This window comes from Amycolatopsis sp. FU40 (genome assembly GCF_021903635.1).
Classification (GTDB): domain Bacteria; phylum Actinomycetota; class Actinomycetes; order Mycobacteriales; family Pseudonocardiaceae; genus Amycolatopsis; species Amycolatopsis dendrobii.
Map to the genome: position 1 here is coordinate 848809 of NZ_CP091381.1, position 114612 is coordinate 963420.

The 114612-nt window shown below is 69.8% G+C and carries 102 protein-coding genes, 1 pseudogene and 1 riboswitch (2 of these 104 cut by a window edge); of the genes and pseudogenes, 65 read left to right on the plus strand and 38 right to left on the minus strand.

The genetic code is table 11. The features are described 5' to 3' along the window. Positions 1-748: the 5' portion of a GTP-binding protein gene (locus tag L3Q65_RS05190; protein WP_370648205.1), read on the minus strand. The gene continues 230 nt to the left of window position 1, outside the view; 748 of the gene's 978 nt are visible here — the first part of the coding sequence; its start codon is at positions 746-748; its stop codon lies off the left edge, out of view. A 177-nt stretch (positions 749-925) separates the two neighbouring features. Here L3Q65_RS05190 and L3Q65_RS05195 point away from each other — a divergent pair, with 177 nt between their 5' ends. Then, on the plus strand, positions 926-1891 hold the full coding sequence (locus L3Q65_RS05195; protein WP_237598915.1) for a nucleoside-diphosphate kinase: 966 nt from the start codon (positions 926-928) through the stop codon (positions 1889-1891). 8 nt (positions 1892-1899) lie between these two features. Here L3Q65_RS05195 and L3Q65_RS05200 read toward each other — a convergent pair whose 3' ends face one another. After that, positions 1900-2826: a nucleoside-diphosphate kinase gene (locus tag L3Q65_RS05200; RefSeq protein ID WP_237598916.1), complete on the minus strand. Its 927-nt coding sequence runs from the start codon at positions 2824-2826 to the stop codon at positions 1900-1902. A 612-nt stretch (positions 2827-3438) separates the two neighbouring features. Between L3Q65_RS05200 and L3Q65_RS05205 the strand changes: the two genes are divergently transcribed. The 8 genes from L3Q65_RS05205 (at position 3439) to dnaE (ending at position 13441) form a co-directional block, all read left to right on the plus strand. Continuing rightward, positions 3439-4230 carry a YqcI/YcgG family protein gene (locus L3Q65_RS05205; protein ID WP_237598917.1) on the plus strand — a complete coding sequence of 264 codons (792 nt, stop codon included), beginning with the start codon at positions 3439-3441 and terminating at the stop codon, positions 4228-4230. A gap of 13 nt (positions 4231-4243) precedes the next feature. Then, positions 4244-4960, plus strand: a complete 717-nt coding sequence (locus tag L3Q65_RS05210; RefSeq protein WP_237598918.1) for an arginase family protein — start codon at positions 4244-4246, stop codon at positions 4958-4960. Further along, positions 4936-5061: a hypothetical protein gene (locus L3Q65_RS47300; protein WP_255751338.1), complete on the plus strand. Its 126-nt coding sequence runs from the start codon at positions 4936-4938 to the stop codon at positions 5059-5061. Before L3Q65_RS05210 ends, L3Q65_RS47300 begins: the two co-directional genes overlap by 25 nt. A gap of 185 nt (positions 5062-5246) precedes the next feature. Next, positions 5247-6437 (plus strand): MFS transporter, encoded by a 1191-nt coding sequence (locus L3Q65_RS05215; protein ID WP_237598919.1) that lies wholly within the window; start codon positions 5247-5249, stop codon positions 6435-6437. Between the two features lie 138 nt (positions 6438-6575). Then, entirely contained in the window at positions 6576-7082 is a 507-nt protein-coding gene (locus L3Q65_RS05220) for a flavodoxin domain-containing protein (protein WP_182896882.1), read from the plus strand. 204 nt (positions 7083-7286) lie between these two features. After that, positions 7287-8489 carry an MFS transporter gene (locus L3Q65_RS05225; RefSeq protein WP_304504579.1) on the plus strand — a complete coding sequence of 401 codons (1203 nt, stop codon included), beginning with the start codon at positions 7287-7289 and terminating at the stop codon, positions 8487-8489. Positions 8490-9341: 852 nt separating this feature from the next. Continuing rightward, complete coding sequence (locus L3Q65_RS05230; RefSeq protein ID WP_182896880.1) at positions 9342-9788, plus strand: PadR family transcriptional regulator; 447 nt, start codon at positions 9342-9344, stop codon at positions 9786-9788. 128 nt (positions 9789-9916) lie between these two features. Next, positions 9917-13441, plus strand: coding sequence for a DNA polymerase III subunit alpha (gene dnaE, locus L3Q65_RS05235; RefSeq protein WP_237598921.1), 3525 nt, complete (start codon positions 9917-9919; stop codon positions 13439-13441). Positions 13442-13484: 43 nt separating this feature from the next. On the opposite strand, the gene L3Q65_RS05240 is transcribed toward dnaE, so the two are convergent. Further along, entirely contained in the window at positions 13485-18947 is a 5463-nt protein-coding gene (locus L3Q65_RS05240; protein WP_237598922.1) for a biotin carboxylase N-terminal domain-containing protein, read from the minus strand. A gap of 442 nt (positions 18948-19389) precedes the next feature. On the opposite strand from L3Q65_RS05240, the gene L3Q65_RS05245 reads away from it, so the two are divergent. The 4 genes from L3Q65_RS05245 to L3Q65_RS05260 are packed head-to-tail and all read left to right on the plus strand — an operon-like array spanning position 19390 to position 24333. Further along, entirely contained in the window at positions 19390-20916 is a 1527-nt protein-coding gene (locus tag L3Q65_RS05245) for a sugar ABC transporter ATP-binding protein (protein ID WP_237598923.1), read from the plus strand. Further along, on the plus strand, positions 20913-21902 hold the full coding sequence (locus L3Q65_RS05250) for an ABC transporter permease (protein WP_182892094.1): 990 nt from the start codon (positions 20913-20915) through the stop codon (positions 21900-21902). The genes L3Q65_RS05245 and L3Q65_RS05250 overlap by 4 nt, the downstream gene beginning before the upstream one ends. Before the next feature lie 22 nt (positions 21903-21924). Then, the gene (locus L3Q65_RS05255; protein ID WP_182892093.1) at positions 21925-22926 is read left to right on the plus strand and encodes a substrate-binding domain-containing protein; all 1002 of its coding nucleotides are present in this window, start codon (positions 21925-21927) and stop codon (positions 22924-22926) included. Between the two features lie 3 nt (positions 22927-22929). Beyond that, entirely contained in the window at positions 22930-24333 is a 1404-nt protein-coding gene (locus tag L3Q65_RS05260) for an L-fucose/L-arabinose isomerase family protein (protein WP_182892092.1), read from the plus strand. Positions 24334-24484: 151 nt separating this feature from the next. Here the strand turns inward: L3Q65_RS05260 and L3Q65_RS05265 are convergent, their stop codons facing one another. From L3Q65_RS05265 to L3Q65_RS05285, 5 genes are all read right to left on the minus strand, one after another. Beyond that, positions 24485-24985: a nuclear transport factor 2 family protein gene (locus L3Q65_RS05265; protein WP_237598924.1), complete on the minus strand. Its 501-nt coding sequence runs from the start codon at positions 24983-24985 to the stop codon at positions 24485-24487. A gap of 100 nt (positions 24986-25085) precedes the next feature. Beyond that, positions 25086-26372 carry a nitrate/nitrite transporter gene (locus tag L3Q65_RS05270; protein ID WP_182892090.1) on the minus strand — a complete coding sequence of 429 codons (1287 nt, stop codon included), beginning with the start codon at positions 26370-26372 and terminating at the stop codon, positions 25086-25088. Between the two features lie 32 nt (positions 26373-26404). Next, positions 26405-27250, minus strand: a complete 846-nt coding sequence (locus L3Q65_RS05275; protein ID WP_182892089.1) for a sugar phosphate isomerase/epimerase — start codon at positions 27248-27250, stop codon at positions 26405-26407. Next, the gene (locus L3Q65_RS05280) at positions 27247-28047 is read right to left on the minus strand and encodes an SDR family NAD(P)-dependent oxidoreductase (protein WP_182892088.1); all 801 of its coding nucleotides are present in this window, start codon (positions 28045-28047) and stop codon (positions 27247-27249) included. The genes L3Q65_RS05275 and L3Q65_RS05280 overlap by 4 nt, the downstream gene beginning before the upstream one ends. 30 nt (positions 28048-28077) lie before the next feature. Then, positions 28078-28830 (minus strand): alpha/beta fold hydrolase, encoded by a 753-nt coding sequence (locus L3Q65_RS05285; protein WP_237598925.1) that lies wholly within the window; start codon positions 28828-28830, stop codon positions 28078-28080. Positions 28831-28939: 109 nt separating this feature from the next. Here L3Q65_RS05285 and L3Q65_RS05290 point away from each other — a divergent pair, with 109 nt between their 5' ends. Further along, positions 28940-29854: a LysR family transcriptional regulator gene (locus L3Q65_RS05290; RefSeq protein ID WP_237598926.1), complete on the plus strand. Its 915-nt coding sequence runs from the start codon at positions 28940-28942 to the stop codon at positions 29852-29854. Between the two features lie 13 nt (positions 29855-29867). Here the strand turns inward: L3Q65_RS05290 and L3Q65_RS05295 are convergent, their stop codons facing one another. Together L3Q65_RS05295 and L3Q65_RS05300 are read right to left on the minus strand one after the other, a co-directional pair. Further along, a complete protein-coding gene (locus L3Q65_RS05295; RefSeq protein ID WP_237598927.1) occupies positions 29868-31256 on the minus strand; it encodes an MFS transporter in 1389 nt (462 codons plus the stop codon). Further along, positions 31253-32122, minus strand: a complete 870-nt coding sequence (locus tag L3Q65_RS05300) for an alpha/beta fold hydrolase (protein ID WP_237598928.1) — start codon at positions 32120-32122, stop codon at positions 31253-31255. Before L3Q65_RS05300 ends, L3Q65_RS05295 begins: the two co-directional genes overlap by 4 nt. Before the next feature lie 118 nt (positions 32123-32240). Here L3Q65_RS05300 and L3Q65_RS05305 point away from each other — a divergent pair, with 118 nt between their 5' ends. The 10 genes and pseudogenes from L3Q65_RS05305 to metH all read left to right on the plus strand — a co-directional run bounded on the left by L3Q65_RS05305 (position 32241) and on the right by metH (position 44742). Continuing rightward, positions 32241-33197: a LysR family transcriptional regulator gene (locus L3Q65_RS05305; RefSeq protein ID WP_237598929.1), complete on the plus strand. Its 957-nt coding sequence runs from the start codon at positions 32241-32243 to the stop codon at positions 33195-33197. A gap of 47 nt (positions 33198-33244) precedes the next feature. Beyond that, positions 33245-34117, plus strand: coding sequence for an alpha/beta fold hydrolase (locus L3Q65_RS05310; protein WP_237598930.1), 873 nt, complete (start codon positions 33245-33247; stop codon positions 34115-34117). A 700-nt stretch (positions 34118-34817) separates the two neighbouring features. Further along, positions 34818-35231, plus strand: coding sequence for an SsgA family sporulation/cell division regulator (locus tag L3Q65_RS05315; RefSeq protein ID WP_037818751.1), 414 nt, complete (start codon positions 34818-34820; stop codon positions 35229-35231). 494 nt (positions 35232-35725) lie between these two features. Next, complete coding sequence (locus L3Q65_RS05320) at positions 35726-36061, plus strand: STAS domain-containing protein (RefSeq protein WP_182892081.1); 336 nt, start codon at positions 35726-35728, stop codon at positions 36059-36061. Positions 36062-36104: 43 nt separating this feature from the next. Beyond that, the gene (locus L3Q65_RS05325) at positions 36105-36944 is read left to right on the plus strand and encodes an aldo/keto reductase (RefSeq protein ID WP_182892080.1); all 840 of its coding nucleotides are present in this window, start codon (positions 36105-36107) and stop codon (positions 36942-36944) included. 47 nt (positions 36945-36991) lie between these two features. Continuing rightward, the gene (locus tag L3Q65_RS05330) at positions 36992-38008 is read left to right on the plus strand and encodes a glycosyltransferase family 4 protein (protein ID WP_182892079.1); all 1017 of its coding nucleotides are present in this window, start codon (positions 36992-36994) and stop codon (positions 38006-38008) included. Further along, positions 38008-38817 (plus strand): annotated as a pseudogene (locus tag L3Q65_RS05335) (lysylphosphatidylglycerol synthase domain-containing protein); the annotation flags it as partial. The gene L3Q65_RS05330 and the pseudogene L3Q65_RS05335, both read left to right, overlap by 1 nt. An 83-nt stretch (positions 38818-38900) precedes the next feature. Next, on the plus strand, positions 38901-40391 hold the full coding sequence (locus tag L3Q65_RS05340; RefSeq protein ID WP_182892078.1) for a carboxylesterase family protein: 1491 nt from the start codon (positions 38901-38903) through the stop codon (positions 40389-40391). 4 nt (positions 40392-40395) lie between these two features. After that, on the plus strand, positions 40396-40998 hold the full coding sequence (locus tag L3Q65_RS05345; protein ID WP_237598932.1) for a maleylpyruvate isomerase N-terminal domain-containing protein: 603 nt from the start codon (positions 40396-40398) through the stop codon (positions 40996-40998). Between the two features lie 44 nt (positions 40999-41042). Next, a riboswitch (S-adenosyl-L-homocysteine riboswitch) is annotated at positions 41043-41119 on the plus strand. 17 nt (positions 41120-41136) lie between these two features. After that, complete coding sequence (metH, locus tag L3Q65_RS05350; protein WP_237598933.1) at positions 41137-44742, plus strand: methionine synthase; 3606 nt, start codon at positions 41137-41139, stop codon at positions 44740-44742. A gap of 68 nt (positions 44743-44810) precedes the next feature. On the opposite strand, the gene L3Q65_RS05355 is transcribed toward metH, so the two are convergent. Beyond that, a complete protein-coding gene (locus L3Q65_RS05355) occupies positions 44811-45224 on the minus strand; it encodes a MarR family winged helix-turn-helix transcriptional regulator (RefSeq protein WP_182892075.1) in 414 nt (137 codons plus the stop codon). A 59-nt stretch (positions 45225-45283) separates the two neighbouring features. Between L3Q65_RS05355 and L3Q65_RS05360 the strand changes: the two genes are divergently transcribed. From L3Q65_RS05360 to L3Q65_RS05375, 4 genes are all read left to right on the plus strand, one after another. Beyond that, entirely contained in the window at positions 45284-45805 is a 522-nt protein-coding gene (locus L3Q65_RS05360) for a DUF6790 family protein (protein ID WP_237598934.1), read from the plus strand. 41 nt (positions 45806-45846) lie between these two features. Next, on the plus strand, positions 45847-47439 hold the full coding sequence (locus L3Q65_RS05365; protein ID WP_304504548.1) for an FMN-binding glutamate synthase family protein: 1593 nt from the start codon (positions 45847-45849) through the stop codon (positions 47437-47439). A 254-nt stretch (positions 47440-47693) separates the two neighbouring features. Then, positions 47694-48068: an STAS domain-containing protein gene (locus L3Q65_RS05370; RefSeq protein WP_067587041.1), complete on the plus strand. Its 375-nt coding sequence runs from the start codon at positions 47694-47696 to the stop codon at positions 48066-48068. Between the two features lie 2 nt (positions 48069-48070). After that, positions 48071-48478, plus strand: coding sequence for an ATP-binding protein (locus L3Q65_RS05375; protein WP_182892073.1), 408 nt, complete (start codon positions 48071-48073; stop codon positions 48476-48478). Positions 48479-48555: 77 nt separating this feature from the next. Here L3Q65_RS05375 and L3Q65_RS05380 read toward each other — a convergent pair whose 3' ends face one another. Then, entirely contained in the window at positions 48556-50169 is a 1614-nt protein-coding gene (locus L3Q65_RS05380; protein ID WP_237600849.1) for an AMP-binding protein, read from the minus strand. Between the two features lie 274 nt (positions 50170-50443). On the opposite strand from L3Q65_RS05380, the gene L3Q65_RS05385 reads away from it, so the two are divergent. Together L3Q65_RS05385 and L3Q65_RS05390 are read left to right on the plus strand one after the other, a co-directional pair. After that, positions 50444-50779, plus strand: coding sequence for a hypothetical protein (locus tag L3Q65_RS05385; RefSeq protein WP_182892072.1), 336 nt, complete (start codon positions 50444-50446; stop codon positions 50777-50779). After that, on the plus strand, positions 50776-51351 hold the full coding sequence (locus L3Q65_RS05390; RefSeq protein ID WP_182892071.1) for a hypothetical protein: 576 nt from the start codon (positions 50776-50778) through the stop codon (positions 51349-51351). Before L3Q65_RS05385 ends, L3Q65_RS05390 begins: the two co-directional genes overlap by 4 nt. A 66-nt stretch (positions 51352-51417) precedes the next feature. Here L3Q65_RS05390 and L3Q65_RS05395 read toward each other — a convergent pair whose 3' ends face one another. The 5 genes from L3Q65_RS05395 to L3Q65_RS05415 all read right to left on the minus strand — a co-directional run bounded on the left by L3Q65_RS05395 (position 51418) and on the right by L3Q65_RS05415 (position 56263). Beyond that, positions 51418-53547, minus strand: a complete 2130-nt coding sequence (locus L3Q65_RS05395) for a transglycosylase domain-containing protein (protein ID WP_182892070.1) — start codon at positions 53545-53547, stop codon at positions 51418-51420. A 45-nt stretch (positions 53548-53592) separates the two neighbouring features. Continuing rightward, entirely contained in the window at positions 53593-54414 is an 822-nt protein-coding gene (locus tag L3Q65_RS05400; RefSeq protein WP_237598935.1) for an ABC transporter permease, read from the minus strand. Continuing rightward, positions 54374-55171: an ABC transporter ATP-binding protein gene (locus L3Q65_RS05405; protein ID WP_182892068.1), complete on the minus strand. Its 798-nt coding sequence runs from the start codon at positions 55169-55171 to the stop codon at positions 54374-54376. The genes L3Q65_RS05400 and L3Q65_RS05405 overlap by 41 nt, the downstream gene beginning before the upstream one ends. Continuing rightward, positions 55168-55623 carry a MarR family winged helix-turn-helix transcriptional regulator gene (locus L3Q65_RS05410; RefSeq protein WP_237598936.1) on the minus strand — a complete coding sequence of 152 codons (456 nt, stop codon included), beginning with the start codon at positions 55621-55623 and terminating at the stop codon, positions 55168-55170. Before L3Q65_RS05410 ends, L3Q65_RS05405 begins: the two co-directional genes overlap by 4 nt. A gap of 70 nt (positions 55624-55693) precedes the next feature. Further along, positions 55694-56263, minus strand: a complete 570-nt coding sequence (locus L3Q65_RS05415; RefSeq protein WP_220507435.1) for a LysE/ArgO family amino acid transporter — start codon at positions 56261-56263, stop codon at positions 55694-55696. Between the two features lie 106 nt (positions 56264-56369). On the opposite strand from L3Q65_RS05415, the gene L3Q65_RS05420 reads away from it, so the two are divergent. Both L3Q65_RS05420 and L3Q65_RS05425 read left to right on the plus strand, forming a co-directional pair. Beyond that, positions 56370-57254 carry a LysR family transcriptional regulator ArgP gene (locus L3Q65_RS05420; protein WP_237598937.1) on the plus strand — a complete coding sequence of 295 codons (885 nt, stop codon included), beginning with the start codon at positions 56370-56372 and terminating at the stop codon, positions 57252-57254. A gap of 97 nt (positions 57255-57351) precedes the next feature. Next, entirely contained in the window at positions 57352-61308 is a 3957-nt protein-coding gene (locus tag L3Q65_RS05425; protein ID WP_237598938.1) for a tetratricopeptide repeat protein, read from the plus strand. Position 61309: 1 nt separating this feature from the next. Here L3Q65_RS05425 and L3Q65_RS05430 read toward each other — a convergent pair whose 3' ends face one another. Continuing rightward, positions 61310-63382 (minus strand): AMP-binding protein, encoded by a 2073-nt coding sequence (locus L3Q65_RS05430; protein ID WP_182892064.1) that lies wholly within the window; start codon positions 63380-63382, stop codon positions 61310-61312. A gap of 201 nt (positions 63383-63583) precedes the next feature. Between L3Q65_RS05430 and L3Q65_RS05435 the strand changes: the two genes are divergently transcribed. The 4 genes from L3Q65_RS05435 (at position 63584) to glgC (ending at position 67338) form a co-directional block, all read left to right on the plus strand. After that, positions 63584-64078: a universal stress protein gene (locus tag L3Q65_RS05435; protein WP_037713536.1), complete on the plus strand. Its 495-nt coding sequence runs from the start codon at positions 63584-63586 to the stop codon at positions 64076-64078. 69 nt (positions 64079-64147) lie between these two features. After that, positions 64148-64900 (plus strand): putative protein N(5)-glutamine methyltransferase, encoded by a 753-nt coding sequence (locus tag L3Q65_RS05440; protein ID WP_182892063.1) that lies wholly within the window; start codon positions 64148-64150, stop codon positions 64898-64900. Between the two features lie 66 nt (positions 64901-64966). Beyond that, on the plus strand, positions 64967-66124 hold the full coding sequence (gene glgA, locus L3Q65_RS05445; protein WP_182892062.1) for a glycogen synthase: 1158 nt from the start codon (positions 64967-64969) through the stop codon (positions 66122-66124). Then, the gene (gene glgC, locus L3Q65_RS05450; protein ID WP_167545609.1) at positions 66121-67338 is read left to right on the plus strand and encodes a glucose-1-phosphate adenylyltransferase; all 1218 of its coding nucleotides are present in this window, start codon (positions 66121-66123) and stop codon (positions 67336-67338) included. The genes glgA and glgC overlap by 4 nt, the downstream gene beginning before the upstream one ends. A gap of 23 nt (positions 67339-67361) precedes the next feature. Here glgC and L3Q65_RS05455 read toward each other — a convergent pair whose 3' ends face one another. Continuing rightward, entirely contained in the window at positions 67362-68561 is a 1200-nt protein-coding gene (locus tag L3Q65_RS05455; RefSeq protein WP_182892061.1) for a glycosyltransferase, read from the minus strand. Positions 68562-68687: 126 nt separating this feature from the next. Between L3Q65_RS05455 and L3Q65_RS05460 the strand changes: the two genes are divergently transcribed. From L3Q65_RS05460 to L3Q65_RS05470, 3 genes are all read left to right on the plus strand, one after another. Further along, entirely contained in the window at positions 68688-69452 is a 765-nt protein-coding gene (locus tag L3Q65_RS05460; RefSeq protein WP_182892060.1) for an SGNH/GDSL hydrolase family protein, read from the plus strand. 150 nt (positions 69453-69602) lie between these two features. Beyond that, positions 69603-70328 (plus strand): GntR family transcriptional regulator, encoded by a 726-nt coding sequence (locus L3Q65_RS05465; RefSeq protein WP_182892059.1) that lies wholly within the window; start codon positions 69603-69605, stop codon positions 70326-70328. 130 nt (positions 70329-70458) lie between these two features. Continuing rightward, on the plus strand, positions 70459-71193 hold the full coding sequence (locus L3Q65_RS05470) for a sulfite exporter TauE/SafE family protein (protein ID WP_237598939.1): 735 nt from the start codon (positions 70459-70461) through the stop codon (positions 71191-71193). Between the two features lie 35 nt (positions 71194-71228). Here L3Q65_RS05470 and L3Q65_RS05475 read toward each other — a convergent pair whose 3' ends face one another. The 7 genes from L3Q65_RS05475 to L3Q65_RS05505 form a co-directional block, all read right to left on the minus strand. After that, on the minus strand, positions 71229-73058 hold the full coding sequence (locus L3Q65_RS05475) for a sialidase family protein (RefSeq protein ID WP_237598940.1): 1830 nt from the start codon (positions 73056-73058) through the stop codon (positions 71229-71231). Then, on the minus strand, positions 73055-75061 hold the full coding sequence (locus L3Q65_RS05480) for a beta-galactosidase (protein ID WP_237598941.1): 2007 nt from the start codon (positions 75059-75061) through the stop codon (positions 73055-73057). The genes L3Q65_RS05475 and L3Q65_RS05480 overlap by 4 nt, the downstream gene beginning before the upstream one ends. Further along, positions 75061-75990: a dihydrodipicolinate synthase family protein gene (locus tag L3Q65_RS05485; RefSeq protein WP_237598942.1), complete on the minus strand. Its 930-nt coding sequence runs from the start codon at positions 75988-75990 to the stop codon at positions 75061-75063. The genes L3Q65_RS05480 and L3Q65_RS05485 overlap by 1 nt, the downstream gene beginning before the upstream one ends. After that, positions 75987-76946, minus strand: a complete 960-nt coding sequence (locus L3Q65_RS05490; protein WP_237598943.1) for an ABC transporter ATP-binding protein — start codon at positions 76944-76946, stop codon at positions 75987-75989. Before L3Q65_RS05490 ends, L3Q65_RS05485 begins: the two co-directional genes overlap by 4 nt. Beyond that, positions 76943-78904, minus strand: a complete 1962-nt coding sequence (locus tag L3Q65_RS05495) for a dipeptide/oligopeptide/nickel ABC transporter permease/ATP-binding protein (protein ID WP_237600850.1) — start codon at positions 78902-78904, stop codon at positions 76943-76945. Before L3Q65_RS05495 ends, L3Q65_RS05490 begins: the two co-directional genes overlap by 4 nt. Before the next feature lie 67 nt (positions 78905-78971). Next, positions 78972-79931 (minus strand): ABC transporter permease, encoded by a 960-nt coding sequence (locus L3Q65_RS05500; protein ID WP_182892053.1) that lies wholly within the window; start codon positions 79929-79931, stop codon positions 78972-78974. Positions 79932-79946: 15 nt separating this feature from the next. Further along, positions 79947-81554 (minus strand): ABC transporter substrate-binding protein, encoded by a 1608-nt coding sequence (locus L3Q65_RS05505; protein WP_237598944.1) that lies wholly within the window; start codon positions 81552-81554, stop codon positions 79947-79949. A gap of 172 nt (positions 81555-81726) precedes the next feature. Here L3Q65_RS05505 and L3Q65_RS05510 point away from each other — a divergent pair, with 172 nt between their 5' ends. The 4 genes from L3Q65_RS05510 (at position 81727) to L3Q65_RS05525 (ending at position 84970) form a co-directional block, all read left to right on the plus strand. Beyond that, the gene (locus L3Q65_RS05510) at positions 81727-82500 is read left to right on the plus strand and encodes a FadR/GntR family transcriptional regulator (protein ID WP_220507332.1); all 774 of its coding nucleotides are present in this window, start codon (positions 81727-81729) and stop codon (positions 82498-82500) included. A 19-nt stretch (positions 82501-82519) separates the two neighbouring features. Further along, positions 82520-83059, plus strand: a complete 540-nt coding sequence (locus tag L3Q65_RS05515; RefSeq protein ID WP_237598945.1) for a GNAT family N-acetyltransferase — start codon at positions 82520-82522, stop codon at positions 83057-83059. A 94-nt stretch (positions 83060-83153) separates the two neighbouring features. Continuing rightward, the gene (locus L3Q65_RS05520) at positions 83154-83885 is read left to right on the plus strand and encodes a sugar phosphate isomerase/epimerase (RefSeq protein WP_182892049.1); all 732 of its coding nucleotides are present in this window, start codon (positions 83154-83156) and stop codon (positions 83883-83885) included. Further along, a complete protein-coding gene (locus tag L3Q65_RS05525; protein ID WP_182892048.1) occupies positions 83882-84970 on the plus strand; it encodes a Gfo/Idh/MocA family protein in 1089 nt (362 codons plus the stop codon). The genes L3Q65_RS05520 and L3Q65_RS05525 overlap by 4 nt, the downstream gene beginning before the upstream one ends. Before the next feature lie 299 nt (positions 84971-85269). On the opposite strand, the gene L3Q65_RS05530 is transcribed toward L3Q65_RS05525, so the two are convergent. Next, positions 85270-85866: a TetR/AcrR family transcriptional regulator gene (locus tag L3Q65_RS05530; protein WP_182892047.1), complete on the minus strand. Its 597-nt coding sequence runs from the start codon at positions 85864-85866 to the stop codon at positions 85270-85272. 101 nt (positions 85867-85967) lie between these two features. Between L3Q65_RS05530 and L3Q65_RS05535 the strand changes: the two genes are divergently transcribed. Then, positions 85968-87137: an MFS transporter gene (locus L3Q65_RS05535; protein WP_237598946.1), complete on the plus strand. Its 1170-nt coding sequence runs from the start codon at positions 85968-85970 to the stop codon at positions 87135-87137. A gap of 1 nt (position 87138) precedes the next feature. On the opposite strand, the gene L3Q65_RS05540 is transcribed toward L3Q65_RS05535, so the two are convergent. Genes L3Q65_RS05540 through L3Q65_RS05550 form a run of 3 tightly spaced genes read right to left on the minus strand, consistent with a single transcriptional unit; the run spans position 87139 to position 89692 of the window. Beyond that, positions 87139-87600 (minus strand): hypothetical protein, encoded by a 462-nt coding sequence (locus L3Q65_RS05540; protein WP_220507331.1) that lies wholly within the window; start codon positions 87598-87600, stop codon positions 87139-87141. Then, the gene (locus L3Q65_RS05545; protein ID WP_182892044.1) at positions 87597-89003 is read right to left on the minus strand and encodes a HAMP domain-containing sensor histidine kinase; all 1407 of its coding nucleotides are present in this window, start codon (positions 89001-89003) and stop codon (positions 87597-87599) included. Before L3Q65_RS05545 ends, L3Q65_RS05540 begins: the two co-directional genes overlap by 4 nt. Continuing rightward, positions 89000-89692: a response regulator transcription factor gene (locus L3Q65_RS05550; protein WP_182892043.1), complete on the minus strand. Its 693-nt coding sequence runs from the start codon at positions 89690-89692 to the stop codon at positions 89000-89002. Before L3Q65_RS05550 ends, L3Q65_RS05545 begins: the two co-directional genes overlap by 4 nt. Before the next feature lie 198 nt (positions 89693-89890). Between L3Q65_RS05550 and L3Q65_RS05555 the strand changes: the two genes are divergently transcribed. Continuing rightward, positions 89891-90442 carry a D-alanyl-D-alanine carboxypeptidase family protein gene (locus L3Q65_RS05555; protein WP_182892042.1) on the plus strand — a complete coding sequence of 184 codons (552 nt, stop codon included), beginning with the start codon at positions 89891-89893 and terminating at the stop codon, positions 90440-90442. Here L3Q65_RS05555 and L3Q65_RS05560 read toward each other — a convergent pair. Both L3Q65_RS05560 and L3Q65_RS05565 read right to left on the minus strand, forming a co-directional pair. Beyond that, entirely contained in the window at positions 90439-91596 is a 1158-nt protein-coding gene (locus tag L3Q65_RS05560; RefSeq protein ID WP_237598947.1) for an RNA polymerase sigma factor, read from the minus strand. The genes L3Q65_RS05555 and L3Q65_RS05560 overlap by 4 nt on opposite strands. Positions 91597-91643: 47 nt before the next feature. Continuing rightward, positions 91644-92015, minus strand: a complete 372-nt coding sequence (locus tag L3Q65_RS05565; protein WP_182892041.1) for a YciI family protein — start codon at positions 92013-92015, stop codon at positions 91644-91646. Between the two features lie 97 nt (positions 92016-92112). Here L3Q65_RS05565 and L3Q65_RS05570 point away from each other — a divergent pair, with 97 nt between their 5' ends. The 3 genes from L3Q65_RS05570 to L3Q65_RS05580 are packed head-to-tail and all read left to right on the plus strand — an operon-like array spanning position 92113 to position 94614. Continuing rightward, positions 92113-92655, plus strand: coding sequence for a dihydrofolate reductase family protein (locus L3Q65_RS05570; protein ID WP_182892040.1), 543 nt, complete (start codon positions 92113-92115; stop codon positions 92653-92655). A 17-nt stretch (positions 92656-92672) separates the two neighbouring features. Then, entirely contained in the window at positions 92673-93041 is a 369-nt protein-coding gene (locus tag L3Q65_RS05575) for a VOC family protein (RefSeq protein ID WP_182892039.1), read from the plus strand. 58 nt (positions 93042-93099) lie between these two features. After that, positions 93100-94614: an MFS transporter gene (locus tag L3Q65_RS05580; protein WP_237598948.1), complete on the plus strand. Its 1515-nt coding sequence runs from the start codon at positions 93100-93102 to the stop codon at positions 94612-94614. A gap of 33 nt (positions 94615-94647) precedes the next feature. Here L3Q65_RS05580 and L3Q65_RS05585 read toward each other — a convergent pair whose 3' ends face one another. After that, on the minus strand, positions 94648-95154 hold the full coding sequence (locus tag L3Q65_RS05585) for an emopamil-binding family protein (protein WP_182892037.1): 507 nt from the start codon (positions 95152-95154) through the stop codon (positions 94648-94650). A gap of 51 nt (positions 95155-95205) precedes the next feature. Between L3Q65_RS05585 and L3Q65_RS05590 the strand changes: the two genes are divergently transcribed. The 4 genes from L3Q65_RS05590 to L3Q65_RS05605 all read left to right on the plus strand — a co-directional run bounded on the left by L3Q65_RS05590 (position 95206) and on the right by L3Q65_RS05605 (position 98144). After that, on the plus strand, positions 95206-96042 hold the full coding sequence (locus L3Q65_RS05590) for a DUF1295 domain-containing protein (RefSeq protein ID WP_237598949.1): 837 nt from the start codon (positions 95206-95208) through the stop codon (positions 96040-96042). A 120-nt stretch (positions 96043-96162) separates the two neighbouring features. Then, positions 96163-96540 carry a hypothetical protein gene (locus L3Q65_RS05595; RefSeq protein WP_220507328.1) on the plus strand — a complete coding sequence of 126 codons (378 nt, stop codon included), beginning with the start codon at positions 96163-96165 and terminating at the stop codon, positions 96538-96540. Position 96541: 1 nt separating this feature from the next. Beyond that, positions 96542-97588 carry a hypothetical protein gene (locus L3Q65_RS05600; RefSeq protein ID WP_182892034.1) on the plus strand — a complete coding sequence of 349 codons (1047 nt, stop codon included), beginning with the start codon at positions 96542-96544 and terminating at the stop codon, positions 97586-97588. A 1-nt stretch (position 97589) separates the two neighbouring features. Further along, on the plus strand, positions 97590-98144 hold the full coding sequence (locus L3Q65_RS05605) for a YbaB/EbfC family nucleoid-associated protein (RefSeq protein WP_182892033.1): 555 nt from the start codon (positions 97590-97592) through the stop codon (positions 98142-98144). 141 nt (positions 98145-98285) lie between these two features. On the opposite strand, the gene L3Q65_RS05610 is transcribed toward L3Q65_RS05605, so the two are convergent. Then, on the minus strand, positions 98286-98954 hold the full coding sequence (locus L3Q65_RS05610; RefSeq protein ID WP_182892032.1) for a TetR/AcrR family transcriptional regulator: 669 nt from the start codon (positions 98952-98954) through the stop codon (positions 98286-98288). Positions 98955-99094: 140 nt separating this feature from the next. Here L3Q65_RS05610 and L3Q65_RS05615 point away from each other — a divergent pair, with 140 nt between their 5' ends. Both L3Q65_RS05615 and L3Q65_RS05620 read left to right on the plus strand, forming a co-directional pair. Then, positions 99095-99946 carry a 3-hydroxybutyryl-CoA dehydrogenase gene (locus tag L3Q65_RS05615; protein WP_370648174.1) on the plus strand — a complete coding sequence of 284 codons (852 nt, stop codon included), beginning with the start codon at positions 99095-99097 and terminating at the stop codon, positions 99944-99946. A 20-nt stretch (positions 99947-99966) separates the two neighbouring features. Further along, positions 99967-101121, plus strand: coding sequence for an acyl-CoA dehydrogenase family protein (locus L3Q65_RS05620; RefSeq protein WP_182892031.1), 1155 nt, complete (start codon positions 99967-99969; stop codon positions 101119-101121). A gap of 242 nt (positions 101122-101363) precedes the next feature. Here L3Q65_RS05620 and L3Q65_RS05625 read toward each other — a convergent pair whose 3' ends face one another. Further along, positions 101364-101771 carry a helix-turn-helix domain-containing protein gene (locus L3Q65_RS05625; protein WP_237598950.1) on the minus strand — a complete coding sequence of 136 codons (408 nt, stop codon included), beginning with the start codon at positions 101769-101771 and terminating at the stop codon, positions 101364-101366. An 87-nt stretch (positions 101772-101858) separates the two neighbouring features. Between L3Q65_RS05625 and L3Q65_RS05630 the strand changes: the two genes are divergently transcribed. The 10 genes from L3Q65_RS05630 to L3Q65_RS05675 all read left to right on the plus strand — a co-directional run bounded on the left by L3Q65_RS05630 (position 101859) and on the right by L3Q65_RS05675 (position 111246). Then, positions 101859-102710: an NAD(P)H-binding protein gene (locus L3Q65_RS05630; protein ID WP_237598951.1), complete on the plus strand. Its 852-nt coding sequence runs from the start codon at positions 101859-101861 to the stop codon at positions 102708-102710. Between the two features lie 173 nt (positions 102711-102883). Beyond that, the gene (locus L3Q65_RS05635) at positions 102884-103240 is read left to right on the plus strand and encodes a helix-turn-helix transcriptional regulator (RefSeq protein WP_182892028.1); all 357 of its coding nucleotides are present in this window, start codon (positions 102884-102886) and stop codon (positions 103238-103240) included. Between the two features lie 33 nt (positions 103241-103273). After that, complete coding sequence (locus tag L3Q65_RS05640; protein ID WP_237598952.1) at positions 103274-103753, plus strand: NADH-quinone oxidoreductase subunit B family protein; 480 nt, start codon at positions 103274-103276, stop codon at positions 103751-103753. Beyond that, a complete protein-coding gene (locus L3Q65_RS05645; RefSeq protein WP_237598953.1) occupies positions 103750-105750 on the plus strand; it encodes a proton-conducting transporter membrane subunit in 2001 nt (666 codons plus the stop codon). The genes L3Q65_RS05640 and L3Q65_RS05645 overlap by 4 nt, the downstream gene beginning before the upstream one ends. Next, positions 105747-106709 carry a respiratory chain complex I subunit 1 family protein gene (locus L3Q65_RS05650; RefSeq protein ID WP_182892025.1) on the plus strand — a complete coding sequence of 321 codons (963 nt, stop codon included), beginning with the start codon at positions 105747-105749 and terminating at the stop codon, positions 106707-106709. The genes L3Q65_RS05645 and L3Q65_RS05650 overlap by 4 nt, the downstream gene beginning before the upstream one ends. Then, positions 106706-107344, plus strand: a complete 639-nt coding sequence (locus L3Q65_RS05655) for a hypothetical protein (protein ID WP_182892024.1) — start codon at positions 106706-106708, stop codon at positions 107342-107344. Before L3Q65_RS05650 ends, L3Q65_RS05655 begins: the two co-directional genes overlap by 4 nt. After that, positions 107344-108807, plus strand: a complete 1464-nt coding sequence (locus L3Q65_RS05660; RefSeq protein WP_237598954.1) for a proton-conducting transporter membrane subunit — start codon at positions 107344-107346, stop codon at positions 108805-108807. Before L3Q65_RS05655 ends, L3Q65_RS05660 begins: the two co-directional genes overlap by 1 nt. Beyond that, complete coding sequence (locus tag L3Q65_RS05665) at positions 108804-110258, plus strand: NADH-quinone oxidoreductase subunit C (protein ID WP_182892022.1); 1455 nt, start codon at positions 108804-108806, stop codon at positions 110256-110258. The genes L3Q65_RS05660 and L3Q65_RS05665 overlap by 4 nt, the downstream gene beginning before the upstream one ends. 20 nt (positions 110259-110278) lie before the next feature. Then, positions 110279-110458, plus strand: a complete 180-nt coding sequence (locus tag L3Q65_RS05670; RefSeq protein ID WP_182892021.1) for a hypothetical protein — start codon at positions 110279-110281, stop codon at positions 110456-110458. After that, a complete protein-coding gene (locus tag L3Q65_RS05675; protein ID WP_182892020.1) occupies positions 110455-111246 on the plus strand; it encodes a hypothetical protein in 792 nt (263 codons plus the stop codon). Before L3Q65_RS05670 ends, L3Q65_RS05675 begins: the two co-directional genes overlap by 4 nt. 1 nt (position 111247) lies before the next feature. On the opposite strand, the gene L3Q65_RS05680 is transcribed toward L3Q65_RS05675, so the two are convergent. The 3 genes from L3Q65_RS05680 to L3Q65_RS05690 form a co-directional block, all read right to left on the minus strand. After that, on the minus strand, positions 111248-111796 hold the full coding sequence (locus L3Q65_RS05680) for a DUF6069 family protein (RefSeq protein ID WP_182892019.1): 549 nt from the start codon (positions 111794-111796) through the stop codon (positions 111248-111250). A 44-nt stretch (positions 111797-111840) separates the two neighbouring features. Next, on the minus strand, positions 111841-112434 hold the full coding sequence (locus L3Q65_RS05685) for an HdeD family acid-resistance protein (protein ID WP_182892018.1): 594 nt from the start codon (positions 112432-112434) through the stop codon (positions 111841-111843). 88 nt (positions 112435-112522) lie between these two features. After that, positions 112523-113659 (minus strand): cytochrome P450, encoded by a 1137-nt coding sequence (locus L3Q65_RS05690; protein WP_182892017.1) that lies wholly within the window; start codon positions 113657-113659, stop codon positions 112523-112525. 97 nt (positions 113660-113756) lie between these two features. On the opposite strand from L3Q65_RS05690, the gene L3Q65_RS05695 reads away from it, so the two are divergent. Further along, positions 113757-114612 carry the 5' portion of a TetR/AcrR family transcriptional regulator gene (locus tag L3Q65_RS05695; RefSeq protein ID WP_182892016.1) on the plus strand. 200 nt of this gene lie beyond the right edge of the window, so 856 of the gene's 1056 nt are visible here — the first part of the coding sequence; the start codon lies at positions 113757-113759; the stop codon falls past the right edge of the window.

Sequence of the window (114612 nt, forward strand, 5' to 3'; positions counted from 1 at the left end):
ATCCGAACCGAGAGCGGGACTCGGGAGACCCCAGATCCACCTGCCCTTTGACCCGGTAAAGCCCGGCAGGACGGCTCTCCAGAAACGCGAGAAACCGCCGAGGCGAAAGCGGCCGCTCAGCAGTGAACGCGACGCTCTCGTACCGCGCGTGCAAATGCTCGGAATGATCATGCTCGCGCAGATCGTCAAAAGACAACTGCCCGTAACTTTCCCGAGGCCGGGGATCGAAAAACAGCCCCGGATCAACGCGCCCGCGCTCGGTCTCAAGCACCGGCACTCCAGGTGCGTACTCCTCCACGACAGCGCGAACCTTGGCCACCGCGTCCGGCTCGGCCCGATCGACCTTGTTGAGAACCACCAGGTCGGCAACCCGCACATGCTCGGTCAGCTCCGGGTGCCGCACCCGCGTCGCCTCGAACTCGACCGCGTCGACCACCTCGACCAGCCCGCCGTACCGGATATCCGGGTTCTCGCTGGCGATCATCAGCCGCAGCAGATCGCGGGGCTCGGCGATCCCGCTCGCCTCCACCACGATCACGTCGATCCCGGCCTCAGGCCGCGACAGCCTGCCCAGCATCGCGTCCAGCCCGCTGGCGTCGACCGCACAGCACAGGCAGCCGTTGCCCAGCGAAACCATCGTGTCGACCTGCCCGGCGACCGCGAGCGCGTCGATGTTCACCTGGCCGAAGTCGTTCACCACCACGCCGACCCGGACGCCTTGGCGGTTGGCGAGCAGATGGTTGAGCATCGTGGTCTTCCCCGCACCGAGAAAACCTGCGACGAGCACTACCGGAACCCGCTGCCTTGCCACGCGTCAACCCTCCTGTCGTCCGGGCAGCCGACGATACCCGCGGACCGTGGCAGCCCGGCGCCGTCCTCGATGAAAGGGAGTTGACGCAATGTGCCGTCGTGGCAGGATGAGCGGATGATCTGGACGCCGGGCAGGGAGGACCGGGTCGACGGCATGCCGACGGCCGCGGAATGGCGGCAGTTGTCGGTCGTGCCGGAGAAACGGGAAGTCTTCGGCTACGACCTGTACTTCCGCGAGGGCTGGGCGGACGTGCTTTCGGTGTTCGGCGGCGACGCGACCGGCGTGCTCGGCGGACTGGCGATGCTGGTGGTCAAACCGGACGCGGTAGCCGGCCGCAGGCTCGGCCCGATCATGGATTACCTGGCGGACAACGGTTTCGTACCCGTCGCCACCACGCGGTTCGGCTACACCCGGCATTCGATGCGCGAGGTGTGGCGCTACGACTGGCACATCTACACCGTCGACCGGCTGCAGTTGTGCACTTTCTGGTATCTCGCCAACGATGTGCTGCTGTTCCTGGCCCGCGACGTCCGCCCGGTCGCGGGATTGCCCGCGACGGTCCGGCTGTGCGAGCTGAAGGGCGTCGGCGATCCGGCCCAGCGCGAACCGCACCATTTGCGCACGAAGCTGAACCCGCCCAACCGGATCCTGAACTTCGTGCACGTCGGCGACGAACCGGCGGACATCGTGCGCGAGCTGACGATTTTCCTCGACCGTCCGGAACGGCTCCGGTTTCTCGAGGACCTGCGGGCGCATCTCGCCGAGGACCGCACGGCACAGGCGCGAGCCGAGATCGCCGCCATCGAAGCCGATTGCCCCGCGCACGACCTGGACATCGACGCGACGCTGGCCCGGCTGGCCCCGATGACGGGCGAGGCCGCGGTTTCCCGGCTGCGGGACGTGGTCGAGGGCGGGGACCGGATCAGCTGGGACGAACTGGCCGAACTGGTGCCCTTCGACAAGGCCGACCGCTGGGACGTGATCGTGACCGCGTCGTTCGTGGTGCACAACGAGCGTCCGGTGCCGCATGCGCTGCTGCCCGCCGTTTCGGCGGAGGCGTGGACCGCGCGGATGCGGTAGCGCCGGGTCTACAACGGACGCCTGGCCCGGGGTTTGGCCCAGTGCACCGGATCCGGGTTGGCGATGAGCTTCGCTTCACCGGGTTCGTCGCATTCGATCAGGCCGGCCCCGGCCGCGGCGAGATCCCAGCGATCGACCTCGGCTCCGCTTTCGGCGACCGCCTCGGCGACCTCGATCCACGGCACAAATTCCCCGAAGCGCAGGCGTTCCAGCAATTCGAGCGCCCGGCCGCCGTGCTCTGCTCGCTTGAGCGCGTCTGCCACCGCGTCGGCGGCCTCGTCGGCGTCGAAGGTCCGCGGGGCGGGGGCCGCTTCGAGTGCTTCTTCGAGCAACGGGAGACCGGCCGGGGCGCCGGAGACCAATGCGTTCAGTGCTTCCCGGCGCTGTGTCGGGTCGAGCAGCAGGCCGATCTCCCGGATCAAGTCGGCGGGCTCGTCGGCGACGTGGACGTAGCTGAAGTTGCGATTGTGCTGGTGCAGCAGGGCGCGCAGGGTGCCGGGCTGCTGCTTCAGCGGATCGGCCGAGCCTTTCAGCGCGGCCAGCCGCATCGTCGCGGGCATCGGCCCTGGCTGTTCGTCGCGCACGAGCAGCAGCAGGGCGGAGCCGCGATAGATCAGGTCGTTCAGCGCGAGCCGGTCCACCGTGGCCGACGTCAGCTGGTACCGCCACATCTCCCGCCACCGCAGGCCGTCCAGGTCGGGACGCTGCACGGTTTGGACGGCGAATCCCTGCTCGCCCAGCCAGCCGAGCACCGGGCGCACCTTGCCCGCGGCGATGCCGTCCGGTTTGACCAGGAGAAGGGCGTGCCGGCGCACGATGTCGGCGGTCCGGTCGCCGAGGAACCGGGCGATGTCGCGAGCGCCTTCCCGGAAGTAGGTTTCGCGGCGGTACGCGATGCGCTTCGCGGGCATGCGCGTGAGCGCGGCCCAGTCCATGTCTTCGATCGTCGCTCCCCTTGGCCGATGCCGGATCCGGTGCGGTGATCTTATCCGGCGCGCGCCGCCCCTGTCGTATGAAGCACCGATGAGCAGTTCGCCAAGAAGTGTCGAACGTCTTCGAAAGCGCGCCGCCGTGCGGGTGATGCTCCGGATCCGGAATCGGCGGATCGGCGTACCGCCAGCGGAGCATCCGGGCGAACCGGTTGATTCCTTTCCGGAACTTCGGCGTTCCGAAGGTCTACTGTGGACAATAGGGATTTGTTCGTGCTGGCAGGCGTTTTCAGTGGTCCGGACCAGTTGTGGCGGGGTATCTCGCACTGTCCCGGCCGCGGATTGCGCCGGATGTCGCAGGGGGATTGGTCGGTTCCGGGGCTTGTCTCGACACATTATCCGCCATTCCTTGAAATCACGTAGAATATTGTTCACTCGGATGGTCGCTGCGCGGGGTGGCCGGGGTCCATAGAGTTCTGAGGGGCAGCGCTGGTCCGGTGGGGGAATAACCGCCAGCGGCTCCGAATCGCGGCTCGCTCACCGCCGCGCGACCGCGGCCCGGCCGGACGCCGGAGGGGACCTGCGTATCCCGAGGAAGAATATTCCCGGAGGGCCGGAATGCACCGATTGCTTGAATCCCGCAGCACCATCCTGATCACCCAGCAGGAGGCCGAAACGTTCGGAAGCGGCTGGCGCGCCCGCGCTTTCCGCGACGTCGAGTCCAGGCTCACCGACCGTGGTTTCCCGTGTGTCTTCTCGAGAAACGCGTTCCGGAAGGGCCTGCTGCTGTTCGCCTTCGCCGAGGACGCCGGGCCGGACGCCATCGCGAGACTCGGCCGCGAACTCGCCGATTACGTCGAGCTTTCCCGGAATTGGAACGGTCATCTCGACACCGCGTACCCGCTGCTGATCGTGTTTTCCCCCGCGGCGGTGTCCGCCCGGTCGGTCGCCGGGTACCAGGCGTTCGGCTGGGAGGTGCTTCAGAAGCTGCACCGCGTCGACCCGGCCCGGTGGCCGGAGAACGTCGGCACCGACCCCGGCGAAAGCTCGTGGTCCATGTGCTTCAACGGGATGCCCTTGTTCGTCAACATGAGCAGCCCCGCGCACGAGGTCCGGCGCAGCCGCAACCTCGGCGAGCACTTCGTGCTCGTGATCAACCCGCGCGAACGATTCGACGTCGTCGCGGGCGACACCCCGAGCGGCCGCAACGTCCGCAACAACATCCGGGCGAGAATCGACCGATACGACGGTGCGCCGCGCGCCCGTCAGCTCGGCTCCTACGGTGTCGCCGGGCTGGAATGGTGGCAGTACGGTCTGCCCGAGGAAGATGTCGACCGGACCGATTCCTGCCCGTTTTCCTTCCGTGCGCCCGAAACCGCGCAGCCGGACGAGGCGGCGGCGCCTGCCTGATCGGAGACAGGCGATGACGGAAGTGATCGTTTCCCAGGGGCGCATCGGCGACCGCGGCGCGGGAATGATCGAAGGCGCGGCTCGGACGGCACGTGCGCTGAAGCAGTGGTACGACGTCGAACCGAGTTATGTCGGCAATTCGGCCGGCCCGGCGAACGATGACTGGACGGTCAGCCTCCCGGCTGCCGAAGAGACGCTTTCCGGCCTGGCACAAGCTGTTTCGGCGAGTGTCGAGACTAGGCGGCGAACGGTGCTCGCGGCTAACACTTGTTCGGCCAGCCTCGCGACGTTGCCCGCTGCGTTCCGCGCGTATCCGGACTGCGTGGTGTTGTGGATCGACGCGCATGGTGATTTCCATACCCCGGAGACCACGAGGTCGGGTTATCTCGGCGGGATGGCGCTCGCCGGGGCGTGCGGGGTGTGGGACAGCGGGCACGGTGCGGGTGTCGACCCTGGCCGGGTCGTCCTGGTCGGCGCGCGCGATATCGATCCGGCAGAACGTGAGTTGCTGGATAAGGCGGGCGTTCGGATTATCGCTCCGGCGGATGTCACTGGGCAGCGGGTCGCGGCTGCGGCCGGGGGTGCGCGGGTGTGGGCGCATATCGACTGGGATGTGCTTGAACCGGGTACGGTGCCTGCCGATTACCGCGTTCCGGACGGACTTTGCCGCACAAGATCCGTGAGATTTTCGAGGCGATTCCGGCGGTGGACATTCCCGGTCTGGAGCTGACTGAGTTCGCCGCGACCGGAGACGAGCGCATTGACGCGCGGGCGACTGAGTCCATTATGGACATGATCGCGCCGGTGTTCGTGACCGCGGCGCTGCGATAGACCGAAGTGGCTGTTGCCGATTCGGCGTCCGAGCGGGCAAGATCGGGACCGGTGAGCCAGTCTGATGCCGGCGGCTTCCGGCATTGGGCGGGCTGGATTGCTCCGGGGCAGGGGGTTCCGATGATTGCCGGTGCTTGGTGGTGCGGAGGCCGGGTTGCCTCAGCGGTCTTCGGAGCGGAGGCCGGGTGACCGCCCGGTCCGCTGCCGCTGAACGCGGGACCCCGATGAGGCCTGCGCTCGTCCTTGCCGGCGTGCTGTTGATCGCGATGAACCTGCGTGCGGCGATCACGTCGCTCGGCCCCGTTCTGGGGCTCGTCCAGGCTGATCAGGGGCTTTCCTCGATAGCTGCGTCTGTCTTGGTCAGCGTTCCGCTCATTGCGTTCGCTGGGTGCTCGCCGATCGCGCCGAAGGTTGCCGCGAAGCTCGGGCTTGAGCGGATGCTCGGTGCGGCGGTCCTGCTGCTCGCGGTCGGGATCCTGCTGCGTTCGACTCCGCCTCAGTTGTTGTTGTGGACTGGAACCGCGCTGCTCGGGGTCGCCATCGCGATCTTGAACGTCCTGCTTCCCGCACTGGTCAAACGGGATTTCCCCGCGCGGATCGGGCCGGTTACCGGTACGTACACCGCGGTGCAGTCCGGGGTGGCCGCGATCGCTGCTGGGGTCGCGGTGCCGCTGGCCGGGCAAGAGGCTGGTGGGTGGCGGCTTTCGCTGGGGGTCTGGGCTGGTCTTGCGCTCGTCGCGCTAGGGGTTTTTCTGCCGCAGTCACGGCGTTCCGGTGCCGCACCGCTTGTGCGTACCGCTGGGGTGGTGCGGCCGTGGACGAGCTGGCTGGCCTGGCAGGTCACTGTCTTCATGGGGTTGCAGTCGCTTGCTTTCTATGTGCTGGTGACCTGGTTGTCTTCGATCGAGCATGCCGCGGGGATCAGTTCGATGGCCGCTGGGTTTCACCAGTTGCTGTTCAATCTGTCCGGGCTGGCCGGCAGCTTGGTTTGTTCCATGGTGATTCATCGGTTGCCTGATCAGCGGCCGGTCGCGATTGCCGGGTCGTTGTTGTTGACGGTCGCGTTGACCGGGTTGCTGGTCGCGCCTGGGGTCGCGGTGCTTTGGGCGGTCTTCGCCGGGTTGGCCGGTGGAAGCACGTTGGCGTTGGCGTTGTCGCTGTTTGGGTTGCGCACCAGGAATTATGCGGACGCTGGGGCGTTGTCCGGGATGGCTCAGTCCGCGGGCTATACGCTCGCGGCGCTGGGGCCGGTCGTTATTGGCGCGGTTCATGACGCTGCTTCGTCTTGGACGCCTGCGCTCGGGGTGTTGATCGGGCTGGCGCTGGTGCAGACGGTGTTCGGAGGGTTGGCTTCTCGGCCTCGGACGCTGGCCTGATGGGCTCGTCGCCCTGGCGGGCGACGTCGGCCGTCTTGGGTGGCGTGGGGCACCCCGAAGGGTGATTGTGCTGACGGTTCGTGGGTGGGGCGCGCCGGGGGGCGGGCGTGGGGCGGCTTGGGGGTGGACAATAAGGACATGATCAACGTCCTCGTTGCGTACGCGGGCAAGCGTGGTGGCACCCGTGAGATCGCCGAAGTGGTCGGCGAGGAGTTGCGTGCTGCCGGGTTCGCGGTGGACGTGCGTGCTGCGGGTGAGGTCGACGGCGTTGCTGGGTATGCGGCGGTGGTGGTCGGCAGTGCGCTCTACTACGCGCGGTGGCGGCCTGAAGCGGTGCGGCTGCTTGAGCGCAACACCGAGGCGTTGCGGGTGCGTCCGGTGTGGTTGTTCCACAGTGGACCTTGTGGTCCTGGCGCGAATGTGGCCAGGGTTGGCTTGCCTGCGCGGGTGACCTTGCTGGCCGCGGCGATTGACGCGGGGCGTACTGAGACGTTCGGCGGGCGGCTTGATCCGGCGCTTGCGGACGGTGTGCTGGAGAAGGTGATGGCGCGGGGCAACCGGGTCGGGGATTTTCGTGACTGGGAGCGGATCCGGGCGTGGGCTCGGGACATCGGCCGCCGGGTGCGTTCCCGGGTTCCGATTTGATCCGCGGCCCACTGTGAAACGTCCGGTTCGTCCTGCTTTGCTTGGTATGTCAGGGAGTGCGGGCGTCCACATGCGACTCTTGCTTCGCCGCTGCGCCGGGTGTAGACCAAGCCCGTGACCGAAAACGCAGCGGGGGGCAAGGAAAAACGCAAACTCAGCGCCGATCAGCGGAACTCGTTCCTCGCCGCGTGGCTCGGCTGGAGCATGGACGCGTTCGACTATTTCCTGGTCGTGTTCGTGCTCGCGGACATCGCGAAGGACAAGTCGTTCGGGGCTACCGCCACTCAGCTGGCGTTCATCACCACCGCGACGCTCGTCATGCGTCCGGTCGGCGCGTTGCTGTTCGGGCTGTGGGCGGACCGGTCGGGACGGCGGATTCCGCTGATGGTCGACGTCCTGTTGTACTCGGCGGCGGGCGTGCTGTGCGCGGTCGCGCCGAACTTCACCGTGCTGCTGATCCTGAGGTTCGTTTACGGCATCGGCATGGGCGGCGAATGGGGCCTGGGCGCGGCGCTCGCGATGGAGAAGATCCCGGTGGAGCGGCGCGGGTTCTTCTCCGGGCTGCTGCAGGCCGGGTACTCCGCCGGGTACCTGCTGGCCGCGCTGGCGTATCTGCTGTTCCACACCGCACTCGGCCTGGAGTGGCGGTGGATTTTCGTGCTGAGCATCTTCCCGGCGCTGATCAGCCTGCTGATCCGGGCGCGGGTCGAGGAATCCGAGGTGTGGGAGGCGGCGCAGGAGAAGATGCGCGTCACCCGGACGTCGGTCAAGGACGTCCTGTTCAACCCGAAGGTGCTGCGCCGGTTCGGGTATCTCGTGCTGCTGATGACCGCGTTCAACTGGATGTCGCACGGCACGCAGGACGTCTACCCGACGTTCCTGAAGGCGACCGACCACGGCGGTGCCGGCCTGAGCGCGGCGACCAGCACCTGGATCGCGGTGCTGTACAACGTCGGCGCGATCATCGGCGGCCTGGTTTTCGGCTCGCTGTCGGAACGCTTCGGCCGCCGGATGACGATCGTCGGCGCCGCGGTGCTCGGCTTGCCGATCGTCCCGATCTTCGCCGTCGACCACGGGGCCGGGATGCTCGCGCTCGGGTCGTTCCTGATGCAGGTCATGGTGCAGGGCGCGTGGGGCGTCATCCCCGCGCACCTGACCGAGATGTCCCCGGACGCGATCCGCGGCTTCTTCCCGGGTGTCACGTATCAGCTCGGCAACCTGCTGGCCGCGCTGAACCTGCCGATCCAGCAGAGCATCGCGCAGTCGCAGGGGTATCCGGCCGCACTGCTGTGGACTGTGATCCCGGTGCTCATCGCGGTCGCCGTGCTGACCTCACTCGGCAAGGAGGCGAAGTCCATCCGCTTCGGCGGCGAAGGCGCGACCACCGCACCCGCGGGGACTTCCTGATCTTTCCGCCTGCTGGGTGCGGGCGTCCTTGCCGTCGAACAATCGCCGATATATCGTGGTCATATCGGCGATTGTTCGACGGAGGAGGACGACATGACGAGGACCGCAGGCGGAGACCACCTGTTCCGGGGCTTCGGCGGCCCAGAACGCTTCGGTGGACACGGAGTGCCGTTCGGCTTCGGCCGTCCCGGACCGGTTCGCCCTGGTGACGAGGGCCGGGGAGTGCCGTTCGGCGGGCCGGAGGCGCATGGCGACGGGCCCGGCGAGGGGAGGGGGCGACATCCGGGCGGGCCGGGGGAAGGGCACGGGTGGCCTTGGGGAGGTGCGCCGGGCGACGAGCGCGGCTGGCCTGGGCAGTTCGGCGGGCGAGGCCCGGGGTTCGGCCGGCACGCGGTGTTCGGCGGGCCTGGCGCCGGGTTCGGGCAGGGCGGGCTTTTCGGGGGACCGGGAGTCGGCTTTGGCGGGCCTGGCCATCCGGGCTGGCACGCGGTCGGGCACCCCGGCTCGCCGGGCGAGGCGGGGGAACGCCACGGTCATCCGGGCGGGTCGGGGGAGGACCACGGGCACCCCGGTCTTCCTGGTGAGTCAGGGGAGGATCACGCGCACTTCGGCCACCGCGAGCACTTCGGCCATCCCGGCCATCCCGGTCACCCTGGAGACGAGGGAGCCTGGGACGACACCGTCTTCGAAGCCCGTGGCGGCTTCCCTCCGGGGCCTCCCAGTCCGCCTGGACCGCCGCATCGGCCGGGGTTTCCCGGGTTCCCTGGCTTCCCCGGGTTTCCCGGCGGCCCTGGCGGTCCAGGAGGGTTTTTCGGCGGCCCGCCCCGCGGCGGTCGAGGTCCGGCCCGTCCGGTGCGTCCGGCGGTCCTCGCCTTGCTGGCGGAGGAACCTCGCCATGGTTACCAGCTGATGCAGGAGATCCGCCGTCGCACGAATGACGAGTGGCGGCCCAGCCCGGGGTCCATTTACCCGATTTTGCAGCAGCTCGAGGACGAAGGCCTGGTCCGCACGGCGGAGGAGGGCGGTCGTCGGGTCGCGCATCTCACCGAGGCGGGGCGGGAGCACGTCGCGGGGCGCGAGGAGGAGTTCGCCGCGCTCTGGGAGTCTCCGGCTCGCGACCAGGAGCCGGGGGCGGACCGGTTCGCGGCGCTGTATCAGCAGATCGGCGAGTTGGCGGGAGCCGCGGCGCAGGTCGCGCACACGGGCAGCGAGGCGCAGTGCGAGGAGGCGCGGAAGGTGCTCCGCGAGGCCCGTCGCCGGTTGTACGCGTTGCTCGCGGATGACGATTTCGAAGAGTAAGAACCGCCGGTGGGTGGGTCCGCAAAGGACTCGCCCACCGGCGGTCACCTCGGGGCACAACCGGAGGTGGTCCGAGCGCGCGTGTCGGTTGTTGGACGGCGGAGCGGTGCGGCGGGTCCAATGCGGCCATGCCATCGTTTGTCCACCTGCACGTCCACACTGAGTACTCGATGCTGGACGGTGCGGCGAAGATCGGTCCTCTTTTCGCGGAGGCGGCCCGGTTGGGGATGCCTGCGGTGGGGATGACCGATCACGGGAACATGTACGGCGGGGACGAGTTTTATCAGACGTCGAAGAAGCACGGGATCAAGCCGATCATCGGGATCGAGGCGTATGTCGCGCCGGAAAGCCGGTTTCACAAGAAGCCGGTGTTCTGGGGGCAGGCGTCGCAGCGGGGGTCGGACGAGTTCGGCGAGGGCGGCGATGTGTCGGGCGGCGGTGCGTATACGCACATGACGATGGTGGCGGGGAACGCGACGGGGTTGCGGAATCTGTTCAAGCTGTCGTCGCTGGCGTCGATTCAGGGGTATTACCGCAAGCCGCGGATGGATCGTGAGCTGATCGCGGAGAACGCGGAGGGGATCATCGCGACGACGGGGTGTCCGTCGGGCGAGGTGCAGACCCGGTTGCGGCTGGGGCAGCGGGAGGCGGCGATCCAGGCGGCTTCGGATTACAAGGACATTTTCGGGGCGGGGAATTTTTTCCTGGAGTTGATGGATCACGGTTTGCCGATCGAGCGGTCGGTGCGGGAGGGGCTGCTGGAGATCGGGAAGCTGCTGGACCTGCCGCCGCTGGCGACGAATGATTCGCATTATGTGACGAAGGACCAGGCGGACACGCATTCGGCGTTGTTGTGCGTGCAGGCCGGGAAGACGTTGAACGATCCGACGCGGTTCAAGTTCGACGGGGACGGCTATTTCCTGAAGTCGGCGGAGGAGATGCGGGAGTACTGGGACAAGGAGGTCCCGGGGGCGGCGGACAACACGCTGCTGATCGCGGAGCGGGTCGAGTCGTACGAGGACGTGTACACGCACAAGGACCGGATGCCGGTCTTCGACGTCCCCGAAGGCCACACCGAAGCCACCTGGCTGCACCATGAAGTGATGTCCGGGCTTGCGCACCGGCTGCCGGACGGAGTGCCCGGCGAATACCGGGAGCGCGCCGAATACGAGCTCGAAGTCATCGTGGAGAAAGGTTTTCCCGGGTACTTCCTCATCACGGCCGACCTGATGACGCATGCCCGCGAGGCGGGAATCCGCGTGGGTCCGGGACGCGGGTCGGCGGCGGGATCGCTGGTCGCGTACGCGCTCCGCATCACCAATCTCGACCCGATCCGGCACGGTCTGCTGTTCGAACGGTTCCTGAACCCGGAACGGGTGTCGATGCCCGATATCGACATGGACTTCGACGACCGCCGGCGTGGCGAGATGATCCGGTACGCCACCGAGAAATACGGGTCCGATCGGATCGCGCAGGTGATCACCTTCGGCACCATCAAGACGAAAGCGGCGATCAAGGATTCCGCGAGAGTCCACTTCGGACAACCCGGCTATTCGATCGCGGACCGGATCTCCAAAGCCTTGCCGCCGCCGGTGGCCGCCAAGGACATTCCGCTGTCGGGGATCGTGGACGCCAAGCACGAGCGTTACGCGGAAGCAGCCGAGGTTCGCACGCTGGTCGAGACCGACGAAGAGTGCAAGACGATCTTCGACACCGCCCGCGGCCTGGAGGGGCTGATCCGCAACGCCGGTGTGCATGCCTGCGCGGTCATCATGTCCAGCGAACCGTTGATGGACGCGATTCCGTTGTGGCGCAGGGACGACGGCTCGATCATCACCGGCTGGGACTATCCCTCCTGCGAGGCCATCGGCCTGCTGAAAATGGACTTCCTCGGCCTGCGCAACCTCACCGTCATCGGCGACGCTATCGACAACATCAAGGCCAACCGCGGCGAAGACATCGACCTCGACCGGCTGGCCACCGACGATCCCGAGACCTTCGCCCTGCTGGTCCGCGGGGACAGTCTCGGAGTGTTCCAGTTGGACGGTGGCGCGATGCGAGATCTGTTGCGCCGCATGCGTCCCACCGGGTTCGAGGACATCGTGGCCGTCAACGCGCTCTACCGGCCTGGTCCGATGGCGATGAACACGCACAACAACTACGCCGACCGCAAGAACAAGCGGCAAGCCATCGAACCGATCCATCCGGAACTCGAGGAACCGTTGCGCGAGATCCTCGCCGAAACGCACGGTCTGGTGGTGTATCAGGAACAGATCATGCAGATCGCGCAGAAGGTCGCCGGGTACTCGATGGGCCGCGCGGACGTCTTGCGGCGCGCGATGGGAAAGAAGAAAAAGGAAGTCCTGGAGAAGGAATTCGAGGGCTTCCGTTCCGGAATGATCGACAACGGGTTCTCCGGCGAGGCCGTGCAGGCGTTGTGGGACACCATCCTGCCTTTCGCGGGCTATGCCTTCAACAAGTCGCACGCCGCCGGGTACGCGCTGGTCGGCTACTGGACCGCGTATCTGAAGGCGAACTACACCGCGGAGTACATGGCCGCGCTGCTCACGTCGGTGGGTGACAACAAGGACAAGTCCGCGATCTATCTGTCGGAGTGCCGCCGGCTGGGGATCAAGGTGCTGCCGCCGGACGTGAACGAGTCGGCTTTGCGGTTCGCGGCCGTCGGGAACGACATCCGCTTCGGTCTGGGCGCGGTGCGCAACGTGGGCGCGAACGTGGTGGAGTCGATCATCAAGACGCGCGAGGAGAAGGGCAAGTACTCCTCGTTCACCGAGTTCCTGGACAAATCGGAGCTGGTGGCCTGCAACAAGCGAGTGATCGAATCGCTGATCAAGGCGGGTGCCTTCGACTCGATGGGGCACACCCGGCTGTCGATGATCCAGGTGCACGAGGACGCGGTGGAAGCCGTCGTCCCGCTCAAGCGCCAGGAAGCGATGGGCCAATTCGACCTCTTCGGCGGAGAAAACAAGGAACCGGCGTCTTCTCCGTTGTCGCACGTGAAATTCACTGCCGAAGAGTGGCCGCGCAAACAGTTGCTGGCACATGAACGGGACATGCTCGGCCTCTACGTTTCAGCCCACCCCTTGGACGGCGCCGAGGGCGTCCTCCGCAAACACGCACCCCGCCCGATCGCGGCGATCATCGACAATCCACCCAAGGAGGGGGAACTCGTCGTCGCCGGGTTGATCACTTCGCTGGAGCGCCGGGTGAACAAAAAGGGCGAACCCTGGGCGATCTGCACGGTCGAGGATTTGGACGCGTCTCTTGAGGTGTTGTTCTTCGCCAAGTCGTACGCGTTGTGCGCGGCGGATCTGGTGGAGGACAACGCGGTGCTGGTGAAGGGCCGAGTGAACTGGCGGGAGGACAGAATGTCGGTCTTCGGGGCGGACCTGGCGCCGCTGGACCTCACGGAACTCGGGGAAACGCCGCTGGTGCTGCACACGCGGGCGGAGAAGGTGACGCTGCCGGTGGTGCTGGAACTCAAGCAGACTTTGCTGGCGCACCAGGGGAATACGCCGGTGCACCTGCACGTGGGGGAGCAGCGGTACGCCCTGGACGGGTACTCGGTCAAGGTGACCCCGGCGCTGCTGGGCGAGGTGAAAACCATCCGGGGGATCACCGTGGCCTCGTGAGTGGCAATCCCGGTTCTAACCGGGATTGCCACTCACGACCGCCTCAGCGCTTGAGCCCGTGCTCGATCGCCTCGATGATCCGCGGCCGCAGCTGCGCCGTGCTCACGATCGCGTCCACCGACCCGACCTCGACCGCGCGCTGGATGCTGTGCACCCGGTCGAACTCCGACGCCACCTCGCCGAGCTTCTCAGCCCGCACCGACGACGTGACCTCGGCCAGCTCGGCCGCGCAGGCAGCCCGCTCGGCCCCGCTCAGCTCGCCCAGCCGCTTCTGCAGCTCAGCGACCCGAGGGTCGTTCGCCGTCCGGGTCTTCACCTCGCCGGCGAACACCACCGCGGCCGCCGGAGCGCCGCCGAGCACCGAGGCGAACGAGCCCTCCAGCGCCAGCACCGTCATGTTCGGGTTCAGCGCCTTCGAGAACACCACGAACGCCCCGCCGTGGTAGCGCGAGATCACCGTGAACACGATCGGGCCTTCGAAGTTCACGATCGCGCGGCCGATCTCGGCCCCGTACTCCAGCTGGAGCTTCTTCATCGACTCCGGCGAGCCGTCGAAGCCGGACAGGTTCGCCAGCACCACCAGCGGACGGTTGCCGCTCGCCGCGTTGATCGCGCGGGCCGCCTTCTTCGACGACTTCGGGAACAGCGTGCCCGCGGTGAACGTGTCCGGGCCGTCGGTGGGCGGGAAACCGCGACGGGGCACCGAACGCGATTCGATGCCCAGCAGGCACACCGGGTGGCCGCCGATGTGCACGTCCTGCACCGCGGCGGTGTCCGCGTCCGCCATGCCCGCCCAGCGCTCCAGCACCGGGTGGTCCTGGTCGGACAGCGCGCGCATCACCGTGCGGATGTCGAACGGCTTCTTGCGGTCCGGGTTGTGCTCGGCGGAGAAGATCTGGCCCACGGTGGCGAAGTCGCTGCCGACGACGGCGTGCGGGTAGTCCGACACGTCGCGGCCTGCCGGGTCGGTGGTGACCGCCTGGCGCGGGCCCGCTTCGCCCGGCACCACGTAGGTGTGCGCGTAGTGCGCCATCAGCACGTCGCGCGCCCCGGCGAGGTTCGGCGCCCAGTACTGCGCCTGCCCGTTCGGGCCCATCACGCGGTCGTAGCCGCCGATGCCGAAGTTGTCCTCGGCCGACACGCCGCCGGAGAAGTCCAGCGACTGCTTGCCGGTGAGCACCATCGCCGAATCCGGCGTCATCACCAGGATGCCCTTGGTGTGCATGAGCATCGTGGCCTCGGCGTTCCAGTACGGCTGCGCGCCCACGGTGATGCCGGCGACCACGATGTTGATCTCGCCGCCGTCCTGGGTGAACTCCACGATCCGCTTCAGCGCGGCCGCGACCCAGTCCATGTTCTCGGTGCCGGACTCCATCGAGATCCGCGCGCCGGACGACAGCGCGAACCATTCGACCGGAACCCGCAGCTCCTGGGCCAGGTTCAGCGCCGCGATCACCCGCGTGCACTCCGGTTCGGCCAGGGCGCCGAGCGACTTCGTCGGGTCGCCCAGCAGCACCACGCGCTTGACGCCCTCGGGCACCCGCTCGGTCGGCGTGCTGACCACGCCTGCCACGAGCCCCGCCTTGTTCTGCCCGCGCGGCCGGTCGACCGGCACCAGCGCGCCGGTGTCGTCGAGATCGTGCTCCTCGAAGGACCCGCCGCCCGCCAGCAGTTCGGTGAGCTCGTACGGGTACACCGTGTCGCGGCGAGCCGCGCGCAGCACCTTCTGCCGGTAGTCGTCCAGCGGCTGCACCGGTTCGGTGCTCGGGGCCTCGACCGACAGCCGCACGCCCGCGCCGACCTCGTTGCGGACCGTCACCGCGATGTCGGTCAGCTCGCCGGTTTCCGCGTTCCGCTGCCGGGCGAGGAACTGGATCTCCTCCAGGCCCGCGCCCGCGGTCGTCGGCAGGACGCGGCGGGCGAGCAGGTTCAGCTCGTCCATCGTCAGGTCGCTCGGCGGCCACACGTAGATGACGATCCGGTTGGTGTCGAACCGGTTCTTCGCCGGACGCCGAGCCTGCGCGTTGCGGACCGCGTCGAGGCACGCGGCGAGCGTGTCCTCGGCCGAGGGCAGCGACACGAGCCTGCCGTCCGCCTCGCGCAGCGGCGTGAGGTCGCGGACCTGCGCCATCGCGATCAGCCGCTCGTCGGCCGGGTTGGTCTTCGCGGTGCCGGTGAACAGGTACACCTCTTCGTCCGCCGACGGCAGCCGCGTGAGGTCGAATTCCTGCAGCCGCTCCAGCTGGAGCCGCTCGGCGACGCGCGGGTGCAGCCCGCGGATCACCCGGTCCTCGGCGAAGCCGGATTCGGTGCGGCGGAAGGTGAAGTGGTGGTGCATCACCGCGCCGCCGCCACCGGCGACCGTGGTGACGACCCGGTCGACGTCGGCCGGAAGCGGTTGCGCCGCGACGATTTCGCCGAGCTTCCCGGCCATCGCGTCGCTGTCGGGCTGGTCGGTCCACTTGAGATAGACGTCCGTGGCGACCGGAACCCCGGCGTCGGCGGACAGCTCGGCCACCGCGCGCATCGCGTCCGGCAGTTGCGGGAAGTCGACCGCGGTGGTGACCACGCGCGCCGGTTCGGGGTGCTCAGCGGTGACGAACGAGCAGCCCGCGACCTCGCGCACGCGCACGTCGGTGAGCGCCTTGTTGCCGTAGTAGCGCCGGGTCAGCACCTCCAGCATCGGGGCCGGGTCCGCGCCCGGCCGCCCGATCCGCTGGCCGAGCAGCCGCACCAGCGGCTCGTTGCTCGACACCATGCCGGAGATCCGCTCGGCGCGGTCGGCCGCGTCCGGGTTGCGGTCGAGGTAGCGCAAATGGCCGCGGATCTCCGCGTACACCTCGGCGCGCGCCCGGCGCAGCAGCGGCTGCGCGAACCAGCGGAACACCACGCCGCGGGCGAGGTCGCTGACCGCCGGGAACCGCAGCTGGGTGGCGGCGACCAGGTGCTCCAGCGCGAGCCCGGCCGTCTCCCGCAGCTCGGCCGACGGCGGGGCCTCGGTGAGCCATTGCCGCAGCAGCGCGGACACGATCGCGCTGTCGCTCGAAGCCCGTTGCTGGGCAAGGAAAATCCGGAAAACCGCCTCTTCCAGCTCCGGCGTGCGCTCGAGGTCGCCGACGCCGTAGTGGCCGAGCACGCGGCGCAGCCTGCCCTGGAATTTCTCCGGCAGCCCGGCGCGCTCGACGTCGAGGCTCTGCAGGTAGGTGTGGAAGTACTCGCGGGCGCTGTGCACCGGGCTCGACGCGCTGAGGTCGTCCGCGGCGGGCTTGTTCCGGCTCAGCTCGGACAGGTCGGCGAACACGCCGAGCAGTTCGAGTTCGCCCTCCAGCGGCCGGGCAGTCAGGTCGGCACGCGCCGACAGATAGCCGCTGAGCACCCGGCCCTGGTCGTGCGGGTCGACGTCGAACCCGAGCAGCAGGCTGCGCAGGTCCTGCCTGCCGCGCTCGACCCGGTCGGCCGCGCTCGTGCCGTCCTGCTCGGCGGGCAGGTCGATCTCGGCGGTCTCGGCCTGCGCGGCGGCCTCGTCCTCGGCTTCGTCGGCCAGCGGTTCGAGGCGCAGCAGCGGAGCACCGGTCTCCACCTGGCTGCCGATCGACACCGGGAGTTCCTTGACCCTGGCCCGGAACGGCGCGCGCAGCACCGTCTCCATCTTCATGCTTTCCAGCACGAGCACCGGCGCACCGGACTCGACCTCGTCGTCCACCGCGACCGGCGTGGCGACCACCAGCGCGGGCGCGGGGGAGCGGACGACGCCGCCCTCGTCGCGGCTGATCCGGTGGGTGATGCCGTCGACCTCGACCAGGTGGGTCGGCCCGTGCGTGCCGGTGACGAGCCGGAACCGGGTGCCGTTGACGGTGATCTGGCCGCTGTACTCGTCGAACCGTTCGAGTTCGACATCGGCCGGATGCACCTCGCCGCCGCCGCTGACGCCGACCCGGAACCGCTTCGGCCCGGTGCGCGCCACGGTGACCCGGTAGGACGCGCCGCGCAGTTTCAGGTCCAGCGGACGGATTTCGTGGCGCACCTGCGGACGGCCGCCGAACGCGGTGGACAGCAGGCGCTGGCGGCTGACCTCCTCGTCGTCCTCGTAGGCCTCGATCGCCGCCGCGGCGAGCGCGACCGCGGAATGCCGCGTGGTGACGAGACGGCCTTCGGCGCGGACGCGGTCGATCCAGCCGGTGTCCGCGCTGGCGTCGATCACCTCGGGCTGGTCGAGCAGGTCGAGCACGAAGCTCTTGTTGGTGGCGCCGCCCTCGATCAGCACGGACGTCTCGGACATCGCCCGGCGCAGCCGCGCGAGCGCCTGGTCGCGGTCGCGGCCGTAGGCGATGATCTTGGCGATCATCGAGTCGAAGTCGGCGGGGATCGTGTCGCCCTCGCTGACGCCGGTGTCGACCCGGATGCCCGGGCCGGCGGGCAGCAGCAGCCGCGCGATGCGGCCGGGGGACGGCGCGAAGTCGCGGTCCGGGTCCTCGGCGTTGAGCCGCGCCTCGACGGCGTGCCCGGACTCCTCCGGCTGCGCGCCTTCGAGTTTGCCGCCGGACGCGACGTGCAGCTGCAGCCGCACCAGGTCGGTGCCGGTGGTGATCTCGGTGATCGGGTGTTCCACCTGGAGGCGGGTGTTGACCTCGAGGAAGGCGAACATCCGGTCGCCGGGGTGGTAAAGGAATTCGACGGTGCACGCGCCGCGGTAGCCGACCGCGACCGCGAGCCGCTCGGCCGACGCCTTGAGCTCGGCGGTCTGCTCCGCGCCGAGCACCGGCGACGCCGACTCCTCGATGATCTTCTGGTTGCGCCGCTGCACCGAGCAGTCGCGGACGCCGAGCGCCCACGCGGTCTCGCCGTCGGAGATCACCTGGACCTCGACGTGCCGGGCGCCGGTGACCAGGCGCTCCAGGAACACGACGCCGCTGCCGAACGCGCGCAGCGCTTCCTGGCTGGTGCGCTCGTACGCCTCGGTGAGGTCGCCCGCCGACTCGACCTTGCGGATGCCGCGCCCGCCGCCGCCCGCGGTGGCCTTGAGCATCAGCGGGTAGCCGATCTTGTCGCCCGCCGCGAGAGCTTCCTCGAGGGTCGCGACCTCGCCGCCGCTCCACGGAGCGACCGGGACGCCGACCTCCTCGGCGATCAGCTTCGCGCCGATCTTGTCGCCGAGCTTGCGCATCGCGTCCGCGCTGGGACCGACGAAGGCGACCCCGATCTTCTCGCACAGCTCGGCGAACGCCGGGTCCTCGGCGACGAAGCCCCAGCCGACCCACGCGGCGTCGGCCTTGGTCTCGACCAGCGCCTTCTCCAGTTTGGCGAGGTCGAGGTAGGGCCGCGCGGAGGCGGGGCCGAGCGAATAGGCGACGTCGGCTTCGCGGACGAAAGTCGCGGTGGCGTCCGCGTCCGTGTAGAGCGCGACCGTCTCGATCCGTCGCCCGGTCTCGGCGGACAAGTCCCGGACGGCGTGGATCAACCGCATCGCGGCCTCTCCGCGGTTGACGATGGCGACGCGATTGAACACGGACAAAGCCTCCCAGTGAACCTGACTGCACCACGCACAGCAGGCGACGCCGGACCCGCCGGAACGTCGCCTGTCTTCGTCGTACACATTGCTCCCTTACCGCCGGGTACACCAATGTCGCGGATGACGCATGCCGCGCCTGCCGGTTTGTAGAAACCCGCCAAAAACGGCTCGTGTCACGTCGTTCCGGCCTCGTTTATCGCGAGGTATGCCACAAATCACGCCCGGCTGACCAGGGGCGGAGGCAACTGGACGGCCAGGCGTTTCCAGGGGGTCGGACAGGGGTCACCCGCAGTTCAGGCGGCGGCGCGGAGCGTGCCGGACGGAATCGGAGCTGAGGCTCCCCTGAGCGGGGAAAATGTGACCCTTGACACTCCGGCGGGCCACCCCTACCGTCGCGGGTAATCGATTTCTCGACACGGGGCGGGCCGAGAGGCGGGGCATGGGCGAAGGCGGCGCGCTGGCCGAACTGGCCGGCGTCAGCAAGACCTACGGCGGGGTGCGTGCCCTGGGCGCGGTGGACTTCACCGCGGCGAAGGGGGAGGTGCACGCGCTGCTCGGCGAGAACGGGGCAGGCAAGTCCACGCTGCTGAAGATCTTGTCGGGGGAGATCGCCGCGGGGGAGGGGGCGATCCGGATCGCGGGGGAGGCGGTCCGGTTCGCCCGCCCGGCCGACGCGCGCCGCGCCGGGGTCGCGATGATCCATCAGGAACTGGACCTCGTCCCCGCGCTTTCCGTGGCGGAGAACGTTTTTCTCGGCCGCGAACCGCACACCCGCGGCGGCACGGTCGACCGGCGGCGGATGGTCGCGGCCACGCGCGAGGTGCTGGAGCGCTCCGGCGTCGACCTCGACCCGCGCACGCCGGTAGAACGGCTGCGCACCGGCGAACAGCAGCTCGTCACCATCGCGAAGGCGCTGTCGCTGGACGCCCGGATCCTGCTGATGGACGAACCGACGTCGGCGCTGTCGCCGCGCGAGGTGGAGCGCCTGTTCACGGTCATCGACCAGTTGCGCGCGGACGGGGCGGCGATCGTCTACGTGTCGCACCGGATGGACGAGATCGGGCGGGTCGCGGACCGGGCGACGGTGTTGCGCAACGGCGAGGTCGTCGCGGAGTTCAGCGCGGCGGAGCTGACCGCCGAACGGGCCGCGGAGGCGATGGTGGGCCGTCCGGTGCACTTGATGTTCCGCGCGGACAGCGTGCCCTCGCCGCATCAGGACGACGTGCTGCGCGTCGAGGATCTCGTGATGCGGCCGCGCGCCGGGCGGCGGGAGCCGGACGGGATCAGTCTCACCGTGCGGGCCGGCGAGATCGTCGGTATCGCCGGATTGCTCGGCGCGGGACGGACCGAGCTGCTGGAGGCGCTGTACGGCGCTTCCGGGGGAAAGCTTTCGAGCGGCCGGATTTTCCTGCGCGGAAAGGAGTTCCGGCCGCGTTCGCCGCGCCGGTCGCTGCGGTCGGGGATCGCGTTCGTGCCCGAGGACCGGCGGATCGCGGGGCTGGCGCTGGAGCATTCCGTCGTGGCGAACACCGTGCTGTCCATTGTGGACCGGCTGGCGCGGTTCGGGATCGTTCCCGGCCGGCGCGAGCGGACGGTCGCCGGGGAGGAAGCGGGGCGGCTCGGGGTGAAACTGGGGTCGCTCGCCGATCCGGTGGGTTCGCTGTCCGGCGGGAATCAGCAGAAAGTGGTGCTGGGCCGGGCTTTGCTCACCGAACCGGCGTTGCTGCTGCTGGACGAGCCGACGCGCGGCGTGGACGTCGGGGCGAAGGCGGAGATCTACCGGCTGCTCGGCGAGGCCGCGCGGAGCGGCGTCGGGGTGCTGCTGGCGTCGTCGGAACCGGCGGAGCTGGTCGGCGTGTGCGACCGCGTGGTGGTGCTGCGCGGCGGACGGAGCGTGCACGAACTGGACACGGCGCGGGCCGGCGAGGCGGAACTGCTCGCCGCGTCGATGGGAGACGTCCGGTGAACGGGCGCGCCGTGCTGGCCGCGGTGTTCCGCTTCCAGAGCGTCTTCGGGCTCGTGCTGGTGTTCGCCGCCGCGATCGTCTTCTCGCCGCACCGGGACGGGGAACTGGTGTTTCTCGGCAGCGGCAACTTGTTCAACGTCGTCCGCGCGATTTCCGAGATCGGCATCATCGCGGTCGGCATGACGCTGGTGATCCTCGTCGGCGGCATCGATCTGTCGGTGGGCTCGGTGATGGGGCTGGCCAGCGTCGGCGTCGCGCTGCTGCTCACCAGCGGCGGCTGGGGACTCGTGCCGGGCGTGCTGACGATTCTCGCGCTCGGCTTCGGTTTCGGTCTGCTGCAAGGGATCGCGAGCGCGCGGTTCCGGATCCAGTCGTTCATCGTGACGCTCGCCGGGATGCAGATCGCCCGCGGGATCGCGCGGATGTGGTCCGGCGGCGAGGGAGTTTCGATCGCCTACGGGTCCGGTCCCGGCCAGGCCCCGGTGCCGTTCTCGCTGCTGGGCGAGCGGACGTTCGGCGGCGTGGTGCCGATCCCGGCGCTGTTCTTCGTGGTCGTCGCCGCGCTCGCGGTGCTCGTGCTGCGGGCGAGCGCGTTCTCGCGGCACGTGTACGCGATCGGCGGCAACGAGAAGGCCGCGGTGCTGTCCGGGGTGCCGGTGATCCGGGTGAAAGTGCTGGTCTTCGGCCTGTGCGGGCTGCTGGCCGCGCTGGCCGGGATCGTCCACGCGGGACAGTACAACTTCGGCGGGCCCAACGACGGCACCGGCTACGAGCTCAACGCGATCGCGGCCGTCGTGATCGGCGGGACCAGCCTGTCCGGCGGGCGCGGGTCGGTGTCCGGCACCGTCGCGGGCGCCCTGCTGGTCGGCGTGCTCGACAACATCCTCCAGCTCAACGACATCGATTCGAACGTCCAGCTGATCGTGGTCGGCGTGGTGATCGTGCTGGCCGCGGGCCTGCAGCGGCTGCGCCCGGCCGCGGCGTAGGCGTTCGGGAAAAGGGGAGCAGATGTCCGGCATCATCCGCGGCGGTGCGGTCCTGGCGGGGCTGGCCCTCGTCGCCGCCTGCGGCACCACCCACGAGAACGCGCCGGGCGCGTCGTCCGGCACCGCGCCCGCGGCGAAACAATGCCACGGCCCGAGCGGGAAATACAAAATCGGGATGAGCCAGGCGAATCTCGCCGAACCGTATCGCGTCCGGATGGACGACGACATCCGCAAGGCGGCGGCCGGAGTGCCGCAGTTCAGTGTCAGCTACGCGGATGCCGCGCAGGACAACGCCAAGCAAGTCGAGCAGGTCAATACTTTCCTGACTCAGGGGATCGACCTGCTGATCATCAGCCCGAACGAGGCGACGCCGTTGACCGGTGTGGTGAAGAAGGCTTACGACCAGGGGATACCGGTGCTGGTGCTGGACCGGAAGGTCGACGGCGACGGGTACACGTCCTTCATCGGTGCGGACAATGTGGACATCGGCCGTCAGGCGGGCAAGTTCTTCGCCGAGAAATTGCTGCCGCGGGGCGGGAAAGTCGTCGAGCTGAAGGGCCTCGCCGGGTCGACGCCCGCCAAGGAGCGCAGCGACGGATTCACCCAGGGCATCACCGACCGCAATATCACCGTCGTGGGCAGCGCGGACGCGGATTGGTTGCGGGACAAGGGACAGCAGCAGGCGGACGCGTTGCTGAAGGCGCATCCGGACGCGCAGGCGATGTTCTCCGAGAACGACCCGATGGCCGAGGGCGCGCGCATCGCCGCGCAGAACGCGGGCCGCGCGGACCTGCCGATCGTCGGCATCGACGGCCTGCCGGTGCCCGAAGGCGGCATCAAAGCGGTCGAGGCGGGCCGGTTGTCGGCCACGTTCATCTATCCCACCGGCGGCAAGGAAGCCGTCGCGGCGGCGAAGAAACTGCTCGTCGACTGCCAGACGGTGCCCAAGACGCAGACCCTGCCCACCCGCCTGGTGACGCGCGACAACGCGGCCCAGGTGTACGCCGAACTGAACCGGAGCTGACCTATGGCGCGAATCGGTGTCCTCGCCGTCTCCGACGGGCGCGACCACGTGCACCGGCGGAACACCGGCTTCATCCGGTCCAAAGCGGACGAGTTCACCGCCGCGCTGACCGCGGCGGGCCACGACGTCGTCACCGGAGGGCTGGTCGCCACGAACACCACCGCGACCGCGGCCGCGCGCTCGGTCGCCGCGAGTTCGGTGGACGTGACGGTGCTGTACTACGCGGTGTGGGCGTTCCCGCACTTCACCATGCTGGCCGCGGACGCGACCCCCGGCCCGCTGCTGCTGGTCGCGAGCACCGACCCGACCGAGCCCGGCCTGGTCGGGATGCTCGCCGCGGGGGGAGCGCTCGACCAGATCGGCCGCGCGCACACCCGCTTGTGGGGCGCGCCTGCCGACCCGGAGCTGATCGCCGAAGTCAGCGCACACGCGAGCGCCGCCGCTGCCGTCGGTTCCCTGCGCGGTTCGACCTTCGGCCGCTTCGGCGGACGGCCGATGGGCATGAACACCGCGGTCGCCAATACCGACCAGTGGATGCGCCAATTCGGGGTGGACGTCGAAGAAATCGACCAGTACGAACTGGTCCGCCGCGCTGAAGGCCCTTCGGCGGAAGCCGTCAGCGGGCGGAAATGGCTGGAAGAACATGCCACCGTGCACTACGACGGAGATCGGCTCACGCCGGAATTATTGGAACGCCAACTGCGCCTTTACCTTGCTGTGCGCGATGTCGCCGCTGAACGGCACCTGAATTTCTCCGGCATCAAAGCACAACCGGAGCTGACCGAGCACTTCGCGACCGCTGATGTCGCCGAGGCTTTGCTCAACGATCCTTACGACTGGAACGGTCCCAAGGCGGTGCATGTCACGGCCACCGAAGCGGACATGGACGGCGCGCTGACCATGCAGCTGATGCACCGGATCACCGGTACGCCAGTGCTTTTCGCGGACGTCCGGCACTACCACCCGGACCGGGATGTCTGGGATCTGTGCAACTCCGGCCAGCACGCGACGTGGTTCGCCGCGCGAAGCGAGGATCCGGCGGAGAACCTGTCGAAGGTGCACCTGTACCCGGAAGTGTTCTTCTTCCCCGCGGGCGGGGCTTCGGTGCAGCACATCGCCGCCCCGGGCCGGATGACACTGGCGCGATTGAGCCGGTTGGACGGGGAGTATCGGCTGCAACTGGTGCTGGGGGAGTTCGAGAACTACGACGAGCGGACTACGGAGGAGCTGGTGTCGCGGTCGACGCGGGAGTGGCCGCACGCGTTCGCGCGGCTGGAGGTGGCTTCGGAGACGTTCCTGTCGCGCTTCGGGGCGAACCACGTGCATGCGGTGCCGGGGGACCGGCGGAGGGAACTGCGCGCGGCGGCTCGGTTGATGGGGGTGCGGGTGGAGGAGTGGAGTCGCTGACCGGATGCTCGACGGCCAGGTGAGGTTACTCGCTGCGGCAACGCCCAGCTCCGCCTCGCGCACGTTCCGGCTCCGCCGACGTACGCGAGGGGAACCCCCATTGACTCTGATTCCCTCAAGGAGCCCTTCACAGACAATCCGCTGGGTGACTTCAGCGGAGCGGGATCCCGGGCGTGTCGGCACCCGCCAGCCAGTCGGCTCCTTGCCGGTACAGCGTCTCGACGGCGTCGCCGGTCAGGCCGGGAAGGCCGTTCCGCACGGCGAACCCGGCCTTCGTCTGGACGTAGCCGAGGTGCCGGTAGCCGATCGGGAAGCGGCCGAGCAACGCTGGATCGAGGGACAGCGAAGCCGCCGGGTCGACGACATCGAGCCGGTCCTTTTCGTAGATCGGCTGGCGGCGCACGATCTTCCATTGCCGCTCGTGCACCGCGAGGAAGTCGTAGAACCGGCCGGTGCACACGACGTCCACGGTCACGCCGTCGACGTCGGCGCGCTGGTTGATGGTCATCTTCGTCTGGGCGACCGCGCGATCACCGGCGAGATCGGCGGTGTGCCCGCCCAGGAAGTGCAGGATGCTCACCCCGTTCTCGAATCCCGTGCGGCTGGCGGCGATGAACTCGGTCGCCGGACCCTGGAACCAGGTCGCGCTCATCCAGTTCGCGCCGGGATGCCAGACCGTGGCGAACCGCTCTCAGTCGCCCGCGTCTCGCCACAGGGCCCAGTTTTCCACCAGTGCGCGGATTTCGAGGCGGTCAGCGTCGGCTGTGGACAAGAGAACTCCCTTCGTCGGAGACCGCGGTCTTGGCTTGTTCGCGGATCGGCAGGAGCAGGAATACCCCCAGCAATGGACCGGCCGCCAGCACCGCGAGGGCGAGGAACAGCGAACCGGTGGCGCTGAACACCGCGCCCACCGCGACCGGTGCGAAAACGCCGCCGAGCTGCCAGGCGGTGTTGGCGAATCCGAAGGCCCCGCCCACGAACCGCGGATCCGAATATTGGGGCACGGTCGAGTTCGTGAGCACCGTATAGCCGTAGACGCCGAGTCCTAGGAGCGGTGCGAGCACGAGCAGCATCGAGTAATTCCGGACCAGCCCGAACACGGCCAGGATGAGCGTGAAGTATCCGCTGAGCACCATCAGATGCGCCTTGCGTGTGCCGCGGACACGGTCGGACAGGAAGCCGACCAGCGGTTTGACCACGATGGCTGTCGTGCTGACGATGACCATCACCAGCGCGGCCTTCCCGGCGGACAGGCCGAGTGCCTTGACCATCAGCGAGTTGCCCCAGGCCAGGAAACCGAGGGTGGCCCATTGCATGCCGAGACCGGCCGCCGCGAGCGACACAAGGTTGCGATTGCCGAACATCGCGCGCAGGCCGAGACGGCCGCCGCCTGGTGCCGGGGGTTCGCCGACGGGTTCGACCGGGGTCGGCGGATCGTTTCGCAGGAACGCCCAGCACGCCACGCCGACAGCAACGGTCAGCGCGCCGAGCAGGTAGTAGACGCCGTTCCAGTGCAGCACCGTCAGCAACTCCGGGATGGAGGCGTTCGCGATCACCCCGCCCAGCGCGGTCGACGTGATGTACAGGCCGAACGCGGTACCGCGCTCGCGGGGCGGGAACCAGCGGCTGATCAGCTTCGTGAAGGACGCGACGTCGGCGCCGCTGACCAGCCCGATGAGGATCTGGATCGCGATTCCCACGCCGACGTTCTTGACTGAGCCGAACGCGAAGGTCAGGATTCCCGCCGCCACCAAGGAGATTCCGGCCGCCATGCGGCCGCCGATCAGGTCGGCGACGACCCCGCCGGGGATGTTGGTGACGACGTAGCCGATGGACAGCGCCGTGGCGAAGATCCCGAGCTGGGCCACGGAAAGCCCGAGGGAATGCGAAGCGTCGACGGCGACCACCGACCACGCGGTGCGGTTGATGTAGATGAGGGTGAAAGCAAGCCAGCAGCTGGCCAATATCACCCAGCGGTAGCGGGAAACGGCCGGATGTCCGGGCAGGGCTGTGCCTGCGGATGCCTCCGTGGTGTCCATGTGAGGACCTCCTTGTCCTGGACGGTGAGGTGTCAGCGCAGCAAGCCCCACTCGCGGAGCTGTGCCGCGTTGTGGCGCAAGGCGGCGCGGGGCGTGCGGTCGAGGCTCATGTCTTCCACGGACACCCAGCCGCGGTAGCCGTGCTCGCGAAGGAGCCCGAGAACGCGAGGCACGTCGACCTCGCCGTCTTCGAGCGGCGTCCATCCCGGTCGCCATGAGCCGCCCGGCGACCGGAAGTGCGCGGCGTTCTTCAGGTGCACGTGGCCGAGGTGGTCGCCGAGCAGGTCGAGCGCGATTTCGTGGGCCTCGTAACCTTCGAAGACGAGATTTCCGACGTCGTAGATGACGCCGACGTGCGCCGGGTCGAACCGGGCGACCACCCGGTGCGCCAGAGCCGCGCTGGAGCAGATGGTGTTGTGGTGGATCTCCAGCAACGCCCGGACTCCGGTTTCCTTCGCCGTGGCCGCGACGTCGGCGAAGAACGCGACCGTTTCCTCGTAGAGCACGGAATACGGTTTGTTCGTGCGGGAGATCCGCGGCGCCTGCAAGCGGATCTGTCCGGTGCCGGCGGCGACGGCCATCTCGCAGGCCAGGCGCAGCGTCGAGGTGTCGCCGACTTCGATGTAGGGGGCCAGGCCGACCACTTCGAGCCCGGCCGCGCGAGTTTTCTCCGCGACGCTCTCGGCCGCCGCCACGTCGAGCGGAAGGGTGGACCGGTGGTCCACGAGGAACGGGTGCGCCGGCTGGGGATCGGGAATGCTGCCGGGCCGGGGCTCGACGCGCCATTCGACGCCGCCGAATCCGGCCGCGGCGATGTCCGCGATCGATTCGCTGATGTCCAGTGCGGGCAACGAGATCGTCGCGACGCTGAACCTCATCGCGGTGCCGGACGCTCGACGGCGAGCGGCGTCCGCGGCAGCGGGGCGAGCTGAGCGCCGCCGCAGACGTGCAGGACTTCGCCGGTGATGAAGGACGCGGCGGGCGAGGCGAGGAACGCGACGGCGTTCGCGACGTCGCGGGATTCGGCCATGCGCGGGAGCGGGGTGATCGCCTGGTACTGCTCCAGCAGGCGCCGCATCTGCTCCTCGTCGCGGTCGTAGCTGGTGAAGTCCGATTCGATGAAGCTGGGCGCCACGGCGTTGGCGGTGACGTTGTACTTCGCCAGTTCAGTCGCGAACGAGCGGGTCATGCCGACGAGGCCGGCCTTCATCGTCGTGTAGGCCACCGGACCGCCGGAAACCCAGTTCCGCGAGGCGATGTTGACGACGGTGCCGCTGTTTTGCGCCTTGAAGAAACCGAGCGCGCGGCTCACCAGGATCGCTGGCGCGCGCAGGTTCACGTCGCTCATCAGGTCCCAGTCGTCCGGGGCGAGTTCGGACAGGGTCGAGCGGCGGTTCACCGCGGCGTTGTTGACGACGACGTCGATCCGGCCGAACCGGCTGCCCGTCTCGTCCACCAGCGACTCGATCGCCTCGAGCGATCCGAGGTCGGTGGCGATGCCGAGGCAGGGAGCGGCGAACCGCGCCCGGAACCCCGCGACGGCCGCGGCCGCCGCGTCCTCGTTCACGTCCGCCACTACGACGGCGACGCCGTCCTCGAGGAGCCGCGCCGCGATGGCGCTCCCCAGTTTTCCGGCGCCGCCGGTGACGATGGCGACGCGTCGGGGCTCGGTCATTCTCTTCTTCCTTTCGGGAAACGAAATCGGTCAGCGGATCCAGTCCGCGATCGCGGCCACGACCTCGGCGGGATGCTCGTGGTGGGTCCAATGGCCGCCCGGCAGCACCTGAATCCGGGCGGCGGGAAGGATTTCGCGCGCGAGAGCGGCACGTTCCTCGTTCCGGTAGAACGCCAGCACCGGCACGGGGAAACCGGCGAAGAACTCCGCGGTCTGGGTCTGGAAATGCAGGGCCTCCGGCGCGAAGGCGAAGTCGGCGAAGAGATCGCGGATCGCCTCCGGCGCGGCCGAGACCGGCCCGTCGGCATCCGGCACCGGGCTGGGCCCGGACTTCAGGAAGTGCTCGGCCGCGACGGCGACCGGATCCTCCTGCCGGAGCCGCCCGGCCAGCGCCTCGATCCGGGCACGGTCGGCGTCGGGAAGCCCGAACGCCGGATCGACGACCACCAGGCCGGCGACGAGCTCCGGCTCCCGCCGAGCGAGGAAAGCGGCCGCCTCGCTGCCCGCGGAGTGTCCGACCAGCACGACGCGAGCGAGTCCGAGACGCTTGAGCACGGCGTGGACGTCGGCCGCGACATCGGGAAGCCGCATGCTCTCGCCCGGCCGGGACTCGCCGTGCCCGCGCAGGTCCACGGCCACGACCGGAGCGAGGCCGCGGAGACCGTCGACGATCGGAGCCCAGTCCGAACGGGAGCGAGCCCAGCCGTGCACGAGCACGAAGGAGAACGGCGCGGCACCACCGGAAAACCGATCGAAGGCCAGTTCGACGATCTCTGTGCTCACGGGGCCCTCCTGGGAGTGTGGTGGCTCCTCAGATCGTCAGCGGCCTGCGGTTATTTATCAAATGCCTATTATCGGCCAACCCCATGCTCGCGAGGCATAACATGTGCCCATGCTTGAGTTGCGTCAGCTCGACTACTTCCGCGCGGTGGCCGAATACGGATCGATCTCGCGTGCCGCGGCCGCCCTGCACCTCACCCAGCCCACGCTGAGCAGGCAGATCGCCCAGCTGGAGAAGAACCTCGGGTACCAGTTGCTGCGGCGCACGCCCGGCGGCACCAAACTGACCGTGGTCGGAGAAGCCCTGCGCGCGCATCTGCTGTCGATCTTCGAACTCGTCGACCGGGTCCCGGAAGTCCTCCAAACCGCGTCGGCGGGCGGGCATCTCGTGCATCTCGGAGTGCCCTCGGGCGTTCCGCGCGGCTGGATCGAGGATTACCTGGCGGCGGTCGCCGCCGAGGCTCCGGAGATCCGGTTCGCCATCGTCGAGGCCACCAGCGAGGAACAGCGGCGGATGCTCAACAACGGCCTGCTCGACCTGAGCCTGATGCACACCGAACCGCCCGAACTCCACGCGGAATTGCTGTTCCGGCAACGGCTCGGCTGCGTTTTCCGGGAAGACGCGCTCCCGGCCGGCCAAGCCGAGATCGACGTCACGGACCTCGCCGGACTGCGCGTCATGGCGCATTCCTCGAAAGGCGAGGAAATCAGCCTCCGCACCGCCGCCGCGACCACCCGAACCGAAGTCGACTGGCTCTTTCGCGCCTTCTCCGAGCACAGCGAACTGATCGCCGCCAGCTCCCGGGTGGACGCGATCCTCATCGGCAACGCCTCGGCGCGCAAATGGTTCCCTGGCTGGACCTGGGTCCCGCTCAGCGAGCACCGGCCCGAACACTGGATGCGCACGTGGGCCGCTTGGGCAGGCACGGACCTGAAATACGGCGACCTGCTCCTGCGCTGCCTGCGGGAAACCGCACGGGAATACCAGGCCGATCCCACCTACAGCGTTGCGCCGTCGCCGCTATGAGGCAGAGGCTCGTTCAGCAGATCGCCGGTGCTTTTCGAGCCGAGCGGCCCGCCAGCCCGACAGCGAAGCCAGCGGCCAGCGCGAACACCGCGGCCTCGTAGGTCATCGCGTGCCACAACGCCTGGCCGGGGTTCCCGGCGGACGTCGCGTAGGCGATGCCCGCGAACGTGACGCCGAGTGTCCCGCCCAGTTGCTGTGCCGTCGGGAGCAGACCCGAGACCGAGGTCGCGGCTTCGGGGCGGACTCTGGCGATGATCTGGGTGAACGCCGAAGCGGTGAACACGCCGAACCCGATGCCGCCGAGGCACAGCGCGAGCCAGTAGACCCACCGCGGGCCGGGGTCGCTGATGGTCACCGGGACGAGAAGCGACACCGATCCCATGGCCAGGGAGGAGACCGCCAGAGCCCATGGGCCGAAGCGCCGGCCCAGTCTGTTCGCGATCCCGCTCCCGGCCAGCGCCCCGATGGCGTACGGGGTGATGCCGAGCCCGGTCTGAAGCGGACTCCAGCCTCGCACGCCCTGCAGATGCATCGACAGCAGCAGCGTGAAGGACGGGACTCCGGCATTGAACACCAGGACGATGCCCAGCCCCCAGCGCGTCGCCGGTTCGGCCACCGCGGACGGATGGACGAGCGGATCCGCTGCCCTGCGCTGGGAAATCGCGAAGCCGCCCAGCAGCGCCGCGGCCAGCGCCAGGCTCAGCCACGTCCACCACGGCCACCCGGCGTCCCTCCCCGTGGTCAGGGGAAAGACCAGCAGGGCCAAACCGAGCAGGCTCAGCGCCGCCCCGGTCCGGTCGACGCGTTCCGTCGTGCGTTCACCGCGATCCGGCGGCAGTGCGGGGGAGAGCGCGAGGGCGGCGATGCCGACGGGAACGGTCAGCAGCATCGCCGCCCGCCAGCCAAGGCCGAGCGGGTCGAGCTGGATGAGCACCCCGCCGAGCACCGGGCCCGCGAGCGAAGCGGCCGCCATGGTCGCGCCGAACGCACTCAACGCGGCGGCACGACGGTCCGGGGGCACCGCGGATTGGATGATCGACAGAATCTGCGGCGCCATCATCCCGCTGCCGAAACCCTGCAGCAGACGCCCGGCAATCAGCACCCAGGCCGCGGGCGCGGCCGCCGCCCCGATCGAGGCGAGGGTGAATACTGCCATCCCGGCGACGAACATCTTCCGGCAGCCGTATTTGCCGCCCAGCCGCGCGGAAACGATCAGCGAGCAGGCGTAGGAGAGGGTGTAGGCGGCGAGAACCAGCTGGCTCTCGCCTGCTCCCGCGCCGAGATCCCGTTGGACGTCGACTACGCCCACCTGCATGACCGTGACGCTGAACAGCTGGACGAACGTGCCGGACAGGATGATCGGCAGGAGAAGCCGCTGAGCCGGAGAACGCACCGCGGTCATCGGGAGGACCGCTGCAAGGCGATGGCGGCGAACATCGTGGCCAGCTCCGCGGGCCGGATCACGAACGGCGAATGGCCGCCCGGCAGGGAAAACACCTGGAACGGGTTGTCCGGCGTCGCCTGGTCGGCCTCGGAGATGATCAGGTCCTGGGTCGCCGGCGGCAGGGCCAGGTCGCCGGTCAACCGGATGTAGGAGCGCGGGAGCCGTCCCCAGCGCCGCGCCGAGAGCGGAACCGGCGTGACGAAGTGCGAGAACGGGTGGTCCGGGTGCAGGAACTGCCGCCACGAGTCCGAGGCGTCCGCGGGGAGGTCGTTCAGGAACGCCCGGCGGATGACCTCGGTGACCGCCGGGTCGGGCGAAAGCGGGTTGATCCGGATCGCGCCGAGTTCGGCCGGGTCGCCGATCGGCGGGATCTGAATGGCGCCGGCGTTTTCCTCGGCTTCGATGTAGTCGGCGAACCGCGGCCGGCCCGCGGGCACGAACGAGGACAGGTACACGAGGCGGTCGACCAGTTCGGGTGCCTGTTCCGCGGCGGCCGAGACCGCGGAACCCGCGGCGCTGTGGGCGACCAGCACCACATTCCGATAGCGGGTGCGGACGCCGGACAGGGCGTCGAGGACGACGTCGGTGCTGTCTTGCAGGGTGAGGTCGCGCAGCGCCGACTTCTCGGCGGCGAGCCCCGGCTGGCCTGGCTGGAAGTACCCGCTCGGGACGGGTGCGCCGAGCCCGCTGCCGGGCAGGTCGACGGCAATGCTCGCAAGGCCGTTGCGGCCGAGCGCACGCTGGGTCGAACTCCAGTGCACGGCGCCGTGCCAGGCGCCGTGCACGAGCAGCAGGACGGTCTCGGACGAGGACGGAGGGGTCATTCCAGTGCCCTTCGAAAGCGTTGATCACGGACCTCGCCAGGTCACCGCAGCTCCGCCCCGTTATCCACTCTCATCTCTGACGAATGCCTTCGTCATACTTTCCGCGTATCGTGACCGCGTGGAAGCCCGTCATCTTCGCTACGCTCTGGCGCTCGCCGAGCACCAGCATTTCGGCCGCGCCGCGGCGTCGCTCGGCATCGCCCAGCCGCCGCTCTCGACCCAGATCGCCGCACTCGAACGCGAGGTCGGCGAGCGGCTGTTCGACCGCACCCCGCGCGGCGTTTTCCCCACCGCCGCGGGCAATGCCTTCCTCGCCAGGGCGAGCAGCGCGCTCGCCGAGATGAGCCTCGCGACGGTCGACGCGGGCCGCGCCGCGCGCGGGGAGACCGGGCGGCTGCGGATCGGGTTCATCGGGTCCGCGCTGCTCGACCCGCTGCCGAGCGTGCTCGGCCGGTTCCGGCGGGCCCGGCCGGACGTCCGGATGGTCCTCCAGGAACTGGACACGCCGACCGCGTCCGCGGCCCTGCTCGCCGGTGAACTGGACGTCGCGGTGGGGCGCGGCAGCCCTCGCGGCGCCGGCGCGGAAGACTTGGTGACGGTGCCCATCGGTGCGGATCGCCTGGTGGCTGTGGTCTCGACGGCGCACCCGTTCGCCGGGCAGCGGTCGGTCGAGGTCGGGCAGCTGGCCCGCGAGCCGCTCGTGGTCAGCGCGGACGCCGCCGGTTCTTATCTGCGGCGGGTGTTCCAAGACGCTCCCGCCGCGCTCGACGGCGCCGCGCTGGCGCGCGACGTCCACACGATCGCCGGGCTCGCCGCGTGCGGCGCGGGGGTCGGGCTCGGCCCGGACCGGATGCGCCTGATCGCTCGCGACGACATCCGGTTCTGCGACGTCGAACCCCGCTTCCGGCTGCCGGATCTGCACATGTCTTTCCAGGCCGCCGATTCCTCGCCGGTTCTCGCGGCTTTCCTTTCCGTGGTGCGGCAAAACTGCGCGGAGGTCGGCTCCCGGCTCGACGACCTGCTCGCCCGGCACCCGGCAGTCTCCGAGCGGCAGCCGGCGCTCGACGTCTCCTGACCGTCGGCTGTGGCGACGGGAACATTCAACGACCGCAAGGGAGAACCATGCCTCGGGACACGCTTGAGTCGGTGCGCCTCGACGACGTCGAACTGGCTTACCGCGTGGAAGGGGACGGGCCGGAACTGGTCGTCCTGGTGCACGGATGGCCGCAGACGAACGCGTGCTGGCGCAACGTGATCGAACCGCTCGGCAAGGGCCGCACCGTCGTCGCCCCGGACCTGCGCGGGTACGGCGCCTCAGGCCTCGCCCGGTCCGGGGACTACGGCAAACGGGCTGCCGCCGCGGACCTGAGCGGCCTGATCCGCCATCTGGGATTCGAGTCGGCGGCGGTGATCGGGCACGACCGCGGAGCCAGGGTCGCGCATCGCTGGGCGCTCGATCGCCCGTCGGAGGTCAAAGCGCTGGCGCTGCTGGACATTCTGCCCACGAGGGTGGTCATGAACTCGTTCGGCCGCGAGTCGGCGAGCGCGATGTGGCACTGGTTCTTCCACTGGAACACGGACCTGGCCGCGCAGCTGGTCGGCGGGAACGTCGAGGCGTATCTCGGTCATTTCTTCGCCAGAGTGCGCGAATCCGGTGCCGTCGACGAGGAAACCTTCCGGCACTACGTCGAGGCGTTCAGCGACCCGGCACGACTGCGAGCGTCCTTTGAGGACTACCGGACCGGCTTCTCGGCCGATCTCGAACGCGACGAGGCGGATCACGCGAGCGGGCTGCGGGTGCGCGCCCCGCTGCTGCTCCTGTGGGGCGCCGGGGGCGGCCTCGGCGGGCGCGACGTGGTGCGCGTCTGGCAGGACCAGCACGCCGATCCCGCCGCGGTCACCGGTCATGCCGTTCCCGGCGGCCATTACGTTCCGGAAGAAGCGCCCGGCGAGGTCGTTGACGCGGTCGAGGCCTTTCTGGAGCAGACGCGCTGACCTTCCGGAAGCCCGGCCTCGCCTCGGAAGAACCGCCGCTGCCGACCCGTTGATGCCGCACTGAGGTTTTCTCAGTGGCACCTTGCGGGTGCCTGGCGAGGCGCGGGTGAAGCCGCCCCCGGCCGATGCCCGCCGGTCCAGCCGGTGAGCCTGTACGTGAGGGCCACCCTGCGGGAATCAGAGTCACTGAGGATTCCCCTCGCGTACGTCGGCGGAGCCGGAGCCGAGCGTTGCCGCAGCGAGGCCGCACACCACAGCTGCTGAGAAACCTCAGTGTGGGAGTGGCTGCCTCCATTGAGGTTTCGCTTCCCGCCCGGTGCTGGTCCCTGCCGCCGCCTCCGCCGCGAGAGGCAACCGAGCCGCCGCTCGGCCTTGAATCGTTTCGTTCCCGATGATCGCTGCCATTGCCGGGCGGCGGGCGGCGGCCTTTCCGGGCGGTCCCGGGCCTTCCGGCTACACGATCGTGGCGATCCGTTTCCGCAGGTCGAAGCCGCTCCCGTGCTGCGCGGGCATCGGTATTCGCGCTGCCCGTTCCTGCTGTCAATGCTGCCCTTGCGTAGCCAACTGAGACGTAGATCTCCACCGTTGGGGTGAAATCTGCTCGGTCGGGCAGCTTAGGCTCTTACGGCGCGTTACTTATTGAGAAACATTCACTTCGGTCCGGACAGGTTCGCGACCGGGTAACGAAGGAGGCGCCGTCGTGGAAACCGAACCGCAGGTCGTCCGCGCGACGATCATCTTCGGGCTGCGCACGTTCGGGTCCGTCCCGCTGCCGGTGCGCGCCGATCTGGAATACGACCCGGCGGATCCGTTCGCGGTGTCGGTCGGCTACCACGCCGGCGGCGGTGTCGTGCGCTGGCTGTTCGGGCGGGATTTGCTCGCCGACGGCCTGCTCGCCCCGGCGGGCGACGGCGACGTCCAGGTGCGCCCCGCCGCGGACGACAGCCGGGTGCTGGTGGAGCTGAACGCGCCCGACGGTTCCGCGGTGCTGGAGGCGGCGGCGAACGAACTCGCCGACTTCCTCGACCGCACCTACGACGAGGTCCCGGTCGGCTCCGAAGACCGTTGCTTCGACTTCGACGAGGAACTAGCGAAGCTCGCCCTGCGCGATTGACCGTCCATAGTGGACGTCGGGTGGCTCCCGGGCAGGAGAGTCGACCTGCTGCGGGAGCGGGCGGGGTTCGGTCGCACCGCGAACGCCTGGCGCGTCGAGGATTCGGCCTCGCGCGCGGATCGCCTCGTCGGCCAGTTCCGGCCCGGCGAAGTCGCACCGCCGGAACCGCCGCCCACGGCGCGAACGGCGAACCGGGGCTCGGGTTCGAGCATCCCCCGGCCAGGTGCCCGAGCATGAACGGCCGATGAACGAATCCCCGCCGTCGCCCAGAAACCGGCAGCCCGCCAACAAGACTCCGCCGCAGCGCAACCCGTGACCGCGCCGCCGGAACAAGCCCCACGAACAGGCGGACTCAGCCGCCGCGTGAGTGAACCTCATGGTCATCCGGGTTGACCGCACCGGCAGAACGCGTACGGTCTCCAGTGTTGGCTGTTGTCCGGAACCATACTGCGGTCAGCGCCCCAAGCAGGTCTCTGCGGAAGGAGCGCAAGCCCATGACTCTTCATCTTCCCGGCGTCACCGCGCCGGTGGAATTGACAGTTCGCGCGGCGAGGCAGGCGGACGCGATCCACCTCGCCCCGGTCGGGGACCTCGACGCGGCTACCGCGCACGTTTTCGAATCGGCTCTCGCGCCGTTGACCGGGCCGGTGGTGGTCGACCTGTCCGGTGTCGCGTTTCTGAGCTGTGCGGGCGTTCGCGCCCTGCTCGACGCGCATGAGCGGATCGCCCAGTTCACTGTCGTGGCCGGGCAGGGGCACGCCGTGCGGCGGTGTCTTTCGGTGACCGGTGCGGACGAGATTCTGTGTGTCCGCGAGGCGGTCGCTGCCTGATCGAGCGAGTTTCACGGCTGCCGCGCACGGGTAGGCCGCCGACATGACGATCGAGACGAACCGCGTTCCGCAGCTCGAACTCAACAACGGCGTCCGGATCCCGCAGTTCGGCCTGGGCGTCTTCCAGATCCCGCCGGAGGAAACGGCCGCGGCGGTGCGCGAAGCGCTGGAGGCCGGATACCGGCACCTCGACACCGCGCAGATGTACCGCAACGAAGAAGGCGTCGGCGCGGGCATCCGCGATTCGGGCGTACCGCGTGAAGAAATCTTCGTCACCACCAAGCTGGCGAACGACGCGCAGGGCCACGACAACGCGATCAACGCGATGGAGGGCAGCCTGCAGCGGCTCGAATTGGACTACGTCGACCTCTACCTGATCCACTGGCCCCTGCCGAAGCAGGACAAGTACGTCGCCACCTGGCACGGTTTCGAGGAACTGCAGCGCGCGGGCAAGGCCCGCGCGATCGGGGTGTCCAACTTCCAGATCCCGCATCTGGAACGCCTGGCCGCCGAATCGGCGACGGTGCCCGCGGTCAACCAGATCGAGCTGCATCCCGCGTTGCAGCAACCGGAATTGCGCGCTTACCACGAGGCGCACGGCATCGTGACCGAGGCGTGGAGCCCGCTGGCCCAGGGCGAGGTTCTCGAAGACCCGCTGCTGGCCGAACTCGCCGAGAAACACGGCAAGACCCCGGCGCAGATCGTGCTGCGCTGGCACGTGCAGCTCGGCAACGTCGTGTTCCCGAAGTCGTCGTCTCCGAAGCGGATGCGGGAGAACATCGACATCTTCGACTTCTCCCTCAGCGACAGCGACCTCGACGTCCTCAGCGGCCTCGACGAGGGCCGCCGGACCGGCTTCGACCCGGACACCTTCGAAGGCTGAACCAGATCGCCCAGTCGCCCGTTGTCTCCGGTGAGAAGGGAGGCAGCGTGCGACTGTCCTGTTTCGTGGTGCCCGGCGACGTCGACGACCGCAGCGTGCCCAGCGGCGGCAACACTTACGACCGCCGCATGGCCGAGCACCTGCCGGCCGCACTGCGGCCGGCAGCCGGCACCTGGCCGGACCCGGACGAGGGCGCGAAAAGCCGGCTCGACCAGGTTCTCGGCGAGCTCCCCGATGGTGCGAAAGTGCTGCTCGACGGCCTGGTCGCCTGCGGAGTGCCAGACGTACTGGCCCCGCACGCGGACCGGCTCGGCCTGGTCGTCCTCGTGCACCTCCCGCTGGCTGACGAGACCGGCCTCGACCCGCAGCGCGCGGCTGACCTCGACGCCCGCGAACGGAAGACGCTCCAGCTGGCGGACCAGGTCGTCGTCACCAGCCCGGCCGCCGCACGCGCCGTCGAGCAGCGGCACGGCCTCGCCACCGTCCGCATCGCACCGCCCGGGACCGATCCGGCGCCGCGGGCCGCCGGGACCGACGGGGTGTCCCAGCTGATCTGTGTCGCCGCGGTGACGCCGCGCAAGGGACAGGACATCCTCCTGAACGCACTGTCCGAAGTAGACGGACTGAAGGTGGACCTGGTCGGCTCCCGCACTCGAAACCCGGCCTACGCCGGCAGCTTGACCCACCCGCGTGCCCGCTTCACCGGCCCGCTCGGCGGAGCTGACCTGGAAGCCGCCTACCACCGAGCCGACCTGCTGGTCCTGCCCTCGCACGCCGAGACGTACGGCATGGTCGTCACCGAGGCGCTCGCTCGCGGCATTCCGGTGCTCGCCTCGGACGTCGGCGGCGTGCCCGGCGCTCTCGGCCGTGCGCCGGACGGCGAGCGGCCCGGCCTCCTCGTCCCGCCCGGCGACGAAGCAGCCTTGGCAACAGCGCTCCGAAGCTGGCGTGACAGTCCTGAGCTGCGGAAACGACTCCGTGCTGCGGCTGTCGGGCGAGCGCGCACACTGGAGGGATGGGCCGACGCGGCGGCCCGGTTGAGCGGAATCTTGGCGGTGGGTTGATGCGGTGGCTGCGACTGCTGGCCGGGGCCGCGCTCATCGCCGCGCTGTGGTGGCGGCTCGGCACCGGCGCGTTCGCCGGCGGCCTGCGCGCGCTGGGCCCGGGACCGATCGCGACAGCCCTGGTCATCGGCGTCGTGACCACGCTCGCGAGCGCCGCGCGCTGGCGGCTGGTCGCCGCTCGGCTCGGCCTGCGCCTGCCGTTCCGTGAAGCTGTCGGCGACTACTACGGCGCGCAATTCCTCAACGGCGTCCTCCCCGCCGGCGTGCTCGGCGACGTCCACCGAGCAGTCCAGCACGGCCGACGATCCGGCGACGTCGGCCGCGGCGTTCGAGCGGTCGTGCTCGAACGCGCCGCCGGTCAGACCGTGGTGGTGGTCGCCGGGCTGGCCGTAGTGGTCTTCCGGCCGGAGCTGCTGCCGCGGCAGGTGCTGATCTGCCTGGGGATCGTGATCGTGGCGCTGGCCGTGGTCGCGGTGGCGATGCGGCAACGGCTCAGGCACGTCTGGGCGGCCGACATCCGGACCGGCGTGCTCGAAGCGTGGCCCGGCGTCACTGGCTGGTCCCTGCTGGCGGTGGCCGGGCATCTGACGTTGTTCGTGGTCGCCGCCCGCGCGGCTGGCGCGACCGCGCCGTTGAGCGCCCTGCTGCCGCTGCTGGTGCTCGCGTTGCTGGCGATGGGGATGCCGCTGAACGTCGGCGGATTCGGCCCGCGCGAGGGCGCCGCGGCGGTTTCGTTCGCCGCTGCCGGACTGGGCGCGGAGCAGGGCGTGACGGTCGCGGTCGGCTACGGCGTGCTCGGTCTGGTCTCGACGCTGCCCGGCGGGGCGGTTCTCGCGCTCCGCCGGATGATCCGGCGGCCGGGCCCGGACGGCAGGCCGGTATCGTCCGGCCGGTGGCGGCGGCTTTTCGGGGGATTCGGCGACGGTGGCTCGCGGCGCTGGCCGTCGTCCCCGTTCTGGCCGCGTCGGCCTGCGCTTCTTCGGTCGCGGCGATCAGCAAGGCAGGCGACGTCGTGCACACCGCGGCCGGCGCCGTCCGCGGCAGCGTCGCTCCCGATCACCGGGTATTCCAAGGCATCCCGTACGCGGCCGCACCCGTCGGCGAGCGGCGCTGGCAGCCGCCCGCCCCGGTCGAGCCCTGGCCGGGGGAGCGCGACGCCACGAAACCAGGGCCCCGCTGTCCGCAGGCCGCCGACGGAGCCTTGACCAGCGAAGACTGTCTTTACCTGAATGTCTGGACGCCGCCGGTCGGCGAGACCGGACGGCCGGTCCTGGTGTGGCTGCACGGCGGCGCGTTCCTGAGCGGCGGCGGCGACCGCTACGGCGCCGCCCGGCTGGTCGACCGCGGCGACACGGTGGTCGTCACGCTCAACTACCGGCTCGGCGCGCTCGGCTTCCTCGCCGACCCGTCGCTGGGCCCGGAACCGGGCAACTACGGCTTCCTCGACCAGCAGCAGGCGCTGCTCTGGGTGCGCGACAACATCGCGTCCTTCGGCGGCGACCCGGACCAGGTGACGATCGCGGGGGAGTCCGCGGGCGGGATGTCGGTGTGCGACCACCTCGTCGCCCCCGGCTCGCGCGGGCTGTTCCGCGCCGCGATCATCCAAAGTGGACCGTGCCAGGCGCAGGCGACGCTGTCGGCCGCCGAACACAAGAGCGTCGAGTACGCAGCCGCGCGCGGCTGCACCGACCGCCGGACCGCCGCGGAATGCTTGCGGGCGTTGCCGGTCAAAAAACTCCTGACCGCTCCGGCGTACGGCTCGATCGCGGGCATCGAGATGCCGGGCCCGGTCACCGGCGGTTCGGTGCTGCCCGGCAAGGTTCCCGCGACCCCGGTGCCGGTCATGCTGGGCACGACGCACGACGAGTTCACGTATTTCCTCGCCGAGCAGGCCGCGGCCGGTCGCGAAGTCACGCGGCACGGCTACCCGCAAGCGCTTGCGAACGTCTTCCCCCACGCCGACGCGGTCGCGCGCGAATACCCGGTGGACGCGTTCAGCGGCAACGCTTCCCTTGCTTACGCGGCGGCTGTCACGGACTGGGCGTTCGCCTGCCCGGCCGCGAAGCTGGGCAGTTCGCTCCCGTCCGTGTCGAGGTACGAGTTCAACGACCCGACCTCCCCGGCGGCGGCCGCGCTGCGGGCGCCGTTCCCGCTCGGGGCCACGCACACCGCGGAACTGCCCTACCTGTTCGATTTCGCCGAGCAGCCAACGACATTCACCCCGGCGCAGCAGCGGCTCGCCGACCGGATGGCGGACGACTGGACGGCGTTCGTCCGCGGCGGCCCCACCGGGCAGGCGGTCGCGTACCGGCCGGGCGGCGCGCAGCCGTTGACCGGATTCGCCCAAGATCACCACTGCGGGTTCTGGGCTTCTCTACGCTGACCGGATGACCGTGCGCGCCGAAGATCTTGACGAAGCCATCGCCTGCGTATCCGCCGCCCTCGAGCCCGTCACGGGCGGCGACTGGACGCGTCCGGCGGGCGATCTCGAGTGGGATTGCCGTTACACCGCGGAACACCTCGGCGACACGCTCCTGTCCTACGCCGCGCAGGTCGTGAGCCGCCCGGCCGACCGCTACGTGCGCTTCCTCGCCAAAACCGACGCCGACGCGTCCCCGGCCGAACTGCTCGAATTCGCCCTCACCGGCGGGCGTTTGCTCGCCGCCGCGGTCCGGAGCAGCCGCCCCGGCGAACGCGCCTACCACCCGACCGGCCGTTCGGATCCCGCCGGTTTCGCCGCGATGGGCTGCGTGGAACTGCTGCTGCACGGCGACGACATCGCGCAGGGCCTGGGCGCCGCCATCGACCCGCCGCGCGACACCTGCGCCCGCGTCGTCGCGCGGCTTTTCCCCGAGCAGGAGCCGATTCCCGACGCTTGGGACGCGCTGCGCTGGTGCGCCGGGCGGATCGACCTGCCCGGACGGCCCCGGCGGACCGGCTGGAAGTGGCGGGGCAGCCCGCTCGAGGACGGCTCGATTCCCGAGGAGTGAACACACCTGCCCGCGGGGTGGTCACATCCGGTAGTCTTGACCACCAGGTCGAGAGGCGCTGCAACGGACCGGTGGTCCGCCACGCTCGGCCGGTACCACCATCCAAGGGCGCCTCCGTGGACTCATGCGGAGGTGGCGATGACCCAGAACCTGCGGAACCTGCTCGACCAGCGCGTCGTCGTGCTCGACGGGGCCTGGGGCACGATGCTGCAGGGGGCCGGTCTCGCTCCCGAGGACTACCGGGCGGACTGGCTCGAGGGCCACGAGAAGGACGTCACCGGCGACCCGGACCTGCTGAATCTCACGCGGCCGGACGTCGTGCTCGACGTGCACCGCCAGTACCTCGCCGCGGGCGCGGACATCACCACCACCAACACGTTCACCGCCACCAGCATCGGCCAGGCCGACTACGGCCTCCAGGACCGCGTGCGCGAGATGAACCTGCGCGCCGCCGAACTCGCGCGCCAGGCCGCGGACGAGTTCGGCGACCGGTACGTGGCCGGGTCGATCGGCCCGCTCAACGTCACGCTGTCGCTGTCGCCGCGCGTCGAGGACCCGGCGTTCCGCGCGGTCACCTACGAAGAGGTCAAAGCCTCGTACGCCGAGCAGATCAAGGCGCTCGCCGACGGCGGCGTCGACCTGCTGCTGATCGAGACGATCTTCGACACCCTCAACTGCAAGGCCGCGATCACCGCGGCCCGCGAGGTCGCGCCGCACCTTCCGCTGTGGATTTCGGTGACCATCGTCGACCTGTCCGGGCGCACCCTGTCCGGCCAGACCGTCGAGGCGTTCTGGACCTCCGTCGCGCACGCGCGCCCGATGGTCGTCGGCGTCAACTGCTCGCTCGGCGCCGCCGAAATGCGCCCGCACGTGGAGGAACTGGCGAAACTCGCCGACACCTACACCGCCTGCCACCCGAACGCGGGCCTGCCCAACGCGTTCGGCGGCTACGACCAGACGCCCGAGGAGACCGGCGGCATGCTCGGCGAGTTCGCCGGGGCCGGGATGGTCAACATCGTGGGCGGCTGCTGCGGCACCTCGCCCGCGCACATCGCCAAGATCGCCGAGGCCGTCAAGGGCCTCCCGCCGCGGCCGGTGCCCGCACCCGAGGCGAGCACGCGGTTCTCCGGCCTCGAACCGTTCAAGATCGGCGCGGACACCGGGTTCGTGATGATCGGCGAGCGCACCAACGTCACCGGCTCGGCGAAGTTCCGCCGGCTCATCGAGGCGGGCGACCACCAGGCTGCGGTGGACGTCGCGCTGGAGCAGGTCCGCGGCGGCGCGAACCTGCTGGACGTCAACTTCGACGCCGACCTGCTCGAATCCGAGCAGGAGATGACGACCTTCCTCAACCTGATCGCCACCGAGCCCGAGGTCGCGCGCATCCCGGTGATGATCGACAGTTCGCGCTGGAGCGTGCTGGAGGCCGGGCTCCGCTGCGTGCAGGGCAAGGGCGTGGTCAACTCGATCAGCCTCAAGGAGGGCGAGGGCCCGTTCCTGGAGCAGGCCCGGCGCATCCACGACTACGGCGCCGGCGTCGTGGTGATGGCCTTCGACGAGAAGGGCCAGGCCGACACGGTCGAGCGCAAGGTCGAAATCTGTTCCCGCGCCTACGATCTGCTCACCCGCGAGGCCGGTTTCGCGGGCGAGGACATCATTTTCGACCCGAACGTGCTCGCCGTCGCCACCGGCATCAGCGAGCACAACGGGTACGCGAAGGCGTTCATCGAGGCGCTGCCGCTGATCAAGCAACGCTGTCCGGGCGCGCACACCTCCGGCGGCATCTCGAACCTGTCGTTCTCCTTCCGCGGCAACAACGTCGTGCGCGAGGCGATGCACTCGGCGTTCCTGTTCCACGCCGTGCGCGCCGGGCTCGACATGGGCATCGTCAACGCCGGCCAGCTCGCGGTCTACGAGGACATCCCGAAGGACCTGCTGGAGCTGGTCGAGGACGTCCTGTTCGACCGCCGCGCGGACGCCACCGACCGGCTCGTGGAGTTCGCCGAGACGGTCAAGGGCAGCGGCACCAAGCGCGTCGTCGACCTGTCCTGGCGGGAAAACCCGGTGGCGGAACGGCTTTCGCACGCGCTGGTGCACGGCATCGTGGACTTCATCGAGGACGACACCGAGGAGGCCCGGCAGGAGTTCGACCGGCCGCTCGAGGTCATCGAGGGCCCGCTGATGGACGGCATGAAGATCGTCGGCGACCTGTTCGGCTCGGGGAAGATGTTCCTGCCGCAGGTCGTGAAGAGCGCGCGGGTGATGAAGCGTTCGGTGGCCTACCTCGAGCCGTACATGGAGGCGGAGAAGGCCAAAATGCAGGCCGAGGGCCGCTTCGAGACCACCCGCGGCCAGGGCAAGGTCGTGCTCGCCACGGTGAAGGGCGACGTGCACGACATCGGCAAGAACATCGTCGGCGTCGTGCTGGGCTGCAACAACTACGAGGTGATCGACCTCGGCGTGATGGTGCCCGCGGCGCAGATCCTCGACACCGCGGTGGCCGAGCACGCGGACGTCGTCGGGCTGTCCGGGCTGATCACGCCGTCGCTGGACGAGATGGTGTCGGTCGCGCAGGAAATGCAGCGGCGCGGGCTCAAACTGCCGCTGCTGATCGGCGGCGCGACCACGTCGAAGCAGCACACCGCGGTCAAGATCGCCCCGGCGTACGACCACACGACGGTGCACGTGCTCGACGCGTCGCGGGTGGTCGGCGTGGTGTCCGACCTGCTCGACACCGACCGCGCGGACGCGCTGGACACTGCCAACCGCGCGGAGCAGCAGCGGCTGCGCGTCCAGCACGAGAACCGGCACGCGACGCCGATGCTCACCGTCGAACAGGCCCGGGCGAACGCCGAGAAGGTGTCGTTCGACGAGATCCCGACGCCGGAGTTCACCGGGGTGCGGGTGGTCGAGCCGTCGATTCCCGAACTGCGCGAGATGATCGACTGGCAGTTCCTGTTCCTGGCCTGGGAACTCAAGGGCAAGTACCCGGCGATCCTCGACCAGCCGGTCGCGCGCGAGCTGTTCGACGACGCGAACCAGCTGCTGGACGAGATCATCGAGAACGGCTCGTTCACCGCGCGCGGCGCGTACGCGTTCTGGCCCGCGCACTCCGAGGGCGACGACATCCTGCTCGACGGCGAGTACTCGGACTGGAAGTTCCCGATGCTGCGCCAGCAGACGCAGAAGCCGGACGGCCGCGCGAACCGGTGCCTCGCCGACTACATCGCCCCCGCCGGGTTCGGCGACCACCTGGGCGGATTCGCCGTCGGGATCCACGGCGCGGAAGACCTCGCCGCCCGCTACGAGGCCGAACACGACGACTACCGGGCGATCATGGTGAAGGCGCTGGCCGACCGGCTCGCCGAGGCGTTCGCCGAGTACCTGCACCTGGAGGCCCGCCGCCGCTGGTTCGAGCCGGACGTCCAGCCGGACCTGGCGGACCTGCACGCCGAACGCTTCCGCGGCATCCGCCCGGCGCTCGGCTACCCGGCGAGCCCGGACCACAGCGAGAAGAAGGACCTGTTCACGCTGCTGGGCGCCGAGGAACTGGGGATCGGGCTGACCGAGTCGTACGCGATGACCCCGGCCGCCGCGGTGAGCGGGCTGATCTTCGCGCATCCGGAATCGCGGTACTTCACGGTCGGCCGCCTCGGCCGCGACCAGATGGAGGACTACGCGGCCCGGCGCGGCGAGGAACTGTCCGAAGTGGAGCGTTGGCTGCGGCCCAATCTGGCTTACTGAGCCGGTTCTCGTGCGACGCCGGGACAACGAAAGCGGCGGCCGGCTGGATGGCGGCTGGGGGAACCGGTTCAGGACAGCAGTTCGGCGAGCCGCTCGGTGTCGCGCAGGTACTGCTCGTACGGGAAACCCGACTTCAGCAACGCCTCGCGCAGTTCGTCCCGGAGCGGTTTCCCGGTGTCGTGGAAGGCTCTCCGGCCCGCGTCGGTGAGCGTGACCAGCCGTCGTCGCGCGTGGTCGGGGTCCTGGCGCACCTGGACGAACCCGGCTGTTTCCAGCGGGCGCAGCGCGCGGCTGATCGCCGGGTCGGACACCGACATCGCCTGCGCGAGCTGATGCTGTGTCGCGGGTTCGATGTCTTCCACTGTGCCCAGCAGGCGGAGCTGGCTGTAGGTCAGCCCGGCTGAATCGTCCGCGCGTTTCCGCGCGGCTTCGCCCAGCAGGAACACCACTCGATGAAGCGCTTCGGCAAGTCCGTCGTCCACGGGAGCGAGCCTACCAGGAGTGTTGACGGGTTAATATTAACTATGCAAGACTCATCGGCATGGAGATCCCTTACGCCGCTCAGACCCTGTTCCCCCTCATCTGGCCGCTGATCGCGGTCGCCGGTGCGCTGATCCGCACCCAGGAGAGCCCTTCGCCGCAGGCCAGGCTCGAAATCTGGCAGCGGTGGTGGGCGGTCGCCGCGCTCGGCTGCGGCAGCCTGTGGATGGTCTTCGCCTTCCTCGGCGCGCCGGGCGTGATGGCCGACGTGATCGGCTTCACCCGCTCGCCGTTCCAGTTCGAGATCGCGTTCGCCAACCTCGGGCTCGCGGTGATGGGCTTCCGCGCCGCCTCGGCGTCGGCCACCGCCCGTGAGCGCATCACTGTCGGACTCGGCGCCGGGATGTTCCTGTGGGGCGCGCTGATCGGCCACGTGTGCCAGTGGTTCGCCAACGGCGACCACGCGCCGGGCAACACCGGCGGCGTCCTGGTCTGCGACCTGCTGTTCCCGGCGGTGCTGATCGTCCTCGCTGTTCGTTCGAAGCGGCTGGCCGCGGCTGTCGAGGAGCCCGCGCTTGTCTAGCCGACCTGCACGTCCTGGCCGCTGGGTTTAGTTTCGACGCCGTGGCGAGACTCAGTGTGGTCCGATTCGGACTCGTCGCCGGGCTGGTCGTGCTCGCGGCCGGGGCGGCAGTGCTCAGCGCGGCTTCGCCGTGGTGGTGGTTCCTGGCGGCGCCGCTGCTGGTGCTCGCGGCGACTGGGGTGTACGACGTGACTCAGCGGCGGCATTCGGTACTGCGGAACTACCCGGTGCTCGGACATCTGCGGTTCTTGCTCGAAAGCCTCCGGCCGGAAATGCAGCAGTACTTTGTGGAACGCAACTTCGACGGCCGTCCGTACGACCGGGACATCAGGTCCATTGTCTACCAGCGGGCCAAAGGCACGGCCGCGGAAGAACCATTCGGCACCGAGCGCGACGTGTACGCCGAGGGATACGAATTCCTCGTCCCGTCACTCGCGCCGGTGCCGGTTCCGGACCACGCGCCGCGAGTCCGGGTCGGCGGGCCGGACTGTGCGAAGCCGTACGAGATGGCGTTGCTGAACGTTTCGGCGATGAGCTTTGGGTCCTTGTCCAGCAACGCGATCCTCGCGCTGAACCACGGTGCCGCTCGCGGCGGGTTCGCGCACGACACCGGCGAGGGCGGGCTCTCGGAATACCACTTACGGGGCGGCGGCGACCTGATCTGGGAAATCGGCACCGGCTACTTCGGCTGCCGAACCCCGGAGGGGGATTTCGATCCTTCGACCTTCGCCGGCAAAGCCGCGCACGACGCGGTGAAATGCGTTTCGCTGAAACTTTCGCAAGGTGCCAAGCCCGGGATGGGCGGAGTGCTGCCGGGCACGAAGGTGAACGCGGAAATCGCCCGGGTGCGCGAGGTTCCCAGGGGAGAAACGGTGGTTTCGCCGCCGTATCACCGAGTGTTCTCGACTCCCCGCGAACTGGTTCGGTTCATCGCCCGGATGCGCGAGCTGGCCGGCGGGAAGCCGACCGGATTCAAACTGTGCGTCGGTTCGCGGGTGCAGGTGCTGGCGGTGTGCAAGGCGATGCTGGCCGAAGGGGTCACACCGGACTTCATCGTGGTCGACGGCGCGGAAGGCGGCACCGGCGCCGCCCCGCTGGAGTTCGCGGATCACCTTGGCACGCCGCTCACCGAGGGTTTGCACACTGTCCACAACGCACTCGTCGGGACCGGGCTGCGGGACCGGATCCGGCTCGGGGCGAGCGGGAAAGTCGCGACCGGCGCGGACGTGGTGAAGCGGCTGATCCAGGGCGCGGACTACACGAACGCCGCGCGGGCGATGATGTTCGCGGTGGGATGCATCCAGTCGCAGCGGTGCCACACGAACAAGTGCCCGGTCGGGGTGGCGACGCAGGATCCGCGCCGGGGCCGGGCGCTGGACGTGGGGGACAAGACCGAGCGGGTGCGCCGGTATCAGGAGGCGACAATCGCTTCGGCGATGCGCATCATGGCGGCGATGGGGGTCTCGGACCCGGCGGAGTTGTCGCCGCGGTTGCTGCGCCGCCGGGTGGACGCGCGGACGGTGCTGTCGTACGCGGAGTGGTACGACTGGCTGGAGCCCGGTCAGTTGCTGGCGGAGCCGCCTCGCGAGTGGGCGGAGGAATGGGCGGCGGCTGATCCGGATCGGTTCGCTTGAACGGGTGCTTCGCTTCGGCGGCTGTCCGTGAAGGGCCCCTTGGCGGAATCTGATTCCCTCAAGGAGTCCTTCACGGACCTCGGCATCGGGCGGCGAGTTCCGTAGCGCCGCGGTCTGACGTGCCGTTCTCCGCGACTGGCCCTCGCTGGACCCGCCGATGGCGGAGCGGGCGCGCGGCCGGGCGGAGGGCGCGCGGTGCCGCCGTCCGGTGGTCCACTGGCGATTCGCCGTCCGATCGGGCACGATCGGTGATCGTGGCTTCGGGAGACGGGCAGGACGCGGGCGACCTCGAGGTGTCCGTCCGGTGGCGGGGACCGGCCGCGGTGGTGACCGTGGGCGGCGAGATCGATCTGGTCACCGCGCCGGAACTGGGCGAGTTCGTGGGCGGGGTGCTCGAACGCGAGCCCGGCGTGCTGGTGGTCGACCTGCGCGCGGTCGATTTCCTCAGCTCGTCCGGGCTGCAGGTGCTGGCGGGCGCGCATCGCAAGCTCGACGCGGGCGCGCTGCGGGTCGTGAGCACCTCCTCGATCACCTCGCGGCCGTTCACGACCACCGGCCTCGACGAGTGGATCGCGCTGTTCCCCTCGGTCGACCAGGCGCTGGCCGGGGTCGCCGGAGCGGGCGGCTGACGATGGACGTGCAGGAGGACACCCGCGCACTGAGCTGTCACGGGATCGTGGCGGAGCCGGGGGCGCTGCGCGCGCTGCGGCACCGGCTGCTGGCTTGGGCGCTGGAGTCCGGCATCCCGGACGATCGCGCGCACGACATCGTGCTGGCCGGGTACGAGGCGCTGGCGAACGTCGCGGATCACGCGTACCCGGGGGAACCGGGGCTGGTGGACCTCGACGCGGTGTGCCGGCCGGACAGCGTCGAGGTCGTGATCGCCGACCACGGCGAGTGGCGTCCGCCGGACGAGGCCGAGGACGACCCGGTTTCGGTGCGCGGACGCGGATTGCTGCTGGTGCAGGCCACGGCGGACCGGGCGGACGTGCGGACCGGCGCGGACGGCACGGTGGTCACGCTGGGCTGGAAGCTCTGACGGGCTGAGGCGCGACAGTCCGGTTTGGAGTGCTGTCGGCGCCGGCGACGCAGCGGCTGGCTGCCGGGAAGTTCGGGTCAGCTCACCGGTTCGGCGGCGCGGCGGCGCAGCAGGTACCGCTGGACCTTCCCGCTCGGATTGCGCGGCAGGTCCGGGATGAACTCCACCCGCCGCGGGTATTTGTACGGCGCGGCAAGGGATTTCGCGAAGTCCTGCAGTTCCTTGACCTTCGCCTCGTCGCCGGGGACGCCCTCGTTGAGGACGACGTAAGCGGCGACGATCGAGCCGCGCGCGTCGTCCGGGGCGGCGACGACCGCGCATTCCAGCACATCCGGGTGGCGCAGCAGCACCTCTTCCACCTCGGGCCCGGCGATGTTGTAACCGGACGAGACGATCATGTCGTCGCTGCGGGCGCGATAGTGGAAGTAGCCGTCGGAGTCGCGGACGTAGGTGTCGCCGGTGAGGTTCCAGCCGTCCTCGACGAAGACGGTCTGCCGGTCGTCGGCGAGGTAGCGGCAGCCGGTCGGGCCTTGGACGGCCAGGCGGCCGGGGGTGCCGTCGGGGACCGGGTGGCCGTCGTCGTCGACGATCTGTGCGCGGTAGCCGGGGACGACGCGTCCGGTCGCGCCCGGGCGGGCGTCCTCGTCGGCGGCGGAGATGAAGACGTGCAGCATTTCGGTGCTGCCGATGCCGTCGATGAGCCAGTGGCCGGTGGCCTCGTGGAAGTCGGTCGCGACGGATGCGGGCAGCGCTTCGCCCGCGGACACCGCGCGGCGCAAGCCGGACAGCAACCGGCGGCGGTCGGACGCCAGGATCGCGCGGTACGCGGTGGGCGCGGTGAACAGGACGGTCACGTGATGCTCGGCCACGAGGTCGGCGAGTTCGGCCGGGGTGGCGCGTTCGATGAGCAGCGTCGCGGCGCCGGCGTGCAGCGGGAAGACCAGCAGGCCGCCGAGGCCGAACGTGAACGCCAGCGGGGGAGTGCCGCAGAACAGATCGGTTTCCTGGGGTTTGACCAGGTGCCGGGAGAACGTGTCGGCGATGGCGAGGAGGTCGCGGTGGAAGTGCATGGTCGCCTTGGGGCGGCCGGTGGTGCCGGAGGTGAAGGCGAGGAGAGCGACGTCGTCCGCGGCGGTGTCGACGTCCTCGAAAGTCTCGGGACGGGCAGCGCAGCGGACGGCGAGGTCGTCCGGACTGTCGCCGCCGTAGGGCACGAGGGGGAGGTCGAAAGACTGCAGTTCCTCGGGATACCGGTGGTCGCAGAGGGCGATGACGGGCGTGCTCGCCTCGATGATCTTCGACAGCTCGTGCGCCCGCAGCATCGGCATGGTGGCGACGGCGACCGCGCCCGCCTTCAGCACGCCCAGCCAGCACGCGGCGAGCCACGGGGTGTTCGGCCCGCGAAGCAGCACGCGGTTCCCGGGCACGACGCCCTGCGCGGTGAGCTCGTGGGCGATCTGGTTGGCGCGGGTCAGCAGGTCGCCGTAGGACCAGGATTCGGTCGGCGAGAGCAGCGCGGGACGGTCGGTTCCCCAGCGCGCGATCGTGTCGTCGAGCAGGCGAGTGGCCGCGTTGAGCCGGTCGGGGTAGCGCAGTTCGGGGAGGTCGAACCACAACCGCGGCCACTGCTCGAACGGCGGGAGGTGGTCCCGGCAGAACGTGTCGACATGCGCACTCGGCTGGAGCTGCACCACGTGCCCCCAATTCAGACGACGGCCATTCACGCGTCCAGCTACTGTAATACGTTTTACGATCGTCAGGAAGACGCAACATCGGACGGCGCTCGCGGGGGCACGGAGCGCAGCCGGGGAGGGGTTGCCGGGGCAGCCTGGAGGCTCCGAATACCGCTCCCGCAGTCGCGAAGCGAATCACTCGCTCGTCTGGTCTTGACGAATCGACGCGAACGGAACGGCTCACCACTGAGTAGGCTCGGGCGCTCGGTAGACCCAGCCTCGAGGGAGGGCGATGTCAGGGTCGCAGCTGGTGGTGACCATTGCCCTTGGGCTGCTCACCGTCACCGGAGCCTTTGCCGGTGCGCGGATGGGAGCCCGCGCGAACGACCGGGCCACGAAGCAGCGTGAAGACGCGGCGCGGCGCGAGGAGTGGTGGCGGCGCTTCACTTGGGCCGCGGAACTCGCGCTGGACGACTCGGTCCGGAAGCGAGCGGCCGGTCTCAAGCTGCTGGCGAAGCTGGGGAGATCCGGCCTGGCCACCCACGACGACAACCAGCTGCTTGACGTGTTCCACCACCACGCGCTCGATAGACTGATTCGTGATGTGGAAGGAGGCGAGGAGCTATGAGCCGACTGCACCATGTGACCGAAGAAGAGATCGCGGCGGCCCAGCTGCGCCTCGTCACGGACAGAAATCTCCGCCGGACCTCGCCTGCTGTCGTGACAGCTATAGCGCAGATGGTTGTTGGCGACGTCCTTGAGCTTCCCGGCGCGGACGACCGAACCGCAATACGGGCACCCGAGAGCGCGAGCAGCATTCCCAGTTCCGACAACCCGGCCGTAGCTGCGGAGGCGCAGCGGCTTCTGGATGTCATCTCGTCGGAGACCCACCAGGCAGGTCGCTTGGCGTCGCTGCTTGTGGAGGCACTGCAACCTTCGGAGGAGGCGAGACTGGCGCTGGCCCAGCAAAGGATCCAGTCGGAATCCGGGACTTCAGGCAATGTCGCGCAGAAGATCGCCGATTGGGAGGCGTTGCTTGCCGACATGGTGCGTGTTCTAGGCCCTGACGACCCAAGGACATTGCAGGCTCGCGCGTCGCTGGCAAGAATGCTCCGTGCTCGTGCTGACGAGGTGCGCCCCGCTGGGGGAACGCATCGCGCTGAAGAGATTCCTGGGAATGCAGACCCAAAGGTCAGTTAGTCGCCCCGCGATCACTCGCCGGTTCGCGGCGGCGAGGTTTCCCTCGCAGCGCGCGCACAACGCCGCTCAGGCGTGAGCGTCCAGATATGCCGGGTCCGGCGGAGGAATCGGCACATCCGGCTGCCCCGCCAGCAACTGGTTCATCGCGGCGAAGTACGGCGGCGCGGCGACCGTTCCGCCGAACGCTCCGTGGCCGCAGTCGCCCAGGTGGACGGGGGTGCCGGGGCAGATTTCCTGCGGGTGGGGGCCGTCGGCGAAGACCATGGAGGACACGGCGTAGTGGTCGACTCCGCCGACGAACGCGACGGATTCGCTTTGCTGCGTGGTCCCGGTCTTCCCGATGTCCGGGTGGGTCCAGCCCGCCGACTGGGCCGCGCGGGCGGACGTGCCGATCGTGGTGTCCTGGCTCAAGCCCGCTTCCAGCGTGTTCGCGACGCCGGGCGGGATCACCTGTTCGCAGGCCTGCTGGTGCAGTGCGACCGGCTGGCCGTGGCGGTCGGTGACGGACAGGATCGGGTCGGGCGGGCACCACATCCCGCCGCTCATCAGGGTGGCCGAGACGTTCGCCATCTCCAGCGGGCTCACCGGGCTGTTGCCCAGCGTGAAGGACAGCAGGTTCTGGAAGTACTGCGACTGCGGTTCGTTGTACTGCGGGTTCTTCGACCGCGGGTCGGACGGGTCGGTGATCGGCTTGCTGCCCGCGTCGTTGGTCGCCATGGTGTTGCGCAGGCCCAGTTTCCGCGCCATGTCCAGCACCGCGGGCATGCCCACTTGCGCCTCAAGGCCGACGAACGCGACGTTCGGCGACGTCGCCAGCCCGGCGGCCAGCGAGATCGGGTTCGGGTAGCTCGTGCCGTCGTTGCTCACCGGATAGCAGTGCGTGTACCGGTTCATGTTGGGCGGGTTGAAGCAATCGCTGAACGGGTTCGGCAGCGGCGTGTTCAGGCCGGCCTTCCCGGCGACCATCGCCGCGGCCGAGGTGAAGATCTTGAACGACGAGCCCGCGCCGAACTTGTTGCTCGCGTCGGCCACGATGTTCGTGGACGTCTCGCCCTGGTCGGGATCGGTGCCGTAGTTGCGGTTCGAGACCATCGCGAGCACCTGGTGCCCGTCGCCGCCGGGCTGCACGACCGCGAACGTGTTGGCGACGCCGTCCTGCGTGGTCGGCACGTTCGCGTTCACCGCGTCCTTCGTCACCTGGCTCACGTGCGGGTCCATGGTGGTCTTCACGGTGTATCCGCCGGTGTCGATCTGGTCGGCGGTGAGGCCGGACTGCACCAGGTAGCGCACCGCGTACGCGCAGAAGAACCCGGCGTCGGGAGCCGCGCCGAGGCACGTGCTCGACGGTGCTTGCGGCCGCGGTCCGCTGAGGCCCAGCGGGGTCGCCTTCGCGGTCGCCCCGTAGGACGCCGGGATCGAGCGCGCGGACACCATCGAATCGATCACCAGATTGCGCCGTTGGAGCGCCTTGTCCGGATGCGTGTACGGGTTGTAGATGTTGGGGTTGTTCACCATTCCGGCGAGCAGTGCGGCCTGCGGCACGGTCAGTTTGTCCGCGGTCGTCCCGAAATACGCCTGTGCGGCGGCGCCGACCCCGTACACCGTGCCGGTGTATTCGACCACGTTCAGGTAGTCGGCGAGGATGTCGTCCTTGGACACGGTCTGGCTCAGCTGCACGGCCATCTTCGCCTCGCGCAGCTTGCGCGCCAGCGAATCCTCCTGATCCCGTTGCTGCGCTGCCTTGTCGTTGCGGTCCACGACGTTCACGAGGTAGTTCTTCACGTATTGCTGGGTGAGCGTGGACGCGCCTTGCAGGTTCCCGCCGGAACTGTTGTGCACCGCGGCGCGCAGCATGCCCTGCGGGTCGACGCCGCCCTCGCTGTAGAACCGGCGGTCTTCGATGTCGACGATCGCGGCTTTCATCGCCGGGGAGATCTGCGCCGCGGTGACCGGAATGCGGTACTGCGAGTACAAAGTCGCGATCGTTCCGCCGAACCGGTCGGTCACCGTGGTGACGAGCGGCGGCTCCGCGTGCACCAGATCGGCGGAGATGGCGTCGACCGAATCGCTGACCTGGTTGGACAGCACGCCCGCGCCGATCGCGACCGGGGCGAGCGTGCCCGCGACGAGAATCCCGGCCAGCACGCACAATCCGAGGAACGGGGCTATCCCCCTGCGACGAGACACGGTTCCCAACCTATGCCTGTGCCGGTGAGAAACCGGTGTGCGGACGAGGGTGTTTCATCGAGCCAACCTTCCCAGCAGAGCCGAAGCGACCGCGATCGCCAGCGCGGTCGCACCCACTAAGACGCCGAAGTCGGCCCACAGGTTCTCCGGGGTGCCGATCAATAATCCCCGCAAGGCATCGACTTGATAACTGAGCGGGTTCGCATGGCTCAGCGCCTTGAGCCAGGACGGCATCAGATTCACCGGATAGAGCGCGTTGGACCCGAAAAACAGCGGCATGGTGATCGCCTGGCCGATGCCCATCAGCCGTTCGCGGGAAAGCACCAAACCGGCGATAACGATGGAAAGACAGCAGAAAAAGGCCGAACCGAGCACAACGGCCACCGCGGCGCCCAGCAGCCGCAACGGGTTCCCGGTCAGGCCCACGCCGAGCAGCGCGGCGAGGATCACCACGATGAACGCCTGCACGAGGGCGCGTACCCCGGCTGCGAAAGCCTTGCCCGCCACCAGCGCGGCGCGCGGGGTGGGCGTGACGAGCAGCTTCGCGAGGACGCCCGCGTCGCGCTCCCAGATGATCTGGATGCCGTAGAAGATGGAGATGAACAACGCGGACTGGGCCAGAATGCCGGGCGCGAGATAATCGAGGTAGGGCACCGAACCGGTGGGGATCGCGCGCAGCCGGGTGAACGTTTCGCCGAAGATGAGCAGCCACAGCGCGGGCTGGATCGCCCGGGTGAGCAGTTCGGTCTGGTCCCGGCGGAGTTTCTGCAGTTCCACCAGGCACATCGCGCCGATCCGGGAGAACAGCACGCGCAACTGCCCCAGCGGGCCGGGGTCAGCCGAGACGGCGGGCGGTGCGGCGAGCGGCACGGACATCGCGGATCCCTCCTGCGTCGAGCGCGTTCCCGGTGACGGTCCGGAACACGTCGTCCAATGTGGACTCCGGGCCGAGCCCGGCTTCGAGGTCGGCCGGGGTGCCGAGCGCGCGGATCTTGCCGGTGTGCATCAGCGCGACGCGGTCGCAGTACTGCTCGGCCTCGTCCATGTAATGGGTCGTGACGAGCACGGTCATCCCGGTTTTGGCGCGGATCCCGGAAATCCGCTCCCAGACCGCCGAACGCGCCACCGGGTCGAGGCCGATGGTCGGCTCGTCGAGGATCAGCAGCCGCGGCGAGCTGACCAGCGCCTGCGCCAGTTCCAGCCGGCGGATCATGCCGCCGGAGTAGCGGCCCGCCGGGCGGTCCGCGTCGTTCTCCAGTCCGACCAGTCCCAGCGCCTCGCGCACCTGGGCGGCGCGCTGGGCTCGCGGTACGTCGAAGAGCCGGGCGAACAGCGACACGTTCTCGCGGCCGGTGAGCGCGCCGTCGGCGGAAAGCTGTTGGGGGACATAGCCGATCAGCCTGCGGACGGCCATCCGGCGGCGGGCGACGTCGAGCCCGAAGACGGCGATGCGGTCCGGCGCGACCGGCAGAAGCGTCGTGATCATCCGGATCGTGGTGGTTTTCCCGGCTCCGTTCGGGCCGAGCAGACCGAAGACCTCGCCGGGCTCGATGGCGAGATCCACGCCGTCGACCGCGACGGTGTCGCCGAAGGAGTGCCGCACATTGGTGCAGCGGATCGCCGGTTCGCTCATGCCGTGTCCTCCTTGAGCACTTCGGTGAGCCGTTCGAGGGCGGGCAACGCGGCGACGATCGCCGAAGTGTCCTCATCGGACAGTCGAGTGAGCGCGGCGGAAACCAGCCCGATGCGGGTGCGCCGCCAGGCCGCCATCCGGTCCCGGGCCGCGTCGGTGAGCTGCAGCCGCGCGGCCCGGCGGTCGGCCGGATCGACCTCGCGCCGCAGCAGGCCCGCCTCGGTGAGCACGTTCACGAGCGTGCTCACCGAATTCCCGGCCAGGCTGAGTTCCCGGGCCGCCGCCGCGACGCCGATGCCCGGGTTCCGGTGCACGACGCGCAGCAGTTCCACCTGCGAACCCGGCAGGTGCGGTCCGGGCAGTTCGGCCCGCACCCGGCGGCGCACGACGCGGCGTACGCCCAGCACTGCGGCGAGAACGCGTTCGGCGAGATCGATCCGGGGTGACGGCATGCTTCGAAGTTAACTCTAACTCAGAGCTATTAGCAACGCTAAATGTCGCGTTCGCCGGAAGCCTGCTGAGTTATCCTCGGTGGAGAAGCAGTGCGATGCCGAGCGCGATCATGGTCGCGGCGATCACGCCGTCCAGGATCCGCCAGGCCGCGGGGCGCGCGAACACGTCGGACAGCCTTCGCGCGCCGAGCCCGAGCGTGCTGAACCAGACCGCGCTCGCGACTGCCGCGCCGATGCCGAACAGCCAGCGGCTGTCGCCGTGTCCGGCCGCGACGGAGCCGAGGAGGAGAACCGTGTCGAGATAGACGTGCGGGTTGAGCCAGGTCAGCGCGAGGCAGGTGAGGAGGACGCGCTTCGGCGAGGACAGGTCTGCGGGGGAGACGGTCAGCGTGCCCGGCCGGAAAGCGCGGCGCGCGGCGAGGATCCCGTACCCCACAAGGAAGAGCCCGCCGACGATCGCGATCGCCTCGACCGCCGACGGCCATCGCTGCAGCACCGCTCCGATCCCGCTCACCCCGGCGGCGATGAGGACCGCGTCGGACAGCGTGCAGACGAGGATCACCGGCCCGACGAGACCGCCGCGCAATCCTTGGCGGAGCACGAAAGCGTTCTGCGCGCCGATGGCGACGATGAGGGACATGCCGGTGCCGAACCCGGCGCTGAGTGCTGCGATCACCCCGCCGACGGTAGAAGCGGGCGCACGGATTATTCCAGGTAAAGATTCTGAACTAAGATAAGCGTTCGTGATGTCCGATCTTCCGCTCGACCAGGTCCGCACCTTGCTCGCGGTGGTGGACGAGCAGTCGTTCGACCGGGCCGCCGCGGTCCTGCACGTGACGCCGCCCGCGGTGAGCCAGCGGGTGAAGGCGCTTGAGCAGCGGATCGGCCGGGTGCTCGTGCTGCGCTCGAAACCCGTGCGGCTCACCGAATCCGGCGAGGTGCTGGTGCGGTTCGCGCGGCAGTTGACCCGGCTCGAATCCGACACCCGCGCGGAACTGGGCCTCGGCGGGCCCGGCCAGCCGACGACGCTGCCGATCGCGGTCAACGCGGACTCGCTGGCCACCTGGTTCCTGTCCGCGCTCGAGGAGGTCCCCGCCGAACCGCCGGTCTCGTTCGACCTGCGCAGCGACGACCAGGACCACACGGCCGCCCTGCTGCGCGAAGGATTGGTGATGGCCGCGATCACCGCGACGCCGCAGCCGGTGCAGGGCTGCACCGTCAGCCGCCTCGGCACGATGCGGTACCGGGCGGTGGCGTCGGCGGAGTTCGTGCGCCGCTGGCTGGACGGCGGCTCGCCCGCGGAGCGGCTGCCCGCCGCGCCGGTGGTGGTGTTCGACCGGAAAGACGATCTGCAGGACCAGTTCCTGCGCCGCCTGACCCGGCGCGAGCAGCCGAGCCGGGTCCGGCACTACATCCCGGCGTCGGTGTCCTTCGTGGACGCGGTGGAAGCCGGACTGGGCTGGGGGATGGTGCCGGAACTGCAGCTGTCCGGGAGAGAACTGGTGGATCTCGTGCCGGACCGGGCGGTGGACGTCGCGTTGTACTGGCAGCAGTGGAAGCTGGACTCGCCGTCGCTGGCCGCGGTGGCGGAGGCGGTGGCGAGGGCGGCCGGGCGCGCGTTGGGGCCGTAACAGTCTGGAGGCGCGATGCGTCTGTTTCACCGTGCCGAGGACAACGGGCAGCTGAACCGGGCATGCTGTGCGGTCTTCTCGAGGGAGGAACACTCCAGTGACGGAACCGGCCGGCGTCGAGGCCATCGACCAGCTGCGCGACGAATGGATGCTGAAGGAAGCGGAGGAACTGGGCCGGCAGGCGGTCCGGGACTTCCCGGATGATCCGGCGAGGTGGATCGCGCTGGGCCGGGTGCGGGTCGATCAGGTTCTCCAGGCAGAAGCGCTCGATGCTTTCGAACGCGCATCGAGGTGTTCCGATCCTGTTCCGGATGCCGCGGCGTGGCAGGTGGCGGTGCTGAGCAGGTGTCGGCGGTTCGAGGAGGCGGATGCCCGAGCGGTTGCCGGGCTCGCCCGGTGGCCGCAGAACGCGAAGATCCGCCTCGCGCACGCTCGAGTAGCCTGCGACCAGGAGCGGTGGGCCGCTGCGTTGCCGCGCTTGGACGAGGCACTGGCGATCGACCCGGACCAGTGCGACGTCGCGCAGTGGAAAGTGACGACGCTGAGAAACCTGCGGAGGCTCGGAGAAGCGGAAGAAACAGCGCGCCGGGCGATGGAACGGCACCCGGACGCCGCGGGTCTCCTGACGTCGATGGGCTGGGTGCGTTTCGACCAGATTCGGGACGAGGCGGCGCTGGACTGCTTCCGACAGGCGCTGAAAGCCGATCCGCGGCACGAATGGGCATTGCGGTCGAGAATCTCGCTGCTGCGGAGGCTGAGGCGGTTCGAGGAGGCCGAGGCGGCAGGGCGGGAGGCAATCGAGCTGCGCCCGCGAAGGTCGAGCCTGCTAGTGGCGATGGCTGAGCTGGCCAAAGACCGGAAGCTCTTCGAAGAGTCCTTGGGCTGGTACGAGCTGGCGCTGGAGAACGCGCCCCGGCACGCCGCCGCGCTGACGTCGCGGGTGACGGTGCTGCGCTTGCTGAAGAGACCCGTCGAAGCGGAGACGGCTGCACGCGAGGCGGTGTCGTTGCGTCCGGACGCTCCGGGACCGCTGGTCGCGCAAGGATGGCTGGCGGCTGCCCGCCATCGCGGCGAGGAAGCGCTGGACTGCTTCAGTCGGGCACTCGCGGTCGATCCGCGTCATGCGTGGGCGTTGCGTTCGAAGGTGACGCAACTCCTGACGTCGCGGCGGGTCGCGGAGGCTGAGGCCGCGGCCGAGGAGGCGATGGGCCGACGGCCCGACGACGCGTCCTGCCTGCGGAAGATGGGCGAGGTGAAGGAGGCCCAGCACAAGCTCGAAGAAGCACTCAGCTGGTACGACCGGGCGCTGGACACCAGCGCGCGAGACCTGTCCGCGTTTCTGTCACGAGCAGCGGTGCTGCAGCGGCTCCGGCGGTTCGAAGAGGCAGATTCGGCGGTGTGCGAGGCGATCGAACGGTGCCCGAACGAGCCGGACCTGTTTGTGCGGCGGGGCTGGGGCCACGCCGCTCGGTACCAGTACGAGTCAGCTCTGGACTGGTTTCAGCGGGCGCTGGACCTCGACCCGGGATGTGCTTGGGCCTGGCGGTCCCGAGCGGCGGTGCTACTCGAGTTGCGGCGGTACGAACGGGTCGAGACCGTCCTCAAGGAGGCGTTCGGTCACTGCCCCGGCGATCCGGGCCTCCTCCTCGCGCGAGGTGTGCTCGAAGACGCCCGCTTCCGGTACGCCGCCGCATTGGACTGGTTCGAGCGTGTGCTGGACGCCGATCCGGGAAGTGTCGCGGCGCTCGAGTGGCGGCTGGTCGCCCTGCGCAGGTTGAGGAGGTTCGAAGAAGCCGAAGCAGCGGCTGAAGAAGCGGTCGAACAGCACCCTCGCGATCCGGTCCTCCTGGCACAGCGGGGATGGGTACTGCACGACCAGTCCCGCTTCGACGCGGCGCTGCGGTGCTTCGAGCAGGCCGTGGACCTCGATCCGCTTGATGGCTGGGTGTCGAGGTCGCGGGCGTCGATGCTGCAACGCCTGAGGCGGACCGAGGAAGCAGAGGCCGTCCTTCGCGGGGTTCTCGATCGCGAGCCGGACGACGTGCCCGCCATGATCCAGATGGCTTGGTCCGCGAGGGGCCGGCTCGGTCTGGAAGCAGCACTGGAATGGTACGAGCGGGTCTTGACGGTCGACCCGTGCCATGCCCGGGCGCTGGAGTTGCGAGTGACTTGCCTGCGTCAATTGCGCAGGTTCGACGAGGCCCGCGCTGCCGCGGACGCAGCGACGGCGTTGCGGCCGGACGTGCCCAGCCTGGTGCTGGAGCGTGCCTTGCTTTTGATCGACGAAGATCGTTTCGAGGAGGCGCTGGAGAACGTCCGCCAGGCTCTCGAAGCCGATCCGCTCGACGCCACGGCGCTCGAAACCCGGGTGACCGTGCTTCGGAGGCTCAGTCGTTACGACGAAGCCGAAAAAGCGGCGCACGAAGCCATAGAACGGCGGCCGGACGAGGTGGACCTGCTGGTCGAGTTGGGGCTTCTGTACGACCACCAGTTGCGGTACGAGGAAAGTCTCCTTTGGTTCGACCGGGCGCTTCGGCTGGACGCGTTCGACGTCGGGGCGATCAACGGTCGATCGGCGGCCTTGCGTTCGCTGCGCCGGTTCGACGAGGCCGAACGATGCGTTTCCACGGCATTGAAGCGAATGCCCTGGAACCGGTCGCTGCGCGAGGAACTTGTCTGGGTTTATCACGACAGCCATCGGTTCGACGACGCTGATCAGGAGATCGCTCGGTTGCGAGCGGACAGCCGGAACCCTCGGGAAGAAGCTGAATCCGTGGCACAGGCGGGATGGGTCCGGTTCTCCTCGGGTGACTATCAAACCGCCGAAGAGCGGTTTCGTGCCGCGTGCGAGAAAGCGCCGAACAGCGTCGGACTTCGATTCGGCCTCGCCTGGTGTTTGGTTCGGCAAGCGACACAGCAGGGACGGGACGAGGCCGAGAAGCTGTGTTTCTCCGTGCTCGAACAATCGCCCCGACACCATTCCGCACACACTTGCCTGGGTGTCCTGAATTACCAACGGAGAAATTATGCACAGGCGGAGCAGCACTTCCGCCGCGCGGTCGAACTCGACCGTCACCACGCGAGCTACGTCGACCTAGGTGCGCTCTATTCGCAGCTGGGCCGGTTCGACGAGGCGGAAACCCACCTCAATGCGGCACTGGAACGCGATTGGTACGACGCGCAGGCTCACGTCGAACTCGGCTACCTCCATCTCCAGCGCGGTATCGACGACCCGACGGGCAAACCCAGTGCCAGTGCCGCGCGGCATTTTCGGCAGGCGCGGCAAATAGATCCGGCCAACGGGAGTGCGAGTCTCGGGCTCGCGGTAGCGCTCATGCGGTCGGCTGGCGACTTCGTCGAGGGCGAAGACGTCTTGCAGCAAGCGTTGCGCCGCAACGACTGTGACTTGCCGCGGTGGCAGTTGCTGATGGCGGTGGCCAAATTGCTCATCGAACGCGGCGACGCCACCCAGGGCAGGCAGTTTCACGCCGACGCGCTCGCTCGGGCGCAGGAAGCGATTTCCCTTGCCTCGAAAGAAGCAGAACCGTATTTTGTGGCCGCGGTCGCCCGGTACAAGCTGGCTGAGTCTGCCGGGGATTTCCCGGCGAAGCCCATGCAGCGGCGCAAGGCGATCCGCGACCTGCGTCGGTGCGTGAAGCTCGATCCGGGGAACGTCGAGGCGCGGCGCAGTCTCCAGATCATGGAGGAAAGCCTGCGGATCACCCGGAGCAGCACGGCGGGCAGCGTCGTGGTGGTGGTCGTCGGGATCGCCGCACTGATCGCGTTGTGGGCCGCGTTCTTCTTGTCCGACAAGATCACCGGCGTGATGCTGACGACGCTCACGCCGGTGCTTGTCGGGCTCATGGTCGTGGGGCTGGTGCTGCCGTTCCTGATCCGGTTGAAGCTTCCCGGCGGGGTCGAGGCCGACCTCAGTGCGAGCATCCGGCAGATCTCGTCCGGCCCGACTGGGGAGGAGACGTTCGGGCCGGGCCGGTTCAGCGTGGCCGCTGCGGCGGCGAGCCCCGGGCCGCAGGGACAGCTGGCCAGACTCTGAGCTATCCCTGCGCGATCGGCCAAAGATCGTCGTTGAGAAGCCGCTTCACGATCTTCCCGGTCGCGTTCCGCGGAAGCTCCGGCACGAAGTACACATCGCGCGGCACAGCGAACCGCGCGAGCCGCTGGTGGATGTAGTGCCGGACGTCCTCGGCGTGCATGCGGGCGCCGCGGCGGAGCACGACGTACGCGGCCAGCCGCTGGCCGAACTCGTCGTCCGGGACGCCGACCACGGCCGCGTCCGACACGCCCGGCAGTGCGGCCAAGGCTTCCTCGACCGGGCGCGGGAACACGTTCTCGCCGCCGGAGACGATCATCTCGTCGGCCCGGCCGGTGACGAACAGGCGTCCGGACGCGTCCTGGTAGCCGACGTCGCCGGTGGCCATCAGGTCGTGGGCGCGGGGGACGCTGGAACCGTTGGTGTAGCCGTCGAACAGCATGTCGTTGCCGACGAAGATCTGGCCTTCGTCGCCGGGCGGGACCGGGCGGCGCTCGTCGTCCAGGATCGCGACCTGGGTGCCGGGCGGGCAGCGGCCGGCGGACGTCGGCGCGGCGCGCAGGTCGGCCGGGTCGGCGATGCTCGCCCAGGACACCTCGGTGGAGCCGTAGAAGTTGTAGAGGACGTCGCCGAAGGTGTCCATGAACGACGTCACGAACGCGCCCGGCATCGCCGACCCGCTGCTCGCCACGATCCGCAGCGACGACAGGTCGTACCGGTTGCGCACGCGTTCGGGCAGGTCGAGGATCCGCTGCAGCATGATCGGGACCGCGAACAGCGCGTCGCAGCGGTGCTCGGCGATCGTGCGCAGCGTCTGCTCCGCGTCGAACCGGCGGATCAGCGACAGTTCCGCGCGCAGCGCCATGCCGAGCTGCATCGCGGCCAGCCCCCAGCTGTGGAACAGCGGGGCGGCCACCGCGATCTTGTCCCTGGCCCGCAACGGGATTCGCGACAAAACGGTCGCCGACGTGCTCACGCCCTTCGGCGTCGGACGGCGCGCGCCCTTCGGGGCCCCGGTGGTGCCCGACGTCAGCACGACGATCCGGCCCTCGCGTTCGCTCGGCTTCGGCCGGGTCGTCGGGGCGTCCTGGAGCAGTTCGTCGAGCGTGCGGTAGCCCTGTTCGGCGTCGTCCCAGGTGCTCACGCGCGGGAATTCGCCGGGCACCGACGCGATGATCGGCGCGAACTCGTCGTCGGCCAGCACCGCGGCGGGCGGGTGCTGCGTGAGCACCTCCTCGACGGCGGCGGGGGAGAGCCCGGTGTTGAGCAGGACGACGTCGGCGCCGAGCTTGCTGCAGCCGACGAACGCCTCGATCATCGCCGCGTGGTTGCGGCACATCAGCGCGACCCGCGAACCGGCCTCCACGTCGAGCGCGGCCAGCGCGTTGGCCAGCTGGTTGCTGCGCTCGTCGATCTCGCCGAACGTGCGTGTGTTGCGCTCGTCGTGGACCGCGACGTCGTCGGCCCCGCGCGCGGTCGCGGCGAGGTATCCGCCGGCCAGGGTCGCGCCCCAGCGGGCGAACGAGCTGAGCTGCTTGACCATCCTGTCCGGCCGTCCCGCGGCCAGCACTCCCGCGCGGACCAGCGTGTTCGCCGTGCGCAGGGCGGTGGCGGGCTCCTGCTCCGGCGGGTCGCCCGGAAGCCCGGACAGCTGCTGCCCGATCCGCTTCGCCAGCTGCTTGAGCAGGCCTTTCACCGTGCCGCGGGCGAGGAGGTCGGTGTGCTCCTGGGGCAGCGAGGGGAGCATCATCCGCAGCACGATCTCGGTGCCGCCGCGCGGGACCGGCCGCAGCTCGACCGACACCCAGGTCCGCTCGTCCGGCAGCCCGCACCAGACGACGTGCTCGCCAGGGCGGTACACCGCCGCGTGAATCGTGCCCTCGACCATGGTGTGCCGGTCCGGGGCCAGCCGGATCAGGCAGTGCGGCCCTCGGCCGCGCACCGCGGGCACGGTCACCTCGCACCAGCTGATCGCCGGGACGAACCTCGGGTACAGCTCGGGACTGCCGACGATCTGCCACACCTGTTCGGGCGAGTGCCCGACCACCGCACTCGCCTCGACTACATCGTCTCGCATCGCGATCCGCCTCGCCGCCGCACGCGTGTGGGCTCCCCGGTCCTTCCCGGACGCGTGTGTTCAGGTTGCGGGGACGCTACCAGCCGAAGCGCGCCCGGGGTACTCCGAACGGAGGGCAATCCAACTGGATGGGAATTTTCTTTCCAGGCCTTCCCCGCCGGTGACGGACGCGACCCGGCGGGTCCCGGCGTCCCGGACATAATGGGCCGGGTGGAGCAACTGGTCGAGGAATACGGACCCAGCTGGGACCCGGGCCCGTACGAACGGGGCACCGACGGACCGCGCGTGATCCTGGTCGGCGCGGACACTTCGCCGACCGGGCTGCGGGCGACGGCCTACGGCGGCGGCCTCGCCCGGAGGCAGCGCGCGCGGCTGGTCGTGGTGTACGTGGCAGCGCCGACGGTGTGGACCGGCCTCGCCGCGGCCGCGGTCGTCGACGTGCAGCAGCAGACCTTCGAGGAAGAGATCGAGCAACTGCGCGCGGAACTGCGCGACCGGGCGGCCGACTTGCAGGTGCCGGTCACGTTCGTGGTCCGGCGCGGCGAGACGTTCCCCGAACTGCGGCAGGCCGCGCAGGAGGTCAACGCGGACATGGTCGTGGTCGGCGCCTCCGAACAGGGCGGGCACCGGCTCGTCGGCTCGGTCGGCAACCGGCTGGTGCGCGCCGCGACCTGGCCGGTCGTCGTGGTGCCGTAGGGCCTCGTGAGCGGCAACGCCGGTTAACCGGCAGCAGCACTCACGAGGCTCGGCAGGGGTGGAGGCGCAGTGGAGTTCGTCGAGGTCGTCGCGCGCTTGCGGGGCGCGGGGTGTGTCTTCGCTGAGGACGAGGCCCGCCTTCTGCTGGGCCAATCGGGCGACGTGGCCGGGATGGTCGAGCGGAGGGTCGCCGGGGAACCGCTGGAGTACATCCTCGGCTGGGCGGAGTTCGCCGGCCGCCGGTTCGCCGTCGCGCCGGGCGTCTTCGTGCCCCGGCACCGCACGGAGTTGCTCGTGCGGCTGGCCATCGGGTTCGCGCACGAGCAGTCAGTGGTGCTCGATCTGTGCTGCGGATCCGGGGCGCTGGGCGCAGCGGTCGCGGCCGAGGCGCCCGGAATCGAACTGCACGCGGCGGACGTCGAACCCGCCGCGGTGGACTGCGCGCGGCAGAACGTGCCTGGTGAGGTCTACGAAGGCGACCTCTACGCCCCGCTTCCGCAGCGGCTGCGCGGCCGGGTCGACGTCCTGATCGCGAACGTCCCGTACGTCCCGACTGACGACGTCGCGCTCATGCCGCCCGAGGCGCGCGATCACGAACCCCGCGTCGCGCTCGACGGGGGAGCCGACGGTCTCGACGTGCTCCGTCGCGTCGTCGCCGAGGCGCCGTCGTGGCTCGCGCCCGGCGGGCACGTGCTTTTCGAGGCCAGCGAACGCCAAGCGGCCGCGGCGACGGCCGAACTGCGCCGGGCAGGGCTGGTCGCGGCGGTGGAAGAAGATGACGAACTCGGCGCGACAGTCGTGGTAGGACGGCGCGAACACTGAGCGGCGAACCGGATTCGCCCGCTTTCCGTACTGCGTGCGTCCGGTGGGGACGTCTAGGGTCAACGCATGAAGGTCGGCCTGCTCACCCGGGAGTACCCGCCGGACGTGTACGGGGGAGCGGGGGTGCACGTCGAGTTCCTGGCACGGGAACTGCGGTCGCTGGTCGACCTGGACGTGCACTGCTGGGGCCCCGATCGCCCGGACGGCGCGCACGGGCACCGCGACGCGCACGGGTACGCCCAGCCCGCGTTCGCCACCATGGACATCGCGGTCTCGATGGCCGACGCGCTTGCCGGGCACGATCTCGCGCACAGCCATACCTGGTACGCGAACCTCGGCGGCCATCTCGCGAAGCTCGCGCACGGCATCCCGCACGTGATCACCGCGCATTCGCTCGAACCGCTGCGGCCGTGGAAGGCCGAGCAACTCGGCGGCGGCTACCGCGTGTCGTCGTGGATCGAGCGCGATGCGTACGAGGCGGCGGACGCGATCATCGCGGTCAGCTCCGGCATGCGGCGCGACGTCCTCGCCGCGTACCCGAACGTCGACCCGGCGCGGGTGCATGTGGTGCGCAACGGCATCGACACCGAGCTGTACCAACCCGATCCGGGCACCGACGTGCTGGAGAAACACGGCATCGACCCGAACCGGCCGTACGCGTTGTTCGTCGGGCGGATCACGCGGCAGAAAGGCGTGCCGCATCTCGTGCGCGCCGGGGCTGCTCTGGACGAAGACGTGCAGCTGATCCTGTGCGCGGGCGGTGCGGACACGCCGGAGCTGGACGCCGAGTTCCGCGGGCTTGTCGCGGAGCTGCAGAAGAAACGGTCCGGGGTGCACTGGATTCCGGAGATGCTGCCGCGCACGGAGGTCGTCCAGTTGCTGACACACGCGCTGGTGTTCGTGTGCCCGTCGGTGTACGAGCCGCTCGGCATCGTGAACCTGGAAGCGATGGCGTGCGGCACCGCGGTGGTGGCCAGCGACGTCGGCGGCATCCCGGAGGTGGTCGCGGACGGCGAGACCGGCGTGCTGGTGCATTACGACGAGAACGAGCCCGGCGCTTTCGAGGCCGGGCTCGCGCGCGGGATCAACGACCTGGCCGCGGACCGCGACCGCGCCACCCGGCTGGGCCTCGCCGGACGGGACCGCGCGGTGGGAGAGTTCGGCTGGGCAGCGATCGCCGCCGCGACGGTCGGGGTTTACGAGGCGTGCGGGAGGGTTTCGTGATCGACGGATCCGATGTGCTGGGGATCGTCCTCGCCGGCGGCGAGGGCAAACGGCTGATGCCGCTGACCACCGACCGCGCGAAACCCGCGGTCCCGTTCGGCGGCGTGCACCGGCTGATCGACTTCGTGCTCTCCAACCTGGTGCACGGCGGGATCCGCCGGATTTGCGTGCTGACGCAGTACAAATCGCATTCGCTGGACCGGCATATCTCGACGACCTGGCGGCTGTCGTCGCTGACCGGCGAGTACGTCACGCCGGTGCCCGCCCAGCAGCGGCTGGGCCCGCGCTGGTTCCAGGGCAGCGCGGACGCGATCCACCAGAGCCTCAACCTCGTGCACGACGAATCGCCCGCGTACATCGCGGTGTTCGGCGCGGACAACATCTACCGGATGGACCCGCGCCAGATGATCGACGCGCACATCGCGTCCGGCGCGGGCGTGACGGTCGCCGGAATCCGCGTGCCGCGCGCGGAAGCCCGTTCGTTCGGCGTGATCAGCACCGAGGACGGCACCAAGATCGACGCGTTCCTGGAAAAGCCCGAGGATCCGCCGGGCCTGCCGGATTCGCCGGACGAATCGTATGTGTCGATGGGCAATTACGTCTTCACGACGCAGGTGATGCTCGACGCGCTGCACGCGGACGCCAAGAACCCGGCGTCCAAACACGACATGGGCCGCGACATCATCCCGGCGCTGGTGGAGAAATCCGAGGCGGCGGTCTACGACTTCAACGGCAATGTGGTGCCCGGGGAAACGGGCCGGGACCATGGCTACTGGCGCGACGTCGGAACGATCGACAGCTATTACGACGCGCACACGGACCTGATCTCGACGCAGCCGATTTTCAACCTGTACAACCGGAAATGGCCGATCCTGGCCCACCCCGGCCAGCGCGCGGCGGCGAAGTTCGTGGAAGGCGGCACCGCGACCCAGTCGATCGTCAGCAACGGCTGCATCATCTCCGGCGCGCAGGTGGTGGATTCGGTGCTGTCACCGGATGTTTTCGTGGAGAACGGCGCTGTCGTGCAGGGCTCGGTGCTGCTGGACGGCGCCAGGGTCGGGCGCGGCGCGGTGGTGCGGCGCGCGATCCTGGACAAGAACGTCGTTGTTCCGCCCGGCGCGCACATCGGGGTCGATCTGGCTCGGGATCGCGGCCACTACCACGTGAGCGACTTCGGGATTGTGGTGCTGGGCAAGGGGGAAACGGCCATCTAGCCCGCCGCGGCCTCGCGCGCATTTCAGCGGAGAGCGGCGACCGCACGCGCGACGACGTCGGCCGGGCTGGGCTGCTCGCTCATCTCCGCCCGGACCTCCGCGGCCGCGATCCGGAACGCCTCGTCCTCGAGCAACTGCGAAACCAGCTTCGCGACCGTGGGAACATCCACCGCGGCCGGATCGTGGCTCAATCCCACGCCCCGATCGACGACGCGCTCAGCCGACATCGGATTGTCCGCGAAACTGGGCAGAACCAATTGCGGCAGCCCGTAAAACAACGGCGCGGCAGTAGTCCCGGACCCGCCGTGGTGAACAATCGCCGAACACCCCGGCAGGAACACCGACAACGGCAGATACCCCACCGACCGGACATTTCCCGGGAGCTCGCCCAGTTCGCTCAAATCGGCGGTGCCCGCCGCGAGAATGACCTCGACGTCCATTCCGCCGAGCGCGTCCAGCACGACCTTCAGACTGCTGACCCCGGTCATCGCCGGGACTACGGTGCCCAGCGTGACAGCCACCCGAGTCCGGTCCGGCCTCCGCAGCGCCCATTCCGGCAGCACCGCCCCGCCGTTGTACGGCACGAACTGCATCGGCCACCAAGGCACGCCGTCGCGTTCGTCGACGTGCTCCTCGTCCGCGCGCAGCCCGCCCATGCTCGGCGCGCGCGGGTCGATCCGGGCGATGACGTTCGGCGGCGCGTCGCCGAGGCCGAGCTTCTCGCGCATCAGGGCGACGAGTTCGCCGCTCAGGAAGTCGTCGTGCTCGGTGCGCCACGACAGGTCCCTTGCCGACCAGGAGATCCGGTTGCCGACCTCGAGCGCGGGCACGCCGAGCGCGACCGCGGCGAGTGCGCCCGCCGCGTGGTCGGACGGGTAGACGACCAGGTCCGCGCCGAACGCCCGGCCGGTTTCGACGGTGCCCGCGGTCATGGCGGCGGTGAAGAGCCCGAACGGACCCCGATGCTGCCGCGCGACGCGGTATTCCTCGGGTTCGTCCGGGTCCGGGGCGGAACCGTCCTTGACGGTCGCCAGCAGGTCGGTCCAGATGTCGCGGCCGGGGAAGACGTCGGCGACCGGAAGGCCGGCGCGCGCGGACACCTCGGCGATCTCGGCGGTGGTGGCCAGCAGGACCTCGTGGCCCGCGGCACGGGCGGCCCAGACGACCGGGATCAGCGGGAGGGTGAGCCCGTAGCCGGGCGCGGACGCGAACAGGATCTTCACGCGTCCGAGACTGCCAGAACCGTGACGCTCCCCGCATCCCGGTTTCTCTTTCCGCACACCGGTAACGCGCGGGCCGGTCGCGGCGACACATCCGCAGATCATCTCTCCCGGAAAGGCCCGGTCCCCATGCGAAGAGCCCGTATCGCGGCATTGCTCACCCTGGTCGGCTTCGGCATCGCGATGTCCCCCGCGGTCGCCGCGGACGCCGGTCAGACCAGCACCTGGTGCACCAAGAAGGAGCAGGTCGCGATCCTCGGCACGTCGGCCGACACCGGCTACGGGACCACGGGCTACCAGTCCGCTACGGACACGTACGCGCCGACCACGTACGGCTGGACCACGAAAATCGCCAACGATCTCCACGCCGAGTGGAACACCACCACGAAGAACTACGCGCACAACGGCGCGATGGCCACCGACTATTTCCCCGGCGGCCGCTGGCCCGACACGACCGGCGCGCTCGCCGACCTCACGCAGCGCCAGCCCGACCTGGTGCTCGTCGACCTCGGCGGCAACGAGCTGATCGCGCAGGTGGACCCGGCGGTGTTCAAGGCGAACCTCGGGAAGCTCATCGACAACATCCGCGCCGCGCGGCCCGGGGTAGACATCCTGCTCTCGATCTACGCCGAGCTGAAGTGGACGCCCAACCCGTGGGGCGGGCAGACGCAGAAGTACTTCTGGTCGCAGTACGCGACGTCGATCTACCAGACGGCGGTCGCCAAGGGGACGGCGCTCGTCGATCTGCGGCAGTACATCCCGCCCGCGGGCTCGGCGAATCTGCCGAACCCGAGTCCTTGGCTGGCGGACAACGTGCACCTGAACGACGCGGGCAACCTCGCCGAGTACGGGATGTGGTGGGGCTGGACGTCGAGCCTGGGAAGCATTTGCTGACCGGTTCAGCGCGCGGGATCGCGTTCCCGGCCGCAATGCGGTGGCGGAACCGGCAGCGCGACCGATCATCGCTGCTGCTCACGGCGTTTTCGCAGGTCAATGCGGGTGGCGTAACCTCGGCGTAATCAAAATCCCGGTAGCGTCGCCGACGTGGTGACTACGCAGCGGAGGGCGGAACGGGCCCGGCAGGTGGCCGACGGCCTGCGGCAGCGGATCGTCGCGGGCGAGGTCGGCGACCTGCTGCCGGGCGAGCGGGCGCTGGGCGAATGGTTCGGTGCGTCGCGGAACGTCGTGCGGGAAGCGCTCGGCTTGCTGCGGGACGAAGGGCTCGTCGAACGCAGGCAGGGCGTCGGGACGCTGGTCGTGCGCCCGAAATACGGGCACGGGCTCGACCGGCTGACCGGGCTGGCGGAGGCGCTCGAAGGACACGGCGAGGTCGTGAACGAGGTGCGCACCGCCGAGACGGTCGCCGCGCCGCCGTCGGTGGCCGAACGCCTCGGCCTGACGGCGGGGGAGGAGGTCGTGCACCTCGAGCGCGTCCGGCGGCTGGGCGGGGCGCCGTTGTCGCTCGACTCGACCTATCTGGTCGCGGATCTGGGGATTCCGTTGCTGGGGAAGGATCTGGCGCACCGGGACCTGTTCGCGTTGCTGGAGGAGACGAACGGCATCCGGCTGGGACGGGCGGAGGTCGAGGTGCACGCCGTGTCCGCCGGGCCGGACACGGCCGCGCTGCTGGACGTCGCGCCCGGGACCGCGGTCTTCGCGCTGGACCGGCTGACCCGGCTGCCGGACGGGCGCCCGGTCGACGCGGAGTGGCTGCACATCCGCGCGGACCGGCTCACGCTGCGTGCGACCTTGCAGCGCGGGGCGGCATGAACGCGCACGACGCCCCGGCAGGAGTAAATCGATGGGCGCGCCGCGGTTTCCGGTGGCGGACTGAGCGCGGGCAGGCTCGCCGTGCGGGTGGCCTCGCAGCGGAACGCCGCCGAGAGAACGACTTCTGGCGGTGGCACAGGTGATCGCCGCGCTGATCATCACCGGACTGCTCGCCGGGATCGGCATCACCGCCGTCGGACCGGGCGGCGTGCTCGCGACGGTCGGGCTGTTCGTCTTCACCTCGCTCACCCCGGCGCAGGTAGCAGGCACGGCAATCGTCACACACGTAGCCACCGGCATCCTCGGCAGTGCCGCATTCGTCCATTCCGGACAGTTGCGGGAACCCGAGACCCGGCGCGTAGCGGGAGTTCTCGCCGCGGCCGCCGTAGTCGGGACTCCGCTGGGCGTGCTGCTGAACTCGTGGGTGTCCACCAAAGCGTTCGGGATCGTGCTCGGCGGGTTCGCGCTGGTCGTGGCGGTGTTCGTCGGGTTGAAGGGGCGCGAGCGGGCGGTCGGGCTGTCGGTCGCGGGGGCGATCGGGGCGGGCGTCGCCGTGGTGGCGGGCCTGGTCGGGGTCGGCGGCCCGATGCTGGCGGTGCCGTTGCTGGTCGTCGCCGGGATGCCGGTGCTCGGGGCGCTCGCCGCGGCGCAAGCGCAGTCGGTGGTGATCGCCGGCGTCGGGACGCTCGGGTATGTCCTGCACGGAACGGTCGACTGGCGGTTGGCGGCGATCGTCGGGATCCCGGAGCTGGCGGGAGTCTTGATCGGCTGGCGGATCGCGCACGCGTTGCCGACCAAGACGCTCAAAGCCGCTCTCATCGCGGTGCTGGTCGGGATCGCGCCGTATCTCGCGTTGCACGGCTGAAGCCGGGTGGCGGCCACCCGGCTTCAGCCAGTGCGTCATCGGTCGAAGCGAAGCTCCATGACCGCACCCGAGACCGGTTTCCCGGCGCGGACCGCGGTCAGGTCCGCAGTGGACAGTGCCCGCCGGAAGAGGCGGCTGTCGTCAAGCGCGCCGGACAGGTGCTGGGCGCCGTCCAGCCGTTCGCCCAGCCACAGCTGGAACGAGACGGTCTGGGTGACCGAACCGGGCGAGTCCGGACCGGACGCGGCTACCGCGCCGTCGACCAGGATGCGGAGCTGGCCGCCCGATCGCTCAAGCGCCACGTGGTGCCACTTCTGATCGTCGTACGCCGATTGCGTGGTGACCGACTTGCTTCCGGCCGCGGTGGTCGTCATCGCGATCAGGCGATGCGACGCGGGTTCGGCGCGGAGCCACAGCTGCGGCGCGGTGGAGCCCATTCCGCCCAGCCACAGGAGCGGCTGCGGGTCTTTCGAAGCGCCGTACTTGACCCAGGTCGAGAAGGTGAAATCGGCTGAGCCGACCAGTTGCGCCGGCGAGTACGGGACGCGGACGAAGCCGTTCTTCAGCTCGACCGCCTTGCCGAACTTGCCGGGAACCAGGCCGGCGTCGCCGAGGATGCGAGCGGGCTGTCCGCTTGCGACGTCCGGAGTGGACACTCCCGGCGAACGCTTCCAGCCGAGGTAGTTCTCGTCGAAGCGGGCGAACCGGATCTCGTCGCGGGCGTCCACCGCGCCGCCCTCGTACATCAGGCCGATCTTCGCGTTCCGGTCCTGCGGGCCGCTGAGCTGGACCAGGTCGGAGTAGCCCGACCAGTCCGTCGTGACCCGCGTGCCCTGGTCGGCGTTCTCCCAGGTGCGACCGTCGTCATAGGACGAACGGATGGTCATCCAGCGCCGCCGGTCGGTGTCGGCGGGGGAGGCGAACAGGATCCGCTTGCCGCCGGGACGGTCCAGGCGCAGCAGCGAACCTTGCACCATGGGCGTCACGAGGTCGGGGATCGTGGTGAAGCGCTGGGCGAAAGTCTCGCCGCCGTCCCGGCTCAACGCGTAGTCGCGGTTGCCGATGTCGGTGCCGCTTTGTTCGCGGCCCCCGGCGTAAATCGTGCCGTCCGGCAGCTCCACCACGCTGACTTCCGACGGCTTCTGCGTGAAGGTGCCGCCCACCGGATGCAGGTAGTTGTCGACAGCGCCGACGTGCCAGGAGGAACCGCCGTCGTCGCTGTAGACGAGCCCGGCGTAGTTCTCGACGGAATTGGTGCCGTCACTGCGTTCGGCGTTCACGCCGAAGACGAGACGGCCCGCGTGCCTGCCGTGCTGGAGCTGGATGCCGTGCACCGGACCCGAGGCGTACCAGGAATCCCACGCGGGCAGCTTCGCCTGCGCGCTGATGTCGACCGGCGTCGACCAGGTGCGGCCGTCGTCGGTGCTGTACTGCGAGTGCGGCGTGCGCGGGCACGGCACGGAGCAGCCCTTGTCGTCGGTGCGGCCCTTGTTGTACGTGGTGATCAGGACGATCCGGCCGGTCTTGGCGTCCACAATGGGCACCGGGTTGCCGTGGGTGTCCCCGCCGCCGCGGTTGACCACCTGCAGCGGCGACCAGGTGGTGCCGCCGTCGGTGGACCGCTTCAGCACCAGGTCGATGTCGCCGGTGTCGCCGCAGTTGTCCTTGCGGCCCTCGGCGAAGGCCAGCAGCGTGCCGTGCGTGCTGCGGACGATCGCCGGGATGCGGAAGCACGCGTACCCGGTTTCCTGATGCGGGTCGAAGAGCGCTTTCTGATCGAATTGCGGCGCGGCCTGAGCCGAACCGGCGGGGGCGAGGAAAGCCAGCAGCACGAGCGCCAGCACCACGCGAAGGGCGGTTCTCATCTGGTCTCCGTTCCGAACTGTCCGGAAAGGACGGCCACGCCGTGCGCGGCCAGTTCCACTTCGGACGATGGCTGGGCGGGATCGGTGAGCAAATCGGTAGCCGGTGAAGGCAGGGAAACCGTGACGGCTTCAGCGTTGTGGTTGAGCAGGAACAGATAATCGGCGGAACCGTGCCGCACAATCGCCTGGACACCGTCCGGCAACCCGGGCAGCACCGGCGAAACTCCGGCCTCGGCGGTGATCCGGTCGAAGAGCGTGCGCATGACGTCCGCGTCCGGCCGGGTGCCGAGGTACCACGCGACCCCCGAGCCGAACTCGTGCCGCGTGACCGCGGGACGCCCGGCCAGCGGGCCTTCGGCGAAGGTGGCGACGACGTCCGCGCCCTCGGCTTCGATCCATTCGGACCAGATCGTGGCGCCGGCGGTCGCACCGTCGAGGTCGAGCGTCGTGGAACCGCCTTCGGGCAGCGGCCAGAATTCGTCGACCCGCAGGCCGAGAATGTCTCGCAGGGGCGCGGGATAGCCGCCGGTGTACACCCGGTCGTTCTCGTCGGCGATGCCGGAGAAGAACGACACCGCCAGATGCCCGCCACCCTCCACATAGGAGCGGAGATTGGCCGCGACCGCACTGTCCATCAGGTACAGATTGGGCACCACGACGAGCCGGTAGCCGGACAGGTCGCGGGACGGGTGCAGGACGTCGCAGGTGACGTTCGCGTCGAAGAGCGGCGCGTAGTGCGCGAGGTGCGCGTCGAGCTGGCTGAGGTCGTCCGACGGATGCGAGTTCAGCTCCAGCGCCCACCAGCTGTTCCAGTCGTGCAGGATCGCGACGTCGGCCTTCACCCGGCTGTCCGCCAGCTGCGGCAGCGACGCCAGTTCCTGGCCGAGGTCGCGGACCTCGCGGAACGTCCGGGTGTCCGGACCGCCGTGCGGCACCATCGCGGAGTGGAACTTCTCGGCCCCGCCCGGGGTTTGCCGCCACTGGAAGAACAACACCGCGTCCGCGCCGCGGGCGACCGCCTGCCAGCTGCCCAGCCGCATCGTTCCCGGCGGCTTGGGGCTGTTGCGGGTGCGCCAGTTCACCGCGCTCGGTGCCTGCTCCAGCAGCAGCCACGGCTGACCGTCCTTGACAGACCGGACCAGATCGTAGGCGAAGGCCGCTTCCAGGTGCCCGCGCGGATCGTACGGGTCGGGGTAGGAGTCGAGGCTCACGATGTCCTCGTGCGGCACCCATTTGTTCCAGTCGAGCGATTTCTGGACGAGGCCGACGAAGTTCGTGGTCACCGGGACGTCCGGCGTGACCCGGGCCAGCACCTCGCGCTCGTTGAGGTAGCAGCCGAGCGAAGCGTCGGAGGAGAACCGGTGGTAGTCCAGCCGGTGCGCCGGGTTCGGGAACGTCGGCGCGACGCGCGGCGGCTGGATCTCGTCGAACTCGGAGTACCGCTGCGACCAGAAAGTCGTGCTCCAGGCTTCGTTCAACGCCTCGATGGTGCCGTAGCGTTCGGCGAGCCAGCACCGAAAGTCTTCGGCGGACGTATCGCAATAGCAGGCGCGGATATGGCAGCCGAACTCATTGCCGATATGCCACATTTCCAGCGCCGGATGTCCGGCGTACCGGGCGGCGACCTGTTCGACCAGCCGGGCGGCGTGCTCGCGGAACACCGGGCTGGACGGGCAGAACTGCTGCCGCGCCCCGGCGGACAGCCGGGTGCCGTCCGCGCGCACCGGCAGGATTTCCGGATGCCGGTGCGAAAGCCACGGCGGCGGCGAGGCCGTCATGGTGGCCAGGCAAGCCCGGACGCCGCCGGCGGCGAGGTTGTCCAGCACCGTGTCGAACCAGCCGAAATCGAATTCGCCCGGCCGGGGTTCCACCTGCGCCCAGGAGAAAATGCCGACCGTCACCATCGAAACCGAGGCCTCGGCCATCAATTTCAGATCTTCCGCCCACACGTCGGGCGACCAATGCTCGGGGTTGTAGTCCCCGCCGTAGTACAGCCGATCCATCAGAGGAGACCCGCTTCCGCTAGCTTTCCCTTGATCTGCAGCAGTTCGTCGTCGTTGAGGGGGAGTTGCGGCGGCGCCATCACCGCGTTGTCGATAAATCCGCGCATCTTCATCGACGCCTTGAACGCGCCGAGCGCGGCCGAGCCGCGGCCCATCCGGTTCGGCGGCGCCACGTCGGTGATGCTGAACAGTGTCAGCAGCCGTTCCTGCTCGCGCCGCGCGGCCTGCGGGTTGCCGCCGCGGAAGTGGTCGTAGATCAGCACATAGCCGACCGGGTCGACGTTTCCGAGCCCGGGCACCGCGCCGTCCGCGCCCTGCGCGAGCGCGGCGTCCACGAGCAGTTCGGAACCGGTGAACACGGCGAAGTGCTCCAGCCCGCGTTCGCGCCGCTGCTGCAGCACCATCCGGAACCCGGCCTCGTCGCCGCTGGAATCCTTGAGCCCGGCCAGAACGCCGTCCGCGGCCAGGTTCAGCACCAGGTCGCGGTCGAGCTTCGTGTGCACGGCCATCGGGATGTCGTAGGCGAAGATCGGCAGCGACGTCCGCTCGTGCAGGAGCCGGAAGTGCCGGTCGATCTCCGCGACGTGCGTGCGCGTGTAGTACGGCGCGGTCACCACGATGGCGTCCGCGCCGGCCGCTTCGGCGGTCTTCACGTGCTCCGCGACGCGCAGGGTCGTCATGTCGATACAGCCGGCGAGCACCGGGACCCGCCCGGCGACCTGGTCGACCGCGGTTTCGACGGTGATCCGGCGCTGGTCGTCGGGAAGGAAGGCGACCTCGCTGGACGAGCCGAGCACGAAGATCCCGTGCACGCCGGCGTCGAGCTGGAATTCGATGTGCCGCCGCAGCGACGCGGTGTCCACGGTGAAGTCGTCGTGGAACGGCGTGCACAGCGGCGGGATGATGCCGGCGAACTTGGGCGCAGTCATGAGGCAGTCACTCCGATTTCTGGGTGGATGCAGCGGTAGGTGTGCTCGTCCGGCCCGGACTGCGGTGGCAAGGCCAGGGAGCATTCGTCGGTGGCTTTCGGGCAACGGGTGTGGAACGGGCAGCCCGGCGGCGGCGCGGTCGCCGAGGGCACGGGTCCGCTGAGGACGATCGGTTCCACCGGGTGCAGCAGGCTCGGCGTCGCCGAGAACAGCGCCCGCGTGTAGGGGTGGTGCGCGTGGTGCGGCAGGTACGCGGCCGAGGCCTGTTCGACGATCCGGCCGAGGTACATCGTCACGATGCGGTCGCTCATCCGGCGCACGGTCTGGATGTCGTGCGACACGAACACCATCGCCAGTTCGAGCTGTTCACGCAGTTCCAGCAACAGGTTCAGGATCTGCGCGCGCACCGAGACGTCCAAAGCGGACGTCGGCTCGTCGGCCACCAGCAACGCCGGCCGCAGGGCGAGCGCGCGGGCGATCGCTACGCGCTGCCGCTGTCCGCCGGACAGTTGCGAGGGCAGCGCGTCGGCTACGCTGGACGGCAGCCCGACGAGGTTCATCAGCTCCCGGACCCGTTCGGCGCGTTCTTCGGCGGTGCCGATCTGGTGCACGTCCAGTGGATCGCGCAGGATCTTCGAAACGGGCAGCCGCCGGTTCAGCGCGGTCGACGGGTCCTGGAAGATCATGCCGACCGTGCGGCCCAGTTCGGCCGGGCGCAACGCGGTCAGTGGCTGGCCCGCGTACCGCACTGTGCCGGAGGTGGGCTTCTGAAGCCCGACCAGCACTTTGGCCAAAGTGGACTTTCCGCAGCCGGATTCCCCGACCACGCCCACGGTTTCGCCCTTCGCGATGGCCAATGTGGCGTCAGTGAGCGCGTACACCTTGTCGTGCCCGAACAGGCTCGAACCGCGGATCTTGTGCACCACGTGCACGCTGTCGACCTCGACGAGGCTCATGCCTGAGCTCCTTCCGCCATCGCCGCGACTGGTTTCTCAGCCGGGTAGTGGCAGGCCACGAGATGCCCGTTGCCCTCCGGCTCCGGCGCGACTTCGAAGCAGTGCCCGCGCGCGGCGGGGCAGCGGCTCGCGAACCGGCAGCCGGGCGGGAAGTCGGCCGGCGCGGGCACGACGCCCTTGATCTGGGTGAGCGTCGCTTCGTTCTCCTCCAGCGACAGCACCGCGCTGAGCAGGCCGCGCGTGTAGTGGTGCTGCGGCGCGCCGACGACGGCCGCGGTCGCGCCGGTCTCGGCGACCTGCCCGCCGTACATCACGACAACCCGGTCGGCGATGTCGGACACCAGCGCGAGGTCGTGAGATACCAGCACCAGCGCGAAGCCCAGTTCCTCCTGCAGCCGCAGCAGAAGCGCCATGATCTGCGCCTGCACGGTCACGTCGAGCGCCGTCGTCGGCTCGTCGGCCACGATCAGCTTCGGGCCGCGGGACAGCGCCATCGCGATCAGGACCCGCTGCCGCTGCCCGCCGGAAAGCTCGTGCGGATACGCCCGCAGCGTCCGGCCCGGATCGAGGTTGACCAGTTCCAGCAGCTCTTCCGGCGTGCGCGTGCCGCCGCGCCGGGTGAACTGCTTGAGCTGCGCGCGGATCGTCATCGCCGGGTTCAGCGAGCTGAGCGCGTCCTGGTACACCATCGCCAGGTCGTGCCCGAGGTGCCGGCGGCGGACGCTCGGCTTCATGGTGAGCAGGTCGTCGCCCGCGAACCGGATCGCGCCGCTGAGCCGCGCGGCATCCGGCTGCAGGCCCATGATCGACAGCGCGGTCAGCGATTTCCCGCAGCCCGATTCGCCGATCAGCCCCAGCACCTCGCCGGAGCGGACCGAAAAGGACACGCCGTCGACCACGTTCACGCCGTTGTGCCGGTCCGGGAACGAGATCGCGAGGTTCTCCACTGCCAGCACGGTTTCCCGGCCGGACAGATCCCTCGCCTTCGCCGCCAGCCGTTGCCCGGCTTCACGCAGACCGCGCAGCGGCAGCACCGGAGCGGTGGTCTCCGGGGCCAGCTCGATCTGCTGTGCCGCCTCGGCCGCCTTCGCGGTGCGAGCCGACGGCGCGGCCCAAGCGTCGGAGATTCCCTCGGAGAGAATGTTCAACGCCAGCACCGTGGCCAGGATCAGCAGACCGGGGAACAGCGTCGCCCACCAGCCGCCGGTCAGCACGAGGTCCTTGCCGTCCGACAGCACCGAACCCCACGACGGATCGGGCGGCTGGATGCCCGCGCCGATGAACGAAAGCGACGCCTCGAACACGATCGCGTCCGCCACCGTCACCGTGCAGTACACGAGGATCGGCGCGGCGCAGTTGACCGCGACGTGCCGGGCGAGGATGAACAGCCGTTTCGCGCCGATCACCCGCTCGGCCGCGACGTAGTCCTCGCCGTACTGCGCGAGCACGTTCGCCCGCACCACCCGCGCCACCGGAGCCATGTTGAGGAAGCCGATGGCGAGGATCAGCACGAGGATGCCGCGGCCGAACACCGCCACCAGCACCGCGGCGAGCGCGATGCCCGGGAAGGCCATCAGGACGTCGAGGACCCGCATGACCAGCCCGTCGACCCGGCGGCCGGACGTCGCCGCGAACGATCCGACGATGATGCCCGCGACCAGCGCGAGCAGCGTCGCGCCGAGGCCGATCGCGAGCGACCAGCGGGTGCCCGCGACCAGCCGGGAGAAGATGTCGCGGCCGGACTGGTCGGTGCCGAACCAGTGCGCCGCGCTGGGCCCGCCGGCGTCGGTGCTGAGCAGGTCCGGGTTGTGGGTGGCCACGACGGTGCCGAGGATCGCGACGAGCCCGAGCACGATCAGCACGCCCAGCGCGATCCACGAGGACAGGGGAAGCCGCCGGAACCGGACGCCGGGCCGCGACAGCCGGGCGGTCAGGTTCGGGCGGAGGACCGGGCGCATCACGAGCGGCTCCGCAGACGGGGGTCGGCGACGGGGCAGAGCACGTCGGCGAGAAGGTTCGGGTGCATCACGAGCGGCTCCGCAGACGGGGGTTGGCGACGAGGTAGAGCACGTCGACGATCAGGTTCACCAGCACGAACCCGGCGGCGATGGTGATCACGAAGCCCTGCACCTTGGCGGTGTCGCCGTCCTGCACGGCCTGGATCATGTTCTGGCCCATTCCGGGCAGCGCGAACATCGTCTCGATCACCACCGCGCCGCCGAGCAGGTAACCGACCCGCAGGCCGAGCACGGTCAGCGGATTGACCAGCGCGTTGCGCAGCACGTTCCGCCCGACCACCACGACCGGCGGCAGCCCGCCGCCGCGCGCGGTGCGCACGTAGTCCTTGTCGAGTTCCTCGACCATCGACGTGCGGATCACCCGGGTCAGCTGCGCGGCGACCGGCGCGGACAGCGCGATCGCGGGCAGCGTCAGCGAGTTCAGCCAGCCGGAGAAGGAATCCGCCGGGCTGACGTAGCCGCTGGTGGGGAACAGGCCCTTGCCGACCGCGAGCCACTGCACCAGCAGCAGCGCGATCCAGAACGCCGGCGCGGCGACGCCGGCGAGCGTCACGAACCGGATCAGGTGGTCCGGCCAGCGGCCGCGGAACAGCGCCGAGGTCACGCCGAGCACGACCGAGACGACGAGCGCGAGCGCCAGGCCGAGCAGGGTCAGTTGCACGGTGAGCGGGAGCGCCGTGGCGATGGTCTGGCCCACCGGCTCCTTAGTGATCACGCTCGTGCCGAAGTCGCCTTGCAGCAGATGCCACACGAAGTGCACGTATTGCAGCGGCAACGGGTCGAGCAGGCCGTTCTGCTCACGGAACTGCTGGAGCTGGTCGGCGGTGGCGTTGGCTCCGTTGAACGCGGCCATCGCCGGGTCGACCGGCGAGAACCGCATGACGATGAACACGAACAGGATCACGCCGAGCAGCAGCGGGATCAGGGCGAGGATGCGGCCGGCCAGCATCCGCACGACGACTGTCACTTCGCGGGCCTCCCGTCAGACCGGTTTGGCCTGGTTGAGGTAGATGCCCGGGTAGCCCTGGGCGCGCACGCCGCTGATCGCCTTCGGGTCCCAGGCGGTGCCCATCTGCGTGAAGACGATCGGGTAGATCACCGCCTGCTCGGAAATCTGGTCGAGCAGCTGCTTGTACAGCCCGCCGCGCTTGGACTCGTCGGTTTCCGCGGCGGCCTTGTCCTGCAACGCCAGCAACGCGTCGGTGTCCGGGCCGCTCCAGCGCGCGTACCTCGTCATGAGCACCGATTGCGCGTCGTAGTAGTAGCGGATGAGCAGGTCCGGGTCGTTGCCGAACTGCAGCGGGTTGTTCGTGGTGGCCACCACCTGGAAGTCGTCGCCGTTGTCCAGTTTGGAGAACAGCGCCTTCGTGTCCTGGGAGTCCAAAGTGGTCTGCACGCCGATCGCGTCCCAGCCCTCCTTGATCACCTTGACGCAGTCGAGCACGAGCGAAGTGTTCGTTGTGGACAGCGAGATCTTCAACCCGCTGACGCCCGCTTCGGCGAGCAACTGCTTCGCTTTCTCCGGGTTGAAGTTGAAGTCCTGCGCCGCGGGCTGCGAACCGGGCAGCTTCGGGTTGATGAACGACGTGCCCGCGGTTCCGGTGCCGCGCAAGCCGATCTCGATCATCTTCTTCTTGTCGATCGCGTAATGCAGCGCCTGGCGGACCCGCTTGTCGGCGAACGGCGTGTGCTTGGTGTTGAAGAGGAGGAACAGGTTGTTGCCGCCGTCGGCGAATTCGACCGTGCGGCCAGCCTTGCGCAGCTGCTCTGCGTTGGCGGGCGGGATGTTCTCCGCGATCTGCGCGTCCGGCTTGGCCCCGGAGATCGCCGCGACCCTCGGCGCGGAATCCACAATGGACTTCCAGAGCATCTTGTCGTACGCGGCCGGGCGCGGGCCGTTGTAGTCCGCGAACTTCTCGAACGAGGTGTGCGACAGCGGGGCCTGTTCGGTGACCTTGTACGGCCCGGAGCCGACGACCTTGCCCGCCGCGGCGGCCTTCCAGTTGTTCTCGAACACGTGCTTCGGCACGATCTTGCAGATCTGGATCCGCTGCAGCGCGTACGGGAACGCGAATTTCAGCTTGAACTCCACCGTCTTCGCGTCGACCTTGGTGACGGACTCCAGCCACTGCGAGAAGAAGCTGTGGATGAGAACGTTTTCTTTCGGGTCGAGCACGCGGGCGTAGGTGAAGACGACGTCGTCGGCGGTCACCGGCTGTCCGTCGTGCCACTTCGCGCCGTCGCGCAGCTCGAAGCGCATCGTGGTGCTCTTGAGATCGGCGGGCAGCGCTTTGGCCAAGCCGGGGAACGGTTCCCGGGTGACCGGATCGCCCTCGACGAGCGATTCGTAGCTGTGCAGGATGGCCGCCATCGCGAACGCCGACGCCGTCTGCAGCGGGTCCCAGGTCTGATTGTTGCCGTACCCGATCACCGCGGTGACGGAACCGGACGAACTGCCGGTCTTGTTGGTCGACGCGGGACCGCCGCAGGCGGCGAGCGTCGACGAAACCGCTGCGGCAGCACCGGCGAGGCCGGCGTAGCGCAGCAGTGCGCGCCGGTTGAACTGAGTCCCCATGGCGGTTCGGGACATGGCGTCTCCTGACTTGATGCGGTGTTCCACCCAGAAAGCATCCAGAAGTAGGACGTGGGACGTCCTATGACTTGCCGGAACCCTAAGTCCCGTTCCCGCCCCGGTCAAGAGGCTGGTTCCCACCCGCGCGGGTGCGGCGGGGGAAGCCGATCATGACGTAGGATGTCCTGCGATGGCGACGTGCCAGTGCAAGAAAGACATCCGGGAGAAACGTGTGGCGCGCCCGCAACGCAGTGAAGAGATCACGAAGCAGATCATCGACTTGATCGTCGACCGGCAGCTGCCGACCGGCGCGCCGATGCCGACCGAACTGAGCCTCGCCGAAGACCTCGGGGTCAGCCGGAATTCGATCCGGGAGGCGGTCAAGGCGCTGCAGGCGCTCGGCATCGTCGAGGTCCGGCACGGCTACGGGACGTTCGTCGGCTCGGCCGGGTCGGAGGCGCTGCAGACGTGGCTGCTGTTCCGCACGCGCAGCCGCGGCAGCACCGACGCCGGGCGGCTGCGCGATCTGCTCGAGGTCCGCGAGATGATCGAAACGGAGCTGACCAGCCGGGTCGCCCGCGACCACCGGCCGGAGCTGATCGGGGAACTGCAGGCGTGCGTGGCGCGGATGCGCCGCAAGGGACCGGACGCGGCGGTGGCCGACCGCGAATTCCACGACCTCATCTGCGCCGAGGCGGGTTTCGACCTGGCGCGCGAGCTCACCGGCTTGTTCTGGGACGTCTACCGGGCCGCGGAAGGCGAAATGGGCGGGCCGGTTTCGTCCGCTCCGGCCACCGCGAAACGGCACCAGGCGATCGTGGACGCGCTCGTGAGCGGCGACGCGGAAGCGGCCGCGCACGCGGTGCACCGGCATTTCGACGAGGTGCGCAAACGCGCGAAAGCCGGTCGCTACGGCGGCTTCGGGGAGGCGCGGCCCGCGGTTTCCGGCTCGGCCGCCAGCTGATTGCGGTTAGCCTGGAGAGGTGACGACTCCGGAGATCGCCTTCCTGCCGCCGTCCGCCGCCGAGGACGCTGCGCTGGTGGCCCTGCTGACCGATCTGGTGAACACCGTCTACGCGAAGGCCGAGGCGGGATTGTGGGCCGGTTCGGCCGATCGGACCAATGCCGGGGAGATGGCCGGGCTGGTTCGCACGGGGGAGATCGCGGTCGCGCGGATCGGCGAGGCCGTGGTGGGTTCGGTCCGGATCCAGCGGCTGGCGGACGATCTGGGGGAGTTCGGCCTGCTCGCTGCCTCGCCGGAGGTGCGCGGCGCCGGGATCGGGCGGGAGCTGGTCCGGTTCGCGGAGCGGCACTGCCGGGAGCTCGGGTGCGCGCGGATGCAGCTTGAGCTGCTGGTGCCGCGGGAGTGGGCGCATCCGTCCAAGGAGTTTCTCTCGCAGTGGTACAGCCGCTTGGGGTATCGGGTGGTGGAGAAGTCGACGATCGACGGGCCGCATCCGGAGCTGGCGCCGCTGCTGGCCACTCCGTGCGATTTTCTGATCTGGCACAAGGAACTCGGCTGATCGTGGCCCGGGATTTCCGTCCGGTTTTGTCCTGGTGTCAATTCTGACCAGGTGGTAGAAATTGGCGAAAGCCCCTCTACCTCTGGGAGTTGGCATGGGTGGACCTTCGGTGCAGCTGTACTCGGTGCGCGACGCGTTCGCGGCGGATCCGGACGAGACGTTGCGGCGGCTGGCGGCGATCGGGTTCGAGCGGGTCGAGCCGTATGGGGTGGTGGAGAACGTCGAGGCGCTCCGGGCGGGGTTGGCCGCGCATGGGCTGAACGCTCCGACGGCGCATGCCGCGTTGGTCGGGAAAGACCAGGAGGCGGTGTTCCGGGCGGCTCGGGAGCTGGGGATCGGGGTCGTGATCGAGCCGTTGGTTCCGGCTGAGCGATGGGGGAGTCTCGCCGATATTTCGGATACGGCGGCTGCGCTTAATGCGGCGGCTGAGGTTGCCGCGCGGCATGGCGTTCGGGTGGGGTACCACAATCATTGGTGGGAGCTCGAATCGCGGATTTCCGGGCGCAGTGCGTTGGAGGTTTTCGCGGATCTGCTTGCTCCGGAGATCGTGGTGGAGGTGGACGCTTATTGGGCTGCTGCGGGCGGGGAGGATGCGCCTGCGTTGCTGCGGCGGCTGGGGGAGCGGGTGTGCGCGATTCACGTGAAGGACGGGTCGTTGGCTGTCGATGCCACCGGGCAGGTGCCTGCGGGGCAGGGGCGGGTGCCGCTGCGGGAGGTGCTTGCGGCTGCTCCGGGTGCGTTGCGGGTGGTGGAGTTCGATCAGCATGAGGATGTATTCGGCGGGATCGCGGAGAGTTTCGCTTATCTCGCTGAGGTGGGGGAGTGACTGTCGGGGTCGGGATCGTCGGGGCTGGGTTCATCAGCGACGCCTATTTGGAGAATCTGACGGCGTTCCCGGATCTTCGGGTGGTGGGGATTGCTGATCTCGATCTGGACCGTGCTCGGGCGCAGGCGGCTCGATACGGTATTCCCTGGGCGGGTTCGGTAGCGGATCTGCTTGCGTTGCCGGATGGTGAGATTGTCGTGAATTTGACTGTGCCCGCGGTGCATGTCGAGGTCAGTCTCGCGGCGGTCGAGGCGGGCAAGCACGTTTGGACGGAGAAACCGATCGGGGTGGATCGGCGGACTGTGCGGAAGCTCCTTGATCGGGCGCGAGACGTCGGGGTGCGGGTGGCCGGGGCGCCGGACACGCTTCTCGGTGCTGGGCATCAGACTGCGTTGCGTGCGCTTGCGGGCGGGCGAATCGGTGCGCCATTTGCTGCGTTGGCGTTGTTTCAGACGCCTGGGCCGGAGGGGTGGCATCCTGCGCCGGAGTTTTTGTTCCAGGCTGGAGGCGGGCCGCTGCTGGATATCGGGCCTTATTACTTGACGCAGCTGGTTCAGGTGTTCGGGGCGGTGCGGAAGGTCACCGGGGTTGGCGGGCGGGTGAGGGAGACTCGGGTGATCGGGGCTGGGCCGCGGGCTGGGACTGAGTTTCCGGTTACGGTGCCTACCACGGTTAGTGCGTTGATCGAGTTTGCGCGCGGGGGGACCGCGCAGGTTTTGCTGACGTTTGATTCTGCGTTGCGGCGTACCGGGGTGGTTGAGGTTTCCGGTTCGCTGGGGACTGCGGTTTTGCCGGATCCTAATGGGTTTGGCGGTTCTGCCGTGGTGCATTCGGGTGGGGAGGCGGAGGAGCTGGCTGCGGTGGGGCATTCGGCTGCCCGGGGTACCGGGGTGCTTGATTTGGCCCGGGCGGTTCGGGCTGGGGTGGCCGAGAGGGCTTCGGGGGAGATGGCTTATCACGTCTTGGATGTGATGGTGGCTGTTGAGGAGTCCATGGAGCTTGGGGTGGGGGTTGAGGTGGGCAGCCGGGTGGAGGTTTCGGAGCTGTTGCCCGTTGAGTGGGATCCGTTTGTGCGGACGTTGTGAGGCGGCTCGTCGCCCTGGCGGGCGACATTGCGCTGGGGGTTGGGCCCCCACCCCCGAACCGCAGGGTGGCTTCGGATCGGGGTTGGGGCGGTGTGGGGATGCCTCGATGGGTGGGTGCGTCGGCTGCGGTCCGCGAGTGGCCGACGCATCCCGGCAGGTCGGCGGGGCGGGTGGGCTGTGCAGGGCCCGTTGAGGGAATCTGCGTCCGTGAGGGGCCCCTCACGGACCGGTTGAGGAGCGTGAGGGGAACCCTCATGGCGGGATCGGCGGCCATCCGGGGGTGCTTTTCCTGAATCCGCCTAGTTTGGGAACAGCGGGACGGTCAGGAGAGTTTGCAGAAAGAGGCGGAGGGAACCGACTGTATCTACTTGCGTGGGGGTGGTGAGCCACTGGACCTGGAGGCCGTCCATCAGTGCGATGAAGGTGAGTGCCGCCAAGTCCGGGTCTGCGCCGGGGCGGAGTTCGCCTGTTTCGGCGAGCGCGTGGAACGACTGGGCGATGCTGTCGCGGGCTTCGCGGTAATGGCGGGCGAAGTAGGCGTGTGCGGGGTGGTCCTCGGAGATCGCTTCGGCGGCGAGGCGCGAGTACAGCTCGACGATGCCTCGGTGGCGGACGTTGTGTTCGGCCAATGCGATGAAGCGGCGCAGGACTTCCAAGCCGGGCGGGGCGGACAGTTGCTCTCGGACGGCGTCCTCGGCGTCCCGGCGTTCCAGGACCGCCGCGAGCAGCGCTTCCTTCGTCGGGAAGTGGTACAGCAAGCCGGCGTGGGTGATGCCTGCTCGCTTGGCTATTTCCCGCAGCGACGACGCGTGGTAGCCGGCTTCGCCGTACACGACGGCGGCCGCCGAAACGATGTCGTCCCGGCGGATTCTGCCCTTCAGGTAGCCCTCGCTCACGGGGCGGCGGTCAGGTCGGCTTCCACCCGCCCATCATGCCCCAGCCCCATTCGCATCCGTGTTCCTGACTGGACCCGACCCCCGAAGAGGAGCCGAGCCCGATGACCGAGCTTTCCCCGCCCCCGGTGCTGCCCCGCGCGGCGCGCGTCGCCACCTGGACCGTGTTCGCGCTGTGCGGGTTCGCGGTCGGCATGTGGGTGGTGCACATCCCGGTGATCGAGCGCGCGACCGGCGTCTCGCACACCGCGCTCGGGGCGCTGCTGCTCGTGCTCGGCGGATCGGCGCTGGTCGGAATGCAGGTCACCGGGCCGCTCGCGGACCGGTTCGGGCATCCGCGCGTCGTGTCCGTCGCGGGGGTGCTCGTCGGGGTCGCGGTGGTGCTGCCGGGGTTCGCGGCGAACTGGTGGACGCTCGGGCTCGCGCTCGCGGCGTTCGGGTTCTTCAACGGTTCGCTGGACGTCGCGATGAACGCGCACGCAGTGGTCGTAGAACGCGCTTATCCGCGGCCGATCATGGCCGCCTTCCACGCGATGTGGTCGATCGGCGGTGCGATCGCGGCCGTCGTCGGCGCGGCAGTGCTGGGCGCGGGCGTGCCGGCGCTGGTGTCGCTCGGCGGTACCGGAGTCCTGTGCATCGTGGTTTCGCTGGTGGTCCGCCGGTACTTGCTCGACTCGTCGGAGGAGGCTGCGGAGGAAACCGCTGAGGAAGCCGAACCGACGCGTACGCCCGCGCGCGTGGTGTGGCTGCTGGGTCTGTTGGCCTTCGCGCTGATGCTGTCCGAGGGCGTCGCGAACGACTGGGCGGCGCTGTATCTCCGCGACGGGCTGGGGACGTCGGAAAGCACCGCCGCCCTGGCTTACGGCTCGTTCGCGGTGGCGATGACGGTCGGCCGGTTCGCGACCGACCGGGTCGCCGCGCTGGCCGGACCGGTCGCGGTGGTGCGCTACGGGAGCGGGCTCGCCGCGCTGGGGCTGGCGATCGCGTCGCTCGCGCCGTGGGTGCCGTTGTCGTTGTGCGGCTGGGCGTTGTTCGGGCTCGGGCTGTCCGGGGGCGTCCCGCAGTTGTTCACCGCGGCGGGCAACCTGGACAAACGCGCGTCGGGGGCGTTGATGGCGCGGGTGGTCGGAGTCGGGTACGTCGGGCTGCTGGCCGGTCCGGCGATCATCGGCGGGCTGGCGCACTGGGTGCCGCTGAACGTCGCGTTCCTGCTGCCCCTGGCATTGTGCGTGGTGGCGGTGGTGTTCGCGCCCGCGATGAAGCCGCGCGGCTGAGTCAGCGGGTGCAGGCCCGGGGCTGCAGTTTCTGGCCTCCGCCGGAAAGAACGATCGTCCCGGACGCTCCGCCGCCGCCCGCCGCGAGGATCGTGCAGACGATCTGCGCGACCGCGTTCGGCGACAATTCCCGGACGTTGACGCCGATCGCCGCCTCGTTCACCCCGATGGCGATCGGCTCGAACGACGGCGGAAGCTCCGTCGTGTAACCGCCCGCTCGTTCGTCCTCGTCCGGCCCTTGTTCCAGTGCCCGCACCCGGTCCGCGGCAACGTCGCCGACGCCGTTGCGCACCACCGGCACGACGGTCCCGTTCACCACGAAATACACCGTCGCGGTGTGCCCGATGTTCCCGTTCGGCGGCCCGCTGGGCGCGTTCTCGCCGGGGATCACGCCGCTGGGCCGCACCCCGCAGCCGCTCGCCAGCACCAAGACCGCGACCAGCGCCAGCAACCGCTTCGTCATCGCACCTCCCGGGGCAGCCACAACGTGAACACCGCACCGCCTTCGGGCCGGTTCCCGGCGACCAGTTCCCCGCGGTGCAAGCGCGCGTTCTCCCAGGCGATGGCGAGCCCGAGCCCGCTCCCTTCCGAACGGCTGCGAGCGGTGTCCGCCTTGTAGAACCGGGAAAACACGTGTGGAAGCACCTTCTCGTCCAGACCAGGGCCGGAGTCCTCGACGGCGAGCGTGATCCCCGCCTGGCCGCCCCGCAACCGCACGGTCACCGGCTCCGCGCCGTGCCGCAGCGCGTTGCCCACGAGATTGGCCACGATCACGTCGAGCCGACGCGGATCGACCCGCGCCCGGATCCCTTCCGGCAGGTCCGTCTCCACTGCGAAGCCTCGTGCTCGCAGGGTCGCCCGAACCGCCTCGGCGACATCGACGTCGTCCACCTCGAGCGAGGCGGTACCGGAGTCGAACCGGGTGACCTCGATCAGGTCGTTGACCAGCCGGGCGAGGTTGTGGGTTTCCTGGCTGACCAGCCGCACCGCCTCGCCCGCCGCGTCCGGCAGCCGCTTCGCTTCGGCGTCGAGCATGTCGGTGACCGCGGTCATCGCGGCGAGCGGAGTGCGCAGTTCGTGGGACACGTCGGCGACGAATCGCCGTGCGTCGGCTTCCATCCGGCGCAGTTCGCCGACGTGCCGTTGCAGCGAGTCGGCGGTCGAGTTGAACGTCTGGGCGACGCTGGCCAGTTCGTCGCTGCCGCGGACGGCGATCCGGGCGTCAAGGTCGCCCGCGCCGAGCCTGCGAGCCGCGCGTTGCAGCTCGCCGACCGGCCGCAACACGCTGCCGGCGGCCAGCACGGCGAGTATCAAGGCCACCACCAGCGCGGCGCCGCCCGCGAGCCACGCGTCCCTGGCGAGCCGGTTCACCGCGTCGATTTCCGGGTTGAGATCGCGCAGTTCGTAGACCTCGATCCCGGACGGGATCGTCGGATTCCGCCGGTCGCCGGTCGCGATCAGCAACTGCGCGCCCAGCACCAGCTGCGTCACTCCGCCGACATCCACGCGCTGCCACGCGACCCGGCCGGATTGCACGACCGCGCGCAGCTCCGGCGTGATCACCGAGGCGGGCATGTCGCCCGCGCTGTGGCCGCCGCTCGTCACCAGTGCGGAGGTCTTCCGGCCGTTGAGCCGCTCGGCGGCCGACTGCAGCGCACTCGTGTCCACAGGCTGCCGGGGGAGCGGATACAGCTGCTTGAGCTGGGTGGTCATCTCCGTGGCGGCGTTGTCCTGGGTGCGCTGCAGGATCCCGTTCCGGGCCTGCACGTAGCCGATCCCGGCGACGGCGAGCGCGGTGAACACGCTCAGCAGCGCGAACGCCACCAGCAACCGGGTGCGCAGCCCGCGCAGCCGCCAGCCGGTCACAGCGGCCCGAAGCGATAGCCGAAACCGCGCAGGGTCTGGACGTACACCGGTTTCGCGGGGTCGTCCTCGATCTTGGCGCGCAGCCGCTGCACGCACGCGTCGACGAGCCGCGAATCGCCGAGATAGCCCTGGTCCCATACGGATTCGAGCAGCTGCTGACGGCTGAGCACGCGACCGGGGGAGGAGGACAGCTCCAGCAGCAGCCGCAGTTCGGTCGGCGCGAGCCCGATCACCGTGCCGTGCTTGCTGACCACGAGGCCTTCGCGGTCGATCGTCAGGTCGCCGTGCCGTTCCGGGCCCGGTTTCGCGTCCGGGTTGCGCGGTTCGCCGCCGGTCCGGCGCAGCACCGCGCGGATGCGCGCCTCCAGCACGCGGGCCTGCGCGGGCTTCACGACGTAGTCGTCGGCTCCCGCTTCGAGCCCGGCCACCACGTCGATGTCGTCGTTGCGCGCGGTGAGCATGATGATCGGGAGATCGCCTGCCGCGCGGATGCGGCGGCAGACCTCGAAGCCGTCCATCCCGGGCAGCATGAGGTCGAGGACCACGACGTCGGCGGAGTCGCCGGCGAGCCGGGCGAGGCCTTCCTCGCCGGTCTCCACCGCGTCGACCGTGTGGCCCTGATACGTCAGGGCCAGCCGCAGGCCGTCGCGCACGGCCTGGTCGTCTTCGATCAGCAGCACCCTCGGCATGTCTCCCACTATCGCAGTCCGCCCGTCCGGCCGCCCGGACAGTCCACAGCGGACGGCCGGGCCCAGCCTGCCCGGCCCGGATCGCCGCCCGGTGCGTGCCGTGTCATCGTTCGGTAACAGCACCGCCGCGGCGAACTGTTACAGAGCTGTCAAACTCCGGGCGCAGTGCGCGCACACTGGGGCCCGAAAGTGGACCCCATGATCGAGTCGCTTCGCCGGCCCCGGGTCCTCGCGACCGTCACCCGTCTCCTGGCGGTGGCGCTGCTCCCGGCGGCGTTCCTGCGTTCGCCCGGCCGCGGCCGTTACCTGGCCTGCCAGTGGGCGCTCGCGACGCGCTATCCGGCCGAGGACCTCGCGGGCCTCAGCGAATCGGCCCGCGCGGCGTTCACCGCGGCGCGCGCCGAGGCGTTCTGGCGGGATCGCCAGCTCATCGGACTCACCTCCGGCCACCGCGACGCCGCCCATCAGCACCGGCTGTTCGCCGAAGAGGTGCACCGCACCGGCTCCGTCGCCGCGGCCCGGCGTCGAGTGCTGCCGCCGCACGAATCGGCCCACGTCCGCGGCACGGCGCTCGACGTGCGCCCGAGCGAGGGCGCGGCGTGGCTGGAGCGGCACGGGGCGGAGTACCGGCTGTATCGCCGCTACGACAACGAATGGTGGCATTTCGAGTACCACGCGGACACCGTGCCGATGCGGTTGCCGAACCCGGACGCGTCGCGCCCGCCGTCGATGGCCCGAGCGGCCAGTTAGGGTGATTTCCTTTTTGCGGCACGGGATTCCAGGTACCGTCGTTCGGGAACGCTGAGAGTTTTCCGTGCCGCTGAACGGTAATAGACCCGGGCTTGCCCGGGCTCGCCCGCCAGGTCGAGCAGGTGCGCGCGCACCACGTCGACGCGATGATGCTCGTCCAGCCCGGCGATCTCGTCGAGCTGCCGCAACCCCTCGCGGGCGCCGTGGACCATCGCGACCGGGACGATCCGGTTCAGCGCCGCGACCGGACTCGGCGCGAGGGCGAGCAGCAGGTCGTAGAGGGCGAGGATCTGCGGCCAGTCGGTGTCCTCGGCGCGGGCTGCCTCGTCGTGCACCGCGGCGATCGCGGCCTCGAGCTGATACGGCCCGAGCTGGGCGGTGACCAGGGTTTTCCCGATCAGGTCGAGCCCTTCGGCGATCACGGCGGCGTCCCACAGCGTGCGGTCCTGTTCGGCCAGCGGCACGGCGGCGCCGTCCGGCCGGGTCCGCGCGGGCCGCCGGGCGTCGCTGAGCAGCATGAGCGCCAGCAGCCCGGCGACCTCGCCGTCGTCGGGAACCTGCGTGTGCAGCTGCCGGGTCAGCCGGATCGCCTCGGCGGTCAGCTCGACCCGGTTGACCGCGGTTCCGGAGCTGGCGGTGTGCCCCTCGGTGAAGATCAGGTACAGCACCTGCAGCACCGCGGTCATCCGCTCGGCCCGTTCGCCCGGCGGCGGCATCCGGAACCGGGCCCCGCTGAGCCGTTTCTTCGCCCGGTTGATCCGCTGGCTCACGGTCTTCTCCGGAACCAGCAGCGCCCGGCCGATCTCCGCGGTGGTGAGGCCGCCGACCGCGCGCAGCGTCAACGCGAGCTGAGACGGCTTGCCGAGTTCGGGATGACAGCACAGCATCAGCAGGGTCAGCGTGTCGTCCTCGGCCGGAGCGAATTCCGGCTGCGGCACCGCCAGCCCGGCGGCCGTGTGCTCCCGCTGCCGACGAGCGGACTCGCTGCGCTCGATGTCGATGCGCCGGCGCGCGGCCGCGGTGATCAGCCAGCTTCTGGGGTTGTCCGGCAGGCCCTGTTCCGGCCATTTCACCGCGGCGGACAGCAGCGCTTCCTGCACCGCGTCCTCGCAAAGCGCGAAGTCGCCGAACCGGCGGCAGACGGCGGTGAGCACCTGCGGCGCGAGGTCGCGCAGGAGCTGCTCGAAGCCGGGCGGGGGAGTCAGAGATCCAGCTCTTTCACGTTGCGGAGCGGCCGGACCTCGACCTTGCCATACACCGCGTCCGGCACCCGCGCGGCGTGTTCCAGCGCCCGTTCCATGCTCTCGCATTCGACCAGGTAGAAGCCGACCAGATGCTCCTTGACCTCGGCGAACGGACCGTCGCTCGGCACCGCCTTGCCGTCCTGCACGGTGACGCACTTGGCCTCGGCGGGATCGGCGAGCCCGTCGCTGAGCACCAGTTCGCCGGACTCCTCGAGCGCCCGGGCGAGCGCGAGATGGCTACGGCCGAACTCGGCCTTCTTCTCGTCCGGCATCTCCTCCCAGAGCGCCCGGAACCGCGGATTGCTGTGGATCATGATCAAGTACCGCACGACGGCCCCCTTCGAAATTTTTCGCCGCCGGTGTCGCCTCGCGGATTCCGGCTCCGACGTCCCCCGTGCACATGTCAGCTGAAGAAGGAGCATAGCCGTGCGGAAGATCGTGGCCGGACTGTCGGTTTCGCTGGACGGGGTGACCGAGTCGCCGCCGGACTGGATGACGCTGAACCACGAGGCGGACGAGGTGATCCGCGCCGGCATCGCCGAATCGGACGCCGTCCTGCTCGGCCGGAACACCTACGCGGACTTCGCCCGGATGTGGCCGGGCCTGGGCGACTCGTCACCGATGGCCGCGTTCCTGAACAACACCCCGAAGTACGTCGTCTCGAGCACGCTCACCGAAGTGGGCTGGCGCGGTTCGACGCTGCTCGGCCCTGATCTGGCGGCTGAGCTGAACTCGTTGAAAAGCAAGCCGGGCAAGAACATCCACATTCCCGGCAGCCCCCGGCTGGTGCGGTCGCTGCTGCCGGCGGGTTTGCTCGACGAGCTGAACCTGCTGATCCACCCGATCGTGCTCGGCTCGGGCGCGCGGCTGTTCCCGGAGGCTTCTTCCCGTGCCGACCTCGAACTCGTCGCTTCCCGGACGTTCGGCAACGGCGTCCTCTCCGTCACTTACCGGCCGGCGATTCTCTGAGACCTCCAGGAGGAAAAATGTTCGACACCAGCAAGGCATTCAGCGGTTTCTCCGTGGACGACATCCCGGCCGCGCGGACGTTCTACGCCGAGACGCTCGGCATCGAGGTCGCCGAAAGCTGGGGGATGCTGCGGCTGCGTCTCGCCGAAGGACGCGAAGTGCTCGTCTACCCGAAGGGCGACAAGCACGTTCCGGCCGAGTACACCGTTCTCAACTTCCCGGTGGACGACATCGACCAGGCGGTCGCGGACCTCGGCGCGGCCGGGGTTTCCTTCGAACCGTTCGACGGCGTCGACGAAAAGGGCGTCTTCCGGCTCGGCGGTCCGCTGATCGCGTGGTTCCGCGATCCAGCGGGGAATATTCTTTCGGTCCTCCAGGAAAACTGAGGACGGGACCGCAAAACTGAAGATGCCGGAGCGTGCGCCCGGATGAGAAGTTGGAGGCATGACACCAGTTTCGGGGCCGGCTCGCACGAGCTGGCGGGGAGTGCTCGCGCTGGCGGCGGCGATCGTCGTGGCCGCTTCGGCCGTGGGATTCTTCCGGGCTTTCCAGCTGCCCGGAATGGATGCGACGGGCCCGATGGATTCGATGGTTTCACCGGGTCCGACGGGTTCGACGGCTGACCGGCGATTGCACGGCATGGCGCTTGCCGACATGCCGGAAATGTTCGTCGCCGGCGCGGCCTTGCTCCTCGCGCTCGGAGCCGCGCTGGTCCTCGGCCGGACGCGGCACAGCGGTGCCCCGGGTGTGCCGGTTGCCCCGGTTGTCGTGCCGCAGCCGACGGTCCGGGGAAGGCGGACGACCGCGATGGTCGCCACCGCCGCGCTGACGATCGACATCAGCAAGACGTCGACGCTGGGGTTCGTCATCCCCGGCCTGCGCACGGAATACGGCATCGACGCTTCGACCGCGTCGCTGCTGGCGGTGAGCGGGCTGTCCGGCACCGCGCTGGGCGCGTTGCTGTGCAGCAGGCTCGCCGAACGCATCGGCCGCCGGGCCTGTTACCTGCTCGCCACACTCGGGTTCACCGCCACCAGCATGTGCGGCACCATGCCGGATTTCCGCGGCAACGTGGTGATGTGCTTCCTGATGGGCATCGCCGTAGGCGGGCTGGCTCCGATGCTGATCACCGTGCTCAGCGACCTTTTCCCCGGTCCGGGCAGGGGAGCGGCGGTGACCGGCCTGTCGATCGTCGCGACCGCGATCGGTTACCTGGTCGCGTCCGGTTCCGCGCTGTGGCTGGAGCCCGTGTTCGGCTGGCGGGTGCTGTGGCTCATCGGCGCACCGACCGGCCTGCTGCTGGCCGCCGCCGCTGCCGTCATCCCGGACCGACGAAGCACCCGGGCACCTGGTGGGCCGGCGGACGACTGGCTGGCCCGGAACACTCTCACGACCCGGCTGCAATGGGTGTTCGCCTTCTCGATCGGCTTGACCACATTCGGCCTGACGACCTGGGTACCGACCCTGTCCCGCGTCGGCGGTCTCTCGCTGACCACGGCGAACGCCCTCCTGACGGGCTCGGCGGTGGCGATGGTGCTGTGCGCGGGACTGCTGGTCCTCGGCTACCGCCGCTTCGGCCCAACCGGCGTCACCGTGCGGCTCGCCGTCTGCACCGCGGTGCTGCTGCTGGCACTCGCGGTGTCCGGATGGGCGGTCGCCGCACCATGGCTGTCGGCCGCAGTGCTGACGGTCGCCTTGCTGGGCGTCAACACCATGGCCGCGGTGTTCCTGCCAGTCGCCGCTGATGTGGCCGACGACCGGTCGCGCGGGCGGGCCGCGGGTTCGGTGTCGTTTTTCAACCGGTTGGGCGGGCTGGCTGGGCCGTTGGTGCTTTCGCTGCTGGTGACGTCAGTGTCCGAGGTGCTGTGGTCGGGCGCGATGCTGGCCCTGTTGTGCGGTTCGGTCGCGGCTTACACGAGCCGTCGGCAACGGGTGCTGCGCAAGGCCGGAGCGGGGTGATCGCCAGACCCCGCCCGCTTCTGTCCACAGTGGTCAGAACCGCCGGGCGAACGGCAGCGGGCGGCGCATCCGCACCAGCAGCAGCAACGGAATCAGCACGTAGGGGAGGTTGAACGCGAGGAACTTGCCCGGGTTGCCGGTGCGGGTCGCCGGGTCGCCGAAGAACTCGACGCCGAACACGACGATCCCGGTGAGCGTGACGATCATCGTCGCGTAGACCACCGCGAACAGCTGGATCCCGTTGCGGCCCGCGACGAGGCACCAGACGAGCACGACGTAGAACGGGAGGTAGACGAACGCCGAGAGCCCGGTGACGATCCGCATCCAGTCCGGCGGGTGCATGAACAGCGGGTCGGCGTCGTGGGCGTACCAGTAGTTGGAGTCGACGAAGAAGTTGCCGGTCGGCCGCGAGAAGTCGACGCCGATCGTCGGCAGCAGGTCGCTGATCAGGGACGTTACCGTGAACGCCGAGAAGATCACCGCGAAGAACAGGTCGATCTTGCGCTCGCGCAGGGGCAGGTTCGCCGTCGTGGTGCCCATCGGCGGATTGTAGGGCGTCGCACCGGCGATCTCGGCAGTACAGTCGCGGTCATGAACGCGTTCCAGGTGTGCCTCTGGGTGTTCGCGGGCGTGTGCGCCGGCTGCTGGCTGCTGTCGGTGCTCACCAGGGAGTACTCCTGGGTGGACCGGATCTGGTCGGTCGTCCCCGTGGCCTACACCGGGATCTTCGCCGGGCACGCGGGGTTCGCGGACGCCAGGCTGGACCTGCTGTTCGCGCTCGTGTTCCTGTGGGGCGCGCGGCTGACGTTCAACTACGGCCGCAAGGGCGGCTACGCCCCCGGCGGCGAGGACTACCGCTGGGCGGTGCTGCGCGGCCGGATGGCTCCGTGGCAGTTCCAGCTGTTCAACCTCTTCTTCATCACGCTCTACCAGAACGTGATCCTGCTGCTCATCACGCTTCCCGCGTGGACCGCGCTGGACCATCGGACCCCGCTGGGCGCCGCCGACATCGTGCTGGCCGTCGCGTTCGTGGCCTGCCTGGCCGGCGAGACGATCGCGGACCAGCAGCAGTGGAACTTCCACCAGTGGAAGAAGCGCGAGACGGCCGCCGGGCGCATCCCCGAACCGCGGTTCGCGCAGACCGGGCTCTTCCGGTTTTCCCGCCACCCCAACTTCTTCTTCGAGCAAGCGCAGTGGTGGCTGGTGTTCCTGATCGGAGTCTCCGCGGCCGGCGCGGTCACCTGGACGATCGCCGGCGCGGTCCTGCTGACGGCGCTGTTCGCCGGTTCGACGATCTTCACCGAGAGCATCACGCTCGGCCGCTACCCGGAGTACGCCGACTACCAGCGGCGAGTTTCGCCGATCGTGCCGTGGTTCCCGTGCCGGGCCGACCGCCGCGGAAGCGCCGTGGGGTCCACTTCGGACTGAGCGCTGCCCGTTATGTGACCGTCCTCACGTCAATGCCGTGAACCTCCCCGCTGTCCGATGAGTCGGAAGGGATACCGTTCGCCCGGTAGGGTCACGGTTCACACGACTGGGGGTAGTTTCATGATCGGTTTCGAAACCGACCTCGACGACCTGCGCAAGGCGAGCGGGTTCGTCGCGGCCGCCGGGGACGCGGCGGAGACCGCGCGCGGCGGCGTGCGCAGGCTGGACCTGCCCGACGCGGTCGGCCCGGCCGCCATCATCGGTTCGATCGACCTGTTCGGCGGCGGCCCGACCACCGCGTTCGGCGGATCGCTCGGCATGCCCAAGGTCGCGGCGGCGTACGAGAACCACCGCGCGAAGGTGGAGGAAGCGCTCGCGAAGCTGGCCTTCACGACGCATCAGGCGAGCGAAGCGCTCAAGCGCGTGGCGGAGCTGTACGAGGCGTCGGACGCCGAGTCGCAGTCCGCGGTGCGGCGCGCGGGCGGAGAGGTGCGCTGACGTGAGCGAGCAGGAAGACTACTTCGGGCTCAGCGGCGGCTCGGACGGCCGTCCGCGTTCGGAACTGCTCGAAGGCATCAGCGAGGATCTGCACAAGGGCGCCAACGACGCGCTCGACGGGATGGAATTCCTGCGCTACGCGGAGTTCTTCAAGTTCTCCATGGCGAACGAGCTGTACGAGGCGTACCAGGACAAGATCACCGAGGTCTTCCGGGAGTTCTCCGAGGCCGACCTCAAGGACACCGGCGGCGGCCTGCAGTCGATGATCAACTCGTACGAGCCGGTGTGGAAGAACCTCAGCCGCGGGTCGATCACCGAACTGCGCCGGGCGAAGGAACTGCTGGGCTCGTGGCGCGGCAACGCGGCCGAGGACGTCAAGACCTACCTCGACCGGCTGTCGGAGACCTACGAGGCGCTCGCCGCCGAGATCACCGTCGTGGAAAGCGACATCGTCGCCGCCCGCGACGGCGTGTGGGCGGCGCGGGAGGACCTCAGCTCGCTCGCGCTGACGTTCCGGGAAACCGCGGAGAAGTACCAGAAGGCGAAAGCCAAGGAGGGCGAAATCTCCTGGTCGAAGGTGGCGACGGTGGCCTTCACCGGCGCGCTGATCGGGATGCTCGCCGTGGTCGCCACCCCGGGAGGGGCCGCCGCCGCGGCGGGCGGGCTGTCGATGAGCGCGGTCGGAGCACAGGCCGCGGTCGCCGGCGCGGGAGCCGGGCTCACCGAGGTGACCGCGCAGGCCTCGGCGAAGGTCGAAGGCGACAACGCGGACGACATCTTCGAGAGCTTCCTCAGCGGTGCGGACAAGATCCGCTCGCACATGCGGGAGTCGGCGAGCCGGCTGGCGGACAAGATCCACGAGAAGTCGGTCAACCTGCCCCCGGTGCCGAACCCGCCCGACGTGAGCCCCGGCGATTCGTTCGACCCGGGCAACTTCGAGACCTCGAACACCCCGAAGGGCACCGAAAAGCGGGTCCGGGACCGCAACGTCGACATCGCACCGGACGGTTCGGTGTCGCAGCCGATGTCGCCGTCCGCGATGGACTGACGTGGCCGGTCCGGAAGAACTGATCCAAGCTCTGTCCGCGTTGTCGGTCGAGGCGTCCTCGCCCGGCAACGCGGTCACCGCCACGGTCAACACCGACGGTGTCCTCACTGGACTGAAACTGTCCGGCACAGTACGGAATCTGCCGCCGGACGAGCTCGCCGCGCTAGTCCTGCGCACGTACGCCGAAGCGCAACGGGAATCAGCGAACCGCACTGCGGCGCTGCTGGCTCCGCTCGGCACCCGCGGCTTCGTGATGGACCGCTTGAAGTGGCGGGCCGGATTCGAGCCTGACCTCGCCCCCGCGACTCCGGCCCCTCGGCGACCCGCTCCGCCCGCTGAGACGGTACCGCCTGCTGCGCCTAGCCAGCCGAAACCCGTTGCTGCACCGGAAAAGCCTGCGGCACCTCGGCAAACCGCGGCCGGATCCGTCGTGCAGGGCGAGGGCGACTACCTCCGCAACCGCACCGCCGACCCCGAACTTCCTGCGGAACCGGAGCGCCCGGTGAGCGACGAAGACTGGTACGAGGCTGGCGTCCGGTTCGATGAGGCGTGGTAGCCGTTCGGGCGAGGGTGTTTTCGTCGCCGGGCGGTTTGTGCGGGGCGGGCAGTGCGGCGGTGTCGGCTGATGCTCCGGGGGTGCCGGAGTGTCCGGTGGGCTACGGAGCTGGCGTGCGCTTCGATGAGGCGTGGTAGCCGCTCAGCCGAGCGTGCCTTCGTCGCCGAGCAGCTTGCGCAACCCGGGCAGCACGGCGGAAAGGTCCTTCCCAGTACGGAAAGCGACCACCGTCGTCTCCGCCTCTCCGGTGTTGCCGAACAACGCAACCGTGTCCGCCATCGCGGCGTCGAAGGCCGCCTCCGGGTCCGTCGCCTGTCCGCGCAGCCATCGCCGCAGGACGTGGTTGTGCGCTGTCACCACCGCGGCCGCCATGAGTTCGGCGCGCAGCGCGGTTTCCTCGCCGCCGCCCATCCAGCGGTGCACGAATTCCTGGAACAGCCGCTGATACTGCCGCGTGCCCGCGATTTCCCGCGCTCGTAGTGCGGGCACGCTGCGGGTGAGCCGGTAGCGCGCCAGCGCCAGCTCGCCCTCCGCGACGTAATGCCGCAGCACGAGGCGCGCGGCTTCGGTGACCGCGACGGTCGCGGTGCGCGGGTCGGATCCGGCCAGCCGGGCCTCGATCGCGCTCAGCAGGACCTCGTGGTCCGGGAAGATCACGTCCTCTTTGGACCGGAACGCGCGGAAGAACGTGCTGCGCCCGACGCCTGCCCGGTCGGTGATGTCGTCCACCGTCGTCTGGTCGTAGCCGCGCTCCTCGAACAGCGCGAACGCGGCCTCGGTCAGCCGCTGCTTTGCCGGTTTCGCGGGCATCGGGCCACCTTTCGCACGCACGCTGCGGCCAGCCTAATCGGCCGCGGCTCCCCGGGAGCAGGGTGAGGTGGGCCACCCCGCTCTCGCCTACTCGCCGGTACTGAGTACCGTTATCATGAAACCAAGTACCGGAGGGATGGGTGAGGCACGTGGAGCTCGTCGGCGTGGTCGGCTGCGGCCAGATGGGGGCGGGGATCGCCGAGGTGTGCGCCCGGGCCGGCCTGGACGTCGTGGCGGTCGAATCGAGCCGGGCGGCCGCCGACGCGGGCCGGGCGCGGCTGGAGGCGTCGCTGGGGCGGGCCGAGCGCAAGGGCAAGATCGCGTCCGCGGCCGGCGTGCTGGAGCGGATCCGGATCACCGAGAACCTCGACGACCTTGCCGACCGCACGCTCGTCGTCGAGGCGATCGTCGAGAACGAGGCGGTCAAGGCGGAGCTGTTCGCGAAGCTGGACAAGATCGTCGCCGCGCCGGACGCGGTGCTCGCGTCCAACACGTCGTCGATCCCGATCATGAAGCTCGGCACCGCGACCGAGCGTCCCGCGCAGGTCCTCGGCATCCACTTCTTCAACCCGGTCCCGGTGCTGCCGCTGGTCGAACTGGTGCCGAGCCTGCTCACCGGCGACGAGACCACCGACCGCGCGCGCAAGTTCGCCGAGGAGACTCTCGGCAAGCACGCCATCCTGTGCCAGGACCGCGCCGGATTCGTGGTGAACGCGCTGCTGATCCCGTTCATTCTCGCCGCGGTGCGCATGCTGGAGTCGGGTTTCGCGACGAAGGAAGCCATCGACGAGGGTCTCGTGCGCGGTGCCGCGCACCCGCAGGGCCCGCTCGCGCTGGCCGACCTGATCGGCCTGGACACCACGAAGGCGGTCGCGGAATCGCTGTACGAGGAGTTCAAGGAGCCGCTGTACGCGCCGCCGCCGCTGCTGGCCCGCATGGTCGACGCCGGCCTGCTGGGCCGCAAAACCGGCCGCGGCTTCTACACCTACTGAGTTCCGGCGAGGAGAATCCGATGAGCTTCGACCTGTTCAAGATCAACGAAGACCACGAAGCGATCCGCGAGGCCGTGCGCGCGGTCGCCGAAGAGCAGATCGCCCCGCACGCCGCGGAGGCCGACGAGCGCGAAGAATTCCCCAAGGCGTCCTACGACGCATTGGTCGCCTCGGACTTCCACGCCCCGCACGTCCCGGAGCAGTACGGCGGCGCCGGTGCCGACGCGCTGGCCACCTGCATCGTGATCGAGGAAGTGGCGCGCGTGTGCGCTTCGTCCTCGCTCATCCCCGCGGTGAACAAACTCGGCAGCATGCCGCTGATCCTGGCCGCGAACGAGGACGTCAAGGCGAAGTACCTGCCCCCGCTGGCGTCGGGCGAAGCAGGATTCTCGTATGGACTGTCCGAACGCGACGCAGGATCGGACACCGCCTCGATGCGGTGCCGTGCCACCCCTTCCGGCGATGACTGGATCCTGAATGGACAGAAGTCCTGGATCACCAACGCAGGCTTCTCCGAGTACTACACGGTTCTGGCGGTAACCGACCCCGACGGTCGCCGCGGAGCCAACGTGAGCGCCTTCGTCGTCGAGAAGTCCGACCCGGGCTTTTCCTTCGGTGCCAAGGAAAAGAAACTGGGCATCAAGGGCTCGCCGACGCGTGAACTGCTGTTCGACCAGGTCCGCATCCCGGGCGACCGCATGGTCGGCGAGCCGGGCCAGGGCCTGAAAATCGCGCTGAAGACGCTCGACCACACCCGGGTGACGATCGCCGCGCAGGCCGTCGGCATCGCGCAGGGCGCGCTGGACCACGCGCTGGGGTACGTCAAGGAGCGCAAGCAGTTCGGCAAGCACATCGCGGATTTCCAGGGAATCCAGTTCATGCTGGCGGACATGGCGATGGCAGTCGAGACGGCGCGCCAGATGGTGTACACCGCTGCCGCGAAGTCCGAACGCGGCGATGACGACCTGTCGTTCTTCGGCGCGGCGGCCAAGTGCCACGCGTCGGATGTGGCGATGAGCGTGACCACGGATGCGGTCCAGCTGCTGGGCGGGTACGGGTACACGCGCGACTTCCCGCTGGAGCGCATGATGCGGGACGCGAAGATCACCCAGATTTACGAGGGCACGAACCAGATCCAGCGCCTGGTGATGGCTCGGCAGTTGCTGAAGGGCTGAGATCCTTCGGGCTTTGGTTTCGCGTTCTTGAGCGGCGCGGTGATCTGCAGGGAGCGCAAGTACGTGAGGGGAACCCCAGGGAATCGGATTCCCTCAGGGTTCCCCTCACGTGCTTCACCGGTGCCCCGCAACTCGGCCGGTGCCGCACATCGCCGCAGCGAAGCCACCCGCCACCGCTGCTGAGAAACCCCAATGTCGCGCTACCGCTTCGGTAACCGGCCTGGGCTTTCTGCCGCCGTGGATCACGACGCTGGCTTGTGCTGCCGATCATGCCGCCGCTGCGCCTTGACCACATCCACCGCCCGCGCCCGGACCCAATCCAGCAGACCCGCCAACGGCGTAGCCAGCTCCTGCCCAAGCTCCGTGAGCGAGTACGTCACCTTGGGCGGCGTCGCAGGCTCCACCTCGCGATGGAGCAAGCCGTCACGCGTCAGAGTGCGCAGGTTCTGCGACAGCATCTTCTCGCTGATCCCGCCGATCGTGTCGCGCAGTTCGTAGAAGCGCGCCGGTCGATCGCGCAAGGAGAGCAGGATCAGCGTGCCCCAGCGGCTGCACACGTGGTCGAGCACCGTCCGGCCGGGGCAGTCGCTATTGAACGCGTCACCCGGGTCCGCGGCGGCGCGGCGTCCTGCCTCGGTGCCTACTCCCATGTCCGGAGCTTACCCCAGGGTGCGTACTTACCAGAAGTTAGCCCAGAACCTACGGTGAGCTTCACTGCGACACAAGGAGGTATTCCCGTGACCAGTTTGGTGATCGGAGCTACCGGCAACGTCGGCCGTCAGGTGGCTGTTCAGTTGGCCGGGCGCGGGCTTCCGGTACGCGCGTTGGCGCGGCGGCCGGAGAACGCCGATTTGCCCAGCGGCATCGAAGTCGTTCCCGGTGATCTGTCCGATCTGGACAGCCTGCGCGCCGCGTTGCGGGGGGTGGACTCGGTTTTCTTGATGTGGCCGTTGATTTCCGGCGATCCGGCCGAGGCGATCGCGGACACTGTCGCTGCCGGCGCTCGTCGGCTGGTTCTGCTCTCGTCGGCCGCGGCGCGCGGGGATTCGCACGACGCGATCAGCCAGGTCCATCGTGCGGTGGAGGAGGCGATCGAGCGCACCAGTCTGGAGTGGACGTTCCTTCAGCCGCACGGATTCGCGACCAACACCCTTGGCTGGGCATCGCAGATTCGCGAGGACGGCGTCGTTCGCGGGGCTTACGGTTCGGTTTACTCCACGCTCATCCACGAAGCCGACATGGCGGCGGTCGCGGTGACCGCGCTGACTTCCGAGGGACATGCCGGCGCGAAGTACGACCTCACCGGTGCCGCGGCGCTCACGCAGGTCGAGCAGGTTCGGGTGATCGGCGAGGTGATCGGCCGGGAGACTCGCTGGGAGGAGGTGCCGCGGGAGGTCGCGCGCGAGCTTCTCCTCCGGCGGATTCCGGCGAAGTACGCGGACGCCATGCTCGACGCGTTCGCCCGCTTGGCCGGTCGCGAACCCGATCGGCCGACGACGACGGTGGAAGACGTCACGGGGGTTCCGGCACGGACTTTCGCCCAGTGGGTGGCCGATCACGCGGCCGAGTTCGCTCCTGCGGAGCGGTGAGGCAGGGGGCGGGATCGCGCGGACGCTCGCCCGGCACACGGTCGCACGAGGGGCGGACCGGTCCGGAGCCGCTGTCGCACCCCGTCGCGGCATGGGTTCAGCAATTGCTAATATTCGCAATTGCTGAACCCTTCCAGCCCGTCCGCGGGCGGGCCCGGACCGAAGGAGGCGCGGTGAGCAAGCCGCTCTACCAGCTGAAAGCCGAGTTCTTCAAGACGCTCGGCCATCCGGCCCGGATCCGGGTGCTGGAACTGCTGTCCCAGCGCGAGCACGCCGTCGCGGAGATGCTGCCCGAGGTCGGCATCGAACCGGCGAACCTGTCGCAGCAGCTGGCGGTCCTGCGCCGGATGGGGCTGGTCACCACGCGCAAGGAAGGGTCGAGCGTCTACTACTCGCTGATCAGCCCGCAGGTCGCGGAGCTGATGGCGGTGGCGCGCGAAATCCTGACCGGTGTGCTGTCCGGGCAGGTCGAGCTGCTCGACGACCTGCGTACCGCGCAGGCCGGCAGCACGCGCCCCGCGGAGCATTGACGTGCGCGGGGCCTGGCGCGCCGGTGGTGCGCGGTGTTGAGGCTGTGGCGTGCGATCCGCCGGACGGGACGGACCGCCGAACCCGCGCCGCCGCGGCCGGAGCCGTTGCCGCGAGCGCGTGAACTCGGCGGTTCGGTCCAGTTGCGGCACGTGGACGCGGGATCGTGCAACGGCTGCGAGATCGAGATCGGTGCGGCGTTCGGCGCGGTCTACGACGCGGAGCGATACGGCGCGCGGCTGGTCGCGTCGCCGCGGCACGCGGACGGGCTGCTGGTCACCGGACCGGTCACGCGCAACATGACGGAGCCGTTGAAGCGCACGTACGAGGCCGTGCCGCGGCCGCGGACGGTCGTGGCGATCGGGGACTGCGCGCGGAACTGCGGCGTGTTCGCCGGTGCTTACGGCGTGACCGGCCCGGTGCGCGACGTCGTGCCGGTCGACCTCGAAGTGCCTGGCTGCCCGCCTCGGCCCGAGGCGATCGTCGAGGCGGTGCGAAAGCTGACCGGCCGGTGAACCTCGCGGCGGCAGGGCTCGGGACGGCGGTGGGGAGCGGCGCGGCGGCAGCGCTGGTGTGCCTCGTGGCGCCCGCCAAGGCCCGGACGCTCGTGTCCGGAATCGGCACGATGCTCGCGGGTGCGGCCGGGGTCGCGGCGGGTGCGGCGGCTCTCGCCGGGCAGACCGCGCACGCCGGGTTCCCGTGGCTGCTTCCGTTGTCCGGGTTTTCGCTCGAGCTGGACCGGACGGGCGGGCTGTTCACGGCAGTCGCCGGCGGAGCGGCGATCGCGGCGGGACTGTACGGGATCGGTTACGCGCGAAACGGGCTGCGCGCCCGCACGGTGCAGGCGGTGCAGCCGCTGTTCGTGGTGGCGATGCTGCTCGTGCCCGCGGCGGCCTCGGTCGGGACCTTCCTGGCGTGCTGGGAGCTGATGGCGGTCACGTCGCTGGTGCTGCTGCTGGCCGAGCACCGGCTGCGGCCCGCGGTCGCGTCGGCGGGCCGGTGGTACGCGGTCATGACGCACCTCGGGTTCGTGACTGTCCTCATCGGACTGCTCTGGTTCGCCGCGCTCGCCGGCGGCGACAGTTTCGCGGCATTGCGCGCCGCTTCCCCGCCGCCGGCCGCGGCGAGTGCGATCTTCCTGCTCGTGCTGGCCGGGTTCGGTTCGAAGGCCGGGATCGTGCCGCTGCACGCCTGGCTGCCGCGCGCGCATCCGGAGGCGCCGAGCCACGTGTCCGCGCTGATGTCGGCGGCGATGGTCAATCTCGGCGCGTACGGCGTGCTCCGCGTCGGGTTCGACCTCCTCGGCGGCGGGCCGCGCTGGTGGTGGGTCGTCGTGCTCGCGCTGGGCGCGGGCTCGGCGGGGTACGGGATCCTCCAGGCGGTCATGGCGTCAGATCTCAAGCGGCTGCTGGGGTATTCGACCACGGAGAACCTCGGGCTGGTCTTCGCCGGGATCGGCGCGGCCGGGCTGCTCGCGTCCGCCGGCGACCGGGTCGCGGCGGGGCTGGCGCTGGCCGCCGCGTTGCTGCACATCGTGGGGCACGCCGCGTTCAAGACCCTGTTGTTCCTCGCCGCCGGATCGGTGGTCCACGCGACCGGCACCGGAGACCTCGACGCGCTCGGCGGCCTGCGCGGCCGGATGCCGTGGACCACCGGCCTGTTCGGACTCGGCGCGCTGGCCGCCTCGGCGTTGCCGCCCGGCACGGCTTTCGTGTCGGAATGGTTGCTGCTGCAGGCTTTGGTGCACGGTCTCCCGGCAGCGGGAGTGGTCACCGCGGTCGCGATGCCGCTCACGATGGCCGCTGTCGCGCTCACCGCCGGCCTTGCGGTGGCGACGTTCGTCAAGGCGTTCGGCATCGGGTTCCTCGCGAAACCGCGCGGCGCCGGAGCGGAGCGGGCGCACGAAAGCCCGGCGGCGATGCTCGTCGGCATGGGTATCGCGGCGGTGGCGTGCGTGGTGCCCGCGCTGTTTCCCACGCTGGTGTTGCCCGCGGTCGGCGCGGCGGCGGGCTTCGGCGATCCGGCCGCGCGCGACCTGCTCACCGTGCGGCTGAACGGTGTCGCGGGCACGGTTTCGCCGTTGCTGATCACCGGCGGCCTGCTCGGCGGCGCGCTGCTCGTGGTCGCGACGGTGCGGATGCTCGCGTCGAGCCGGGCGCGCCGGGAAGCGCGGCTCTGGGACTGCGGCGGCGGTCCCGCGACGGCCAGGGCGGAGTACACCGCGACGTCGTTCGCCGAACCGCTGCAACGGGTTTTCGACAACGTGGTGCGCCCGGAGACCGACGTGGACGTCGGCCACTACGACGAAGCCCGTTACCTCGTGCGCCAGGTCGCCTACCGCCGGGAGGTGCCGGACCGGATCGAACGAGTGCTGTACCGGCCGGTCCTCGCCGCATTCGCGACGTGGGGCCGCGCCGGGCGGAGGCTGGCCACCGGCAGCGTGCACCGGTACCTCGGCTACGGCTTCTCCGCGGTGGTTCTCGCGCTGATCGTGCTGGCGGTGACGCGATGACCGGGTTCGCCGCCGCCGGAGCGGTCGTGCAGACAGTGCTCGTGGTCACCGGAGCGCCGGTGCTGACCGGCCTGATGCGGCAGGTCCGGGCCCGGCTGGAGGGGCGGGCCGGAGCCGGGGCGGGCCAGCCGTGGCGCGACCTCCGGAAACTGGTGCGGCGCAAGGAATCGCTGACGCCGCGGGGCACCGGCCAGGTTTTCCGGACCGCGCCGGTCCTGCTGACGGCGACGACGCTGCTGGTCGCGTTCGCGGCCCCGTTCGTCACCACGGCGTCGGCGCTGCCGCCGGTGGCCGACCTCTTCGCGGTGGTCGCGCTGCTTGCCCTCGGCACGGTCGCGCTCGCGCTCGCCGCGCTCGACACCGGCACCGCGTTCGGCGGGATGGGCGCGAGCCGGGAGATCACCGTCATCGCGCTGGTCGAGCCGACGCTCCTGGTCGCGATCCTGGCGCTGTCCGCGCGGGCGGGCAGCACCGACCTCGCCGCGATCGTCTCGTCCACAGTGGACGATCCGGCGCGGGTCGGTTCGCCGGTGAGCCTGCTGGCCGCGGTCGCGCTGGCGATCGTGACGGTCGCGGAGACCGGGCGGCTGCCGGTCGACAACCCGGCCACGCACCTCGAGCTGACGATGGTGCACGAGGCGATGGTGCTGGAGTACGCCGGACCGGACCTCGCGCTGGTCGAACTCGCGTCCTCGATGCGGCTGACAGTGTTCCTCGGCCTGCTGGCCAATCTGTTCGTGCCGTGGGGGATCGCGACGTCGGCGTCGCTGCCCGCGCTGCTCGCCGGGGCCGCGGCGTTCGCGGCGAAGGTCGGACTGCTGGGTGCGGCGCTCGCGGCGGCCGAGGTGTTTTTCGCGAAGCTGCGGCTGTTCCGGGTTCCGGAGCTGCTCGCGGGCTCGTTCCTGCTCGCGTTGCTGGCGGTGGCGGCGTCCTTCGTCCTGCCGGGAGGGGTGTCGTGACCGAACTGCTCTACCTGGTCTGCGGGGTGTTCCTGCTGACCGCGGTGCTGGTGCTGTGGAGGCGCGAGCTTCCGGTTCTCGTGCGGGTGCTCGCGGTGCAGGGCTGCGCGCTGGCGGGGGTGGCCGCGGTGCTCGCGGGCTCGGTCGAGGCGGCGCTGACCGCGGCAGGGCTGCTGATCCTGCGCGCCGGTGTCCTCCCGTGGCTGGTGCGGCGGATGACCGCGCGCCAGGGGCCGGACCGACGCGAGACGCGTCCGGTCGTGAACGTGACGGCTTCCTTGCTGTCGGCCGCTTTGCTGGCACTCGTCGCGTACGCCGTGTCGCGGCCGCTCGTGGAACTCGATCCTTCTCCGGCGTCGGCGGCCGCGCCGGTCGGCCTGACCGTGGTCCTGATCGGGTTCTTCGTGCTGGTGACCCGGCGGCGGGCGGTGTCCCAGCTCGTCGGATTCCTCGTGCTGGACAACGGGATCACCGCGACCGGCCTGCTGCTCGGCGCCGATCCGGGGCTGCTCGTGGAAATCGGGGTGTCGCTGGACGTGCTGCTGGCGGTCCTCGTGCTGCAGATCCTGTCCGGCCGGATGCGGCAGCTGTTCGGCGGCACGGACCTCGGCGAGCTGCGGGAGTTGCGCGACTGATGGCGATCCTGGTCTTGGCGGTGCCCGCGGTGACGGCGCTGGGCTTCCTGGTGCCCGCGTGGCGGCGCGGCATGCTGTGGGCGGGCGCGGCGAGTGCGCTCGTGAGCCTCGCCGCGGCGATCGCGCTGGCCACGACAGTGGTGCGGACCGGTCCGGTCAGCGCGCTGGGCGGGCTGCTTCGGGCCGACGCGTTGTCGGCGTTCCTGCTGGTGGTGATCAGCGCGGTCGCGGTTCCGGCGACGCTGGCGACGCCGGGGCATTTCGCGGCCGAAACAGCGGCGGGCCGCGCGACCGAGCGCACGGCGGCGAGGCACGGCCTGCTGGTCCACCTGTTCCTCGCCGCGATGACGCTCGCCGTCCTCGCCGCCAACCTCGGCCTGCTGTGGGTGTCGATCGAAGCGACGACGGTCGTGACCGCGTTCCTCGTCGGACAGAGCCGCACCCGGACCGCGGTCGAGGCGGCGTGGAAGTACGTGGTGATCTGCTCGGCCGGGCTCGCACTGGCGCTGCTGGGCACGCTGCTGCTCGGATACGCGTCCGGACACGCCGGGGGCGGCCTCGATCTGGCCGGGCTGGCGGCCGGGGCGAGCGGCCTCGACAGCGGCGTCACGCGGATCGCGGTCACGCTGCTGGTGCTCGGATTCGGGGCGAAGGCGGGGCTGGCCCCGCTGCACGCCTGGCTGCCGGACGCGCATTCGCAAGCGCCCGCACCGGTGTCGGCGCTGATGTCCGGGGTGCTGCTCGCCGTCGCGTTCTACGCCGTGCTCCGGGTGAAGGTGGTCTCCGACGCCGCGCTCGGCGCCGGGTTCGCCCGCGGCCTGCTGACCGTGATGGCGCTCGCGTCGCTCCTCGTGGCCGCGACTTTGCTGCTGGCGCAACGCGATTACAAGCGGATGCTGGCCTATTCCAGCATCGAGCACCTCGGGCTGGTGTCGTTCGGCGCGGCGGTCGGCGGTCCGGTCGCGACGGCGGCGGTGCTGGTGCACGTGCTCGGCCACGGCCTGGTCAAGGCGGTGCTGTTCCTGGGCGCGGGCCGGGTCGCGCAGGGGACCGGCACGAGCCGGATCGACCGGGTGCGCGGGCTGGCCGCGCGCGGGCCGGTGCTCGCGGGCTGTCTCGGCGCCGGAGTGCTGGCGCTGGCCGGGATGCCGCCGTTCAGCCTGTTCGCGAGCGAACTGGGGCTTGCCCGCGCCGGTTTCGCCGGCGGTCTCGGCTGGGCGACGGCGATCGTCCTGGTCCTGGTGCTGGTGGTCGCGGCGGCGCTGGCCGGGCACACGACGCGGATGCTGCTGGGCGACCCGCCCGGCGGCCCCGGTGCGGCGCGTGCTCCGGTGACGGTGCCGCGTGCGACCCGGGTCGCACTGGCGGTGCCGCTCGTGGCCGGGGCGGTGCTCGGGTTCTGGACCGGTCCGCTGTCCTCGTTGCTGCACGCGGCGGCGTCGGCCGGGGGAGGGGCCTCGTGAACGTACGGGAAGCGACTCCCGCGGAGCTGCCCGCGGCGGCGGAATCGTTGCTGACGGAGGGGTTCCGGGTCGCGCTCGTGTCCGGGCACGACGACGGCGACCGGCTGCGCGCGGTGTATCTGTTCCTGGCCGAAGGGGACCGCCGGGCCGAAGTGCACGTGCCGCTCCCGGCAGCCGGCCCGAGGCTGCCGAGCTTGGCCCGGCTGTCGTTCCCGGCGGGCCGGTTCGAGCGCGAGATGCGGGACCTGTTCGGCATCGTGCCCGACGGCCATCCGTTGCCGCGCAGGCTGGTCCGGCATTTCCACTGGCCGCGGGGCTGGTATCCGATGCGGTCCGGAGCCGGTGCGCCGCCGGAGTTCGGCGAGGCCGACGGGCCGTATCCGTTCCGCGCGGTGGAAGGGGCCGGGGTGTCGGAGATCCCGGTCGGCCCGGTGCACGCCGGGATGATCGAGCCGGGACACTTCCGGTTCTCCGTGTCGGGCGAGACGATCCTGAACCTCAAGGCCCGGCTGTGGTTCGTCCACAAGGGACTGGAGGCGCTGTTCTCCGGCCGGGAGCCCGGCGCCGGGATCGAGCTGGCCGAACGGATCAGCGGCGACACCGCGGTCGGGCACGCGCTGGCCTATTGCCTCGCCGTGGAAGACGCGCAGGGCCGGGAGGTGTCCGCGGACGCCGCGCGGGTCAGGGCTGTTCTGCTGGAACTGGAACGGATCCACAACCACGTGGCCGATCTCGGCGCGCTGTGCAACGACGTCGGGCACTCGGTGCTGAACTCGCACGCGCAGACAGTGCGGGAGAAACTGTTGCGGCACAACGAGGAAGTCACCGGGCACCGGCTCCTGCGCGGCGGCGTCCGGCTCGGCGGGGCCCGGCTCGCCCGGCTGCCGGACACGGCGAAAGTGCGGGCGCTGGCCGCCGAAGCCGGGGAGATCGCGCAGCTGGCGCTCGACCATTCCGTGGTCCGCGACCGATTCGCGGGCACGGCGGTGCTTTCGCCGCGGCAGGCGGCGGACCTGGGGACGCTCGGATACGTCGCGCGGGCCAGCGGCCTCCGCCGCGACGCGCGGTACGAGCACCCGTTCCTCGATCTGGGCGAACCGGTGCGGCACGCGCGGACCGACGGCGACGTCCTGTCCCGGTTCCTGGTGCGGGCCGAGGAAATCGCCCACTCGGCGGCGCTCGTGGAACGGCTCACCGGGTCGCTGGGCAGCCGGTCGGAGACGGCGGATCCCGCCGGTTCGGGGTCCGGGGCCGGGGTGGCCGAGGGCTGGCGCGGCACGATCGTGCACCGGGTCGAACTCTCCGGCGGGGTGCTGAGCCGCGTCAAAGCCGTCGACCCGAGCTTCTTCAACTGGCCCGCGCTGCCGGTGGCGCTCGTGGACACGATCGTCCCGGATTTCCCGCTCGTCAACAAGAGTTTCAACCTCTCGTACGCGGGCAACGACCTGTGAACCCATCGACCGGAGGCAGTATGCCGAGTGAATTCGTGCGGGAACTGAAGCGGGGCGTCGCGGCGGCGCGCCAGGCGCTGGAGACCGCGGGCGAGGAAGAGTCGGACAGCCACCGCGCACGGCTCGCGGAGCTGCGGGAAATCGCGCGGCACAACGGAGTCGACCTCGACGGCCCGGACGCGGGCGAGACCGGCCGGTGAACGGGCTGCGGGCCGGGCTGGCGGTGGTCGGGGACAGCGCGCCGGACGAGCCGGAACCCTCGCTGGCGCTGCTGCGCGCCGACGCGCGGGCGATCCGGGAGCACACCGGCACACCGGCGTCGGCGTTCGCGGTGCGCTCGCGGAACGCGGGCGAACTGTCGGCCGCGCTGCGGTCGTTGCCGAGCGAGGTCGAAGCGGTGTACCTGACCGGGGCGGACCCGGCGAAAGCCCGTGCGGCGCAACGGGACATCGCCGCGGGCGGCGGGATTCCGGTGATCACCGAGGAGGAAACGTCGGGCATCGTGCTGGCCGCCGCCGTGCTGATCCGGTCGCGCAGGCTGCACGTCGCGCCGTTCGCCGCGAAGGTGGTGGTGGCCGGCGCGGACGCGATGCCGCTGCTGGTGCCGCTGCTGGTCGCGTCCGGGGTGGGGGACGTCGTGGCCTGGCGGCGTTCCGACGCGGCCGGGTACCCGCTGGCCGAGGTCGCGCGAAACGCGACCGTGGTGGTCGACGCGGCGGGAGACCTCGGCGGGTCGCTGCTGGTGGCGCCGGACCGAAGCGCGGGACTGCTGCCGCTGCCCGGACTGTTCGCGGCGTCGCGGCGAGGGCTGGTCGCGCGGCCGGTGAACGATCCGCTGTATCAGCTGGACGTGCACCGGGCGTGCGCGCACGCGTTGACGACGCTGGCACCGGTGGACCGGCTGCTGCCGGAACTGTCGGATCCGGATTTGGCGGCGCGGGTGTCCGACGCGATCGAAGAGGCGTTGCGGCCGCCTCGGCAGCGTTAGCTCAGCGGTCGTAGTACGTGGTCGGACCCTCCGGCCACTGCCGGGTAGGCGGAGGAGGCGGCTGCTGCTCCGCCCGGCTGCTCCGCTTCCGCCGGTGCAACGTCCGCGCACTGGCCGCCATGCTGCTCACCAGCGAAGCGATCACCAAGCCGATCACCAGGTTGATCGCCGCGGTGGCGATCTTCGCCTCCATGCCCACCGTCAAAGTAAGCGGCAGGACCACCGCGATCGCCGTGACCAGCACCATGATCCACCCGAAGAACTGGCCCGGCGCAGGTGTCGCCACGCTCAGCAGGTGCATCAGCCCGGTCGCCAGCAGCGCGACAGCGGCGGCGGAGATCGCGTATGTCGGCGTGCTCGCTTTGCCCCACAGGCCATCGCCTTTCGGGGCGAGCACGGGCACGTCGAAAATCCCTCGCGCGATCAGCAGGCCCACTACCGCCACGAGCGCCGCGACCACCGCGGTGGCCACGCCGCCCGCCCACAGCCTCGCCGCGTCGATGCCTGGCCGGGTGTCCTCCCCGTAGTCGCCGGGGTAGTGCTGCGCCATCAGCGGTCCCTCCGTCGCAAAACCGGTCGCTGCCGATTGTCCCGCTAGTTCGGCTGGTTCGCCGGGTCTGCGGATTTCGCCAGCGAACGCAACCGGAATGACAGGACCACGAGGGTTACCCCGTAAATGACCGCGTAAATCCCGATCAGCAGCGCGACGCCGAACGCGCCCGCGATCGGGTGGAACAGCACGAGCACCCCGGCGATCACCGAAAGCGCGCCCGCCACGATCAGGAACGCCTCGCCGGTGATCTGCTTGCGCAACCGGATCGCGGCGACGATTTCCATGATCCCGGTGACCACCGCCCACGCGCCGACGAGCGTCGCCAGCACCAGCACGGTCACCCCGGGCCACACCAGCGTCATGATCCCGGCGACCAGGCCCAGCACGCCGAGCAGCGCGTACGCGATCCGGTGCGTGCCGTCTCCCGGCCGGAATGCCTGCATGATCGCCCCGGCGGCGTCGATCAGCACGTAGATCCCGAACAGGAAAGCCAGCGCCAGCACGGTGATGCCCGGCCACACGAGCGCCAGCACGCCGAACAGGACGCCCAGGATCCCGCGCGTGAGCACGAGCGGCCACGCGCGCCGCGGATCGAGCACCGCGAAGCCGAGGACGGGCGGAATGGGCGTGGACATCGGGTGCCTCCCGGGGGTGTCGTGCTGACCTGGCGAAACGGTAGCCGGACCGGGGCGCCGTCGCCGGGACCTCACCCGATCGAGGGCGTTACCAGTCGACCGTCAGCCCGGCGAGCCGCCACGTTCCCGGGTCGGGTACCCGCTTCGCCTCAAGGACACGCAATCCGGCGAACCGGTCCAGCAACGCGGTCAGCGCCGCCTCCGCCTGCACCCTCGCGAACGACGCGCCGAGGCAGAAATGCGGCCCGTGCGCGAAACCGAGGTGCGCGCCTGCCGAGCGGCGGACGTCGAAGCGGTCCGGATCGGCGAAGACGCGCGGGTCCCGGTTCGCCGCGGCGATCGAAGCGGTGACCGGTTCGCCTTGGCGGATCCGCACGCCGTGCAATTCCAGGTCTTCGGTCGCCCGCCGGGGAATGGTCAGCAGCTGCGAACCGCACCAGCGCATCAATTCCTCGATCGCGCCCGGCCACAGCTCCGGTTCCGTGCGCAGCGCTTCGAGCTGATCCGGGTGCGCCAGCAGGGTTTCCACGGAATTGGCGATGAAATTCGCCGGAGTCTGCCCGGCCAGCACGAGCTGCCAGACCAGCGCGACGGCTTCCGTCTCGGTCAGGCCCGCGCTCGTCAGATGCGCCAGCATCGCGCTGTCCGGATGCGCGACCAGCGTCCGCGAGCTGTCGATGATCCCGGGCACGGCGGCGGCGAACTCGTCTCCGGACACCTGCACGACCGCCGCGCCGTATTCGTGCCAGCGCGGCCGTTCGGCGTCCGGCACGCCGACCAGGGCGCAGATGACCTCCATCGGCAGCGGCCGGGCGAACTCCGCCAGCAGGTCGACCGGGCCTTCCGCGGGCAGCGCGTCCAGGTACCGGGCGACGATCTTCTCGATCTCGGGGCGGAAGTCCAGCGCGCGGCGGGCGGCGAACGCGGGCGTGGCGAGCCGGCGCAGCCGGGTGTGTTCCGCCCCTTCCATTTCCTGCATGGTCCGCAGGTAAGGGCGGCAGTGCTCGGGGACGTCCGGACGCTGATAGCTGGCCTCGCTCAAGGCGAACCGCTGGTCAGTGAGCATCGCGCGGGCTTCGGCGTGCCGGGTCAGCACCCACATCGGCGGGAATCCGGGACCGGTCAGTCTGGCCAGCGGTCCCTGCTCGCGGGCGGCTCCGTAGGCGGTGAACGGGTCGCTCGTGACCGCGGGATCGGTCAGGTCGAGGTCGGGAACGGGGAGCACGGGGGACAAGGAAGACCTCCAGATGTTCAATTCAGATGATCTCATCATATGAATGGTGGCGGTATCTTGGCAAGGAAGCGGACCGGGAGGACTCACGATGGCGCGGCTCACCAGGGCGCAGACGCAGGAGCGCAACCGGGCGAAAGTGCTGGCCGCCGCCCGCGAGGAGTTCACCGAACGCGGCTTCCGCGACGCCAAGATCGACGTGATCGCCGAGCGCGCCGAGCTGACCCGCGGCGCGGTCTACTCCAACTTCCCCGGCAAACGCGCGCTCTACTTCGCCGTGCTCGCCGCCGAAGCGGAACGGTTCGCCGCCCAGCCGCCAGAACCGGACCCGGGCCTGACGCCCGCCGAGGCGCTCGGCGCGTTCGCCCGCGCCTGGGTCGCCCGGCTGCCGCTGGCCACCGATCCGGACGCGCGGCTCGGCGTCGACCTGCTGCCGGAAATCCTCGCCGACGAACTCACCCACCGCCCGTACGCGCAGTTGCTGCGCTTCGACGCGATCGTCCTCGGCCTGGTGCTGGAGCGGCTTTCGCCGTCGTCCGGACGGTCGGTGCGGGTGGCGGAAGCGGCGCTGACGATGCTGCACGGGGCGAGTCAGCTCGCCGCCGCGGCACCCGGTTTCGGGGAGCCGTTCAACGTCGTGCGCGCGTGCGAGGCGTTGCCCGCGCTGGGACTCGCGGACGCCTGGCCGGAGCCGCCGATCGTGCCGCAGGCGAAAGCAGCCGGGGAAATCTGGTCTCCGCCAGAGGTTTTCGACGCACTGCGGGAGCGTCCGGCGCGGATCGACGGGGACGGGGTGGTCGCGGTGATCGGGCTGCACCGGCTGTCCGCGGTGGAAGAAGCCTTGCGCGCGGCCGAAGAGGTCACGCTCGTCGTGGTGACGGGTCAGCCGGGGGAGCTGGTGCCGTTGACCAATCTGGTGCTGGCGGATCTGCGTGGTCTGCTGAAGC

Excerpts from the sequence above, each read along its gene's own strand:
- L3Q65_RS05195 (WP_237598915.1), top strand. The coding sequence starts at position 926 with ATGATCTGGACGCCGGGCAGGGAGGACCGGGTCGACGGCATGCCGACG.
- L3Q65_RS05200 (WP_237598916.1), bottom strand. The coding sequence starts at position 2,826 with ATGGACTGGGCCGCGCTCACGCGCATGCCCGCGAAGCGCATCGCGTAC.
- L3Q65_RS05205 (WP_237598917.1), top strand. The coding sequence starts at position 3,439 with ATGCACCGATTGCTTGAATCCCGCAGCACCATCCTGATCACCCAGCAG.
- L3Q65_RS05210 (WP_237598918.1), top strand. The coding sequence starts at position 4,244 with ATGACGGAAGTGATCGTTTCCCAGGGGCGCATCGGCGACCGCGGCGCG.
- L3Q65_RS05220 (WP_182896882.1), top strand. The coding sequence starts at position 6,576 with ATGATCAACGTCCTCGTTGCGTACGCGGGCAAGCGTGGTGGCACCCGT.
- L3Q65_RS05225 (WP_304504579.1), top strand. The coding sequence starts at position 7,287 with ATGGACGCGTTCGACTATTTCCTGGTCGTGTTCGTGCTCGCGGACATC.
- dnaE (WP_237598921.1), top strand. The coding sequence starts at position 9,917 with ATGCCATCGTTTGTCCACCTGCACGTCCACACTGAGTACTCGATGCTG.
- L3Q65_RS05245 (WP_237598923.1), top strand. The coding sequence starts at position 19,390 with ATGGGCGAAGGCGGCGCGCTGGCCGAACTGGCCGGCGTCAGCAAGACC.
- L3Q65_RS05255 (WP_182892093.1), top strand. The coding sequence starts at position 21,925 with ATGTCCGGCATCATCCGCGGCGGTGCGGTCCTGGCGGGGCTGGCCCTC.
- L3Q65_RS05260 (WP_182892092.1), top strand. The coding sequence starts at position 22,930 with ATGGCGCGAATCGGTGTCCTCGCCGTCTCCGACGGGCGCGACCACGTG.
- L3Q65_RS05265 (WP_237598924.1), bottom strand. The coding sequence starts at position 24,985 with ATGAGCGCGACCTGGTTCCAGGGTCCGGCGACCGAGTTCATCGCCGCC.
- L3Q65_RS05270 (WP_182892090.1), bottom strand. The coding sequence starts at position 26,372 with ATGGACACCACGGAGGCATCCGCAGGCACAGCCCTGCCCGGACATCCG.
- L3Q65_RS05275 (WP_182892089.1), bottom strand. The coding sequence starts at position 27,250 with ATGAGGTTCAGCGTCGCGACGATCTCGTTGCCCGCACTGGACATCAGC.
- L3Q65_RS05280 (WP_182892088.1), bottom strand. The coding sequence starts at position 28,047 with ATGACCGAGCCCCGACGCGTCGCCATCGTCACCGGCGGCGCCGGAAAA.
- L3Q65_RS05290 (WP_237598926.1), top strand. The coding sequence starts at position 28,940 with ATGCTTGAGTTGCGTCAGCTCGACTACTTCCGCGCGGTGGCCGAATAC.
- L3Q65_RS05295 (WP_237598927.1), bottom strand. The coding sequence starts at position 31,256 with ATGACCGCGGTGCGTTCTCCGGCTCAGCGGCTTCTCCTGCCGATCATC.
- L3Q65_RS05300 (WP_237598928.1), bottom strand. The coding sequence starts at position 32,122 with ATGACCCCTCCGTCCTCGTCCGAGACCGTCCTGCTGCTCGTGCACGGC.
- L3Q65_RS05310 (WP_237598930.1), top strand. The coding sequence starts at position 33,245 with ATGCCTCGGGACACGCTTGAGTCGGTGCGCCTCGACGACGTCGAACTG.
- L3Q65_RS05320 (WP_182892081.1), top strand. The coding sequence starts at position 35,726 with ATGACTCTTCATCTTCCCGGCGTCACCGCGCCGGTGGAATTGACAGTT.
- L3Q65_RS05325 (WP_182892080.1), top strand. The coding sequence starts at position 36,105 with ATGACGATCGAGACGAACCGCGTTCCGCAGCTCGAACTCAACAACGGC.
- L3Q65_RS05345 (WP_237598932.1), top strand. The coding sequence starts at position 40,396 with ATGACCGTGCGCGCCGAAGATCTTGACGAAGCCATCGCCTGCGTATCC.
- metH (WP_237598933.1), top strand. The coding sequence starts at position 41,137 with ATGACCCAGAACCTGCGGAACCTGCTCGACCAGCGCGTCGTCGTGCTC.
- L3Q65_RS05360 (WP_237598934.1), top strand. The coding sequence starts at position 45,284 with ATGGAGATCCCTTACGCCGCTCAGACCCTGTTCCCCCTCATCTGGCCG.
- L3Q65_RS05375 (WP_182892073.1), top strand. The coding sequence starts at position 48,071 with ATGGACGTGCAGGAGGACACCCGCGCACTGAGCTGTCACGGGATCGTG.
- L3Q65_RS05385 (WP_182892072.1), top strand. The coding sequence starts at position 50,444 with ATGTCAGGGTCGCAGCTGGTGGTGACCATTGCCCTTGGGCTGCTCACC.
- L3Q65_RS05390 (WP_182892071.1), top strand. The coding sequence starts at position 50,776 with ATGAGCCGACTGCACCATGTGACCGAAGAAGAGATCGCGGCGGCCCAG.
- L3Q65_RS05400 (WP_237598935.1), bottom strand. The coding sequence starts at position 54,414 with ATGTCCGTGCCGCTCGCCGCACCGCCCGCCGTCTCGGCTGACCCCGGC.
- L3Q65_RS05405 (WP_182892068.1), bottom strand. The coding sequence starts at position 55,171 with ATGAGCGAACCGGCGATCCGCTGCACCAATGTGCGGCACTCCTTCGGC.
- L3Q65_RS05410 (WP_237598936.1), bottom strand. The coding sequence starts at position 55,623 with ATGCCGTCACCCCGGATCGATCTCGCCGAACGCGTTCTCGCCGCAGTG.
- L3Q65_RS05415 (WP_220507435.1), bottom strand. The coding sequence starts at position 56,263 with ATGTCCCTCATCGTCGCCATCGGCGCGCAGAACGCTTTCGTGCTCCGC.
- L3Q65_RS05420 (WP_237598937.1), top strand. The coding sequence starts at position 56,370 with ATGTCCGATCTTCCGCTCGACCAGGTCCGCACCTTGCTCGCGGTGGTG.
- L3Q65_RS05430 (WP_182892064.1), bottom strand. The coding sequence starts at position 63,382 with ATGCGAGACGATGTAGTCGAGGCGAGTGCGGTGGTCGGGCACTCGCCC.
- L3Q65_RS05435 (WP_037713536.1), top strand. The coding sequence starts at position 63,584 with ATGGGCCGGGTGGAGCAACTGGTCGAGGAATACGGACCCAGCTGGGAC.
- glgA (WP_182892062.1), top strand. The coding sequence starts at position 64,967 with ATGAAGGTCGGCCTGCTCACCCGGGAGTACCCGCCGGACGTGTACGGG.
- L3Q65_RS05460 (WP_182892060.1), top strand. The coding sequence starts at position 68,688 with ATGCGAAGAGCCCGTATCGCGGCATTGCTCACCCTGGTCGGCTTCGGC.
- L3Q65_RS05475 (WP_237598940.1), bottom strand. The coding sequence starts at position 73,058 with ATGAGAACCGCCCTTCGCGTGGTGCTGGCGCTCGTGCTGCTGGCTTTC.
- L3Q65_RS05480 (WP_237598941.1), bottom strand. The coding sequence starts at position 75,061 with ATGGATCGGCTGTACTACGGCGGGGACTACAACCCCGAGCATTGGTCG.
- L3Q65_RS05485 (WP_237598942.1), bottom strand. The coding sequence starts at position 75,990 with ATGACTGCGCCCAAGTTCGCCGGCATCATCCCGCCGCTGTGCACGCCG.
- L3Q65_RS05490 (WP_237598943.1), bottom strand. The coding sequence starts at position 76,946 with ATGAGCCTCGTCGAGGTCGACAGCGTGCACGTGGTGCACAAGATCCGC.
- L3Q65_RS05495 (WP_237600850.1), bottom strand. The coding sequence starts at position 78,904 with ATGCGCCCGGTCCTCCGCCCGAACCTGACCGCCCGGCTGTCGCGGCCC.
- L3Q65_RS05505 (WP_237598944.1), bottom strand. The coding sequence starts at position 81,554 with ATGTCCCGAACCGCCATGGGGACTCAGTTCAACCGGCGCGCACTGCTG.
- L3Q65_RS05510 (WP_220507332.1), top strand. The coding sequence starts at position 81,727 with ATGGCGACGTGCCAGTGCAAGAAAGACATCCGGGAGAAACGTGTGGCG.
- L3Q65_RS05520 (WP_182892049.1), top strand. The coding sequence starts at position 83,154 with ATGGGTGGACCTTCGGTGCAGCTGTACTCGGTGCGCGACGCGTTCGCG.
- L3Q65_RS05535 (WP_237598946.1), top strand. The coding sequence starts at position 85,968 with ATGACCGAGCTTTCCCCGCCCCCGGTGCTGCCCCGCGCGGCGCGCGTC.
- L3Q65_RS05540 (WP_220507331.1), bottom strand. The coding sequence starts at position 87,600 with ATGACGAAGCGGTTGCTGGCGCTGGTCGCGGTCTTGGTGCTGGCGAGC.
- L3Q65_RS05550 (WP_182892043.1), bottom strand. The coding sequence starts at position 89,692 with ATGCCGAGGGTGCTGCTGATCGAAGACGACCAGGCCGTGCGCGACGGC.
- L3Q65_RS05555 (WP_182892042.1), top strand. The coding sequence starts at position 89,891 with ATGATCGAGTCGCTTCGCCGGCCCCGGGTCCTCGCGACCGTCACCCGT.
- L3Q65_RS05575 (WP_182892039.1), top strand. The coding sequence starts at position 92,673 with ATGTTCGACACCAGCAAGGCATTCAGCGGTTTCTCCGTGGACGACATC.
- L3Q65_RS05580 (WP_237598948.1), top strand. The coding sequence starts at position 93,100 with ATGACACCAGTTTCGGGGCCGGCTCGCACGAGCTGGCGGGGAGTGCTC.
- L3Q65_RS05585 (WP_182892037.1), bottom strand. The coding sequence starts at position 95,154 with ATGGGCACCACGACGGCGAACCTGCCCCTGCGCGAGCGCAAGATCGAC.
- L3Q65_RS05590 (WP_237598949.1), top strand. The coding sequence starts at position 95,206 with ATGAACGCGTTCCAGGTGTGCCTCTGGGTGTTCGCGGGCGTGTGCGCC.
- L3Q65_RS05595 (WP_220507328.1), top strand. The coding sequence starts at position 96,163 with ATGATCGGTTTCGAAACCGACCTCGACGACCTGCGCAAGGCGAGCGGG.
- L3Q65_RS05610 (WP_182892032.1), bottom strand. The coding sequence starts at position 98,954 with ATGCCCGCGAAACCGGCAAAGCAGCGGCTGACCGAGGCCGCGTTCGCG.
- L3Q65_RS05620 (WP_182892031.1), top strand. The coding sequence starts at position 99,967 with ATGAGCTTCGACCTGTTCAAGATCAACGAAGACCACGAAGCGATCCGC.
- L3Q65_RS05625 (WP_237598950.1), bottom strand. The coding sequence starts at position 101,771 with ATGGGAGTAGGCACCGAGGCAGGACGCCGCGCCGCCGCGGACCCGGGT.
- L3Q65_RS05650 (WP_182892025.1), top strand. The coding sequence starts at position 105,747 with ATGACCGGGTTCGCCGCCGCCGGAGCGGTCGTGCAGACAGTGCTCGTG.
- L3Q65_RS05660 (WP_237598954.1), top strand. The coding sequence starts at position 107,344 with ATGGCGATCCTGGTCTTGGCGGTGCCCGCGGTGACGGCGCTGGGCTTC.
- L3Q65_RS05670 (WP_182892021.1), top strand. The coding sequence starts at position 110,279 with ATGCCGAGTGAATTCGTGCGGGAACTGAAGCGGGGCGTCGCGGCGGCG.
- L3Q65_RS05680 (WP_182892019.1), bottom strand. The coding sequence starts at position 111,796 with ATGGCGCAGCACTACCCCGGCGACTACGGGGAGGACACCCGGCCAGGC.
- L3Q65_RS05685 (WP_182892018.1), bottom strand. The coding sequence starts at position 112,434 with ATGTCCACGCCCATTCCGCCCGTCCTCGGCTTCGCGGTGCTCGATCCG.